The organism is Burkholderia sp. Cy-637 (genome assembly GCF_011753175.1).
Classification (GTDB): domain Bacteria; phylum Pseudomonadota; class Gammaproteobacteria; order Burkholderiales; family Burkholderiaceae; genus Burkholderia; species Burkholderia gladioli.
This window is the reverse complement of record NZ_VWWC01000015.1, coordinates 1-81,155: the sequence shown is the minus strand read 5'-3', so window position 1 is coordinate 81,155 and position 81,155 is coordinate 1. Positions and strand designations below refer to the sequence as shown.

General features: G+C 64.3%; 87 protein-coding genes and 1 pseudogene. 24 read left to right on the top strand and 64 right to left on the bottom strand.

Features of this window, described 5'->3' with window-relative positions; all coding sequences use genetic code 11:
- The 4 genes and pseudogenes from F3J10_RS07430 to F3J10_RS07415 all read left to right on the top strand — a co-directional run.
- A pseudogene (locus F3J10_RS07430) lies at positions 1-170 on the top strand (IS30 family transposase); the annotation flags it as partial.
- A gap of 131 nt (positions 171-301) precedes the next feature.
- Positions 302-661, top strand: a complete 360-nt coding sequence (locus tag F3J10_RS07425; protein WP_167241786.1) for a hypothetical protein — start codon at positions 302-304, stop codon at positions 659-661.
- A 377-nt stretch (positions 662-1,038) separates the two neighbouring features.
- Positions 1,039-1,434: a hypothetical protein gene (locus F3J10_RS07420; RefSeq protein ID WP_167241785.1), complete on the top strand. Its 396-nt coding sequence runs from the start codon at positions 1,039-1,041 to the stop codon at positions 1,432-1,434.
- Between the two features lie 543 nt (positions 1,435-1,977).
- Complete coding sequence (locus F3J10_RS07415; RefSeq protein WP_167241784.1) at positions 1,978-4,581, top strand: YadA-like family protein; 2,604 nt, start codon at positions 1,978-1,980, stop codon at positions 4,579-4,581.
- Positions 4,582-4,862: 281 nt separating this feature from the next.
- On the opposite strand, the gene F3J10_RS07410 is transcribed toward F3J10_RS07415, so the two are convergent.
- The 6 genes from F3J10_RS07410 to F3J10_RS07385 all read right to left on the bottom strand — a co-directional run bounded on the left by F3J10_RS07410 (position 4,863) and on the right by F3J10_RS07385 (position 8,621).
- Complete coding sequence (locus F3J10_RS07410; protein ID WP_167241783.1) at positions 4,863-5,648, bottom strand: DNA adenine methylase; 786 nt, start codon at positions 5,646-5,648, stop codon at positions 4,863-4,865.
- Between the two features lie 160 nt (positions 5,649-5,808).
- Positions 5,809-6,432, bottom strand: coding sequence for a hypothetical protein (locus F3J10_RS07405; protein ID WP_167241782.1), 624 nt, complete (start codon positions 6,430-6,432; stop codon positions 5,809-5,811).
- A 2-nt stretch (positions 6,433-6,434) separates the two neighbouring features.
- Positions 6,435-7,001 carry a glycosyl hydrolase 108 family protein gene (locus F3J10_RS07400; RefSeq protein ID WP_167241781.1) on the bottom strand — a complete coding sequence of 189 codons (567 nt, stop codon included), beginning with the start codon at positions 6,999-7,001 and terminating at the stop codon, positions 6,435-6,437.
- Positions 6,998-7,501 carry a hypothetical protein gene (locus F3J10_RS07395; RefSeq protein ID WP_167241780.1) on the bottom strand — a complete coding sequence of 168 codons (504 nt, stop codon included), beginning with the start codon at positions 7,499-7,501 and terminating at the stop codon, positions 6,998-7,000. Before F3J10_RS07395 ends, F3J10_RS07400 begins: the two co-directional genes overlap by 4 nt.
- 17 nt (positions 7,502-7,518) lie before the next feature.
- On the bottom strand, positions 7,519-7,764 hold the full coding sequence (locus F3J10_RS07390; protein WP_240155426.1) for a hypothetical protein: 246 nt from the start codon (positions 7,762-7,764) through the stop codon (positions 7,519-7,521).
- A 608-nt stretch (positions 7,765-8,372) separates the two neighbouring features.
- Entirely contained in the window at positions 8,373-8,621 is a 249-nt protein-coding gene (locus F3J10_RS07385; RefSeq protein ID WP_167241779.1) for a hypothetical protein, read from the bottom strand.
- Between the two features lie 743 nt (positions 8,622-9,364).
- On the opposite strand from F3J10_RS07385, the gene F3J10_RS07380 reads away from it, so the two are divergent.
- Positions 9,365-9,532, top strand: a complete 168-nt coding sequence (locus F3J10_RS07380) for a hypothetical protein (RefSeq protein WP_167241778.1) — start codon at positions 9,365-9,367, stop codon at positions 9,530-9,532.
- 102 nt (positions 9,533-9,634) lie between these two features.
- The gene (locus tag F3J10_RS07375) at positions 9,635-10,024 is read left to right on the top strand and encodes a DUF2513 domain-containing protein (protein ID WP_167241777.1); all 390 of its coding nucleotides are present in this window, start codon (positions 9,635-9,637) and stop codon (positions 10,022-10,024) included.
- Positions 10,025-10,606: 582 nt separating this feature from the next.
- On the opposite strand, the gene F3J10_RS07370 is transcribed toward F3J10_RS07375, so the two are convergent.
- From F3J10_RS07370 to F3J10_RS07355, 4 genes are all read right to left on the bottom strand, one after another.
- Complete coding sequence (locus F3J10_RS07370) at positions 10,607-11,692, bottom strand: hypothetical protein (RefSeq protein WP_167241776.1); 1,086 nt, start codon at positions 11,690-11,692, stop codon at positions 10,607-10,609.
- Positions 11,693-11,778: 86 nt separating this feature from the next.
- Positions 11,779-12,399, bottom strand: coding sequence for a hypothetical protein (locus F3J10_RS07365; protein ID WP_167241775.1), 621 nt, complete (start codon positions 12,397-12,399; stop codon positions 11,779-11,781).
- Between the two features lie 498 nt (positions 12,400-12,897).
- On the bottom strand, positions 12,898-13,905 hold the full coding sequence (locus F3J10_RS07360) for a hypothetical protein (protein WP_167241774.1): 1,008 nt from the start codon (positions 13,903-13,905) through the stop codon (positions 12,898-12,900).
- Positions 13,898-14,434: a hypothetical protein gene (locus F3J10_RS07355; protein WP_167241773.1), complete on the bottom strand. Its 537-nt coding sequence runs from the start codon at positions 14,432-14,434 to the stop codon at positions 13,898-13,900. The genes F3J10_RS07360 and F3J10_RS07355 overlap by 8 nt, the downstream gene beginning before the upstream one ends.
- A 522-nt stretch (positions 14,435-14,956) precedes the next feature.
- Between F3J10_RS07355 and F3J10_RS07350 the strand changes: the two genes are divergently transcribed.
- The 5 genes from F3J10_RS07350 to F3J10_RS07330 all read left to right on the top strand — a co-directional run bounded on the left by F3J10_RS07350 (position 14,957) and on the right by F3J10_RS07330 (position 17,529).
- Entirely contained in the window at positions 14,957-15,361 is a 405-nt protein-coding gene (locus F3J10_RS07350) for a PAAR domain-containing protein (protein WP_167241772.1), read from the top strand.
- 4 nt (positions 15,362-15,365) lie between these two features.
- Entirely contained in the window at positions 15,366-15,869 is a 504-nt protein-coding gene (locus F3J10_RS07345) for a DUF4123 domain-containing protein (RefSeq protein ID WP_167241771.1), read from the top strand.
- Positions 15,862-16,341, top strand: a complete 480-nt coding sequence (locus F3J10_RS07340) for a hypothetical protein (protein ID WP_240155425.1) — start codon at positions 15,862-15,864, stop codon at positions 16,339-16,341. Before F3J10_RS07345 ends, F3J10_RS07340 begins: the two co-directional genes overlap by 8 nt.
- Before the next feature lie 118 nt (positions 16,342-16,459).
- On the top strand, positions 16,460-16,819 hold the full coding sequence (locus tag F3J10_RS36205) for a restriction endonuclease fold toxin 5 domain-containing protein (RefSeq protein WP_240155420.1): 360 nt from the start codon (positions 16,460-16,462) through the stop codon (positions 16,817-16,819).
- Between the two features lie 2 nt (positions 16,820-16,821).
- Entirely contained in the window at positions 16,822-17,529 is a 708-nt protein-coding gene (locus F3J10_RS07330; protein WP_167241769.1) for an immunity 52 family protein, read from the top strand.
- 450 nt (positions 17,530-17,979) lie between these two features.
- Here the strand turns inward: F3J10_RS07330 and F3J10_RS07325 are convergent, their stop codons facing one another.
- The 33 genes from F3J10_RS07325 to F3J10_RS07170 all read right to left on the bottom strand — a co-directional run bounded on the left by F3J10_RS07325 (position 17,980) and on the right by F3J10_RS07170 (position 46,071).
- The gene (locus F3J10_RS07325) at positions 17,980-18,765 is read right to left on the bottom strand and encodes a DNA adenine methylase (RefSeq protein ID WP_167241768.1); all 786 of its coding nucleotides are present in this window, start codon (positions 18,763-18,765) and stop codon (positions 17,980-17,982) included.
- Between the two features lie 160 nt (positions 18,766-18,925).
- On the bottom strand, positions 18,926-19,549 hold the full coding sequence (locus tag F3J10_RS07320; protein WP_186030892.1) for a hypothetical protein: 624 nt from the start codon (positions 19,547-19,549) through the stop codon (positions 18,926-18,928).
- A 2-nt stretch (positions 19,550-19,551) separates the two neighbouring features.
- Positions 19,552-20,118: a glycosyl hydrolase 108 family protein gene (locus F3J10_RS07315; RefSeq protein ID WP_167241766.1), complete on the bottom strand. Its 567-nt coding sequence runs from the start codon at positions 20,116-20,118 to the stop codon at positions 19,552-19,554.
- Positions 20,115-20,564, bottom strand: a complete 450-nt coding sequence (locus tag F3J10_RS07310) for a hypothetical protein (protein ID WP_017918170.1) — start codon at positions 20,562-20,564, stop codon at positions 20,115-20,117. The genes F3J10_RS07315 and F3J10_RS07310 overlap by 4 nt, the downstream gene beginning before the upstream one ends.
- Before the next feature lie 72 nt (positions 20,565-20,636).
- On the bottom strand, positions 20,637-21,686 hold the full coding sequence (locus tag F3J10_RS07305) for a contractile injection system protein, VgrG/Pvc8 family (RefSeq protein ID WP_167241765.1): 1,050 nt from the start codon (positions 21,684-21,686) through the stop codon (positions 20,637-20,639).
- A 9-nt stretch (positions 21,687-21,695) separates the two neighbouring features.
- Positions 21,696-21,902: a tail protein X gene (locus F3J10_RS07300; RefSeq protein WP_167241764.1), complete on the bottom strand. Its 207-nt coding sequence runs from the start codon at positions 21,900-21,902 to the stop codon at positions 21,696-21,698.
- Positions 21,877-22,755, bottom strand: coding sequence for a phage tail protein (locus F3J10_RS07295; protein WP_017918172.1), 879 nt, complete (start codon positions 22,753-22,755; stop codon positions 21,877-21,879). The genes F3J10_RS07300 and F3J10_RS07295 overlap by 26 nt, the downstream gene beginning before the upstream one ends.
- A 9-nt stretch (positions 22,756-22,764) precedes the next feature.
- Positions 22,765-25,191 carry a phage tail tape measure protein gene (locus tag F3J10_RS07290; protein ID WP_167241763.1) on the bottom strand — a complete coding sequence of 809 codons (2,427 nt, stop codon included), beginning with the start codon at positions 25,189-25,191 and terminating at the stop codon, positions 22,765-22,767.
- An 81-nt stretch (positions 25,192-25,272) separates the two neighbouring features.
- The gene (locus F3J10_RS07285; RefSeq protein WP_167241762.1) at positions 25,273-25,575 is read right to left on the bottom strand and encodes a phage tail assembly protein; all 303 of its coding nucleotides are present in this window, start codon (positions 25,573-25,575) and stop codon (positions 25,273-25,275) included.
- A gap of 77 nt (positions 25,576-25,652) precedes the next feature.
- Positions 25,653-26,156 (bottom strand): phage major tail tube protein, encoded by a 504-nt coding sequence (locus tag F3J10_RS07280; RefSeq protein WP_013697850.1) that lies wholly within the window; start codon positions 26,154-26,156, stop codon positions 25,653-25,655.
- A 10-nt stretch (positions 26,157-26,166) separates the two neighbouring features.
- Positions 26,167-27,336 (bottom strand): phage tail sheath family protein, encoded by a 1,170-nt coding sequence (locus F3J10_RS07275; RefSeq protein ID WP_036035977.1) that lies wholly within the window; start codon positions 27,334-27,336, stop codon positions 26,167-26,169.
- 71 nt (positions 27,337-27,407) lie between these two features.
- Complete coding sequence (locus F3J10_RS07270) at positions 27,408-28,127, bottom strand: tail fiber assembly protein (RefSeq protein ID WP_167241761.1); 720 nt, start codon at positions 28,125-28,127, stop codon at positions 27,408-27,410.
- Between the two features lie 13 nt (positions 28,128-28,140).
- Positions 28,141-30,105, bottom strand: a complete 1,965-nt coding sequence (locus tag F3J10_RS07265) for a phage tail protein (RefSeq protein WP_167241760.1) — start codon at positions 30,103-30,105, stop codon at positions 28,141-28,143.
- Positions 30,093-30,671 (bottom strand): phage tail protein I, encoded by a 579-nt coding sequence (locus tag F3J10_RS07260; RefSeq protein WP_167241759.1) that lies wholly within the window; start codon positions 30,669-30,671, stop codon positions 30,093-30,095. Before F3J10_RS07260 ends, F3J10_RS07265 begins: the two co-directional genes overlap by 13 nt.
- Positions 30,661-31,557 (bottom strand): baseplate J/gp47 family protein, encoded by an 897-nt coding sequence (locus F3J10_RS07255; protein ID WP_167241758.1) that lies wholly within the window; start codon positions 31,555-31,557, stop codon positions 30,661-30,663. The genes F3J10_RS07260 and F3J10_RS07255 overlap by 11 nt, the downstream gene beginning before the upstream one ends.
- Entirely contained in the window at positions 31,554-31,886 is a 333-nt protein-coding gene (locus F3J10_RS07250; RefSeq protein ID WP_013698675.1) for a GPW/gp25 family protein, read from the bottom strand. The genes F3J10_RS07255 and F3J10_RS07250 overlap by 4 nt, the downstream gene beginning before the upstream one ends.
- Before the next feature lie 2 nt (positions 31,887-31,888).
- Entirely contained in the window at positions 31,889-32,086 is a 198-nt protein-coding gene (locus F3J10_RS07245) for a hypothetical protein (RefSeq protein ID WP_124076274.1), read from the bottom strand.
- Between the two features lie 50 nt (positions 32,087-32,136).
- Positions 32,137-32,817, bottom strand: a complete 681-nt coding sequence (locus tag F3J10_RS07240) for a phage baseplate assembly protein V (protein ID WP_167241757.1) — start codon at positions 32,815-32,817, stop codon at positions 32,137-32,139.
- A complete protein-coding gene (locus F3J10_RS07235) occupies positions 32,814-33,344 on the bottom strand; it encodes a hypothetical protein (RefSeq protein WP_167241756.1) in 531 nt (176 codons plus the stop codon). The genes F3J10_RS07240 and F3J10_RS07235 overlap by 4 nt, the downstream gene beginning before the upstream one ends.
- Positions 33,334-33,864, bottom strand: coding sequence for a phage tail protein (locus F3J10_RS07230; protein ID WP_025099033.1), 531 nt, complete (start codon positions 33,862-33,864; stop codon positions 33,334-33,336). The genes F3J10_RS07235 and F3J10_RS07230 overlap by 11 nt, the downstream gene beginning before the upstream one ends.
- Before the next feature lie 3 nt (positions 33,865-33,867).
- Entirely contained in the window at positions 33,868-34,158 is a 291-nt protein-coding gene (locus F3J10_RS07225) for a hypothetical protein (RefSeq protein WP_015876664.1), read from the bottom strand.
- A gap of 1 nt (position 34,159) precedes the next feature.
- Complete coding sequence (locus tag F3J10_RS07220; RefSeq protein WP_167241755.1) at positions 34,160-35,155, bottom strand: major capsid protein; 996 nt, start codon at positions 35,153-35,155, stop codon at positions 34,160-34,162.
- Positions 35,156-35,231: 76 nt separating this feature from the next.
- Complete coding sequence (locus F3J10_RS07215) at positions 35,232-35,576, bottom strand: head decoration protein (protein WP_013698682.1); 345 nt, start codon at positions 35,574-35,576, stop codon at positions 35,232-35,234.
- A gap of 29 nt (positions 35,577-35,605) precedes the next feature.
- Entirely contained in the window at positions 35,606-36,703 is a 1,098-nt protein-coding gene (locus F3J10_RS07210) for a head maturation protease, ClpP-related (protein WP_167241754.1), read from the bottom strand.
- A complete protein-coding gene (locus F3J10_RS07205; RefSeq protein ID WP_167241753.1) occupies positions 36,700-38,190 on the bottom strand; it encodes a phage portal protein in 1,491 nt (496 codons plus the stop codon). Before F3J10_RS07205 ends, F3J10_RS07210 begins: the two co-directional genes overlap by 4 nt.
- Positions 38,187-38,393 (bottom strand): hypothetical protein, encoded by a 207-nt coding sequence (locus F3J10_RS07200; protein WP_013698685.1) that lies wholly within the window; start codon positions 38,391-38,393, stop codon positions 38,187-38,189. Before F3J10_RS07200 ends, F3J10_RS07205 begins: the two co-directional genes overlap by 4 nt.
- A 10-nt stretch (positions 38,394-38,403) precedes the next feature.
- Positions 38,404-40,500, bottom strand: coding sequence for a terminase gpA endonuclease subunit (locus tag F3J10_RS07195; RefSeq protein WP_345791192.1), 2,097 nt, complete (start codon positions 40,498-40,500; stop codon positions 38,404-38,406).
- Positions 40,385-40,954, bottom strand: a complete 570-nt coding sequence (locus tag F3J10_RS35965) for a MarR family transcriptional regulator (protein WP_205200185.1) — start codon at positions 40,952-40,954, stop codon at positions 40,385-40,387. The genes F3J10_RS07195 and F3J10_RS35965 overlap by 116 nt, the downstream gene beginning before the upstream one ends.
- Before the next feature lie 112 nt (positions 40,955-41,066).
- A complete protein-coding gene (locus tag F3J10_RS07190; protein ID WP_167241751.1) occupies positions 41,067-41,261 on the bottom strand; it encodes a hypothetical protein in 195 nt (64 codons plus the stop codon).
- A gap of 247 nt (positions 41,262-41,508) precedes the next feature.
- Positions 41,509-42,282 carry a hypothetical protein gene (locus F3J10_RS07185; RefSeq protein ID WP_167241750.1) on the bottom strand — a complete coding sequence of 258 codons (774 nt, stop codon included), beginning with the start codon at positions 42,280-42,282 and terminating at the stop codon, positions 41,509-41,511.
- 216 nt (positions 42,283-42,498) lie between these two features.
- Positions 42,499-45,000, bottom strand: coding sequence for a VapE domain-containing protein (locus F3J10_RS07180; protein ID WP_167241749.1), 2,502 nt, complete (start codon positions 44,998-45,000; stop codon positions 42,499-42,501).
- A 158-nt stretch (positions 45,001-45,158) separates the two neighbouring features.
- Complete coding sequence (locus tag F3J10_RS07175; RefSeq protein WP_167241748.1) at positions 45,159-45,542, bottom strand: hypothetical protein; 384 nt, start codon at positions 45,540-45,542, stop codon at positions 45,159-45,161.
- Positions 45,529-46,071 (bottom strand): hypothetical protein, encoded by a 543-nt coding sequence (locus F3J10_RS07170; protein ID WP_205200188.1) that lies wholly within the window; start codon positions 46,069-46,071, stop codon positions 45,529-45,531. Before F3J10_RS07170 ends, F3J10_RS07175 begins: the two co-directional genes overlap by 14 nt.
- A gap of 425 nt (positions 46,072-46,496) precedes the next feature.
- Here F3J10_RS07170 and F3J10_RS07165 point away from each other — a divergent pair, with 425 nt between their 5' ends.
- From F3J10_RS07165 to F3J10_RS07135, 7 genes are all read left to right on the top strand, one after another.
- Positions 46,497-47,000 (top strand): helix-turn-helix transcriptional regulator, encoded by a 504-nt coding sequence (locus F3J10_RS07165; RefSeq protein WP_167241746.1) that lies wholly within the window; start codon positions 46,497-46,499, stop codon positions 46,998-47,000.
- A complete protein-coding gene (locus F3J10_RS07160; RefSeq protein ID WP_167241745.1) occupies positions 46,954-47,469 on the top strand; it encodes a hypothetical protein in 516 nt (171 codons plus the stop codon). Before F3J10_RS07165 ends, F3J10_RS07160 begins: the two co-directional genes overlap by 47 nt.
- A gap of 104 nt (positions 47,470-47,573) precedes the next feature.
- Positions 47,574-47,816, top strand: coding sequence for a hypothetical protein (locus F3J10_RS07155; protein ID WP_013698694.1), 243 nt, complete (start codon positions 47,574-47,576; stop codon positions 47,814-47,816).
- A 49-nt stretch (positions 47,817-47,865) separates the two neighbouring features.
- Positions 47,866-48,228: a beta-hexosaminidase gene (locus tag F3J10_RS07150; protein WP_240155418.1), complete on the top strand. Its 363-nt coding sequence runs from the start codon at positions 47,866-47,868 to the stop codon at positions 48,226-48,228.
- Entirely contained in the window at positions 48,228-49,760 is a 1,533-nt protein-coding gene (locus F3J10_RS07145; RefSeq protein ID WP_167241743.1) for a pyridoxal phosphate biosynthetic protein PdxJ, read from the top strand. Before F3J10_RS07150 ends, F3J10_RS07145 begins: the two co-directional genes overlap by 1 nt.
- Positions 49,757-50,254, top strand: coding sequence for a hypothetical protein (locus tag F3J10_RS07140; RefSeq protein ID WP_238541276.1), 498 nt, complete (start codon positions 49,757-49,759; stop codon positions 50,252-50,254). The genes F3J10_RS07145 and F3J10_RS07140 overlap by 4 nt, the downstream gene beginning before the upstream one ends.
- The gene (locus F3J10_RS07135; protein ID WP_017918200.1) at positions 50,251-50,499 is read left to right on the top strand and encodes an AlpA family phage regulatory protein; all 249 of its coding nucleotides are present in this window, start codon (positions 50,251-50,253) and stop codon (positions 50,497-50,499) included. The genes F3J10_RS07140 and F3J10_RS07135 overlap by 4 nt, the downstream gene beginning before the upstream one ends.
- Here the strand turns inward: F3J10_RS07135 and F3J10_RS07130 are convergent.
- Entirely contained in the window at positions 50,456-51,757 is a 1,302-nt protein-coding gene (locus F3J10_RS07130) for an integrase family protein (RefSeq protein WP_044273910.1), read from the bottom strand. The two genes, F3J10_RS07135 and F3J10_RS07130, sit on opposite strands and share 44 nt — an antisense overlap.
- 233 nt (positions 51,758-51,990) lie before the next feature.
- Between F3J10_RS07130 and mutS the strand changes: the two genes are divergently transcribed.
- Together mutS and F3J10_RS07120 are read left to right on the top strand one after the other, a co-directional pair.
- Positions 51,991-54,624, top strand: coding sequence for a DNA mismatch repair protein MutS (mutS, locus tag F3J10_RS07125; protein ID WP_240155417.1), 2,634 nt, complete (start codon positions 51,991-51,993; stop codon positions 54,622-54,624).
- Positions 54,608-55,900 carry a hypothetical protein gene (locus F3J10_RS07120; RefSeq protein ID WP_167241742.1) on the top strand — a complete coding sequence of 431 codons (1,293 nt, stop codon included), beginning with the start codon at positions 54,608-54,610 and terminating at the stop codon, positions 55,898-55,900. Before mutS ends, F3J10_RS07120 begins: the two co-directional genes overlap by 17 nt.
- Positions 55,901-55,983: 83 nt before the next feature.
- Here the strand turns inward: F3J10_RS07120 and F3J10_RS07115 are convergent, their stop codons facing one another.
- Positions 55,984-56,532, bottom strand: coding sequence for a peptidylprolyl isomerase (locus tag F3J10_RS07115; protein WP_013698701.1), 549 nt, complete (start codon positions 56,530-56,532; stop codon positions 55,984-55,986).
- A gap of 32 nt (positions 56,533-56,564) precedes the next feature.
- Between F3J10_RS07115 and F3J10_RS07110 the strand changes: the two genes are divergently transcribed.
- Positions 56,565-57,791: a cupin domain-containing protein gene (locus tag F3J10_RS07110; RefSeq protein WP_025099051.1), complete on the top strand. Its 1,227-nt coding sequence runs from the start codon at positions 56,565-56,567 to the stop codon at positions 57,789-57,791.
- Between the two features lie 634 nt (positions 57,792-58,425).
- Here the strand turns inward: F3J10_RS07110 and F3J10_RS07100 are convergent.
- The 10 genes from F3J10_RS07100 to F3J10_RS07055 form a co-directional block, all read right to left on the bottom strand.
- Complete coding sequence (locus F3J10_RS07100; RefSeq protein WP_167241741.1) at positions 58,426-59,202, bottom strand: MBL fold metallo-hydrolase; 777 nt, start codon at positions 59,200-59,202, stop codon at positions 58,426-58,428.
- 4 nt (positions 59,203-59,206) lie between these two features.
- Positions 59,207-60,352: an outer membrane protein assembly factor BamC gene (bamC, locus tag F3J10_RS07095; protein ID WP_025099053.1), complete on the bottom strand. Its 1,146-nt coding sequence runs from the start codon at positions 60,350-60,352 to the stop codon at positions 59,207-59,209.
- 109 nt (positions 60,353-60,461) lie between these two features.
- The gene (gene dapA, locus F3J10_RS07090; protein WP_167241740.1) at positions 60,462-61,364 is read right to left on the bottom strand and encodes a 4-hydroxy-tetrahydrodipicolinate synthase; all 903 of its coding nucleotides are present in this window, start codon (positions 61,362-61,364) and stop codon (positions 60,462-60,464) included.
- A 44-nt stretch (positions 61,365-61,408) separates the two neighbouring features.
- Positions 61,409-61,999, bottom strand: a complete 591-nt coding sequence (locus tag F3J10_RS07085) for a class I SAM-dependent methyltransferase (RefSeq protein WP_205200186.1) — start codon at positions 61,997-61,999, stop codon at positions 61,409-61,411.
- A 67-nt stretch (positions 62,000-62,066) separates the two neighbouring features.
- Positions 62,067-63,269, bottom strand: a complete 1,203-nt coding sequence (locus F3J10_RS07080) for a tryptophan--tRNA ligase (protein WP_013698707.1) — start codon at positions 63,267-63,269, stop codon at positions 62,067-62,069.
- A 9-nt stretch (positions 63,270-63,278) separates the two neighbouring features.
- Complete coding sequence (locus F3J10_RS07075; RefSeq protein ID WP_017919656.1) at positions 63,279-63,938, bottom strand: site-2 protease family protein; 660 nt, start codon at positions 63,936-63,938, stop codon at positions 63,279-63,281.
- Positions 63,939-64,020: 82 nt separating this feature from the next.
- Positions 64,021-64,656 (bottom strand): L-threonylcarbamoyladenylate synthase, encoded by a 636-nt coding sequence (locus tag F3J10_RS07070; RefSeq protein WP_025099056.1) that lies wholly within the window; start codon positions 64,654-64,656, stop codon positions 64,021-64,023.
- 79 nt (positions 64,657-64,735) lie between these two features.
- Complete coding sequence (locus F3J10_RS07065; RefSeq protein ID WP_013698710.1) at positions 64,736-65,566, bottom strand: 3',5'-nucleoside bisphosphate phosphatase; 831 nt, start codon at positions 65,564-65,566, stop codon at positions 64,736-64,738.
- Positions 65,567-65,751: 185 nt separating this feature from the next.
- Positions 65,752-66,648: an alpha/beta hydrolase gene (locus F3J10_RS07060; protein ID WP_166915333.1), complete on the bottom strand. Its 897-nt coding sequence runs from the start codon at positions 66,646-66,648 to the stop codon at positions 65,752-65,754.
- A 143-nt stretch (positions 66,649-66,791) separates the two neighbouring features.
- Positions 66,792-67,676, bottom strand: a complete 885-nt coding sequence (locus F3J10_RS07055; RefSeq protein WP_025099058.1) for a ferritin-like domain-containing protein — start codon at positions 67,674-67,676, stop codon at positions 66,792-66,794.
- 194 nt (positions 67,677-67,870) lie between these two features.
- Between F3J10_RS07055 and F3J10_RS07050 the strand changes: the two genes are divergently transcribed.
- Genes F3J10_RS07050 through F3J10_RS07040 form a run of 3 tightly spaced genes read left to right on the top strand, consistent with a single transcriptional unit; the run spans position 67,871 to position 69,795 of the window.
- On the top strand, positions 67,871-68,395 hold the full coding sequence (locus F3J10_RS07050; RefSeq protein WP_025099059.1) for a gamma carbonic anhydrase family protein: 525 nt from the start codon (positions 67,871-67,873) through the stop codon (positions 68,393-68,395).
- A 38-nt stretch (positions 68,396-68,433) separates the two neighbouring features.
- Complete coding sequence (hslO, locus tag F3J10_RS07045) at positions 68,434-69,384, top strand: Hsp33 family molecular chaperone HslO (RefSeq protein WP_025099060.1); 951 nt, start codon at positions 68,434-68,436, stop codon at positions 69,382-69,384.
- A gap of 51 nt (positions 69,385-69,435) precedes the next feature.
- Positions 69,436-69,795 carry a hypothetical protein gene (locus F3J10_RS07040; RefSeq protein WP_025099061.1) on the top strand — a complete coding sequence of 120 codons (360 nt, stop codon included), beginning with the start codon at positions 69,436-69,438 and terminating at the stop codon, positions 69,793-69,795.
- Between the two features lie 112 nt (positions 69,796-69,907).
- Here the strand turns inward: F3J10_RS07040 and ftsB are convergent, their stop codons facing one another.
- From ftsB to F3J10_RS06995, 9 genes are all read right to left on the bottom strand, one after another.
- Positions 69,908-70,327 (bottom strand): cell division protein FtsB, encoded by a 420-nt coding sequence (gene ftsB / locus F3J10_RS07035; protein ID WP_166915327.1) that lies wholly within the window; start codon positions 70,325-70,327, stop codon positions 69,908-69,910.
- Between the two features lie 82 nt (positions 70,328-70,409).
- Entirely contained in the window at positions 70,410-71,693 is a 1,284-nt protein-coding gene (gene eno, locus F3J10_RS07030) for a phosphopyruvate hydratase (RefSeq protein WP_013698717.1), read from the bottom strand.
- 97 nt (positions 71,694-71,790) lie between these two features.
- Positions 71,791-72,645, bottom strand: coding sequence for a 3-deoxy-8-phosphooctulonate synthase (gene kdsA, locus F3J10_RS07025; RefSeq protein ID WP_017919662.1), 855 nt, complete (start codon positions 72,643-72,645; stop codon positions 71,791-71,793).
- Positions 72,642-74,303 carry a CTP synthase gene (locus F3J10_RS07020; RefSeq protein ID WP_166915325.1) on the bottom strand — a complete coding sequence of 554 codons (1,662 nt, stop codon included), beginning with the start codon at positions 74,301-74,303 and terminating at the stop codon, positions 72,642-72,644. Before F3J10_RS07020 ends, kdsA begins: the two co-directional genes overlap by 4 nt.
- Positions 74,304-74,562: 259 nt before the next feature.
- Positions 74,563-75,372 (bottom strand): alpha/beta hydrolase, encoded by an 810-nt coding sequence (locus F3J10_RS07015; protein WP_025099064.1) that lies wholly within the window; start codon positions 75,370-75,372, stop codon positions 74,563-74,565.
- Positions 75,373-75,645: 273 nt separating this feature from the next.
- Positions 75,646-78,138 carry a DNA internalization-related competence protein ComEC/Rec2 gene (locus tag F3J10_RS07010; protein ID WP_167241739.1) on the bottom strand — a complete coding sequence of 831 codons (2,493 nt, stop codon included), beginning with the start codon at positions 78,136-78,138 and terminating at the stop codon, positions 75,646-75,648.
- A 137-nt stretch (positions 78,139-78,275) separates the two neighbouring features.
- Complete coding sequence (locus tag F3J10_RS07005) at positions 78,276-79,061, bottom strand: TatD family hydrolase (RefSeq protein ID WP_017919666.1); 786 nt, start codon at positions 79,059-79,061, stop codon at positions 78,276-78,278.
- A gap of 4 nt (positions 79,062-79,065) precedes the next feature.
- Positions 79,066-79,818 (bottom strand): lipoprotein-releasing ABC transporter ATP-binding protein LolD, encoded by a 753-nt coding sequence (gene lolD, locus F3J10_RS07000; protein WP_017919667.1) that lies wholly within the window; start codon positions 79,816-79,818, stop codon positions 79,066-79,068.
- The gene (locus tag F3J10_RS06995) at positions 79,811-81,064 is read right to left on the bottom strand and encodes a lipoprotein-releasing ABC transporter permease subunit (RefSeq protein ID WP_025099068.1); all 1,254 of its coding nucleotides are present in this window, start codon (positions 81,062-81,064) and stop codon (positions 79,811-79,813) included. Before F3J10_RS06995 ends, lolD begins: the two co-directional genes overlap by 8 nt.
- Positions 81,065-81,155 lie beyond the last annotated feature (91 nt).

Genomic DNA, 81,155 nt, shown 5'->3' with positions numbered 1-81,155 from the left:
ACACAAATGGCCTCCTGAGGCAGTATCTTCCCAAAGGAATTGATCTCTCGGACTATTCCCAGGCCACGCTCAACGCGATAGCAAGGCGGCTCAACGAGCGTCCGAGAAAGACGCTAGACTTTGATACGCCGGCTGAGCGTTTTCATCAATTCGTTGCATCGACGGGTTGAATCCGCAACCGATCTCCGCCACCAAGCCATGACCGTCTCTCTGATCGTAGATAATCGAGTCTGCTTGGTCGTGCGGCACGACCATCCAATAACGACTCATCATAAATGGACGTACTTTAGGATCTCGGAAAATGGCTGATAAATTCGACGGTTACACAGAAGCCCTCACCGCCTTGATTCGTGAAGCCATTCGCTGCTCACCTGAGTCTTGGGAAAAGGGGCAACTAACGATTCAGCTCGATGATCACCGCATCGACTACAAGCTCAAAAATGCGGATTCCGACGATAAAGCAGTCATCTCAAAAGAGCTTGCCCAACTGTGTGAGGATTACTTGGGGGCTTTCATGAGGAGTGGCAAGCCTTGGATCGAGTCGGAAGTCGAGTTCCTGCGGGTCGACGGTGAATGGATATTCAACGCCAACTACAAGTATCCGAAGCAACCTGCCCCTGCCGTCCAGCCACACAAGCCGTCCTGGAAATTCTGGCACTAACAAGATAGTCAGATCGGGACGTAGACGGCTTGGGGACGTCGCCCGGCAGGTTTCCACAGCCACTCTTGGCCGGTAGCTGCCACTCGCAATCGGTGACAACTGGCCGGATGGCGAACGTCGACCGATCCCGTGCGAGCCGCTGGTAAACTCGGGCTGCCAAAGCAACTTTTCCCGGTCACATGAGCACGCAACCCACGTCAGTACCTGCAACCGTCACTCCAGTGATGCAGCAGTACCTGCACCTTATCTGAAAAGGATCAGCGCGCAAACCTACGCTACACCAAGGCCTACGCTCGCGCTGTTCAGAATCGGCAGTTGTCGTCCGGAAGTGATCGCTCCTGTACTTCATATAAATAGTGCCCCAGAGGAGGCAACCAATGCTAAGAATGTTTGGGAGCAGGGAGAACGAGCAAAAGCCCCGCTTGTTTCGGGTTACCCTGCACATCAGGCGCGGCGCAAATCAAGAAATGCCGAGCAACATGGCCGGGGCTTATGTGCCGGTCTTTGTCACGGGAGAAAATCACGAAGCAGGTGCAACAAGTGCCGTGTTGGAAATCTCACGGCGTGGGTTCGAGTTCGTGGACATTCCAGACGGCAAGATTTACGAACTCGACCCAGAGATGTGGGATGAGTTCGTGAAGGAAGCGTGGCCGGAGTTCACTGCGCATTTTCCCAGTCAGAGCGAAGTCTGCGACAAACTCTCGAAAGGATTCATCTTTGTAGGTCCATTTGCCGGATATGACGCCAGCGAGTCGAAATCAAGTAGCGCCTGACCGGCCGCTATCGCCGGCAGCAGCCGCTTGGTCCTCCCCAGCACCTGGCCGGATGGCAACCTTCGATCGATCCCGTCCAGCCCACTGGTAAACTCGAGCGGCCAAAGCAACTTTTCCCAGTCACATGAGCACGCAACCCACCGCAGCGCCTGCACCCGTCACTCCCATGATGCAGCAGTGACTTCACCTCATTCAATAAGGCTTTGATAAAAAAACCACGCCAAAACCTACGCCGCAAATCCGCCTCTCCCCACACCTGCCACTCCGATGCCTGACACTGTAATGATGGTCCCGAAGGTTTCGGACGCTTCCTTCGTTGAACCAATTAGCTAACAGTCGGCGAAACGATCCCCCACCCCATCGATTATCCAGTTCCGACACCTAGTACCGCTGCAATCGGCTCGCATAAAGACTGAAGCGCTTTCTCGCATATAGGACTGGGCCTACAAGAAAATGCGTCGTCTTCCGGATAGGCTGACTGCCCCCGAGAAGTGAAGTCTGTACTCTTGGTTCATATCTTTCAAATTGAAAGGAAACGAGAAAATGAACCGGACATATCGAAATATTTGGAACGCGGCGACGGGAACGTGGACGGCCGCGGCGGAAACTGCGAAGTCGCGATCGAAGGGATCGGCACGCGTGGCGCGCGGCGCGGTGATTGCACTTGCACTTGGCGGCGCCTCAATCGGTGGCGTTGCAGCGGCTGAGGCCGAGGCTTGCAAAACACCCGACGGAACTAACGGCGTGGTCGACGCTAGCGGCATCTGCACAGTGCCGAGTATCGGGACCAGTTCGATCGGCACGTTGGGTAGTGAAACCGGGCAAAACACCACCTACGGCTTGGGCAGCAGCGCCAACCCCCAAGCAGGTAGCGCATTCGGCGCGTCGGCATCCGCAAACGGCCGGAACTCTACGGCGATCGGCAATGGCGCCACCGCGGTCTCCATGAACAATACCGCCATTGGTACTTCGGCCAACGCGGCTGGGGAAGCCACTACTGCACTCGGCATGTCCGCCAGCGCAAGCGGCTACCATTCCGTGGCTCTCGGTGTCTCTGCCGCCGCTTCCGGCAGAGAGTCCGTCGCTATCGGCGTCAGTTCCGTCGCAGATCGGGACAACGCCGTATCCATCGGTAGCGCGACACTCCGGCGTCAGATCATTAATATAGCCGCCGGCACTGCACTGACCGATGTAGTCAATGTGGCCCAGCTCACGCCGGTCGTCACCGCCCTCGGGGGCGGTGCGAAAATCGACGCGACTACCGGCGCCGTAACCGGCCCTAGCTATACGCTTACCAACGGGGGCACACAAACCACCATCGGCGGCGCACTCAGCGCGCTCGACACCTCGTTGACTGCAGCGAAGGGCAGCATCACCCAGAACACGGGTGATATCAAGACCCTCAACGACAAGCTCTCGAACCTTCCCGCCGGCCTCGTCCAGCAGGCATCGGCTCGCGCGAACCTGACGGTTGGCGCGGGTACCGACGGTGCAGCCGTCGACTTCACCGGCACCGCCGGCACCCGCAAGCTCACCGGCGTCACCGCTGGCACCGTCTCGGCCACCAGCACCGACGCCGTCAACGGCGCCCAACTGCACGGCACCGCCGACAGCGTCGCCAAGGCCATCGGCGCCGGTTCGACCGTCAACGCCGACGGCTCGATCTCCGCTCCCAGCTTCACGGTCGGCGACGGCAACGGCGGCACCACCACGGTCAGCTCGATCGGCTCCGCGGTGACCAACCTCGACGGTCGCGTCACCACCAACGAAGGCGCCATCTCGACGATTCGCGACGAAATGAGCAGTGGCACCATCGGTCTGGTCCAGCAAGCCGGCGCAGGCGCAAACCTCACGGTCGGCGCGAACACCGACGGCAAGGCCGTCAACTTCACGGGCACGGATGGCAACCGCAAGCTCACGGGTATCCAAAGCGGCGACGTGGTGGCAGGCAGCACCGACGCGGTAACGGGAGGCCAGCTTTACGCCACCAACCTCCAGGTCCAGCAGAACACCTCGGATATCGCCGGCAACAAGCTCGAGATCACGAACCTGAACCAGCAGCTCGCCAACGGCCAGATCGGCCTGGTTCAGCAGGACCCGACCAGCGGCGCGATCACGGTGGCCGCGGCCTCGGCTGGCTCGGTGGTGAACTTCGCCGGCACCAACGGCGCACGCACGCTGTCGGGCGTCGCCAATGCCAGCCAGGACGACGAAGCCGTGACGCTGGCGCAGCTCAAGGCCTCGGGCCTGGTCGACAAGAACGGCAAGGAACTCGGCGCGGTGGTCTATGACGACATCGGGCTGGGCAGCGTGACGTTCGGTGGCACGGGCGGTACCAAGCTGATGAACATCGCGCCCGGCCTGATCGGCTCTGGGAGCATGGATGCGGTCAACGGCGGCCAACTATACGACCTGCAGCAGCAGTTCGCGCAGCAGTACGCCCAGCTCGACGGCCGCGTCGGCGACCTCGAAACCGGTAGCGGTGGTGGCGGCGGTGGCGGTGGCGGCGGTTGGGCCCCTGGCACCGGCGAGAACTCGCTGGTGGTGGGCGATGGCACCACGGCTACCGGCAAGAACGGCTCCGCGGTCGGCAACGGCGCTGCCGCTTCCGGCGACAACAGCTCGGCCTTTGGTCAGGGCGCGGTCGCCTCCGGCCCGGGTAGCACCGCCGTTGGGCAAGGTTCGGCGGCGTCTGGCGCGAACAGCACTGCAATGGGCCAGGGCTCCAATGCATCGGGTAGCAACTCGGTCGCACTGGGTGCGGGCTCGGTTGCGGATCGTGATAACTCGGTATCAGTCGGCTCGGCCGGCAACGAACGCCAGATTACCAATGTCGCGCCCGGTACTGCAGGCACCGATGCCGTCAATGTCAATCAGTTGAACGGCCTGCGCTCCGATATGGAAGGGTATCGCCGCGACGCTTATGCCGGAACCGCGTCTGCGGTTGCCCTTGGGTTGCTGCCCCAGGCACCGGCACCTGGCAAGAGCGTACTGGGTGTAGCAGGCGGCAATTATGCGGGACAGTCGGCCGTGGCATTTGGTCTGTCTACGTATACCGCTAACGGCAAGTGGATTCTGAAGGGCGGTGGCTCGACCAATACGCGCGGCACGGTAGCAGTTGGTGCAAGTGCCGGCTACGTGTGGTGAGCGAGCCGATTGCAGTACTTCCGCCGACTAATGTTTTCGGTGGTATCGGCTTGAAATGGCTCTAGTGCGTACGAAAGGCGTGTTTCGCCCTTGTCTTGTTCAATTCCCTCCTTTCCGGGGGCGGGCACAACCGACGTATGCAATGTAGGGGGGGAGGGCTCCGGTAATCCGGAGCCCTTTTTTCTGTGCATCACTACGACCCAACCAAACACGCGTCCAACATTACCCAGCATGGCGTGCCACTTGAATTAGCGTCGAAGCTCAGTTAGCACGCCGGTTTCTTAGAACAATCCGACCGGCTCGGCGCCGACATCCCAGCTCGAAATGATCACCTCACGGCGGCTCGCAGCCTCCAGGCCGACCGTGTACTGGATCGGCACCGTCTCGATATGGAATCCGTCGAACACCCGCCGGATCTCCGGGTGATCGTTCAGGCTCACGATCGCGCGGCCCTTGAGCGTCCGCAGGCGCTCGGCCATCCTCTCGTATTGCTCGAATGGAAACGCAACGCCATAACCGGCGGTGTCGAGATACGGCGGATCCAGATAGAACAGCGTATGCGGACGATCGTATCGATCGATGCACTCCGCCCAATCCAGGCGCTCGATAAACGCACTGGCGAGCCGCAGATGCGCTGCTGACAGATCTTCCTCCAGACGAAGCAGGTTCAGGCCAGGTGGCGCGAGCGTCTTCGTGCCAAACGTCTGCCCTTCCAGTTTGCCGCCAAAGCAACTTTTCTGCAGGTAGTAGAACCTTGCCGCGCGTTGGATATCGGTGAGACTTTCCGGGACCGTCTGCTTGAGCCATTCGAACACCTGCCGGCTCGTCAGCGCCCATTTGAACTGTCGTACGAACTCCTCCAGATGGTGCTGCACCACCCGATACAGGTTGATCAGTTCCCCGTTGATGTCGTTGATCACCTCGACCTTGGCCGGCGGCCGAAGGAAGTACAACGCCGCCCCGCCCGCGAACACCTCGACGTAGCAATCGTGCGCAGGAAAACGGGGGATCAGGATATCTGCCAGACGACGCTTGCCGCCGAGCCAGGGAATGATGGGTTCCGCCATGGTGAAAGCCTTTTTTAAACTTGGTGTAGAATCCTGCCCGCCTACCGGTAGGTAACAGGGCCTTGGCTGATTCACTGGCATGCACAGTGGAAAGGCGGCCGGTCGACGTGTTCGCGCACGTCAGCCGGCCGCCCTGTTCTTCCTTAGCGCTTGCGCGCGATCAAAGTGACTTGTCCGCCTCCCCTCCTCGCGCCACGCCCGCGCTCACGGTAATGTCCGGCGAGACCGCGAAACGCGTGATCTCCGCCGTCTGCTTGTCCGCCCGCGACGACGAGCCGAAGAAATACTCCTTCGAGCCGATCACCATCGTGATCAGCACGCCGAGCAGCGTGTCGAGCGTGCTTTTCACGACATCAGGCATCCGGATCTCGCCGATCGCCAGATAGAACTCCAGCCCGATCACCACGAAGAGCGCGACCGTGTACATGTAGGCCAAATTCCGCGCCGTGTGATCGTGCTCGGACGCGGCATACTGCCGGGCGCTCGCGCGATCGTCCGCCGCGACCTTGTCGGCCTGCACCTGGATCCCGGCCAGATTCTCCGCATGCGAGAAGCCCGCCTGCCGCATCTTCAGCTCGAAGTCCGCGTCGGCCTGCTTCAGCGCAAGCAGTTGCTCGGGCGTCACCGACTGGCCGGACAGCGCCAACGTCACCGCATCGACCGAGCCATCGCCCAGGCCGAGACGGTCAGCAATCGCCGAGGCGGCCATAGCCGCGACGCCCGGCACGCCACCCGTCAATGCCGTGACAAGCCACGGCGCCACCGTTTTCAGAATGTCGAGCATGCTTACACCCCCAGCGCACGGTTGAGTTGCCAGCCATACTCGAACGCCTCGTTCTCCGGGCGGCGCTCGGCCAGCTCGATGTAGAACACCGACTGTTGCGCGGCGATCATGCCGTACAGCACGCGATGCCCGTCCGCCCCCCGCTGCTGCAGGAACGCCTTCAGCGCGGCGAGGGTCATCGGGCCGATGCCGCCATCGGCCGCGATGTCCGGGAACGCCTTGCCGTTCTGGTTCAACACGTTGAGCGCGCGTTGCATAAACTTCACCCCGGTGGCCGGCCCCGCGTTCACGCCGATATCGAACAGCTTCTCGGCCAACGCCGTCGAGATCGCGTCGACTTGGTCGAGCTTGGGCCGCGACCAGTAGCGCGAGGCGTAGATCGCGACGGCCGTCGCGCGCGGCATGTCCTTCATGGCGCCGAGGTAGCCGTTCGCCCGCGCCTCGGCAGCCGTCACGCCCCACATCGTCCCCTCCAGCTTGCCGAGATACCAGTTCCCCCGATCGTTCGAATCGTTCGAAAAACCGCCCTCGCGCCCGATCAGCGCGTCGATCTTCGCCGTGACATTCATGGCTTTCCCCCTCGGCCATTGGCCAGTTCCAGCGCTTCGATACGCTGCTGTTGCAGTCGATTGAGCACGTCCGCCTCGTTGACGTGCGTGAATACCCAGACGATCGAGCCGACGACGAAGGCTTGCACCGCCCCGAGACCGATGCCGAGCACCCAAACCGCGCCAGTGGCCCGGTTCCTCATGGCATCGACCTTCCGGTCCACCTCGGCGATATCGCCGGCTTGGTCGAGGCGCGCCCGCTCCTCGGCTTGCGACCTCGCCCACAGCAGCCCGACGTCCTCGCGCACCGATTCCGCGCGCACGCGCATCTCGGCGAACCCGCGATCGAGATCCGCGAACGGCTGCACCGAGCGCTTGATGTCCTCCACGCTCGCCGCGACCGATCGCATCTGCTGCGTGAGCGTGGCGATCTGTACCGCCAGCCCCTCCTGCTTCTCGTCACCCATCCCATCCCCGTAAAAAAAGAAAGGCCGCTCCGGTTGCCCGTGAGCGGCCTGCATCGGTCTCGTGCTGCGCGTTACGTCGGCGCCGACACCACCAGATCGATTTTCTTGCCCGACTTCTTCTTGTGCCCGACCTTCGCCTTGCCCTTGTTCCCTCCGTTCAACGTCACCACCGTAATCCAGCCCCGCGAGGCGAACGTGTGTTCGACCGCCTCGATCAGAAACTCCCCGTCCACGCCTTCCTTGAACCCTTTCAGCGCGATCGTCTTTTCCACCGACAGATCCGCCCGGCCGCGCATCGTCAGGCGACTCGTCAACATGCGCCGGTCACGCGTTTCCAGCCCCGACGTAGCCGCCGCCTCGAAGCAGCACGGTCAGCCCGCCAACTCTCTCACTCACCCCCGCCACCTGGCCAAAAGACCAACTCCGCGCCCCTTCCCCAGCCCGCTGGTAAACTCCCCCGCTAAAGCAACTTCTCCCGGCCAAATGAGCACGCAATCCACCGACGTCACGACCAACCACACGCCCATGATGCAGCAGCATCTTCATGCCGCTGGGCGAGGATTTGAATAAAAAACTACGCCGAAAGTCACGCTGGCAGCATGGTGAGCGCCGGCTACTCCTCGAAGCGTCAGTTGCAAGGATCAGCAGCACATAGCTAGTTGGCTATCTTTAAAAAGATTGGAAAAGTATCACGAGACAGATCGCGGTCCCGACATGTTCGGCGCGCTCCTTCGCCAGTTGCACGACGAACGGTTCGTGCGCGCCAGAAGATCACTTTCAGGAGACGCGCGGTCACGGCAACCGAAGCCGTAGATCGCTTGCCGGCCAAAACCGTAGCCTCGCCCAAACGACCTCCCTGTTCAGAGTCGTCAGCCCTCCCTCTCGTCGTCCGACTACACAACCGCGGCCGGATAGCTCCCCCCGCTCAGAGCCGAGGAAACCTCTTCGCCTCCTCGACCACGTTCGTGATGCTGTCGGACGAAATTTCAATTAGATGGTCGAGCGCCTCCTGCTCAGTCAACCCGGCATTGAGATATGGCTCGATGCTCATAAAGAAAGGCAATCGCTTCGCGCCGGGGCGAGTGATAGAAATCTTGGCGCGTGTTGTTCCTGATTCGATCTCGACTGCTACAACGAACTCATTGAGGATGACGGTACGTGAAAGTTGACTCATGGCTGACAGACGCGAAAAAAGCGCGGACATAGGCAGAGGGCCTAGCAGCAGTTGCCGACGTCCCGCGAGCCGTTACGAAGGTATCCGCAGGATAGTAAAGCTCTGCCAGCCCCACAATAGAACGATACAATTAAAAATAATAAACAATAATTATTTTTAATTTCTAGGTAGGCGCGAGTAAGAGTTTCGATTTATGCGTCAATTTTTTGGCAGGCAGTGTGGCTGCCTTGACCATCGAGAACTGGCCGAACGACGACATATGAACGGCCCGGTCTTGGCCGGTAGCTGCTGTTCGCCATCACCAACATCGACCTGAATAGCGAACTTCGAGCGCCCCCGTTCAGGCCGCTGGTAAACTTCGGCGGCCAAAGCAACTTTTCCCGGTCACATGAGCACGCACCCCACATCAACGCCTGCAACCGTCACCCCGGTGATGCAGTAGCACCTTCGTCTTATCTGACAAGACTTTGTGAACGAATCTACGCCAAGACCTACGTTCGCCGTTTTGAGCATCGTCTGCTCCCGACGCAAAGCGGGTGCTTAATGCATTTGCAAGCAGTCGTTCAGACCTAGCGCTTACCCGAACGTTGAGCAAATCACTCAAATCACCCACTTCATCAATGGTCGGCGGTCGCATATGAGCCGCACCTACGTCCATGTACGATAATCCTATCTATCATACAAAACGGGGTGAAGAATGGACTGGCTATGGACATGGAGCGGTGTGTGCTTTGGCTATCGGGATGAAGACCAGCTCCGTACATACGACGGGCGTCATGTTGGCCGATTCATTGACAAAGAAATTTATGGTCCGGACGGCCTGTATCTCGGTGAGCTTGGCTCCGAAGACCGGCTCATCACACGGCAACGAAAACTCGGCCGTCGAAAGCCACAATTCCGGCCGCGCATGAAGCGGATCATGCGCACGCGTCGACTGAATCGCATTGGCCGCATTATGCGCGTTGGCTGCCAAGATTTTCCAGCCCCAGAAGACCTCTAAGGAAACGGTCAAAATGAAGCGTGATATGGATTTAATCCGCGAGCTACTACTGAAGCTCGAAAGCCTACCTATGGAGCGCGGTGATGTCCTCATCATCAGCGCAGACGACCAAGAAGTCCAAGTGCAGGGCTACGACGACAATCAAATCGACTACCACCTCTCGCTAATCGATGAGGCCGGCCTGATTGACTCCGCAGGCGCAGGCTCGATGACGGGCTACGGGTTCCGACGCCTGAGTTGGGCCGGACATGACTTTCTGGATTCGATCCGCAGCCCAGACGTTTGGGCCAAAACCAAGGAGGGGGCGCTTGCGGCCGGCGGGTTCACGATCGAACTCTTGGGCGACCTCGCCAAAGGCTTTATCAAGAAGCAGATCGAAGATCGTACGGGGGTCAAACTCTGACCTTGTGCCTATCGTCACCATGGACACGCCTACGCTAGTAAGGGTTGTCGGCTGGGCACCCCGTAGTTCAGGGGATGGAATGAGAGTGGAAAGCCTTACCTGACAAGGCTCCTCCCTATTGCTTTAGCAAATTTGTAGCACGCAAAAAAGCCCGCTCGCTGCGGGCTTTCGTGTTTGTGGACGTCGGCCGCCACTTTGTTGCAAAGCAACTTGAAGCGCCCGATGCAGTAACGACGCCTTCGCCGTATCTGCAAAGGGCGAGTACACAAAGCTAGACCTGCATATTCGTTTTTCGGGCCGCCTGTTGCCGACCCGTTGCCGTCACTTGTTCTTTCGCCTGCAACGTCCGTTTGCAACCGTCCAGTTGCCTGTGTACATGCGAGGCAACGCCGCTTTTGGTTCTGCGGAGGACCGCACACTGCCTCGACCCGCCGGCGATGGTGGGTATGACGAATGGTTCGGGACTCGGGCACGCCGCCGCGCAAGAGCAACACGTGGTCGAGAAGCTATTTCCGCGCACCGGTCAGAGACTATGCGCAGCATGAACACCGACGCTTGCCACCGGCTTTCGGTTCGTCCAGATCAAATTGCGGCGACTTCCAAGCCATAGAATTTTTTCAAAGGAAGCCCCACGCTCCATATGTTCTCCACGTCACCGTTACCAAGAGTTCCTTGGTAGAAACCTTTCCCGAAAAGGCTAGAAGGAAACTCGGGGCGTTGACCGATGATTGCCCGCTCAAAATCGCGTGCAACGCAATAGCTGATGAAGTCGGCAACCTCAAGCAAGAAGTGAGATCCGGGGCGAACAAATGATGGCTCAATTATCGTTGCTCCCGCCGATAACCAGCAAAATAACCGTGTGTATTGTAGTCCCAAGAAACACTCGGAGGCCCACCCCTCCACCTTACTTCCTAAAGTCGTGTCTTGAACATTATCGAATATCCAGTTGACGCTTTTCCCCTGACATCTGAACTCCCTAAGCGTGGTCAGCACCGCCTCAGAAAATACGCTTTCTTTTTGTTGCTTCAGAATCCTCTTTCGATCCTTCGATTCGCCAGGGACTCGCACGCACCCGGAGATATTGAATGTGGCCAACCCCGGCCTTGCATCCCGAATGATCTTCGCGAGTTTTTTGGCATGCCCTATCTTCGCAACCTTGTTTGAAATACGAAACTTTTCCGAATCAGGCTTGCTATCCCATATCTCAGTGAAGTGGTGCACCCAGGAATCTGGATCTTCACCGGGTCGAATTGATTTCTTGAGATTGTAAATCTGCTTGCGAACTCTCTCGTGCTGCCGCTTATGTAACGCAACGAGTGTTACGCAATAAAAATTCAGCGGCTCTGTTGAGTGCTCTGCAGGCGGCTGACTGATATACCGTGCGGCCTCGTCGCCATAGAGCGACCACCGATTATTGTCGGGCAGACGTGGCACGTTGATGAAGAAGTCATGCTTGCAGGCTTCGGAAGAACACCTGAGAGGAATACCTACTGGCACCCAGTGCCCACCGCGAACTGACTTGACCGGATGCTTCGGAAATTCCATCTTTTCCAGCCATGGAATCGCTGTCTCTGTTTTGCAAATGGGGCACGTACCGCTCATTCCGATAAGCTCCTCCGGCACTAACTCCGGCGCTGCTCGGTAAGGGCGCCTTCTAATATCCTTCATCGAATTTCTCCACGAATAAATTAATAGACGAATAATTTATTTCAAAGAGCTCTTTCTCGGAAATTACCAATGCGCATCCACGTTGATTAAACCAACGTACGCACGTATTGCATTACTTTTGAGGAAAGCTTAAAGAGATCGTGCCCCGAAATTTGATGCTTCTCGGCAAGCTCGAATACATTATCGTGCTTATCGATGAACTTGCTGCCGGGGTCAGGGTATCGCCCGGCCCATGAGACAAAGTGGGTCAACAGTTCTAGAATGGCAAGATCCTTGGCTTCCAGATCTAGCATAAATGCCGCAAGCTTCTTGAGGTCATGGGTTAGATAATTTCGCTCCGCGTCCGAATAAGCCTCGACGCCATCTTTAACGATGATCATCGCTTTCAGGCATACCTCTAAGCTAAAACCCACTAACATTAGCGCAACGGCGCAATACTGGCTGTCGCAAATACCTCGCATTGCCGGCGGAATGTTACCGAAAGAAGGCTCGACTCTGATTAAAACGGACGCGGCTTGAGACATCGCTTCTGCCTGCGTAAGCCACAGCATCGGGCTCTTTAGGTCTTCACTGGTTGGTTGATTGAAGGGATCAAGCTCGGCTCCGTTCAGTGATGCGATCATCGCCCAGCGCATCCACGCAGAACGGCTGTACCCAGCCGGATCTTGAGCAAACCGTTTCCTGTCCGGCAACATCGGATTCATCATTTCTCGCGCGCATCGCTACGTCATGGACGAACACCGCAATTATAAGGTCGTAGCTCAGAAAAAGTGCCTGGATATTTGGGGCCTTATTTGGCATTTCACGTCCGGAGCGTCTCTCGCGACTCACCGCTGAGCGGGACGCTCCGAGCCTTCATCCTTGGCTTTACCGCGTGGAACGGCGCTCATCGGCACTGGCCCTATCGATTTGACGTCCGATCATCTAGGCACCGGCTGTTCACCAAGGCGCATTCCCGTATTGAGCACAAGGAGTTTGGCGGATTTGCTCGGCGTCCAAGTGGTTGAGTGACCGAAGCGCGTCGATTTCGAACCGTATGTGTCAGTAGAATGAACGTCTTCTAATGGCCGACAGCCGAATAGTAAACGTCGAGCGGCCCTGTTTAGAGACCGACCGCTACCGATCCGTCGCAGACGCTCGATACGGGCAACGAAAAGTCTACTTTGAACACGACCGTAGTGGGGCACATCGCGGGACTCAAATGCCTAGAAATATGTGGTCTGCACATACTTCAAATGATCGTTATCCAAGATATGAACAATAGTTCCAATAGTGTCCCCCTCGACATCCGGTCGATTTTCAAATATTAGGCCAGCGTATTCCTTAAATTCAGGGACGGTTTTTAAGCCGTTCAATACTCCATTCTGGACTGCACTTTGACAGCGAGAGAGACCAACCGACATCAAGCGCCCGTATAATCTCAAGTCATCAGGCGTACAATCGACACTTCGAAATCCAGAGTGCACGGAAGCGTTTCGAAAATCTCTAATTTTATCGACAACAGTCTTCATTTGCCTTTTCCACTTCGAGTATGACTCATTTTGGGAGAGCTTTTTTAGCAAATCTCGAGAAATATATTTGGAGTAGGCGCCGCCCGGAAATCCAAGAAAAAGCATCAACGGACTGGTAACATCATCATTCTCATTCTCTTTGAATAAAGCTTCAATCGCAAACCAGCGATACAAGAGACTTAAATGTATGCTTCTCTCCCACCTTGCATTTCTCGACCAGTGAATTGATCGTTTATATCTATCAAGCAAATCCCCGCTACGATATGCAAGAAGCTGAGTAGAGTTGATTTGCGGCATCGAGTGCGGCGACCTGATGAGCAACATCGCCGGCGCAAACTGATGCTTCGTAATCACTTGATATTCACCAGTATCGAGATTTTTTATGTATCCACACTGCGTCACCGCAAGGTGGCTCATTGTGTATTCAACAGTTAACAGATCGAGAACTTCCACAAAATACTGATCCGAGAGAATATCGGCATCGTCGGGATTCTCAGCCTGCACAATAACTGCGATTCGACAGGCAATCTCAACTTCAACTTCAGCCTCAAGCTTCGTGGCCTCAATCGAGCGCCTCAACATGGCCAATTCGTCCACATCCTGCTTTTGAGCGGGTCGGATTTCCACGTTTCCGTACACAATGGTGCTTGCTACCACTATCCCTGGCTTTCTCAATAATTTACACACATAAAAATTAGCCACGAACGCTCCTGTATATATTCAAAAATATTTCACCCAATCTAGCCAGCAAAATACTCTTGAGTTCCTTCTCAGCACGCGGGGAAATTTGCGACCCTCCTCTTAAATAAAGCGAAATAAATTTTCTCGCAAGATAAATATCTTTTAACCACAATAAGCCTTCGAGGACAACGCTAAGCGACTCTAAGTCTGATAATTCTTCATCCATAACTGCATTCAAGCTGTCCTTCAGGCCTTTTTTATTGTGAAGTGAAAAATAATATCGACAATGAAGAATGTATCTCTCTTTATTACTCATGCCGGAATTCGCCAGAGCCTCGTCATACTTCGCGACAGATGGATCCATTCTTTTTATGGCGATAATAAATGCTAATTTATTTGCATATTTATTTTTCTGGGATTCCAGCAGCATTTTTTCACAAAAAAATGAAGCCTCTATAATCCTCCCAGAATCGATCAGGGATGAAATATAGTGACGCATAGCAATATGGTTTCTGGGTTTTGAGAAATATTGTTTTTCTATTGCATCCATTTTATTAACTCACCGCCGTAGATACTTTTGCCTTAAAATTGACAGTTCATCTAAGCCACTCATAAAATAATGCAATCCCCAGTGACCTACCTCACAAACCGTCGCCGCATTTTAACTGTGACATATCGCGAATCAATTAACAAGTGAGATGAATGCTCACCCTTACTCGCGTCGATCCATCATCTATACAATGCGAACGACCGCTGACAGTCGAGCAGCAGTTGCTTGAGTCTGCATTCTGACGCTCGAACAGCGTCTGGTTCTGAAGGCGATTCGCGCGCGCCGGAATCTGAAGAAATTCGCCAAGCTCGCGCGCGCAGCTCAAGAAGAGACACCCACCTCCCCCAGCGCGAGGCTGCTACGGCACGCTTTAGAGGCCGAATTCGACCGCCACCGATACTGAGATCGCGCGCGACAACCTGTCGGATTGACGATACTTGACCGAATTGCAGCACGACAACCGACAGGCCGCCCTCCCGAAAATGGTAAATTCATACGAAAACCAAACGTTCGAGAGAAGATATGGGCCGAGCCATGATATGCGTCGGCGACACGACGACGCATGGTGGGCGTGTGCTGGAGGGCAGCGCAACCGCCACCATTGACGGAAAACCCATCGCCGGGGTGGGTCACAAGGTACTTTGCCCGCAGTGCAAAGGGGTCTTCCCCATTCTCCCCGCCACCGGGCGGCGTTACCCGCACCAAATTGCGGGCCGCGACACCGCCATCCAAGGCATGAAAACCGCATGTGGCGCCACGCTCATCGCCAGCCAATCGGCCACAACACTAGACGACGTCGGCGCGGGCGAAGCAATGACAGGTAGTGCCGTCGCTGCCGCCACTGGGCTGGCCCCGTCCTCGACGCTCTGCCTCGAATGCCTGAAGTCTGCGGCAGAAAACGCCGCGACGATGATTGCACGCGGATAGGCTCATGACGAACGTCTCAATCGAAGCGTTTTTCTCCCAGCGACAACAGCAGGTAACCATACGAACACACCTGTATGCGCTCGTCGACGGCTTACTGCTCGCAGATGCAGCCGGCGGTTCCGCGCCACAACGATCTCAAGCAGCAGTCGCACTGTTCGACGGCACACCAGACGCGTCGCTCGCCGACGCGGGTCCATGGCTGCTCGCCTGGGAACAAGCATCCAGCAGCATCCGACACGCGCTCTCTGCAATGGCCGCTGGCTCGACTGGCGTATCGTGGTTGATCAGTGCCTACCCGATCGAATCACTGGCCGACGAGCTGCGTCATCGGCTCGACGTGCGTTTGCCGGATGGACGCATGGCGCTCTTTCGGTTTTATGACGCGCGCATAGCCGCGGACATGGCATCACTGATGACCTTCAGTCAGCGCATGCAGTTCTTTGTCCCGACCTTTGACTGGCTCGTCGAATTGAACGGAACACTGAAGGGAGTCCATCCGCATGCTTGAACTGACAGACGAACAGGTCGCAGGTCTTGCCGAGATCGATGCACGCGGATATGTCGAGCGCATCCGACAGGATCTCGTCAAAGGCGATCCGAAGTTGGTAGACGACGACAAGCTGCCGACGCGCCTCTGGAAGGCGTATCTCGCTGCTATTCGGCTCGACATCCAGTCCGACGAGAACGTGGCCGCTTTTCTCCGAATCGAGGCGTACGCACCGAATTTTTACGAGAAGCCAGCGATACGCGCGTGGCTAACCCGGCCCGGCCGCTCGGCCGATGAACGCTTCCGTGATTATCTTCGCGTCATCAAATGGCGTATCGACCATCCGAAATACATTGAGGGAGATCGAAATGGCGGGACTGGCAGTGCCGATAATCGAGGGAGCAGCGGTGGAACTTGGGCCAGTATTGGCGCGAGTTGGCGCCGCCTTGTTGGGCGGGACGGCGGTGGCAGGAACGGCGAGCCTATCGGGTGACACGACAAAGGATCAGAGCAGCGCAACGCAAGCAGTGCGCGCCCTTCCTCGCACTGGAGAAAAGTGTAAGCAATGCCCGCCCGAGCAAACCGGTGTGCCGGCACGTCGGCGCTACCACATGAATCGTGAACCTCGGGAGTATCAAGGCCGCATCACTGGCCGACCGTACAGTGTCGAGGAAGGGTGGAGCGAAGAATGGGCATGGCTCGGCACCGATTTCGACGGGTTCCAGCAACCGGAATGCCTCTTGCAGGAAGCGAAAGGTGACTATGATCAGTTCTTCGATCCTCAGACGAAGAAGCCGGTTACATGGTTCAAAGGGCTTTCCAAAATCACGGTTGAGATAGAAGAGCGCGCGATGAAGGTGCATGCAAACCCGCCCACCAAACTCCAGTACTATTTCCAGACTCCGCTAACGATGTCCTATTTCCGCACCACGCTCGCGGAAAACGGAATTCCCTACGTCGTCACTGGTTGACCATGAAAATCACTTCCCGCTTTCGAGATCCTCTGCATGATGCGTCGAACCTGCCGACCGTCTTTGAACAACTCGGATCGATCGCCGAGGCGATACATGCTAGCGCCCCCCGGTTCGCTCAATGGTTCCTGACCGGCGACTCAAAAGAAGAAGCGCACCTGTATCCGGCGTTTGAGAACTGGACTCCAACGACTGCCGCACTGGCAGTATTGCGGACCGAGTTCGAAGGAGCAGAGCACCGACCGCAGATCATCTCTTTGTGGGACGGTGGCGACGATCAACGCACTGGAGCGGTATTGACCTATCTCGTCGCAGCCAAGGAGCGACCGAAAAAGATCGAAGCCGACTTCAACGACGAGCGCGAATTTTCCGCCGAGCAAGTCGCTGCAATCGTCGAAGCTATCGCTCGACAGACGAACCCGGCATACGTGACCGTCGAGCCGCAGGGTTATGCCGACAAGCAGGTGTTCGACGACAAACCCGGCGTCGGATGGATGCTGTACCTACCAAAGCCAATCACGTCGCAACAGGTGCCCGAAGCACGCTCCCTTTTGCCCGTTACCATAGACGGGAAGCAGATCGGTACGGTCATCGTCAGCGTAATCGACGCACCATTCTCGATGGACAACCCCGGCCATATCGAAACCGCGAACCGAATAGAGATTCGCCTCGTCGACATGGACCTTCTGCCGAGATACACGGACGTCTGATCCCTAAGATTTTGCCGCTCCATCGCCAGGTGCGAGTCGAGCGGACGAGGTTGCCACGCACTCGACGGCTGGAGCGGCCCACTCAATCTGGACGCTCCGTCAAGCTCTCCCTCCAGTTTCCCGTGAAGCCGAAGCGCGGTGCAGGTATCGGTTCCGAAAACCAGAAATCGGTATACGCAGCCACATTCGGAGCCACAAACCAGTGTGCACGCCCATCCTCATCAAGTGCCCACCAGCGCGCTCCCTTGGGAGCCCTCTTCCAATCAATTTGAGCATTCACCACAAGCACCTCCCTTGAGTTTCATCAATATCTTAGGCATCCAAATCAAAACAAGGAAGATTGCAGTTCGATATCGCATCCACTTGTTATTCGCGAAACGCAAGCTTGTCCCGGTAAAGCAAGCGTGCGGCTGCTCCTGGCACAAGTGGGCAACCGCACCGTCAACCGCTTTAGAACAACCCCGCCGGCTCGGCGCCGACATCCCAGCTCGAAATAATCACCTCATGGCGGCTCGCAGCCTCCAGGCCAACCGTGTACTGGATCGGCACCGTTTCGATATGGAATCCGTCGAACACCCGCCGGATCTCCGGGTGATCATTCAGGCTCAAGATCGCACGGCCCTTGAGCGTCCGCAGGCGCTCGGCCATCCTCTCGTATTGCTCGAACGGAAACGCAACGCCATAACCGGCCGTATCGAGGTACGGCGGATCCAAATAGAACAACGTATGCGGGCGATCGTAACGATCGATGCACTCAGCCCAATCCAGGCGCTCGATATACGCACCGGAAAGCCGCAGATGCGCCGCTGACAGATCCTCTTCCAGCCGAATCAGGTTCAAGCTCGGCGGGGCGGCCGTCCTCGTGCCGAACGTCTGCCCCTCCAGCTTGCCGCCAAAGCAACTTTTCTGCAGGTAGTAGAACCTCGCCGCACGCTGGATATCGGTGAGACTTTCCGGGACCGTCTGCTTGAGCCATTCGAACACCTGACGGCTCGTCAGCGCCCACTTAAATTGCCTTACAAACTCCTCCAGATGGTGCTGCACCACCCGATACAGATTGATCAGTTCCCCGTTGATGTCGTTGATCACCTCGACCTTGGCCGGCGGCCGAAGGAAGTACAGCGCCGCCCCACCCGCGAACACCTCGACGTAGCACTCGTGCGCAGGAAAACGGGAGATCAGGATGTCTGCCAGACGGCGCTTGCCGCCGAGCCAGGGAATGATGGGTTCCGCCATTGTGAAAGCCTTTTTTAAACTTGGTGTAGAATCCGGCCCGCCTACCGGTAGGTAACAGGGCCTTGGCTGATTCACTGGCCTGCACAGTGGAAAGGCGGCCGGCCGACGTGTTCCCGCACGTCGACCGGCCGCCCTGTTCTTCCTCAGCGCTTGCGCGCGATCAAAGTGACTTGTCCGCCTCCCCTCCTCGCACCACGCCCGCGCTCACGGTAATGTCCGGCGACACCGCGAAACGCGTGATCTCCGCCGTCTGCTTGTCCGCCCGCGACGACGAGCCGAAGAAATACTCCTTCGAGCCGATCACCATCGTGATCAGCACGCCGAGCAGCGTGTCGAGCGTGCTTTTCACGACGTCAGGCATCCGGATCTCGCCGATCGCCAGATAGAACTCCAGCCCGATCACGACGAACAGCGCCACGGTGTACATGTAAGCCAGGTTGCGAGCCGTGTGATCGTGCTCGGACGCCGCATACTGCCGGGCGCTCGCGCGATCGTCGGCCGCGACCTTGTCGGCCTGCACCTGGATCCCGGCCAAGTTCTCCGCATGCGCGAAACCCGCCTGCCGCATCTTCAGCTCGAAGTCTGCGTCGGCCTGCTTAAGCGCGAGAAGTTGCTCGGGCGTCACCGACTGACCAGACAGCGCCGACGTCACCGCCTCGACCGAGCCATCGCCCAGGCCGAGCCGGTCAGCAATCGCCGAGGCGGCCATCGCCGCGACACCCGGCACGCCACCCGTCAATGCCGTGACAAGCCAGGGCGCTACCGTTTTCAGGATATCGAGCATGCTCACACCCCCAGCGCGCGGTTGAGTTGCCAGCCATACTCGAACGCCTCGTTTTCCGGGCGGTGCTCGGCCAGCTCGATGTAGAACACCGACTGCTGCGCGGCGATCATGCCGTACAGAACACGATGGCCATCCGCCCCCCGCTGCTGCAGGAACGCCTGCAGCGCCGCGAGGGTCATCGGGCCGATCCCACCATCGGCCGCAATGTCAGGGAACGCCTTGCCGCCCTGGTTCAGCACGTTGAGCGCCCGCTGCATGAACTTCACCCCGGTGGCCGGCCCCGCGTTCACGCCGATGTCGAACAGCTTCTCGGCCAGCGTCGTCGAGATCGCGTCGATCTGGTCGAACTTCGGTCGCGACCAGTAGCGCGATGCGTAGATCGCGGCGGCCGTCGCACGCGGCATGTCCTTCATCGCGCCGAGGTAGCCGTTCGCCCGCGCCTCGGCGGCCGTGACGCCCCACATCGTCCCTTCCAGCTTGCCGAGATACCAGTTTCCGCGATCGTTCGGATCGTTCGAGAAACCGCCCTCGCGCCCGATCAGCGCGTCAATCTTCGCCGTGACATTCATGGTTTTCCCCCTCGGCCAATGGCCAGTTCCAGCGTTTCGATACGCTGCTGTTGCAGTCGATTGAGCACGTCCGCCTCGTTGACGTGCGTGAATACCCAGACGATCGAGCCGACCACGAAGGCTTGCACCGCCCCGAGGCCGATGCCGAGCACCCACACCGCGCCCGTCGCCCGGTTCCTCATCGCGTCGACCTTCCGGTCCACCTCGGCGATATCACCGGCTTGGTCGAGGCGCGCACGCTCCTCGGCTTGCGAGCGTGCCCACAGCAGCCCGACGTCCTCACGCACCGATTCCGCGCGCACGCGCATCTCGGCGAATCCGCGATCGAGATCCGCGAACGGCTGCACCGAGCGCTTGATGTCCTCCACGCTCGCCGCGACCGATCGCATCTGCTGCGTGAGCGTGGCGATCTGTACCGCCAGCCCCTCCTGCTTCTCGTCACCCATCCCACCCCCGTTAAAAAAAGAAAGGCCGCTCCGGTTGCCCGTGAGCGGCCTGCATCGTTCTCCTGCGGTGCGTTACTTCGGCGCCGGCACCACCAGATCGATTTTCTTGCCCGACTTCTTCTTATGCCCCACCTTCGCCTTGCCCTTGTTCCCTCCATTCAACGTCACCACCGTGATCCAGCCCCGCGAGGCAAACGTGTGTTCGACCGCCTCGATCAGAAACTCCCCGTCCACCCCCTCCTTGAACCCCTTCAGCGCGATTGTCTTTTCGGCGGACAGATCGGCCCGGCCACGCATCGTGAGGCGGCTCGTCGACGTGTGCCGGTTGAGCGTTTCGAGCCTCGACGTGGCCGCCACCTTTGCTGCCTGCGGACTGGCGAACGCATGGCGCTCGGTATGAACCGCGGCCGCCCCTTGCGGCGCATCCGGATTGGGAATCGTCAGGTCGATTTTCTTCCCCGTCTTGCGATCGTGAACCTTGGTGCGGACCGCCGCGAAGCTCGCGCGATCGGGGAAATTGATGTCATAGTCGAGCAGCAGCTCGGGCGTCAGGATCACCACCGGCAACGGCTTGCCGCTCGCGCTCTTGCCGCCGCCTCGGGGCAGCACGATCAGCTTGCCGGCCTTGACCGTCGCCGTCGCCCCATACTGCCGGGCGAGCCGCGTCACGAAATGCAGATCGCTTTCGCCGAACTGGTCGACCCGAGGCACCACCACGTCGACGTCGCACGCGGCCGACCATTTATTGCGGCGCGCGACATCGCCGACGATGTCGGCCAGCCGCACGTTCGACCAGCTCCCGTAGCGCTGCGTCTTCGACGTCGCCCGCATGTTCGCCGGCTTGCCGCGAAACACCACGCTGGCCGGCGGCCCACGCAGCCCGACCTCGTCGACGGCATACTCGCCCAGCATCGAGAGCCCCTGCCCCTCCCACCCCAGCGACACCTTGACCGTCGCGCCCTTGGGCGGGAATCGGATCCGGCCGTCGCGATCGTCGAGCGTGATCGTGCATTCGTCCGCATCCAGGCCCGGTTTGTCGACGGTCCGGATTTCCATCACCCGGTCCTGAATCACCTTCGTGACATCGTCGCCGTTCGCGATGATTTGAAAGATCGCTTCCATCGTGCCTCGCTATGTCCAGAGCGACACAGTTTCGTCGCGCGGCGCCTCGATATCCGGCATCACGATCTCGATGCCCGAGGCAAACGGCTGCGGCCTCGCGGCAAGGCCGGGATTCGCCTCGTAGACCGCCTCGACCGTGCCCTGCAGCGTCCCGTACACCCGATAGCACAAGGCATCGAGCACGTCCCCCTCAGACGTTCTTAAAATCTTCGCCATAGCGGCCAAACTCCACAGTGAAGGATTGCTTGCGGGGCAGGCCATCGGCCAGCATGGCGTCCTGCTCCTCCTCGATCGTCTGCAGCAACCAGCGGCCGAGCACGTCGCCACTGCCCGTCGTCAGGCGCACCGGCTTCATGCGGCTGCCGATCGCGCGCAGCTTGCTGATCTGCGTCGTGCCGGCGCCGAGAGCAGGGAACACGACGCCCGACAGGGTGATCGTCTCGCCGCCCTCGCTGACCGGCTGCAGCGCCTCTTGCCGGTTCAAACGCTCCTGCGTGGCCACCCGGTATCGCGTCGCTCGCCGCAGTTTCTCGAACGCCGCCGTCGACAGGTTGAAGTGGAATGCGCTGCCGTCGTCGGCCGCCATCGTCATCAGGTGCGGCGTGCTCGACGTCGCGCCATCGGCCAGCCCCGGTAGCAACGAACTCAGGCCCGTCGCCTTGACTGCATCGGCCACCGCCGAGTCCTTGATGCCGACCAAGCTCGAGAACTGATTTACCGCTCCGCCAAGCGCCGATTTGACGCTGTCGGCGGCAGAGCGCACGAGCGGAAAGCTCGAACTGTCCGCCATCTTCAGGATCGAGCCGACCGAGGCCTGCGTGGCGTTGAAGCTGCGCATCACGCTCCCGACTTGCGGGAACAGATCGCCCGCGACCGACATCGCGCTTTTGGCGCCGGTCAGCAGCTCGGCCGCGCTGCTGAGATTGCCGGTCGCGAGCTTCTGCAACGTCTCGACCGTCGTCGCGCTCGCGGCCCGGTTGCGGTCGGCTACGCGCACCATCTGCCGGACGCGCTCCGAGGCGACACTCGCCTGCGTCGCGGCCGACGTGATCTGTCTGATCAGGTCCATGCCTTACCCTCATAGATGCGGCGCATCGAACATCGCCGAAAAGTTAGTCGTCTTGCGCTGCTGCTCGGCCATCATCTGCGTCAACATCGGACTGACCCGCGCCAGGAATTTCTCGGCCGCGTCCGCCTCGTTGCTTTCCACGCGAACATGGAAGACGGGGGCGAATGTGTTGGTTTGCTCGACGCGCGGGCCGGCACGCGGCGGGGCACCCTCGCCGGCGGCGGTCGCTGCGGCTTTCGCAGCCGCCTCCGCGCTGGCGGGCGGCTCGCTCGACTTGTGCTCGAACACCTTGCGCGCGATGGCGCTCAGTGCCTTGTCGCCCGCGAAGGTGCCGATCGCACCGCCTATCACGCCTCCCACGGCCGCGCCGATGGGACCACCGAAGGCACCGACCAGGGCGCCGATCTTGGCGCCCGCGAAGCCCCCGGCAAGGCTCCCTGCGATCCCCGCGAACTGCGTCGCCTTACGCTCGCGCGTGTCGGTACTCGACGCCACGGCATACGCGTCTTTCGCTGCGAAGCCGACCTTCAGGATCGTCCCGGCCAGCGCGATCTTTCCAGCGTACGGCGCCACCTTGCCGAAGAGCGAGCGGCCGGCACGCAGGGCTCGACCGATGCGCCCTCCGCGCCCGGCGTTGCGCCCGCCCCCGCTGCCCTTGCCGCCGCCCGGCCCGTCGACCGGCAAGCCACCTAAACCGCCGCCGAGCCCGCCAGCGCCTCCGGGCATGTTGACGACGAACACACGCTGCACCCCGCCAGCCGCGCCTGCAAGCGCATCGAGGGCCTTGCCCGCTGCGCCACCCTTGCCTGCGCCACCACGGGCACCTGACCGGCCCAGGACCGTGCCGCGCGCGATATCGAACACACCGCGCCCGATATTCCAAAGTGCCTTTGCGCCGCGATAGGCCACTGTTGCCCCGGCGACACCGACCACCGCCGCCGTGACACCCGGCGCCTTGTCCGCCGCTTCGCGCACCGTGCCACCGAGCCCCTTTGCCGCCCGGCCTGCGAGATCCGTCACCGGCCGCAGCGCGTCGCCGATACTGCGCATCGCGTCGTCCCACTGCTGGCCGACCTCGCTCCAGATCTGTTTGGACGTCTCGCGGCGGGCTTCCAGATCCTTCTGAATCTCGCCGCTCGCCTTCTGCGCGTTGGTCTTCAGCTCGTTGTACAGATCGGCGTTCTGCATGTAGGCCGTCAACGCCGCCTTGACCTGCATGTCGTTGAACAGATCACCGGTCTTCATCGTCTCGGCGAACGCGGCCATCTGCGCTTGCCGCTTCGCCGGATCCATCTCCGCATTGAACTGTTTAGCGGCACCGGCCAGTTGCTTCGCCTTCTCCGGATCCACGCGCTCGATGTACGCGCGGGCCAGCACGAACGACGCCTCCAGTGTCGACCAGCCCTTGCCGATCGCCTCGCGCATCTTCGCCTGGTAGTCGACCCCGGCTTTCGCGTAGTTGCGCTCGGTCTCCCCCGAGCCGATCTTCGAAAACCAGTTCTTGAGGTTGTTCGCTGCCTCGTCGGCGTTACCGGCCGTCTTCATCTGCACCTGGAGCATGGCGCCCAACTGCGTGACGGAATCCAGCCCCGTGATACCGATCTTCTTCATTTCGGCCAGCAGCACCGGAAACCACCGCGCCATGTCGACAGACTCGAACGACCCTTCCTTGCCGAGGTAGGCGATTCCCTCCAGCGCCTGTGCCATCTGACGCGGATCGACAATCTCCGCGTTCTGCTGGAGCGCCTGGATCATCTTCGCCGTCTCGACCGGCGTCGCGCCCTGCCCGATCACGAACTTCGCGACGAGCGGCCCGAAGTTGAGCGCCCGATCGAGATCCATGCCCCCTGCCACCATCTGGTTGATGGCTTCCGCCAGCTCGTTGCGGCCGATCCCGTTGTCCGCCGCATCCTTGCGGATGCGCACGCCCATAGCCGCCTCTTGCTGCGTGCGCGCGATGCCGGCCTTGATCGAGATGTCGCGGATGATCGCCTGATAGTTCGCGGCGATCGTCGCGGGCACGGCCACCGCCGCCGACAGCTTGACCGCGTCGCCGATCACCCCGCGGCCCGCTTCCTTGCCCGCTTCCATCCGCTCGAAACCGGCCGCCTTCAGATCGAGCCCGCGCGCGGTGCGCCCGAGTTGCGCATACGCGCGATCGAGCTTGCTCACCTCGACCCCGGCATCGCGCAACGACTTCAGGTTGCTGTCCAGCTTGCGGCGGATGCCGTCCGCCGCACTATCCCCGGCGGCATGCAGTCGCCGGAACTCCTCCTGCAGGCGAACCGTCTCGCCGATCTGCCGCTGCCAGAGCCGAGCATCGTTCGCCCGCTTCTTCATCCCGTCGATCTTCGACGTCGTATCCGTAATCGCCTTGCCGAACGTCGCCGACACGGCGCCGCCGATCACGATGCCCAGGGCAATATCCTTTGCCATGTCCGCTCCCCTCAGTCAGTCAACCACCAGATCATGTCGTCGATCGTCATATCGTCGATCGACGCAGGCGACATGCCGAATTCAAGCGCGAGGCGCCTGGCCAGCGCCTTCAGCGTCTTGGCGTCCGTCTTGGCGTACGGATCGAAAGGAGTAGTAGGCGTCCTGCACGCGCGCGTAGTCGGCCATATCCATCTCCTCGATGTCGTCCGGCGACACCTCGGCGAGCGAGGCGAACAGGATCAGCTCCTGTTGCTCCTCGTCCTTCGGTGCGAGTTTCTGCGCACCGCGCATATCGCGCACCTTCGGGCGGCGCATCGTGAATGTGTCGCACTCGACACCGTTCAGCTTGATCGGGTAAGCCAGCGTGACGGTAACCTTGTCCATATCGTGTCCTCAAAGAGAAACGGCGAGCCATCGGCCCGCCATTGAGTGAAAAGTTACTTTGCTCGCGTCCAAACGAGCTACATGCCGAGCGCCTTACGCACCTCGGCCAACTGGTCGACGCCGTTGACCACGCGCTTGCACGCGAACACGTCGATCTCGTGAACCACGGCGCCGTCGATCTCCATCCGGTAGTAGTCGACGGCGATGGTGTATTTCGTTTCCGCCTTCTCGCCCGGCTTCCACTCACCCGGATCCACCTCGGTCAGCTTGCCGCGAAAGAACGCCCCGACGTACTTGATCTTGCCGTAGTGGTCCTTGAAGGCCGCACGGAAATTGCCGCTGAACGCGTTCCCGTCGAGGATGCCGAAATACTTCAGCACGTCGTATTCCATGGACGCCATGGCGAACGACGCTTCCAGCGCTTCCATGCCCTGGTCGATCTTGGACGGCGCATCCATCCCGCCCGCGCGGTAGTCGTCGGTCTTGAGCTTCAGCTTCGGCGGCGTCATGCTCGTCGCCCGGCCCGCGTACCCGCGACCGTCGATCGCCACCGAGCAGTTGTACAGAGTTTCCGGAACCATCGTCCCTCCCTTAGATCTGGTTATCGAGCACTTCGGTCATCCACTGATTGGTGACCTCGAAGCGGAAAATCGGGTTTTCGGCCGGCGGGACATCGGTAAAGCGGATGTTCCAGTACACCTTGCCGTCCTCCAGTTGGCTGGCCGTGTTCAGCTCGGGGTCCGGGTAGACCTCGAAATTGATCAAGGCACCCTGGCGCTTCAGATCGCGCATGAACGCCTGCAGCCCCTCCGTCACGTCGCTGACGTAGGTTGCCGTGATGCCGCGATCGACCGCCCACTTGTGGCCGGCCTGGACCGCGTCCATCACGATGTCGAGCGTGCGCACCCGCGTGACGAACTTCCACTTCGGATCCGCCGACAGCGTCCGGTTGCCCCACAGGCGATAACCGCCGTCGCGAATGATGGTCGCGATATTGGCGTTGTTCAGCAGGTTCGCGCGGCAGGTCTCGTCGCCGTCGAGGTATTCGATCGGCCGAGCCGTGCCCGTGATGCCCGTGATTTCCTTATTCGACGGCGATGCCCAGAAACCGATGTTGGCGTCGGTCTGACAGAACAGGCCGGCCGCGAACACCGAAGACGGCACGGCGACGTCGGCGTTGGCCGTCGTATCCCACATGGTCGAGCCAGGATCGACCATGTAGAGGCGCTTGCTGCCGAAGTTCTGCGCATAGGCAATCGCCGCCTCGTCGTCCTTGTTCGGGCCATCGATCACGGCGATACCGCGCAGCTTCGCGGCGATCTCGTCGGCCGCCGTCGCGACCGGCTGCTTGGCCGAGTGGCCCGGCGCGATCAGCAAACGCGGCTGCGCGTTGAATCGCGACTTCGCATCGAGCAACGCTTGCATGCCCGTGCGCGCTCCGCTCGCCGTCACACCCCCGATCACGGCCGAGGTGCGCTGCGCCTCGTCACCATCGGCCGGCACGCCCACCGCGACGATGACCGCGCGGCTCTGCGCGTAGATCGCTCGCGCGGCTCGCGCGATGGCGCTCGTGTCGCCGAACGCCACCACCGCATCGCGATAGCTCGTCAGTTGGACAGGCACGTTCGGCTGCGCCAGGCCCGCGCCAGGCGTGTAGGTATCGACAAGCCCCACCACCGACGACGACGGCACGGCGATCGTGCGCGGCCCCGAGTCGACGATCGTCGTCGTGATACCGTGAAAAAACGAGGTTGCTCCCATACGGGTCTCCAGAAATGAGAAAGCCGCCCAAGCGGGCGGCTCTGTGAAAGATCGGAACGGGGTCCGGAAAGTTACTTTTTACGGGTGCTGTCCGTCGTCGGCGCCGGATCCGCGTTGACCTTGTCGTCCACCGAATCCGCCTCGTCAGCCTGCTCCGCCTCCGCTTTCGCCGCTTCTGCGGCAGCGGCAGCGGATCGCTTGGCATCGACTTCGCGGCGGATCGCCTCGTCGTCCGGCTCGACCGGCCACACTGCCGAAGCAGGGAAGTCTGGCGCGTTCACCACGCGCGAGAGATCCATTTGGTACTTGGACCACGCGACGAACTGCGCTTCCTCGACATCCGACAGCACGCCGGCTGCGTGCGCATCGGCCCGGCCGTAGTTTTTCGTTTGCGCGTTCGCCAGCCGATGCTGGAATTCCGCCATCGCCCGCTCCTTCGCCTTGCGCGCCACGATGTCCGGATCGATCGCCCAGGTGCCATCGGTCCAGCGGTACTCGTCGGACGGTCGCGGCGTCTCCGTGAGGCCGGCATCGGCCGGCGTGACGCCCGCTGCCAGGATCTCGGTGCGCTCGCCGGTATCGGTTCGGTACAACACGCGCCCGCGATAGTCGGGCATCAACACCCAGGCGCCATCCTTCCAGAACGGCCACGTGAGCGGCTTACGGTCGGGGATCGGCGTGACCGTCGAGAAAGCCGGTTCGAGCCAGCGGCTATCGTCTTTCGGATCCGAATCAGCAAGCGTGCTGTTCAGGTATTGGCCCGTCTGTCTGTCGTAGTGGTTGCAGAGCATGTTTTCTCCCTTATCAATATGCGCGGATCATCGCCAGCAACGCGACGTTGCGCGGACGCGCTTCGGCGCCGCCATCGGCTTGAACACTGATCGCGTGTGCGTGCCTTCCCCCGCCATCCATGCCGATCGCGTGATCGTGCGTGCCGTTCCCAGCAATCGCGATGTTGGCCATCCCCTCGTCGGACCACAGGGAGGAAATGCGCCCGTTGTATGGCCCGATACCGCCGCCCGGTGCAAGACCCGATACCTGCACGGCGCCGGTCCACGTGACGTGCGCATGCGGCGTTTGATTGACGCCGTGATCGTGCCAGCCGTTCGGCGCACTCCAGACCTTGTGCCAGTGATCGTCGACCGTGTCCGATGACGCTGCGTGCGTGTGCGCCTGGTTCTGGCTGGCCTGGAACGAGCCGATCGCGCGGCCGGGATCCACGTCGCTGCGCCCGTCCGACCAGCAGCGCAGGAACTCGCCGCGCAGATCAGGAACGCGGAAGTACGTCTGCCCGTCTGCCGTCGAGAAGCCTCCCCAGCGGCCACCCGCATACTCGGCTTCCGACACCAGCGCACCACTGGCCTGCGCATAGGCCCACAGCGCCGGATAGTCCGCGCGCTTGTACTGCGCGCCGTCACACTTCACATAGCCCGCGCGCGTCGAGGTTCGCGCCTCCATGACGATCTGGCCGATCGCCGCCGTGCCGATTGCAGCCGTCACCCATGCTGTCGTCGCGAAACGCTCGGAGTTGTCAGCCTGCCCTGGAGAGGGGCCGGCCGCCGGGGCATGGAAATACGTCATGTCTGCTGCGAACGTGACGGTCGCCACGCTGTTACAGGTCACCCCGAAAACGCCGTCTTTCGCGTGATAGAGACCGGTATCGGGCACGCCATCGTTCACGAACGCGATCGAGGGGAATGCTGCGCTCCCCTCGTCGAGAAACAGACGCTGCCCGGCAGCGAAGGTCACATTGCCGCCAATCACGCCTCCCTTTTTGGTATCAAGAGGCGTCATATTCCCGCTATGCCAGACGAGGTATCCGTCAACGCGAAACGTCCGGTCTTGGGCGAGATACTGGAATGATCCGACTGTCGGCGACCACCAGCCGACAGAGGTCGCATTCGAATAGAAGTACCCATCCATGGGGCCGATTCGCGCGTGCCCCTCGTCCAAGCCGCGCCCGATCCACGCATCGCCAACAATCGTCGCGTTGCCGCCGATCGTCGTACCCTTGCCGGTTGCATCGATCGTGACGTAACCGGTCGACAGATTCCAGGCGAACGGCCGATAGTCATTGAATTGACCAGACGGATCGCCCTTTTTCGTCGACAGCAGGTAGACGTTCGTGCCGTCGTTGCGCAGGAAGGCGCCGTAGTCACCATTGCGTGCGCGGAAATGCGCACCGCCGGCATCCAGGGCATCCGATACGAATCCGTCTGCACGAACCGAGCCAGAGACTTGCAGCCGGCTCACACCGTCGCTGTTCCACGACCCGACCAGCATCCGGCCTTCACTCGTGACCAACGCCCGGCCATCCGCTCCGGCGACCAACACCAGATTGCCGCCGGCAACATTCGGCCCCACGTAGGTGTCGGTGCCGCGCGTCTCGAAGTGGGCAATCCCTTGCGCACCGATCTGTACGAGCCCATCCTTCGGCGAAAACATCCCGCTGTCCGCATCGCCGTCAAAGCCGTAACCGGCCCCTTGCGGATTGTTCGGTGCGATGGCTCCAAGCTTCCCGAGCAGCACGCCCTTCAGCGTGCCCCCTGCGACGGGCAGCTTGTCGGTGCCGAGGCCGGCCACCGTTTGCCCCATCGCGTCGACCCGCTTGTCGGTCGCATCAGCCCGATCCTTCAAGTATCGCGTGCGGCTCCCAAGTTGCTTTGCCTGCACGTTGTCGACACCATCGGGGCCGCCCTGCACCGGATCCGACGTCTCCAACTGGTAGATACCGTCTACCCAGGCACTGTCCTCTTTCAGATTGGCCATGTTCCGATAATCCCTCGTGTAAATTGCCCGTTGCGTGTCGCGACGCCGTTATGCCGGATCGCAACCTCGGAGAAGTCCAGCCATGCCAGCTTGCTACGGGCCGGCGCATACCGTTCAATCGCCCGCTTGATCTTCTCGCCCTGGTCGCGCGTCACGGCGCGATGCAGGGTGACGATGTATTCGGCCCAGGCGCCATCGCCGCCATGCAGATAGCGCCCATCGCGGCGGGCCGAGCCGTCGCGGCGGGACAGGCCCCGCCCTTCCTGAATGTCCACCTCGCCGAACCCGAGCCGCCGCACGATCTCCCGGATCGCCCACGGCGTGCCCTTGCGCCGGTAGATCGCCAGCGACGACTTGATCAGCTCGCGCCGCGCCTCGTCCGACTCGGCCAGCTCCCACCCGTCCACTTGAAGCGACCATGCCAGCCACGGCAGGAACGCAGACGGGCAGCGATCTGCGTCCCACAGCGTGCGGATGACGTCGGGCTCGACGCTCGGGCGCATCACCTGAGCGAGCGCCGCCTCAAGCGACGTTTGATTCGCGGGCAAGAGCGGTTCAGTCGTCATCTTTAACCCTCGCATTCAGCGTGATCGACGCGCACCGTGCGAACTGGTCGAACTCGCATTCGACGTCGGCGGCCGGCGTCATCAGATCGACTCGCACCACGCCCGACGACTTCGGATGCAACGCCCCCGTGATAGCCGAGCGCGGCATGCCGTTGCGCAGTCGGGCGCCATCGTTGACCGCGATATCGAGATCGAGGCGCCGCGCGGCGATCACGACCTCGGGGTCAGGGCCGCGACCGACATAGATATCCGCCACGATCGAATAGTCGACGGGCCGAGCGGGTAGCACCTGCACCGTATCGTTGAGCGGGCGCCGGTCCTCGGGCGTCAGGGCACGTTGAACCACATCGAGCAGCGCGGCACCTGGCACCCCGCCGTTCGATTGCGACTTCACGACCACGCGGACGACGCCTGGCACGCCACGATCGACCCGCACGTCCGCGACGTCGGCCGACGCGTTGAGCGCAATCGATCGGTACGAGCCCGCCGGCCCGGCTGTCGTCGCCTGCTCGATCGCCATCTGCGTGCGAAGGCGCAGGCGATCGTCTTTCTCGTAGGTCACGGGAATCGGCGGGCGCGCATCCGGATCGCCGGGATCGACGATCTCTTTCTTGATGTTCCAGAGCGCAGCGAGGTGTTCGAGATCGGCCCCGGTCGCGCAGGCGAGCAACACGGCCCGCCCGCAATCATTGACACGCGCTCGATACCGAACCTCGTCGTACGCGGCCAGTTCCAGCACCTTGACTACCGGATCCGATTCGAGCGCCGCCGTCCAGTCCGGGTAGATGCTCTTGAAGTAGGCCAGCTTCAGTTGGTACGTCGCCTCGAAGTCCAGCGTTTCGACGAGATCCGGGGGATCCATCGCCGAGAGATCGATCATGGTCATACCGTCACCTCGAACACGACATCGCCGTCGTCATAGCGACCGGCAATGAGGAAAGTCACTTTGCCATCGACGACTGACTGCACCGCAACCCGATCCAGCTTGATTCGCGGCTCCCATCGTCCGATCGCGCCGGCCGCCTCGGCCTGCACGGCCGAGATCCACCCGCGCGTCACGGGCAAGTCGACCATGGCCGGGAGATCCGAGCCATACTCAGGCCGCTGCCGCCGCGTGCCCTTGCGCGTGCTCAGGATGTCGCCGATGCTCTGCACCAGATGCTCGACGCCACTGATCAGCCGCCCCGAGCGGCGGCACATCCCGACCAGCGCCATCGTCACTGCTCCTTCGCCGGAATCCGCGTGAAACTCGGATTCGACTCCAGATAGGCGACGTGCTCGGGCGCCGTCACCTCGGCCTTGCCTGCAAGCACCGGAATGAACGAGCCATCCGGAAACACCACGACGCGGCTGCGATACTCGGCATCAACAAATGTCACCGCCACGCCAGCCGCCTGCTGATCTTCCTTTCGCATACCCACCTCACGAGAGCCCCGCTGTCATACGAGGCCCAAAGTTGCTTTGTTCAAACCGGAGCGCTCACCAGCTCCCCGTCTCCCTGCTCGCGATGCTGGTGCCCATGAACCGATGTCCCGGCGGCAAGCACGTCTGCCGTGAATTCCGCACCGCCGTCGACCTTCACCGCAACGCCCAGCCCCTCTCCCGGCCGGCCTTGCAGGCCGCCGTTGAACGTCAGCAGCCGCTCCGTCGTCGTGTTGCCCGTGAATGTCGAATCCGGAATGTCCGCCAGCAGCTTCGCGCTACGCAGCGTCGCGCCGTCCGCCTTCAGCTCGAACTCCGTGCCGCCGATGCGGAACACGATCCGACCGCCTGCTGGCACGGACAGCACGTATTCATGGCTCGCATGGTTGTACTGTTCGAATGCGCCGTCCGGGAAGTCGGTCGCCGTCTCATCCGGGCTCGTGCGGCCAGCACCACCGTGCTGATCCGTGTAGTAGCCCGGCGCCACGAACGCCCCAGCCAGATCGCCGGATGGCGCCCACAGCGCGACCTCCTCGTCGACGGACGGCGGACGCCACTGCCGAACCGCACCGGCCGCTCCAGCCTGCCATTTCAGCCAGTCGCTGGCCCAATCGCCGATGCGCACCTTCACGCGCGGCGGATCGTAGGTCACCGCCTCCACGATCGCCGACTGCGTCAGGCACGCCATGCGGCGATCCATTTCGCCCAGCTCGTAGTCGCTCACGGGTGCCCCTCCTCTGCGATTGCCACGTCGACGTAGTCGCCGCGATGCTCGGCGCCTATCTCCGGATAGACGCCCCAGCGGATCTCCCGGCCCTGCGGCGGTGGCTCGACCCTCTCGCCCAGGTCGAATTCATGCACCCACTCGACCAGCCACACCAGATAGGTATCGAGATCCGGCCGGAACGGGTCTTCCGCCGCCGAGCCGATCTGCTTGCCCGGCGTGATCGGCAATCCCCAGGTCTCGCCATGAACGGCGCGCAGCACACGGGCCGACAGCTCGCGCACCAGGATGTCCGCGCCAGGAACCAGCGGATCGACGACGATGCGGGCCTGCATCCGTCCGATCAACGGCACGCGCCCCGTGCCGTCGTCGTGCCCCGGCTCCAGCTCGGCCAGCTCGATCGCCACCAGCGGCGTCTCGATCGACTTCCCGATCTCCGGATACGCCAGCACCCGGTCGAGCCCGGCAAGCCGGCCACGCAGCCCGGATTCGATCGCGTCGTGTAGTTGCTTGAGGTTATCGAGCACGGCCTGCCGCCTTCTGGATTTCGTAGTTGACCTCCTGCCGTAGGACCGCCAGCAGCCTTTCCTCGCACGCTCGGGCGGCCCGTCGAAAGGCCGGATCGCCTTCATGCGCCCAATCGAACCGCACGACCTCGATCGGCGTGCGCCCCTTGCCGGTTCGGCGGAACACAGGGCCATCCGGCGCCTTCTCCGTCATACGCCACGCGCCCTCGAACAGCGTCTTGCCGGCGCGAATGCCCTTGCGCGTACGGCGCACGGCGCCGAGCCGGTGCGCCCCGATCGGATTGAGACCGAGCCACACCTTTCCGCTATCGGCGGATCGCATGTAGAAGTACGTCCGCTGTCGGATCACCTTCTGCTGTATCCCCGTCGCGCGGCCCACATCCTTCGCCGTCTGGCTCTTGATCCAGGCCGCCGTCTTCCGGAGCGTCCGCCGCCATGCCGACTGCATCGCGGCAGGCGGCAAAGCGGCGAGCGCTTCCAGCGCCCCCTTCACGTCGATTTCGACTTTCAGCACGTCCATGCCTTACCCCAAGATCAAGACCGTCCACCCCGTGCCGTCCGGCTGCAGTTCGTGCACGCGGTAACGGTTCCCGCCGGCCACGACGATGCTGCCGACCTTGACGACCGCGGCATCGGCGTCCGTGATATGCAGGACAGGCGCCACCAGTTGCGTGCGCCGTGAGCCGAGATCCGGCCCGAGCCACGGCGCCGCGAACATGCCCTGCACCGGCTTCCCGTCGATCGTGACGTCGTCGTCCGCCAGATCGCGCTTCACGGCGGCATCGACGTCCGCCATCAGATCGCGGAACCGCATATCAAGCCTTCAGCTTGACCAGCGCTTTCGGGCGCGTGCAGAGATGGATCGGGTTCGACTGCGCCTCGATGTCGATCCCCTTGCCGAACGGGGCCAGCTCCTGCTTCGCGTAGTACGGCAGGCCCGTCGTGTTGACCGCCTCGACGTAGTCGGCCGGCGCGAAGCGCGAGATGAACAGGTCGGGCACGCCTTCCGGCACGGCGTGCGCCTCGTCGTCGGCCACGTAGCCGACATCGCCGACACGCCCGCGATAGCGCTCGAACGTGCAGCCGCCGAAGTCGAGCGCGTCGCGCGCGTCGCCGCGCAGGGCCGCCGCCATGCTCGTCGCGAGGTAGGTTTCTTTCACCGTCTTCGCGACAATCAGCTTGTTCCAGAAGGTGCGGCCGCAGAGCACGCGCACGCCCGTATAGGTCAACGCACCGAGCGCATCCTCGATCGCGTCCTGCACCTCGCTGCACTTCAGGCGGATCTCCGTCTCGGGCTTGTCCAGCTCGAAGCCGATCACCGTCTGCTTGATGCCGAAATACTTCAGCAGGTCGATCAGCACGGTCTTGCCGTCCGCGTCGAGCACCGCGCCCTTGATCGCGCCGATGCGGTGGAACTCGTGCGTGGCGTCCAGTTGGCGCCGGAGCTTGGCGAGGCGCCGATTCACGACCGTCTGCAGCGCCTCCAGCTCGCTTTCGGAACCGAACGCGCGCAGGTTCTGCACCTCGTCCGCCGCGATGTAGCCGCGTTGCGGCAGATGGACCGTGTTGAACGGGATCATGCTGCGCTTGCTACCACCGACCACCGGGGCGGGCGAGCCGCGCTGACCGGCCGGCACGAGCGCGAGCGTATCGCCGTCGCGCTCGATCTGGACCGTCGTCGTCGTGATGCCGTCCTCGTCGAACAGCCCGAGCGTGCCGACCCGGCCCGGCACCGCCGGCTGATCGTTGATTGCCGCCGTGAGCGACGAGAGCGAGAAAGCGTCGTCTTGAAACAGGGCGATGTCCGCCATACAACCTCCAACCTGGGAATGGAAAAGAAAAAGGCCACGCGATGCGTGGCCTTCATGGGTCTGTCTTACTGCGCGATCAGCGAACAATCACGTGGCGATCCGCGAGATCGGTGCGCCCTGCTGCATCCAGGCCCGTCAGCAGGCCGCCCACGACTTCGGCGAGCCGGACAATGCCCGTCGCCGGCCGCGACTCTTCGGACGCCGCCAGCGGCGCGTAGAGCACCGCGCCCGCGACTTCCGAGCCGTCCTCGGCCTTGTTGTCGTACGGGGCATATTCGCCCGTGTTCGTCACGCCGAGCACCTGGCCGGCGGGCAACGCCGGCCCGGCCTTGACGACGATCTGCTCGCGGGAGATCTGGCCGTTGCCTTCCGACACCAGAAATTCGGCCGGGAGAATGCCCTGTTCCTTCACAATCGACATGGTTTGCCCCTCCTCATGGGACGTCAAAGTTACTTTCCGCCGTTGCGGCGGGCCGCGTAGATGGATGCCGCGCGCGGCGCGTTGGCGGCGACCACCGGCTCGCTCGGGCTGCTCGGCGTCTGCCTGGGATTGATATGCGCCTGCGAAGCCGTCACGCGCTCATAGAGCCGGGCGCGAACCTGATCCGGGCTCAGACCGTCCGACACGAAACCGGCCGTCAGCTCGGTCAGGTTCGCCGCCAGACAGATGCCTGCGATGTCTTGCGCGGTGCGAATCGCCGCATCCACCGTTGCACGATCCCGCAAGCCGGTCGCCAGCACGATGCCCTCGGCACAGTGTTCGATCCGCGCCTCGCGGCACGACGCGTACACATGCGAGGCTAGCGCCGCCACATTCGGCGGTTGAGGCGCAGGCGGATCCTGCGGGGCCGGTGGATCGACGGGATCCACGGGCGGATCAGCAGGCGGATTCGGCGGCGTCTCGGGCTCGCCATCGACCAGGGCGCGGATCTGCTCGGGCATCGCCGCGAACCGCGCGACGAGCGGCTGGGCGCCTGCGTATGCCGCGATCCGAATCGGTTCCTCGATCGTGTCGCAGAATCCCAGCTCGACGGCTTGCGCGGCCGTCAGCCAGGTCTCGGCATCCATCAGCTCGCGCACCTTGTCCTCGGTCTGCCCGCTGCGCTCGGCGTACGCCGTCAGCATGTTCGCGCTCGTGCTGCCGAGCAGATCCGCCAGCCGGCGCAATTCGCCCTCGTCGCCCGCCGCGAGCGTATGCGGGTTATGGATCATCAGCATCGCGTTGGACGGCATCACGATCTGGCTGCACCCCATCAGCACCAGCGATGCGGCCGAGGCCGCGATGCCGTCGACGCGACCCGTCGTCTTGCCGGGGTAGCGCCGCAGCAGGTTGTAGATCGTGAACGCGTCGAACACGTCGCCGCCCATCGAATTGACCGCGACGACGATCGATGCCGCTGTCGGGCCGACCTCGTCGAGCCGCGCCGCGAACTGCTCGGCGTCCGTGCCCCAGAAACCGATGTCGCCATAGATCCGGATCTCGACGTCGTTGCCGCCGGCCGCGTTCGCCTGCGCGCGGATGTCCCACCACTTCTTCTTGCCTTTCATTCGTCATCCCCATTCGAATTGCCGCCCGTATCCTCGACCGGCACCAGCGTGTCGTAGCGCAGCCCGAGCCGCTGCTCGCGCGCAAGGTCCGCCGCGTTCTCGTTGTCCACCTGCTCCGGATCGTCGCCCCGCGCGAGGACCGCGCCCGACCGGCTCGCCAAGCCTGAGCGGATCTCCATGCGCTTGGCCGTGACGTCCTGCACCGGGTGGATGTATGGCCAGCCTTGCGGCACCCACCGCACCCGGAAGTAGTCCCGGCGCCTGCGGTAGTAGTCCGGCATCGACATGGCCCCCGACAGCGCGCACGCATCGACCCACCAGCGCCAGACCGGGCGGCAGAACTGGTGGATGAAGACGTTGAACTGGATCTGCTCGACCGACCTCCTGAATTCGTTCAGGATCACCCGCAGCACCCGATCGCTGACGTCGCGCAGGTCGCCTGTCAGCACCTCGTAGGGCATACCGACCGAGGCCGCCGCCGCCATCAATTGCTGCCGCATGAAGGGCGCATAGTCGGTGCCGGCGCCCGGCGGCGACGCAAATCGCACGTCCTCGCCCGGCGCCAGTTCCTGCATGCCCCCCGGTTCGAGCGAGACCACCGGCGAGAAACCGTCCGCGTCGTAATCGACAGCGGCGCCAGTAATCGGATCGCCGATCAAGCCCGGCTCCGAATGCGGCTTGACGATGAAGCCGGCGAACAGATTGCTGACCTCTTGCCGGAACAGCACCGCATCATCGAAGTTGTCGAGCGAGCGCAACCGCAGTAGTACCGTCGACAGCTCGGGCACCCCGCGCACCTGTCCCGGCCGCAGCGCCTGGAAAACATGCGCGATCTGGTCGGCAGGCACGCGCACGGTCTGCATGCTCGGGAACGACGCGCGACCGTATTCGCCGGGATGCCGCCGATACAGGTGATAGGCGACGCGTCGGCCATCATGATCGAACTCGACGCCGTTGATGATCTCCCCGCCGGCCACGATCTCGTTCTTGTCCATCGGCAGCATGTCGCCTTCCAGTATCTGGATCTGCATCGGGACAGCCAGCCCGTCTCGCAGATTTCGCATTCGCCGGAGCACCAGCACCTCGCCGTCGCTGAAGAACGAGCGCGCAGCGAGGCTCTGCACACCCGCCAGATCGTATCGGGCATCGGCATCGATCTCCTCCCCGCTGTCCTCCCAAAGTTGCTTTTGCTCCTTGCGGATCGCGTCGATCGGGTGTTGCGGGTGCGCTTGGATGCCAGCGCCGATCGTGTTCGACACCAGCCGGCCGATGGCCGTCTTCGCCCAAGGATCGTTACGGATCGCATCCCGCGCACGCGCTCGCATCAGCGGCAGGTTCTGCACCGCCGCCGCGTTCGGCCCGGCGCCCGACACGCGCCACGCCTTCGCACGGGCGCCGACCGTACTGGCCGATTCGTACGCCGCCGCCTTCAGGCGAGTGGGAACAACAAACCCGCGCTGCGCGAGCGAAGAATAAGCGCGGCTCATCGCACCCCCTTGCCCGCATGTCGCAGGCGAAACATGCGGGGCCGGCCTGCCGCCCCGTCGAGCGCGCGCACGATCTCGGTTTGCGCGTCGCGCAGCTCGCTGATCGAGCGGTAACGCACGCGTCTGTCGGCGTACTGCACCTCCAGCTCGCCCTTGGCGATTGCCGACTGGACGCGCTCCAGATCCTGCCTCGTGTATGCCATGCTCTACCTCCTAGCGCCGCCCGAGATAGCTCGACCGGCCCATGCGACGCCCCTGAATGCGCGAAACCCCGCTCGGTGGCGGGGTTTCGGCGGGTTTGATTTGCTGCGGCACCGGCTGAGTAGGCACCGGCTGCGTCGGCGCCGGCTCCGTAGTCTCGGACGGCACCAACTCGGCCGGCGGATCCGGCACTTCCTCGATCCGCAACGCAGACGGCAGCGCGTCGAGAATCGGCACCGCCTCGAACAACGACGACTGCGAGATGCGGACCTGCTCCACGCTCCAGTGCGCTTCCGTCATCATGTGCGTTTTCACGCTGCGAGCCGCGTGCAGGGCGTAGACCTCGCAGTCCAGCGCCTCGTTTCGGGCGCCGGCTTTCTTCTGCCAGACTCGCTTCGAACCGATGCGCCCCGGAACCTTCACCTCGGCCGTGACTTGCGACAGGTAGTCGGAGCGCACCCCGACATACCAGTGCATGCGCCCCGGCCCCTCGCCGTCCAGCTTGAAACGATTCTCGAGAATCAGGTCTTTCGCCTTGCTCACGCCCACCATGAACGGGCGCAAGCCATACTTCGCCGCCTTGCTGTTGTTCCGCGTCGAGTCGACCGACTGCTTAGGTACGCTGAAAACCTCCGCGTTCGCATCGGTGCTGCCCTTGATCGCCATGACGTTCAGGCCAGCTCGCCGCGCGGCTCGCACGTACTTGTAGACGGCGTCCGACGTCGAGCCGTCCGACGAGTCGATCGACATCGCGCGGATCCGGAGCACACCGCCGGTCTCGTGGCGATAGCCACTCATCAGCATCTCGGTCAGCGCACCCCATACACCACCGTCGAGCGGATTCTCGTCTTGGTGCAGCACGTTGCCGTGGATCTCGTCCCATACGACCAGCCAGCTTTCCTCGCCCCGCCCCCATGCGCGCAGAACGAGCGCGATCCGATCGTGTTGCACGTCGACACCCAGCGTCAGCAGCAGACCGCCGGCCGGCACCGTGAATGCCGCGTAGGGCATCGCGCGCTCGGCCAGCTCATCCAGCTCAGGCAAGTCACTCTTGTACTTGTAGGGTCGCCCCTGCGAGTTGTTCACGAAGGCCCGCATTTTCGTGTCGTCGCCCGCGAGCAGCGCCTTCTCGGCCGTGAGCCACTTCTTGACCAGCTCCGCCATACGCGAGCCAGGGAATGGCGACACCAGTTCGTTGAGCCGGAAACCTGCCACGCCGAAAAACGGCGCCGTCGCCATCCAGCGCCCCTTACGCACCGCGCGGATCCGCGCAGCGTCGTCCCATAGCGATCCACAGTGCGGACAGACGTAGCGGGCCGAGTCGGGCCGCGCTCGTCCGAACACTTCATGCGGCACCTCGGCGTCGTCGCTCCACGTGACGTTTTCCCAGGCCAGCTCGTGCTCTTCGCCGCAGTCCGGGCACGGCACCAGATACACACGCTGATCGGATCCGCCATACGCCTGCTGGATGCGCGAGAAGCCGTCGACCGTCGGCGTGCCACCGAAGATCACCTTGCGCCGGCTGTCCGAATAGCTCTTGTTGCGCTCCTCCAGCAGGGTGATCGAGTCGCCTTGCTCGCGCACGTTCGCGTTCGCGTCGTCGGGCTCCTCCACCGCGACCACCGGGGCCGGCGTCGACTTCACGTCGTCCGGCGCGTTCGAAGTGATGAACTTCAGGAAGCCGCGCGGGTAGGTCTTGTGGTCCCAGAGGTTGTTCTTGTCGCGGGCCGCGTGGACCGGCAGCTTTGCCGACAGCCGGGGCGTCACCTCGACCATCGGCTCGAACTTCTCCATGTTGAACTTCTTGGCCGATTTCTCCTTCGCGAACATGATGATCATCGGGCACGGGTCGACGTCGATGCGCCGGCCGACGTAGTTCAGCAGCACGCCGTCCGTCCAGGCGACTTGCGCCGACTTCATGCACACGACTTTCTGCACGGTCGGATCGTCGAGCGCGTCGTGCATACCCAATACCCAAGGCGTGATGTTCGGGTTATACCGTCCCGGCGTCGCCGTCGCCTTCGCACTCATCCGCCGATGCTTGCGCGCCCATTCCGTCGTCCCGATCCGCTCGGGCGGGCGCAGCAGGAACGCCAGCCGACGAATCACCTCGCGGACCGTCTGACTCGTATTGAGAAAGCTGCTCAAGGCATCCATAGACATGCTCGTTTAGCCATTCAACGTCCACCTCGACGCCGTACAGCGTGCGTAGCTCCTGCACGATCTTGTCGGACAGAGCCAGCAGTTCGGTTTGAAATGCGCCGACCATCTGGCCGTACGCTTGTTCGAGTTGCGCCGCGTTGACCAACTGGCTGCGCTTCTCGGCCAGCGTCAGCAGCTTGATCTCGCGATCGACGCGCTCGGTCATCGCTCGCTCGGCCACCAGATCGATGCCGGTCCCGCTCGCGCGGCCGGCCGCGACCTCGCGCAGGTGCCGGATATATGCGACCCGGATCTCATCGATCGACGCCGCCTTGTAGTCGAGCCGGATCTTGTCGACGAACCGCGAAACAGCCGATTGGTCGAGATCCAGATGCTCGGCGATCTGTAGTTGAGTGGGCATGAATATGACCCCCCTTGGTATGTCGCCAGTAGAGAAAAAGCGCGGGTGCGAGCCCCCGCATGTCCGTCCTGCTGGGGGGTCCCCGCCCACTTTCTGAGCAGGGGTGCCCTGCCTAAAAGGTAGGCATGCCCGCTGCTGCCGCCCGCTCGGTCACGCCGGCCACGCCGGCCCGCTCCATCGCCCACGCGATACGATCAACCACATCGCCCAGGTCGAAGGTGCGCGCGGTAACGTAGTCCAGACGACCGTACTCATCCGATGCCGACCAGAACTCGTCCAGGCCCGCCCCTGTTGATTCGATTCGCATTTCGGCGCCCCAATGCAAAAAGCCCCGAGGGCTTTCGCGCTCAGGGCTTTGATATTCATTTCGTGAGGGCGAACGCCCTCCCAACAGTTCCCGACAGACAGTTATCGTTGTTGGTCGCGGCGCTCCCGCGATTCAGTACGCCTGTCGGGCGAAGGTTGCGACACGAGTATGCGGTCGCTCATGTGTCCAGTGACTCGGTAAAGGACATGCAGAGTGTAAGCGATCCGCTCTTGAAATGGAATACGTTTCATCCTCGCAATTGCCGACGCATTGTGTCGGATACCGAACCATCGACGCCATCGAGGAGCGCGAGCATGTCGTGGAAGCGCCACGACCAGTTGCGGCGATAGTCGATGAGCGAGATACCGAGTGCATGGGCTCGGCCCGCGTCGTCGATCTGCCGCTTCCCCGAGCCTGAACATTCAGGGCAAATGTGCCGGCCCTTCGCATCCGCGACAGGCGATGCCGCGATCCGCCCCATCCCGCCGCAGTCGTCGCATGGTTCGTATTCCCGAAAGACAACCGGGCCGCTACGCCCTTCAAAGAACGGAATGCGCTCCTCAGACACGCACACCTTTCCGCTTCCTCCACATGAATCGCACGCATGGGTCGCCGTCGTAACGGCACGCGCTCGACGCACGACGCCGCGCCCCTCGCACTCGACACACTGATCGTTCACCCACTCGTCCAGCAAGCGCAGCGCGAACCGCTCGACGATGTCGACGTTTGCGCGCTCGACAGCATGCCCGGAACGCTGATCGCGACGCTCATCGCGTGTATAGCCCGTGAATCGCGCCCGCTTGAACCTGCCCGACGTCCGGATCATCTGCGCCAACAGCAACGTTGCTCGTCGAATCATCGCTGGCGTCGCTTGCGGGCCGGCCTTGATTCGGGTCAGCAAACGACCGAGATCGTTCGCAAAGGCGAGTGCGCCCAAAGTAACTTTCGGATCGGCAATTGGGTCGGTGAACTGACCACGCACGCTCATTGCCACACCTGCCCGCTCCTTCAAATCGATCATTTCACTCTCCTATTCGTCCCAACGTCCCAATGTCCCAAAGAAAAAGGCTTGCAGGGGCGCGCGCCCGCGCGACATGCGCTGCCTACGTCGCGCACGTCGCAGGCACATACGCGCGCCCGAGGCGGGCTCTTGGGACGTTGGGACATTGGGACGTCCCAAGCGCGCCAAGGCCGGCGCCAAAGCGCGCCGGACATGCCGGCACAGCGCGCCATTCGCTCATAGCGGGCTGTCGTCGTCGCCCGCGCACACTGCCTCCAGCACCGGCTCCGCCTCCTGCTCCTCGTCCGGCACGTAGTACCAGCCGCGCGATCCGGTCGACTCGCGCTTGCGCACCCATCCAAGCGATTTCAACGCCTTGCCGATACGCCGCTGCTCGGGCAGCGTCCATTTCGACGAGTCCAGCCTGAGCACGTCGCGCAGGATCTCCTCCATCGTGGTACGGCTGGAATGCGCGATCTGCTTGCCGATCACGTCCTCATACACGTCGCCCTCGTAGCGCTCGGCCTGCTCGACCTCAAAGAGGGGCCGCTCGGCCTCCGTGACGTGCCACACAACGCCCTGCCGATACAGGTGGACCGCCTCGGCCCAAAGCTGATCACGTGCGCGTGCGATGCCGTCAATGTCGACCAGACCGCCGCAACGCAGCGGCCAGTACCGCCGGTTACCCGACTCGTCCTTCAGGTAGGCATCGAAGTTGACCGAGCCCGCGAACACGCACTGACGATGGACGTCGGTCGCTCGCTTGCCGTAGAAGTTGCGGAATCGGTCCGTCTCCGTCGCGAAGAAGCTCTTGGCGGCCGACGAGTCGGTCTTGTTGAGCGAATCCAGCTCGGCCAGCTCGATGATCCATTTCCCGGCCATGACGGCGTAGGTATCCTTGTTGCCGATCTGGATCGGTGTATCGGTAAACCACTGCTTGCCGGCCAGCACCTTCAGCGCCGTCGACTTCCGCCAGCCCTGCCGCCCTTCGAGAATCAAGACGTTGTCGACCTTGCAGCCCGGCTGCATAACACGCGCGACGGCGGCGATCATCCACTTCATGAATGCCAACTGGACATATTCGCTATCGGCCACATGCAGGTACGTCGAGGGCATCGACTTCACGCGCTCGACGCCATCCCATTCCAGGGTGTTCAGGTACTCGCGGATGTCGTGAAAATGCGTGGCATCGGCAACGAGCAAGACAGCATTCATGACGATGTCCGGCCGAACGTTCAAGCCGTACTTCTGCGACAACCAAAGCGTGCTGCGATGGTCATCCATGTCGGTCCATTCACCCAGCGCCCCCTGCCCGAACGGCGGCACGCGGCGCTTGACTACCCGACCGGCAAAATCATCCTGGGCGATGACACCGCGCCACTCTGCATGGTTCGACAGGATCAGATGGACGTTGCCAAGCGTGGGCAGCAGCGTGCCCTTGTCCGATCTCGCAAGGCTCTCCTCCCAGGTGAAGGCACCGTTCTCCGCTTCGCGTCCGTCCCACTCCTGCTCCTCTGCGGCAGCGGACGTCGCGGCCGGCTGCATCGCGCGCTCGGCAGGCACGACCTCGGCGGGCTGCTGCTCGTCATCGGCTGGCGCGAGGACGGCCCGAATCGCCGCATGCAATTGCCGCTCGACGGCTTCCAGCCCTTCCTCGACGTGCAGATCGTTGAAGTCGGTCAGCTTCCGATCGCCGCGATCGGCGAACGTCGGATAGGTGACCGACACGCCGTCGACCGCGGCTGCCGCCTCGTGAGCGCGTTTAAGGCCCGTGTTTTCGAAGCGCTTGCGACGCAGCGGCATCACGTCGTTGCCGTATGTCGCCTCGACGAATTGCACACCGTTGTCGTCGACACGCTTGTGCGCGGCCAGCATGTACCACGTGTTCTTCGCCTCGACCTTGATCGGCGATGCCCCGTATGTCAGCTCACCGCGAAACCCGAACTCCTCGACGAGCCATTCGCGCAGGCGCTGCTCGATCTTCCAGTCGTCGTCGGCGCACACCAGAATATGAACCGCCGGAAAGGCCGCACGCAGCCCCTGCACCGCCGACTGGATGCCGGCCGCGTCGAAGCAGACGGACACCGCGAAGGCTTCACGCGTCGCCATACGGATCGAGCGCCCGGTGGCGTACCCCTCGGTGACCAGCACCATCTTGTCCTCGGCGCCGATGCTGCCGAGCAGCCGGCTGGCGCCCTTCTTCTCCATGCCTTTGTTGTAGCGCTTCTCGCCGTTCGGCGTGATCTTCTGCAGACCGACGAGCCGCCCCTCGGCCTCATAGCGGTACATCGGAACGAACATCGTGCCGTCCGCGTCGAACCGCACACCCTCGGGCGTGATCTGTTTGCGCTCCAGATAGGCGGATGCGCCAACGTCGCTCGCTCGGTCCCACTGGCTGCGTGCGCGGTTGGCCGCCAGTTGCGCCTGGCGGGCCGCCCGCTCGCTCTCCTCGCGCTCGGCCGCTTCCTGGCGGCGCCGCGTTTCGGCAAGCACCTCGTCGCTCAGGGGCGCACCGGCCCACTGGAACCGCTCGGTGCCGGGATCGTCGCCGGAGAAATAGCCGTAGGTGCCCGAGTAGCCGATGACAGCGCCCTTGCTCACGACTTCGCGCAGTTGATACCAATACTTCTTGCGGGGACCGTATCGATGGTGCTTGCCGTCCGCAACAGGGTGTCCGACAGGCAGCTCAGGATGACCCGCTGCCGCCAACTGCGCGCGAATCTGGTCTAGCGACGACATTCCGCAATTCTCCTTTCCAGTTCAATTTGATGCAGGGTGGAACGCCAAGCCTTACGGCCGGCGGCATAGACATTCACGCCGATCGATTTACGCAGCGGCACCGAGTGCCGCCGACGCAATGCGCGGCTCACACGCTCTAAAGTCACTTTGGTCTCCGGTTATTTGCCGCGCAGGCGGCGCCACTCGGCGGCCATCTGGGTATCGAACGCGGACAGGTCATCCGCCGGTATGCACCCGGCGAACTGATCACGGAACGAATGGCGTTCCGCTTTGGTGGGAAGCGCGGCGCACACGCGCGCGGCGACGCGCACAAAGGCATCGACACGGCCGGCCTGGATTGCCTCGTCGGCAAACATCGCGAGGCGATCGGGGAACGTTGACATCAACGACTTGAACAGGCGCCCCGCATCCTCGGGCGCCCTGTCCAGGCGACAAGCCAGCGCGGTTCGACCACACGCGAGTTGCTGCCCGCGATCGCAGGACAGGCCAACATGCTCCCGCGCTATGCGGCAGCAGCCCATACCCGGTTCAATTCGATCCATGGCGGCGCCGACGTCGGGCTGCGAGGTTGCGGGCCGCATGAATCAGGCGTTGAAACAGACGCTGCCCCTTCCGTCCCGTCGCGATGATCTTCTCCGCATCGTTGTCGTCGATACGGCGATCGACCATAACGCGCGTGACATCGTCGGCAACGAGCCCGACATGCGCTTGCAGGCTCAAGGCAGTGGAGACCAGCCGCATCGCACTGCCCTCGCCCGCGTCGTCCACGCTCTGCTCGTCGACTGCCTCGGCGACGAGACCGAACCGCGCATTCAAGGCGTGCAAGGCGTCGAGCGCGTGCGCGCTCGCCTCGGCCTTTTCCTGCATCCACTCGACCAGCAGCTCGAACATCTCCATCGAGAGCCGGCTGTCGCCGACGCCACGCAGACGAAGGCGCAGCGACTCGGGCGTGATGTTCTTTCCGCGTCGATTCGTGAGGTGATTCGCGGCGTCGGCAACGCCACCCGGCGTATTGCGCACGGACGTGTAGAGCACGTCGAGCCATTCGGTACTGTCGTATCGGCAGGTCATATTGGAGTTTTGAGATAGCGGCGCTTTCATGCTGTTGCGGCAGAAGGCGGCGGCTTACGATTCAGCACATCGCAGCAGGGTCAACTGCGGACGAGGAAACTCGCTTGGACATGGAAGGTTCGGCAGCCACAAAGTAGTCGTGCAGCGCCTGAACGTTGGACACTCGCGGGTCGGACACACGCGAAAGCGCGATCTTCGTCAAGGTGTCGTACGGCACGCCTGTATCGGCAGAGATCTGGCGCCACCTCCCCTTACTCGCTCGCAAGCTGTCGACAACGAACGTCAACCATTCACCGGCACCCCGACTCATAGCGCTCCCCAATTTCTATGTAAGCCCGATGTTAAGTCTTTTATGACTTCTTTTCAAGATCGAGGAATCGCAACAATAGTCACTTATGTCTAGCCATATTCGGCAACATCAGTCAATGAACAAGAGATCCGCACGCGAGATCCTCGCCGACAAGCTGTCAGCGTTGATGGACGCACACCCGATACTGAACACCCAGGGGAAGCTCGCCGCTCGGGCTGGACTGGCACAGCGCACGGTCGGGCGCATGAAGAAGAATGAGGCTGACCCTCAGCTCGGGCACGTCGAAGCCGTTGCGACCGCGCTCGGCGTGCCATTGATCGATTTGATCTCGGAAGAGCAATCTCAAGGGTCGACGTTGCACTACGATATGGACGCCGTCCGCCGCTTGTCGGAAGAGGACAAGAAGAAAATCGAGTCGTACATCGAATTCGTCGTAAGTGCCAGCGGCACGGCACGTAGCCAGACCGAAGAGCCGCTGAACTTTTCAGAACGTATTCCTGCGACGCCCGCTCAGGCCGACGCGGTTCGTCGGGTAGCTCAACAACCATTATCAAACAAAACGTTGAGCATTCATGAGAACCAAAGCCACGCAAACGAGGGAAAGCGCCGGCATCGCTGATTTGTCTGTCTATCGAGCACGCAAACACAAACTACCACCGACCTCCTCAAAAAACTCCACCCGCGAGCGGGCAGCCTTCGCCCGGAACGCCTTATTAGGTGAACTCAATTCGCGAGACGTCCCAATCGTCGCTTACGCCGCCGTGCTCCTGTCAGAGGATGGCGAAGTTACGATATCCGGGGCCGGGATTGAGCCTCAGTTCGCACCCGCCATCCAATCCGGCCTGCGCCGCATCACGCGGCACATCGAAAAAAGCAGTAGCAAACGGCCCTCACACAGCGGTCAAGCCGGGTTTGCAAAGTTACTTCCCCTCCTTTCGACTGCCATCCTGGCCGCCACATATATCAACGTCATCCCTTGGATCGACGTTGCACTGTCCGTCCTTGCCCAACTGGTAGCTGGCGTGGCCGCCCGCACAAAAAGTAGCGCCGATTCGATCAAGTCAAATAAGCCTGATTTCCATATTTGATATGCTCCTATCTTCTTTTGAAGAGTCTTTAAAGACTTGACTGCGTAAGCCATAAAAGACTAACCTCCGGGCTACGCAATGCCGCGTAACCCGGAGAAACCGTCTTGAACACTACCGATCTGTACACCGAAGAACGCCAGAAGCGAATCCGTGACGAACAAGCGCCGCGCGTGGTTACGTCCGAAGCAGCTAGTCAAAGCAACTTTGAGAAATCCACGATCGTTCGCGTCGCGGTTGTTGCGGTGCTCCTGATCATCGCGGTCGACCTCGCGCAGGACGCGCCGTACGAGGCACAGCCGTCCTCACCGACCGAAGCACAGCCGGCCGCACGCCACCTTACCGCCTGACAGCCCTGCTTATGCCGGGGTACTCCCCGGCGCCATGGAGAACATGACCATGCCGCGCACCAAGCTCAAAGCCCGCCTTCACTTCGACACCGTTCGCAGAGACACCCTCGGATTGCGTAGCGTTGCAAGCTACGACCGCAACGCCAATCGAACCGCCACGCAGATCCGCGTTGGCAGGTACCTTGTCCGCTGCCGCCCTATCCCCGACAGTCTGAACACGCTGTATTCGATCCTCGACGGGAACGAGATCGCCGGCACGCAGATGTCGATTCCGTCCGAGTGCGACTGCGCTCAGGCGGTGAAGCGACTGCGCGACAAAAAGCGCGCTGCGGGCAAAGCGGCAGCGATGGCGATCAAGAAGGCGAAGCAGAGCACCAACGGCCATGGTCGGTCGGTGATGGAGACTGCGTGATGGACGACCGGACACGTCACCTCGACCTCATTGCGCCAATCCCCACTGGCACCGCGAAAGCAGCCGCAGCGGCAGCCGGCGCGACGTCGGCAGACCTCTGGATGGTGCCTTACGGTCAACTTCACTATGACCCTGCCGACAACATCCGCCCGGTCGATCCCGAGTGGGTGACACACCTCACCGCGCTAATCGTCGAAAACGGCTACGACAAGGGTTCGCCGCTGCATTGCTACGTGCGAAAGGTCGATGGCAAGGATCTGCTGTTTGTATACAAGGGGCAGCACCGCTACCTCGCGGCCGGGAAGGCCATCGAGGCGGGCAAGGATGTCGGCAAAATCCCCGTTGTCGTACGCGACGCCAAGACGGTCAGCCGCGCGGAAATGGTGATTGACGGCTATCTAAGCAACGATAGCAAGCGCTCGTCGCCGCTCGAACTGGCGAGCGTCGTCGCCGAGCTTCGAGACATTCACGGCATGACGCTCACGGCGATCTGCAAGCGCTTGAACGTCACAGACCAAACAGTCCGCGACGTCGGCTTGCTCGAACGCGCACCGGTCGAACTGCATCAGATGATTCGCAACGGCGCCGTCGCCGGGACGCTGGCGATCGAGCAGATTCGTGAACACGGGGCCGACAAAGCTCTCGACCGACTGCAGAAGGGTGCCGCGAAGGCTGCGGAGTCCGGCAAGGTCCGCGTGACGAAGAAACACCTCGACGCATCGCCAGACGCTCGACAGCCCGTCGCAGCGCCGCCCAATCACCTGCCCGAGAAATCGCCGAGGCCAGCGCAAGCGTCCGCACGATTGAGCACGCCCGCAAAGATCAGCGAGCAGCAGGCAAAGCAACTTTTGCAAGCATTGCAGGCGGTCCTTCACGATGGCAGCTTCGGCAAGCTTTCGCAAGCTACCATTGCAGCCGTCCACGGAGCGATGATGCCGCTCGCGGCCATGCTCGATACGCCTGCCCGCAAAAAAAGCTGGCCCGTTACCGAGCCGAACGAAAACGGGATCTGCGACGCTGCCGACACGCTCGAAGGCCCAGCTCGAACCGACAGGATCAAGGGGCCGCTCGCTTACATCCGCGTCGCGCAACCAGCCCACGGCATCTGGATCTCGTCGATCGAGTACAACACTGGTTCTAGTTTCGCAAGCAGCCCGCTCAAACTGACATCGGCGAGTAACGCCGCATGGACCCGCGTTCAAGCGATTCACGCAGGCGCAGCCCTGCTGATCAAGTCCATCAAGTCGCCGGGGCCGGGCGTGACGCGAGCCGAGCAGACCGCGTTTGCGCGGATCCTCGCATGGGCAAACACGGTCGCAGACATGCCAGACCCTGACTGGACGAGCGAATTTACCCTCGCCACTGCCAAGGGGCAGCGCCCGGATATCAGCGGCTTGATCACCGCCATAGAAGACAAGCGACGCTTGGCTGCAGGCCGCGCCTTACTCGACGCTGCGCTTCCCGTAGGCGAAATCAAGCCCGGTCTTGAACCCAATGCCGCATGGCCCTTTCCGAAAGGAGGTGCCAATTGAGCCAGCACCCGGCCCCTTCTACCCCACGTCCGCTGCCGCGCAAGCGGGAACGCACGACGAATCACCCGGCTATCGCGCTCGTAAGCGTCAACGGGACGTCGATGCAGACGGACAGCAGCGGGCTTTCGCCCGCAAAAGCAATCCAGAAAGGGAAGGCGCCGCTCGCGCGGCGCAAACCTATACAGACGAACAAAGCCTTGGCGGATACCCGCCAAGGCCGGCTCGCGCGGCTCGATGCCCTTCGCATCGAGATCCGCACGCTGATCGCCGAGGTCTCGCACGCGGCCGATGTCGAGCTGCTGGATCTGATGGCCGACGAGATCGGTTCATTCGCCCGCCACAAGGCCGCACAAGAAGCCCGCACCTGGGCAGCAACCGCCGGCATCACCTTGGAAACGGGATTGATGCAACTCGGCCGCGCGATCCCGGCGGCCGAGAAAACCAATGAAACAACAGTGAGCAACACCATGACCAAAGGAGGGACGCACGTATGACCGTCGCGATGGAACCGATCTACCTCGACCTCGACGCGCTCTCTGCCGCAATCTCGTTGTCGCCAGCCGTGATCCACAAGCTCGTGCGACAGGCGCAATTCCCGAAGCCACGCTCGATATCGGATCGCCGGGTCGGCTGGCTCACGAGCGAGGTCAAGGAATGGGCTGCGACTCGACCTGCGTCAGAGAACCTGCCGCCACCTAATTGCGGGACTGGCCGGCGCCGGACCGCCGATCCTCGATAGCCAATTCCTCAAGCTTGTCATTGAGCAGCGTCAGCCAGTGTCGACGCTGCTCGTCATACTTGTGCAGGTTGTATACGCCGCCGACTCCAGGCAGCATGTGGCCGATGATCGCCTCTCCCACCTCGAACGGACAGCCCAGCGCAGCAAGCATCGTCCGAGCCGTGCGTCTCAGATCATGCGGCGCCCAATGCGTAACGGTCAGGCGAGGCCGCTCCATTTCCGGTCTCGTCGTAGCGTAGGGCTGGTGCATCCACACCGTCGACTGAAACACCTTCTGTTCCGTCTGAGCGCCCCTCGTAGACGGAATTAAATACCCATCCCCGTATCTCGCCCACCGTCGCCGTACGACCTCCTCTGCCCGGCCGACCAGCGGCACCCGCAGGTCGGTCGCATTTGCGTGCCTCGCGTTCTTCGTCTTGGCCTTCGGAATGGTCCACCATAGACCGTCAGCTTCTTCGCTGATTTCCTTACCAGTCATTGCGCCAATCTCGCCGCCGCGCGTTCCGGTCCAGAGATACAGAATCAGCGCGTCATGCACGGTTCGGCTGAAATTCGGTAGCCAGTTGATCAGGCGGCCGGTTTCTGCATTCGCAAGCACCCGCTTCTTTGTACCGGTGGACTCGCCAGATATCCGTTTGCCGGTACTCCGGAGGCGGCCGCGCATGATTTGCCGCCACCAATTGGGCGTCGTCTCGGCCAAGGTGCTCGCGTCCAGGGCGTAGTCCCACGCGGCGCCCAACTCCTGCCGCAGCCGCCGAGCCTGCACCGGAATGTGCGCATATGACTCCAGCAGGGCGAACGCCTGGCCCCGCGTAATCTGCTCGGCGATCCGGTCACCGAACTCGCCGAGCATCGTGTCGAACATCCGTTTCGCCTCTGCAGCGCCCTTGCTCTTTCGATTGCGTTCGACGTGCCCGACAAGGTAAGCGCGGCACACCTGCCGCACGGTCAGCGGACCGTCCTGCGTTACCATAACGCCCAGCGCTGGATTAGCCTGCAAACGCTTCGCGAGTGCTGGATCACTCCCTGCCTCGCGGGCCGATCGCAGCTTCTCCCATTCGCCCGCAGCAGCAGCTAACGACAACGCCGGCCACTCGCCGATTTTGGTTTGTCGCATGCGGCCGTCGACGGGCGATTTATATCGATAAGTCCACGAGCGACGCGTGGCCGTTGCCTCCAAGCGAAGGCCCGGACAACCGTCGATCGTTATGTGTGTACCCGGCTGCATTTGCTTTGCAGCGCGTGCGTCGAATCGCATTTTTCCTCGGCGTAAGTTTCTGACACAGCCCACACTCTACCAGCGTAGGTTTTAGTCGGCGAGATCGCAAAAACCTACGCTGAACCGCGATATTTAGTGAGATGTCGCGGCATGTGGAAATGAAGCGAGCACGCAAGCAAATCGGCTGGAAACCCTTGGTGGAAAAGGACGTGCAGGAAATTACGGATACAAAACAGCAACTTACGGAAGCGTCTTTTAGTGGACACACGCCCATGATGCAGCAGTACCTGCGCATCAAGAGCGAACATCCGGATACGCTCGTCTTCTACCGGATGGGTGACTTCTACGAGTTGTTCTACGACGACGCCGAAAAAGCCTCGCGTCTTCTCGACCTGACCCTGACGCAGCGCGGCGCCTCGGGCGGCAACCCGATCAAGATGGCCGGCGTGCCGCACCATGCGGTCGAGCAATACCTGGCGAAGCTGGTGAAATTCGGCGAATCGGTGGCGATCTGCGAGCAGATCGGCGACCCCGCCACCTCGAAGGGTCCGGTCGAGCGCAAGGTGGTGCGCGTGGTCACGCCGGGCACGCTGACCGATGCCGCCCTGCTCTCCGACAAGGCCGACGTCTACCTGCTCGCGCTGAGCCTGGGCCACAACAAGCGCGGCGTGCTCACCAACGTGGGCCTGGCCTGGCTCAACCTCGCCAGCGGCGCGCTGCGGCTCGCGGAAATCGCGCCCGACGAACTGGGCGCGGCGCTCGAGCGGATCCGCCCGGCCGAAATCCTCGCCGCCGACGCGGCGATCGAGGCCGTGCCGGCCGGCGCCGGCGCGGTCACGCGCGTGCCGGCCTGGCACTTCGACATCGCCTCGGGCACCCAGCGCCTGTGCAGCCAGCTCGACGTCGCCAGCCTCGAAGGCTTCGGCGCGCACTCGCTGACCAGCGCCTGCGGCTCGGCCGGCGCCCTGCTGCTGTATGCCGCCTCCACGCAAGGCCAGCAGTTGCGCCACGTGCGCAGCCTGAAAGTCGAGACGGAATCCGAATACATCGGCCTCGATCCGGCCACGCGCCGCAACCTCGAACTGACCGAAACCCTGCGCGGCACCGAATCGCCGACGCTCTACTCGCTGCTCGACACCTGCGGCACCACCATGGGCAGCCGCCTGCTGCGCCACTGGCTGCACCATCCGCCGCGCGCCTCGGTGGCCGCGCAGGCACGCCAGCAAGCGATCGGCGCCCTGCTCGAGGCAGCGGGCGAGGCCAGCCTCGACAGCCTGCGCGGCGCGCTGCGCCAGGTCGCCGACGTGGAGCGCATCACCGGGCGCCTGGCCCTGCTGTCGGCGCGCCCGCGCGACCTCTCCAGCCTGCGCGACACCTTCACCTCGCTGCCCGAATTGCGCGCGCGCATCACGCCGATCGCCCAGCAAGCGAGCGCGCTCGCGCGCCTGGAAGCCGCGCTGGAACCGCCGGCCGGCTGCGCCGACCTGCTCACGCGCGCGGTCGCCCCCGAGCCGGCCGCGATGGTGCGCGACGGCGGCGTGATCGCACGCGGCTACGACGCCGAACTCGACGAGCTGCGCGACATCTCCGAGAACTGCGGCCAGTTCCTGATCGACCTGGAAGCGCGCGAGCGCGCGCGCACCGGCATCGCGAACCTGCGCGTCGAATACAACAAGGTGCATGGCTTCTATATCGAGGTCACGCGCGGCCAGACCGACAAGGTCCCCGACGACTACCGCCGCCGCCAGACCCTCAAGAACGCCGAGCGCTACATCACGCCCGAGCTGAAGACCTTCGAGGACAAGGCGCTGTCGGCGCAGGAACGCGCGCTGTCGCGCGAGCGCGCGCTCTACGACGCGCTGCTGCAGTCGCTGCTGCCGCATATCGAGGAATGCCAGCGCGTGGCCGGAGCGCTGGCCGAGCTGGACCTGCTCTGCGCCTTCGCCGAACGCGCCCGTGCGCTGGACTGGGTGGCGCCGCGCTTCTCCGACGAGATCGGCATCGAGATCGAACAGGGCCGCCACCCGGTGGTCGAGGCGCAGGTCGAGCAGTTCATCGCCAACGACTGCCGGCTCGGCAACGAGCGCAAGCTGCTGCTGATCACCGGCCCGAACATGGGCGGTAAGTCGACCTTCATGCGGCAGACCGCGCTGATCGCGCTGATGGCCTACGTCGGCAGCTACGTGCCGGCCAAGTCGGCCTGCTTCGGCCCGATCGACCGGATCTTCACGCGCATCGGCGCCGCCGACGACCTGGCCGGCGGCCGGTCGACCTTCATGGTCGAGATGACCGAGGCCGCCGCGATCCTCAACGACGCGACGCCGCAAAGCCTGGTGCTGATGGACGAGATCGGCCGCGGCACCTCGACCTTCGACGGCCTCGCGCTGGCCTGGGCGATCGCGCGTCACCTGCTCTCGAACAACGGCTGCTACACGCTGTTCGCCACGCACTACTTCGAGCTGACGCAGTTGCCGGTGGAATTCCCGCATGCGGCCAACGTCCACCTGTCGGCGGTCGAGCACGGTCACGGCATCGTGTTCCTGCACGCCGTCAACGACGGCCCGGCCAACCAGAGCTACGGCCTGCAGGTCGCGCAGCTCGCCGGCGTGCCGCCCGCCGTGATCCGCGCCGCGCGCAAGCATCTCGCGCACCTCGAACAGCAATCCGCCGGCCAGCCGACGCCGCAGCTCGACCTGTTCGCCGCGCCGCCGCCCGTCTACGACGACGAGCCCGATTTCGACGTGCCCGAGGCGCGCGAGCCGGCAGCACCGGCCGCGCCGCATCCGGCGCTCCTGCGCCTGCGCGAGATCGATCCGGACAACCTCAAGCCGCGCGAGGCGCTCGACCTGCTCTACGAACTGCAAACCCTCGCCGCCCGGCAGGCGGACGATGACCTGGCGCACTGATCCACCGCCGCTGGCGAACCCGCGTGGCGCGCCCGCGCCACGTTTCGGCATCGCCGTCGCGATGGCCGCGGCCGCGCTGCTGCTGGCCACGGTGACCACCGCCGCCGCTGCCGCGCCCGCCGCCTCGGCAACGGCGCGCGTGGCCGAGCGCGGCTACGCCTTCGCGGTACTGAGCGGCGCGATCAACAGCCCGGCCGACGAACCGGCCGCGGCACGCCTGCTCGATGCCATCTCGCGCGATCGCTCGGTCGCCTTCGCGATCTACGACGGCAACCTGAAGGGCGCGCGCGAGGCCTGCCGCGACGGCATCTACGACACCCGCATCGCGCTGCTCAAGGCCTCGCGCGTGCCCGTGTTCTACGTACCGGGCCAGGCCGACTGGGCCGCCTGCGCGCTGAAGGAAAACGGCGGCTACGACGCGGTCGAGCGCCTCGACTACCTGCGCCAGACCTTCCTCTCCGATTCCGAATCCTTCGGCCAGACGCCCCTGCCGCTCACGCGCGAAAGCGAGGTGGCACGCTTCAGGCCATTTCGCGAGAACATCCGCTGGACCCAGGGCGACGTGGTATTCGTGGCGCTCAACGCGCCTTCGCCGAACAATCGCTACCTGACGGCGGGCGGGCGCAATGGCGAATTCGAGGATCGCGCGATCGCCAGCGCGTTCTGGATCGATCACGCCGCCGAAACCGCCAAGCGCCGCAATGCCCGCGCGCTGGTCGTCGTCATCGAAGCCGATCCGCAGTTCGAGCACTACGAGCGCGAACGCTTCGCCTGGCTGCGCTTCGGGCGCTCGCGCGCGCGCGACGGTTTCCTGGAATTCAAGCGTGCGCTGGTGAAGGCGGCGCAAACCTTCCGCGGCACGATCCTGGTGATCCACGCCGGCGACGAAGCGCTGCGCGCCGGCTTTCGTATCGACCAGCCGCTGCATGACGAGAAAGGGGATCGGGTGGCGAACCTGACGCGCATCGCGATCGCGCCGCGCGAGCGGCTGGTGCAATGGGTCAGGGTCACGGTGAATCCGGCCGGACGGCCGATGTTCGGAGTGGGATTGCAGGAGGTGCCGAGCAACCTGCCGGTGCCGCCCGCCCTGCCAGCCGCGTCGCATGACGACACGCCCTTGCCGCAGATGCCGGAAATCCCGGCCTTGCCGGAATTGCCCGATCCGGCCTCGAGCGGCTTGCCGCCGCAACCGGCCTCGACGGGCAATCCACCCATCTTGCCGCCTGCGTCGACGCCTGGCGGCCAGCCCGCCTCGATGCCCGACGGCGGCTACTGAGCGAAGCCGGCTGCCACCGGCTGCAATCAAGCCGCCGGCACAAAAGCAAAACGGCCGGCAAATGCCGGCCGTTCTTCCATCGATCAGTGCAGCGTGCGACCCTGGGTCGGCTCCTCGCCGTCCTCGTCGTCCTCATCCTCGTCGACGATCTCGAGCCCTTCGGCGCCATGCGCGTGCTCGTGCTCGATCTCGTCCTCGGTGGCGGCGCGCACGTCCTTGACGGTCAGCGCGAAACGCAGCGCCATGCCGGCCAGCGGATGATTGCCGTCGAGCACGACCTTGTCCTCGGCGATGTCGGTGACCGTATAGATCAGCGAATCGACTTCCTCGTCGCCGTCTTCCGGCGTGCCTTCGAACTGCATGCCGACTTCGAGCGGCTCGGGGAAACGGTCGCGCGGCTCGATCTTCACCAGCTCGGGATCGTAATCGCCGAACGCGTCCTGCGGCTCGAGCTGGATCTGCGCTTCGTAACCCGTTTCCTGACCGTCGAGCTGTTCCTCGATCTTGGGGAACGTGCCATCATAGCCGCCGTGCAGATAGATCATCGGCTCGTCGCTTTCCTCGATCAGATTGCCTTCCGTATCCGACAGCTTGTAAGTCACCGAGACGACGGTGTTTTTTGCGATTTTCATCCAAATCTCCCAATTTCCAGCCGCATTATACGATGTCCCAACGGTCCGAAGCCGAACCGGCAAACCGCGCGCGAGCCCCGATCCAGAACGAATCCGGCGCCCCCCACCCCGACACGCCCACCCCGCTGCTCGGCCAGTTGACGCCGTCGCAATTCATGCGCCGCCACTGGCAGAAAAAGCCGCTGCTGATCCGCCAGGCGATTCCCGATATCGTGCCGCCGCTGTCGCGCGACGCGCTGTTCGAACTGGCCGCCGACTACGATACGGAATCGCGTCTGATCACGCATTTTCGTAACAGATGGCAACTGGAACAGGGGCCCTTCGAGGACGGCGCGCTGCCGTCGGTGAGCAAGCGCGAATGGACCCTGCTGGTGCAAGGCGTGGACCTGCACGACGATGCCGCGCGCGCCCTGCTCGAGCGCTTTCGCTTCATCCCCGACGCGCGCCTGGACGACCTGATGATCTCGTACGCAACCGATGGCGGCGGCGTCGGCCCGCACTTCGATTCGTACGACGTATTCCTGCTGCAGGTGCATGGCAAGCGCCGCTGGCGCATCGGCGCGCAGAAGGACCTGACGCTGCGCGAGGATCTGCCGCTGAAGGTGCTCGAGAATTTCGAGCCGACCGAGGAATGGGTGCTGGAGCCGGGCGACATGCTCTACCTGCCGCCGCACATCGCGCACGACGGCATCGCCGAGGGCGAATGCATGACCTGCTCGATCGGTTTTCGCGCGCCGTCGGCGGGCGAACTGACCGGGCAGTTCCTCTACTATCTCGCCGAGCGTGGTGCGCTGCGACAGAGCCCGCGCGCGGGCGAGCTGTATCGCGATCCGAAGCAGCCCGCCGTGACGCGCCCCGCCGAGCTGCCCGAGGCCCTGGTCGAACGCGTGGCGACCATCCTGAACGGCATCCGCTGGAGCCCGCGCGACATCGAGGCCTTCCTCGGCAGCTACCTGAGCGAACCGAAATCGAACGTGGTGTTCGACGCCCCGGACGATCCCCTCGACGAGGACGATTTCGTCGCGCAGGCAAGCCTTTGCGGGATTCGTCTCGACAGGAAAGCGGCATTGATGTATAACGCGCGATCGTACTTCATCAATGGCGAAGAAAATCCGCTCTCGGGCAGCTCGAAATGGCTGCCGGAACTGGCCGATCGACGCTATCTGGGGGCGAAACGCTTTGTAACACACTCCCGACACCCCCTCATGACAGCTTTGCTTCACGAGTGGTATTGTGCGGGCTGGATCAGGCTGGGGTGAGCTGCAGTCGGCTTATCCTGGCAGGACGCTCATACAGGCCAAACTTGTATGGGAAAGACAACGTATTGACCCCGCATTTGTCGACGGTCGATAGGAAAGTGCATATAATTTCCGCCCAAGCCGTAGGGAAGATTCACGCTCTGGCAGTGCATCTCCACAGCGGCCCAGGTCGGTGTTGGAGCACATTACCGGTATTGTTTCGCGCTGTTGCTTACCTTTAACCATAAAAGGACGTGATCATGAAGAAATCCCTCCTCGTAGCTTCCCTGTTGGCCGCCGTTGCACTCGCTGCTTGCAACAAGAGCTCGGACCAAGCTGCTTCGTCGGCTGCTAGCGACGCATCGGCAGCCGCTTCGGCTGCTTCGTCGGCTGCTACGGCTGCTTCGGACGCTGCATCGAGCACGGCTGCTGCTGCGAGCGACGCTGCATCGGCTGCTGCCGCTCCGGCTTCGGACGCTGGCGCATCGGCCGCTGCTCCGGCTTCGGGCGCGAGCCAGTAAGCTGGGATCAGCTCACGCTGATACGAAAAACCGGCCCTGGGGCCGGTTTTTTTTCGCCTGCGTTTTCTTCGTCGCGTTCTTCCTCGATATACAGGCCTGGATACGCAGGCCGGGACGAGTCGACCAGATTGCGCCTAACCCAGGCTCAGCCAGTCGAAGCCGTCGTCCTGCGAAGCCACCCCCACCTCCTCCTGCGCGCAGCCCAGCACCGCCGCCAGGGCGGCCCGCGCCAACTCGGGCTGGTTGTTCTCCTGGCTCAGATGCGCGGCCACCACGTGCCGCAAGCGGGCCCGGTCGAGCGAGGCCAGGATGTCGGCCGCCGCGGCATTGCTGAGATGCCCGAGAGCGCCGCCGATACGCGCCTTCAGCGAGGCCGGATAACGGCCCTTGGCCAGCATCTCGGCATCGTGGTTCGCCTCCAGCACCAGCGCGTCGCAGCCGCTCAGCACGCCGCACAGATGCGGCGTCGACATGCCCGCATCGGTCAGCACGCCGAGCCGCGCGGCGCCATCGGAAAACACGAATTGCAGCGGTTCCCGCGCATCGTGCGGGACCGTGTAGGGAAGGATCTGGAGATCGCCGATCGGCGTGGTTTCGTCGCCCCACAGCACGTGCAGGTCGACCGCGGCGCTGTCGGCGCCGACCGCCTTCGCAGTGCCCCAGCTCATGAACAACGGGATGCCGAAGCGCCGGGCGACCGTCAGCGCGCTGCCGATATGGTCGCTGTGCTCGTGGGTGATGAGGATCGCATCGAGCTCGCCGGAGCCGAGCCCGACGCGCGTGAGGCGCCGGTCGAGTTCCTTCGCGGAGAAACCGCAGTCGAGCAGCACGCGCGTGGTCGTGGTGCCCGACGAGGCCTCGACGACCAGCGCATTGCCCTCGCTGCCGCTGCCGAGGCTCGTGAAGCGCACGGCCTCAGTTCAGCTGCGTGTGCAGCAGCGTGATGATGCGCTGCGCATCGGTCGAGGTGTCGGCCTGGCCGTTCGCGTCGACCACCGCGACCTGGGTCTTCGCATCGCCGTTGGCGCGCACGCTGACGAAGAATTCCTTGCCCGGCTTGGCGGCCGTCGCGCCGCCGTAGAACAGCTTGCCGAACAGGCCTTCGCGCTTGAGCTCCTCCGAGGAATTCGCGTAGCGCACCGTGTAGACGCCCTTCTGGCGATCGCGGTTGTCGACCGCGAAGTTGGTGCGGTCGAGCGCGAGGCCCACGCGCAGCCAGGCACGATCGAAGGATTCCGACAGATCCAGGGTGGGCGCGCCCGAACTCTTGTCGATCACCGTGGCCGCCGCGCTGGCGGGCCGCGCGTCGGTCAGCAGTTGCTTGGCCTGGGCTTCGGTCAGGCCGAACTTCTCCATCAGCTTGGCCAGGAACACGGCCTCCAGCACCGGGTTGCGCGGACGCTCGACCCAGCGCGAGGAATCCCCGCCCTGCGGGCCCGTCAGCACTTCCTCCATCGCGCTGTGCGTGATGGAAATGTCGGTCGCGCCGTCGGCGCCGCGCGTGACGAGCGTGCGGAAGCTGTCGCGCGTGCCCGACGAGTAGGCGAAGTCGATCACGCGGCCGATGGTGTTGCGGAACCAGTCGTCGGGGATGTTGGCGCGGTTCTCGGCCCAGTCGGTGGTCAGGATGCCGGTGGTCGGCGCGTCGGTCTTCAGCGCGAAGCCGTTGTCGCTCCAGAAGTCCTTCAGCTGCGGCCAGAGCTGCTCGGGCGTGCGGCCGTCGACCACCAGCCAGCGGCGGTCGCCGTCGCGCTCGACGTGCATGCCGTAGGGATCCTGCGCGCTCGGCTGGCCTTCGGTCGCATTGCCGGCCGGCGTGACCGCCCGCTGCGGCGCCGAGCCCAGGCCCGCGCTGGTCGGCGGCGCGATGTACGAGGGATTGACCGGCACCGAGGTCAGGTCCTTGGGCACCGCCAGCGGCGGCGCCGAGCCGGTCGACTTGTAGTTGACCCGGTCCGGTGCGAGATAGTCGTTCAGCGTGTCGCAACCGGCCAGCGCGCCGAGCGCGAGCGCCACCACGGACGCCTGGAGTGCGCGGGAGGAAAAGGCGAAATGTTTCATGAAATCCTTCGTCTTGCTAAACGCGGGTCACGCGCGATACCGGCGGGCCGGGTGAAATCGGGATGGGTCGGAAAGCACGAACGGCCGCGAGCGCGGCCGTTCGTGTCGGTCAAGCGATGCCGGCTTCGCGCAGCGCGCCGCGCACGACATCGTGATAGCGCTCGTCGAGCGCCGTCAGCGGCAGGCGAATGCCGCCGCGAATCTTGCCCATTTCCTGCAGCGCCCACTTCACCGGAATCGGGTTCGCCTCGGCGAACAGGTGCTTGTGCAGCGACAGCAGCTTCATGTGGATCTCGCGCGCCGTCTTGGCGTCGCCGGCGATCGCCGCGCGGCACAGCTCGCTCATCGCGCGCGGCGCGACGTTGGCGGTCACCGAGATATTGCCGTGGCCGCCCAGCAGCATCAGCGCGATCGCGGTGGGATCGTCGCCGCTGTAGATGCCGAAGCCTTGCGGCGCGGCCTTGATCAGCTGCGCGGCACGATCGATGTTGCCGGTCGCGTCCTTCACGCCGACGATGCCCGGCACCTGCGCGCAGCGCAGGATGGTCTCGTTGGCCATGTCCGCGATGGTGCGGCCCGGCACGTTGTAGAGGATCACCGGCAGCTCGACCGCCTCGGCGATCGCGAGGAAGTGGCGGTAGATGCCTTCCTGGGTCGGCTTGTTGTAATACGGCACGACCTGCAGGGTCGCATCGGCGCCGACCGATTTGGCCTGGCGCGTCAGCTCGATCGCCTCGGCCGTGGAATTGCCGCCCGCGCCCGCGATGATCGGGATGCGCTTGGCCGCGTGCTCGACCGCCGTCTTGATCGTGAGCACGTGCTCGTCGACCGACAAGGTGGCCGATTCGCCGCTGGTGCCGACCACCACGAGCGCATCCGTCCCTTCTTCGATATGCCAGTCGACCAGCTTGCGGAAGGCCGGCAGATCGAGGCTGCCGTCTTCGAGCATCGGGGTCACGATCGCGGGCATGCTGCCGCTGAATTGAATACCGTCTTGAGTGCCGTTAGCCATGAAACGCAATGAAAGTAAACCCAATAAACGTCGATTGTAGCGGATTACCCGGTCAGTCCGTAACGCGGGAATCCCTCCCCCTGCTCGCGCACCGCGCAGATTCTCTGCACGAAGGCGGGCCGTGTGCCGTCGACGAAACCGTCCTCGAACGCGATCACGCGCAACTCGCCGCGCACGGCGTCGAGCAATTCGCCCGGCGTCAGCAGGAATGCGGGATTGGACGGTTTGCCGAGCGTTTCGTTGCCGCGCGCGAAGGTTTCGTAGAGCAGCACGCCGCCCGGCGCGACCGAGGCGACCAGCCTCGGCAGCAACGGGCGATGCAGATAATGCGTGACGACCACCGCCGCGAAGCGCGCGGTGTCGGCCAGCGGCCAGGGCGCGCCCTCGATGTCGGCGGCGCGTGCCTCGACGCCCGCCAGGGCGCCGAGCGCGGCCAGCGCCTCGGGATCGCGATCGAGCGCGAGCACCGGATGCCCGCGCGAGGCGAACCAGCGCGCGTGCCGGCCGTTGCCGGCCGCCACGTCGAGCACCGCGCCGCCGGCGGGCACCAGGTGCGACCAGCCGGCCACCCAGCGCGACGGCGCCGCGCTCGGCCGCTCGGCCGGCGAGGCGCTTGCCGCGCTCATGCCGCTCATGCCGCTCATGCCGCTCGCGCGGCTCGCGTCACCGTGGATGGGAATCGTGGTCATCGCCGCGCGCCGCTCAGTTGTACGACAGGCCCATCGCGTCACGCACGTCGCGCATGGTCTCGACCGCGTGCTTGCGTGCCTTGTCGCAACCGTCGGCGACGATCGCGCGCAGCAGCGACGGGTCGTCCATGTACTTCTGCGCGCGCTCGAGCATCGGCTGCTGTTCGCGCAGGATGCCCTCGACCACCGGCTGCTTGCAGTCGAGGCAGCCGATGCCGGCCGACTTGCAGCCCTTCTGCACCCACTCGCGCGTGGGTTCGTCCGAATAGACCAGGTGGAACTGCCAGACCGGGCACTTTTCCGGGTCGCCCGGATCGGTGCGGCGCACGCGAGCCGGATCGGTCGGCATGGTGCGGACCTTCTTGGTGATGGTCTCGGCATCCTCGCGCAGGCCGATGGTATTGCCGTAGGACTTCGACATCTTGCCGCCGTCCAGGCCCGGCATGCGCGAGGCTTCGGTCAGGAGCGCCTGCGGCTCGACCAGGATGATCTTGCGCGCGCCTTCCAGGTAGCCGAACAGCCGCTCGCGATCGCTCATCGACAGGCTCTGCGATTCCTGCAACATCGCGCGCGCCTGCTCCAGCGCCTCGTCGTCGCCTTCCTGCTGGTAGGCGTTGCGCAGTTCGCGATAGAGCTTGGCGCGCTTGCCGCCGAGCTTCTTGGCCGCCTCCAGCGCCTTCTCCTCGAAATCGGCCTCGCGGCCGTACAGGTAGTTGAAGCGGCGCGCGATCTCGCGGGTCATCTCGACGTGGGGCACCTGGTCCTCGCCGACCGGCACCAGCGAGCCGCGGTACAGCAGGATGTCGGCGGCCATCAGCACCGGGTAGCCGAGGAAGCCGTAGGTCGAGAGATCCTTGTCCTTGAGCTTCTCGATCTGCTCCTTGTAGGTCGGCACGCGTTCGAGCCAGCCCAGCGGCGTGCTCATGCCCAGCAGCAGCGCCAGCTCGGCGTGCTCCGGCACCTTGCTCTGGATGAACAGCGTGGCCTGGGCCGGGTCGATGCCGGCCGCGATCCAGTCGATCAGCACTTCCCAGACGTTCTTCTCGATCACCTCGGGCGTTTCGTAGTGGGTGGTCAGCGCATGCCAGTCGACCACGCAGAAGAAGCACGGGTATTCGGATTGCAGCTTCGCCCAGTTCTTCAGCACGCCATGGTAATGGCCGAGGTGGAGCGACCCGGTGGGACGCATGCCGGAAAAGATACGATCGGGGAACATGATTATGTTTTAGAAAAGCGAGGCAAAGGGAGTCAGGATGGCCGTCACGATGCTGTAGCCGATGCCGACGCCCGGCCGCAGCCAGAACTTCGTCAGCAGGCCCGTCATGATCAGCAGCAGGACGATGATGAAACCGTAAGGCTCGATCTTCGACAGCGCGATCGACTGCTTGGGCGGCAGCAGCGCCGTGAGCACGCGCCCGCCGTCGAGCGGCGGCAAGGGAAACAGGTTCAGCACGCCCAGCACCAGGTTCACGCCGACGCCGGCCGCGGCCATGCGCGTGAAGAAGGGCTCGTCGACCGAGGCGGCCGCCAGGCCGACCGACACGAAGCCCCACACCAGCGCCTGCACGAAGTTGCAGGCCGGCCCCGCCGCCGACACCCACAGGCTGCCCCAGCGCGGGTTGCGCAGGTTGCGGAACGCGACCGGCACCGGCTTGGCATAGCCGAACAGGAAGGCGCCGCTGGTCAGGAAGTACAGCACCAGCGGCATCACGATGGTGCCGACCGGATCGATGTGGCGCATCGGATTGAACGACACGCGGCCGAGCGCGTAGGCGGTGTTGTCGCCGAGCAGGCGCGCGGCGTAGCCGTGCGCGGCCTCGTGCAGGGTGATCGCGAAGATCACCGGCAGGGCGTAGACGACGATGGTCTGAATCAGATTGTCCATGGCGCGGTATTGTAACAAGCGGAAAACGGCCGACGGACAAACCGGCGGCCGGCAATCATGACAGTCGATGACGGGCGGCCGCTCAGGCCTCGGCGCTCAGCCCGAAGGGTTCGAGCGAGCCGCGGCCGGCGCGCACCAGCACCGGCGCGTCGCCGGTCAGGTCGACGATGGTCGAGGGCTCGCGCGGGCAGGCGCCGCCATCGATCACCAGGTCCACCTGCTTTTCCAGGCGTTCGCGGATTTCCTCGGGGTCGTTGAGCGGATCGCTGTCGGGCGGCAGGATCAGGGTGGTGCCGAGCAACGGCTGGCCGAGCGTCTCCAGCACCGCCAGCGTGATCGCGTGATCCGGCACGCGCAGCCCGATGGTCTTGCGCGAGGGATGCGAGAGCCGGCGCGGCACCTCCTTGGTGGCCTGCAGCACGAACACGTAGGGCCCCGGCGTGACCGACTTGATCAGCCGGTACTGGTGGTTGTCGACCATCGCGAAATTGGCCAGCTCGGACAGGTCGCGCACCAGCAGCGACAGCAGTTGCTTGTCGTCGAGCCCGCGGATCTTGCGCACGCGCTCGACCGCGGTCTTGTCGTCGAGATGGCAGGCCAGCGCGTAGCTGGAGTCGGTCGGCATGGCGATCACGCCGCCCTGCTTCACGATCTCGACGGCCTGGCGCACCAGCCTCGGCTGCGGATCTTCCGGGTGAATCCTGAAGTACTGGGACATGGGATCAGTGGGGAGTGGGCGTCGCCCGCGCGTGCATGGCGCGCCGGGGCTGAAGCCGCGCGCCGCGCGCGGCCGTGGGTCAGAGCCAGCGTTCCCAGACCGGTTTCAGGTCCGGCGGCAGCGGCGGCAGGCTGCCGAGCTCGACGACGCTCTCGCCCGGCGCATGGAAATCGGAACCGCGCGACGCCTCGAAGCCGTAGCGTCGGGCGACCTCCGCGTACTCGCGATACTGGTCGGGCGTGTGGCTGCCCGTGACGACCTCGATCGCGCGGCCGCCCAGGTCGATGAACTCGCCGAACAGCGCGCCGAATTCGACCGGCGTGTAGGCGTAGCGGCCCGGGTGGGCGATCACGGCCTCGCCGCCGGCCTGCTGGATCCAGCCGACCGCGTCGTCCAGCCTGGCCCAGCGATGCGGCACGCAGCCGGGCTTGCCGTCGCCGAGATATCGCGCGAACACCTCGGAGGTGCTGGCCGCATGGCCGGCCTCGACGAGGTAGCGCGCGAAATGGGTGCGGGAAATGAGGTCCGGGTTCGAGACGTAGCGCAGCGCCCCTTCGTAGGCGCCGGGGATGCCGATCTCGGCGAGCCGCTCGCCCATCTCCAGCGCGCGCGCGGCGCGGCCGTTGCGGGTGCGATACAGGCCGTCGACCAGCGCGGGCGCGGCCGGATCGACGTTGAGGCCGACCACGTGGACCGTGCGCGAAGCCCAGGTCACCGAGATCTCGACGCCGCAGACATAACGCATGCCGAGCGCCTGCGCGGCCTCGCGCGCCGCGAGCTGGCCGCCGACCTCGTCGTGGTCGGTCAGCGCCCACAGCGTGACGCCCGCCGCGTGCGCGCGTTGCGCGACCTCGGCGGGCGTCAGAGCGCCGTCGGAGACGTTGGAATGGCAGTGCAGATCGGCGTTCATCGTCGGAATCGGGTGCATGCGGACATTCTACTGCAACGCCGCACGATCGCCGCGGGGCCGGACCGGCCGGCGGGCCTGCCCGCGCGGCCCGTGATCCGAAACGGAGACGAAATGGGACGAGATGGGACGAAAACCGGCTGCAAACAGACGGGAAACGGGCCGCCGCGGGACGGCCCGGCGCGGCGTCAGGCGCAGAAGGCCTCGATCAGCGCCGCGATCTGCTCCGGCTGGTCGTGGTGCACCATGTGCCCGGCTTCCTCGATGGTCTTCTCGCGCCAGTCGGGGAAGGCGGCGAAACGCTTGCGGAATTCGTCGAGCGGGATCCGGCCGGCCAGCATGCGCAGCGTCGGCGAATCGACCGCCTCGACATGCAGCACCTTGGCGCGCACCCGCGACCAGACCGCCATCACCTCGTCGAGCCGGTACAGCAGCGGCCCGGCTTGCTTGTGGGCCGGATCGGCCAGCAGGTGGTACTGGCCGTCGTCCTCGCGGCGCGCCCAGTGGTTGGCGAGAAAACGCGCGCGCTCGGGCGCGAGCCGCGGGTTGGTCTTCATCAGGCGCTCGGCCACCTCGCCGAGCGAGGCATAGGGCTTGAGCAGCGGCGGCTCGCGCAACTCGTCGAGCCAGGCGGCCAGCCGCAGCGGCGCCTGCGAGGCCGGCGGCGGCGCCAGCCCGAAACCCTCCAGGTCGACCACGCGGCGCACCCGCTCCGGCCGCGCGCCGGCATACAGGCAGACCACGTTCGCGCCCATGCTGTGGCCAACCAGGTTGACTTCGCCCTCCGGCGTGTAGTGGTCGATCAGCGCCTCGAGATCGCCGAGGTAGTCCATGAACCAGTAATGGCCGCCGCCCTGCGCGGCCACCGGCCAATCCGACAGCCCGAAACCGCGCGCATCGGGCGCGATCACCTGCCAGTCGCCGGCCAGTGCGTCGACCACGAACTGGAACGAGGCGGCCACGTCCATCCAGCCATGCAGCATGTAGAGCACCGGCGCATCGGGCCGGCCCCAGCGGCGCACATGCAGGCGCACGCCGCGCACGGTCACGAATTCGGAAATGGAGTCGGAATGGGTCTGGGTCATCGCGGCCGCCAAAAAAGAATGGTCGTTCGATTATATCGGCGACGCTGCGACGATGTGTGCAATGGTGCTGAGGCGGCGCATGTGTCGAGGCACTTCTCTAGGCTGCATTTGCGTCGCGATGCGCCGTGCCGGGGCGCGCTCGCTCAGTCCGGCGTGCCGGCGGGCGGCGTGTCGCGATCCTGGGCGACCAGCGCATCCAGTTCCAGCTCGTCGAAACCGGCGTCGCGGCGCGCCTCGAAGTTGAACGGCCCGCGCAGCCGCGGCGCATGGTACTGCTCGGCGAGCCGCAGGTAGGCCGGATGCGGTTCGAGCCCGGCCCGCGCGCAGAGATGGCGGAACCAGCGGTTGCCGATCGCCACATGGCCGATCTCGTCGCGCAGGATCACGTCGAGGATCGCGGCCGATGCCTCGTCGCCGGCCTGCATCAAGCGCGCGCGGATCGGCGGCGAGGCGTCCAGCCCGCGCGCCTCCAGCGTGCGCGGCACCAGCGCCATGCGCGCGAGCACGTCGCCTGCGGTGCGCTCGCACATTTCCCAGAGCCCGTCGTGGGCCGGGAAATCGCCGTAGGCGTGCCCCAATTCCGCCAGGCGCGCGGCCAGCAGCGTGTAGTGATACGCCTCCTCGGCCGCCACCTTGAGCCAGTCGGCGTAAAAGGCCGCGGGCATGGCCGGGAAGCGCCAGACCGCATCCAGCGCGAGATTGATCGCGTTGAATTCGATATGGGCCAGCGCGTGCAGCAAGGTGGCGCGCCCGGCTTCCGAGCGCATCGAGCGGCGTTGCAGGAAGCGCGGCTCGACCAGTTCCGGGCGCGCCGGGCGCCCCGGCAAGGCCGGCGGCGGCGCGAAGCGGCGCTCGGGATCGACCTCGGCGCGGCCGGCCAGCCACTGCGCATGCAGCGCGCGCACCTGCGCGGCCTTGGCGACCGGTTCGGCCTCGAGCAGCGCGGCGAGCGCCGCCGCGCGCACGCAGCGGGCGGGCGTGGAAGAGGAAACGGACGGCGCGGCGGAGGAGAAATTCGGGTCGGACATGAAAACGGCTTCGGCACAGCGTACGCGGTCAATTCGCGCAAGCATTTACAATAGCGGATTCGGGTAGACGCCAGCATCGCGCGGATCATGCCGATCCCGCGCACGACGCCTGCCCACGGCCCCAGGCGGCCGCGCACATTGTACCGGCGCGCGACACGCGCCCCACCGGCTCAGCGAACCCCAGGAGACAACGCGTGACCATCTACAAGCTCGGCGAAGACGCCCCGACCATTCATGAGAGCGTGTTCGTCGCGGATACCGCGGCGATCATCGGCAAGGTGGTGCTCGAGGAGAACGCCAGCGTCTGGTTCGGCGCCACGATCCGCGGCGACAACGAGCCGATCGTGGTCGGCGCCGGCAGCAACGTGCAGGAAGGCGCGGTGCTGCACACCGACCCGGGCTGCCCGCTGACGGTGGCCCCGAACGTGACGATCGGCCACCAGGCGATGCTGCACGGCTGCACCATCGGCGAGGGTTCGCTGATCGGGATCCAGGCGGTGGTCTTGAATCGGGCGGTGATCGGCCGCAACTGTCTGGTTGGCGCCGGCGCCGTGGTGACCGAGGGCAAGGTGTTCCCGGACAACTCGCTGATCCTGGGCGCGCCGGCCAAGGTGGTACGCACGCTGAGCGAGGAAGACATCGCGCGCATGCACGCGAACACGCACAACTACGCGCAGCGACGCGCGTATTTCAAGGAGCAGTTGGTGCGGATCGGCTGAATGCCGCGCCGCCGCTGCCCGTCAATCGAGGAACCGAAGTGAGCGACCAGTTACAGAAATTCATGTTCAACACGGCACCGGTGCGCGGCGAGATCGTCTCGCTGGGCAGCACCTGGCGCGAGGTGCTGACGCGCCGCAACTACCCGGCGCCGGTGCGCAACGTGCTCGGCGAGATGATGGCCGCCTGCGCGCTGCTGTCCGCGAACCTGAAGTTCAACGGCACGCTCATCATGCAGATCTACGGCGACGGGCCGGTCAAGATGCTGGTGGTGCAATGCGGCTCGGATCTCTCGATCCGCGCCACCGCCAAGCTGTCGGACGCGACCGCCGCCACGCTCGGCGAAGGCATGTCCTTCGTCGACCTGGTCAACGCCAGCGGCCACGGCCGCTGCGTGATCACGCTCGACCCGGCCGACAAGAAACCCGGCCAGCAGCCCTACCAGGGCATCGTGCCGCTCAACGACCACGACGGCCCGATCGAGTCGGTCGCGCAGATGCTCGAGCACTACATGCACCATTCCGAGCAGCTCGACACGCGGCTGTGGCTGGCCGCCAACGGCGAGCGCGCGGTCGGCATGCTGCTGCAGAAGCTGCCGGGCGACGGCGGCATCGTGCCGGCCGCCAACGAGCCCGACCTCGATACCTGGGAGCGTGTCTGCACGCTGGGCAGCACGCTCTCGTCGCAGGAATTGCTCGATACGGAACCCGAGACGGTGTTTCGGCGTCTGTTCTGGCAGGAAAGCGTTCGCCACTTCGAACCGGCCGCGACGCGCTTCCAGTGCACCTGCTCGCGCGAGAAGGTGGGCGGGATGCTGCGGATGCTGGGCCGCGAGGAAGTGGACAGCGTGATCGAGGAACGCGGCCATGTCGAGATTCATTGCGAATACTGCAACGAGCGTTATGAATTCGACCCGGTCGACGTCGAACAACTGTTCGTGACGCCTGAAATCGGCGCCGGCGTCGCGCCGGCCGGCGAACAGCGTCACTGAGGCTCGCGCGTCGCCGCGGGTGCCTTGAAGAAGGTAGAAGGAGAAGCCGTCATGAAGTCCCTGCCCCTGTCACTCTCGCTGCCGGCGGCCCTCGTCGCGCTCACGCTGGCCGGCTGCGCGGTGCCGCCGTCCTCGACGGTGCTGAGCCGCCTGCCCGACGGCCAGCCCGGCGCGGCTACCGCCACGGCCCAGCCGCTCACGGCCGCGGAAAAACAGCGCTACGACGCGATCGACCGGCAGGTGCTGCGCGAGCAGAACGAGATCATGTCGGCCGAGGCCGCCGCGCGCGCCTATTCCTACTACGCGCCGACGCCGGTCACCGTCTACGGCGGGTATTACGGCGGCGGCTGGAATCGCGGCTGGGGCACTGGCGTCGGTTATGGCTACCCCGGCTGGGGATGGGGCTGGTAAGCCGCTCGGGCCGTCGATCGAGCGCCTCGCCAATGAAAAAGCGCGACCTTCGGGTCGCGCTTTTTCGTTTCCGCCGCCTCGCAGCTACCAGCCGGCGCGAGCTTCTCGCCCGTCAGTGATGCTCGGCGCGCCCGTGATGCCGCTCGGGCTTGGCCCGCGACACCGGGTTCGGCACCACGCGCACCGGCGCGCTGCTGGTATCGCCATGGTTGGTCAGCGAGGCGGTCGAATTCTGGTTCGGCACCATCGGCGCCGGCGAATTCGGCGAGACGAACTGCACGAACACCTCGCCATCCTTGACCATGCCCATCTCGTAGCGGGCCCGCTCCTCGATCGCCGCCGTGCCGTTCTGCAGATCCTGCACCTCGCCGGCGATCCGCTCGTTGCGCAGCTTCTCGTCGGCGTTCTTCTGCGTCTGGTTGAGCAATTCCTGCCGCAATTCGTGCACGCGCAGCCAGCCGCCATGCCCCCACCACAACGGGTACTGAATCAACACCAGCAAGGCGATCAGGACGACAGTGACAAGCCGCATGTACGAGCCGCAGATATAAGAAGCGCCGCTTCACGAGGGTCGCGAAGCGGCGTCACGGGTGACTAGACCGGATAGTAACGCGTTAGCGCAGGTTGTAGAACGCCGACTTGCCCGGGTAGCTGGCGATATCGCCGAGATCTTCCTCGATGCGCAGCAGTTGGTTGTACTTCGAGATGCGGTCGCTGCGCGAGAGCGAACCCGTCTTGATCTGGCCGGCGTTCAGGCCGACGGCGATATCGGCGATCGTCGAATCTTCCGTCTCGCCCGAGCGATGCGAGATCACGGCCGTGTAGCCGGCGCGCTTGGCCATTTCGATGGCCGCGAAGGTTTCGGTCAGCGTGCCGATCTGGTTGATCTTGATCAGGATCGAATTCGCGATGCCCTTCTCGATGCCTTCCTTGAGGATGCGCGTGTTGGTGACGAACAGGTCGTCGCCCACCAGCTGCACCTTCTTGCCCAGGCGCTCGGTCAGGAGCTTCCAGCCGTCCCAGTCGCTTTCATGCATGCCGTCCTCGATCGAGACGATCGGGAACTTGTCGGCCAGCGTGGCGAGGTAGTCGGCGAATTCGGCCGACGACAGTTGCAGGCCTTCGCCGGCGAGCTGGTACTTGCCGTCGTGGTAGAACTCCGAGGCCGCGCAGTCGAGCGCCAGCAGGACGTCCTCGCCGGCGCGATAGCCGGCCTTCTCGATCGCCTGGAGGATGGTCGACAGGCATTCGTCGTTGCTGCCGAAGTTCGGCGCGAAGCCGCCTTCGTCGCCCACCGCCGTGCTCATGCCGCGATCCGACAGGATCTTCTTGAGCGCATGGAACACTTCGGCGCCGCAGCGCAGCGCTTCGCGGAAGGTCGGCTGGCTGACCGGGACGATCATGAACTCCTGGATGTCCAGGCTGTTGTTGGCGTGCGCGCCGCCGTTCACGATGTTCATCATCGGCACCGGCAGCTGCATCGCGCCCGAGCCGCCGAAGTAGCGGTACAGCGGCAGGCCGGCCTCTTCGGCGGCGGCCTTCGCGACGGCCATCGAGACGGCCAGCATCGCGTTCGCGCCCAGGCGCGACTTGTTGTCGGTGCCGTCGAGCTCGAGCAACGTCTTGTCGAGGAAGGCCTGCTCCGACGCGTCGAGGCCCATGATCGCCTCGGAGATTTCGGTGTTGATATGCTCGACCGCCTTCAGCACGCCCTTGCCGTTGTAGCGGCCGGTTTCGCCGTCGCGCAGCTCGATCGCCTCGCGCGAACCCGTCGACGCGCCCGACGGCACCGCGGCGCGGCCCATCGTGCCCGATTCGAGCAGCACGTCGCACTCGACGGTGGGATTACCGCGCGAATCCAGAATCTCGCGGCCGATGATATCTACGATTGCACTCATGATTTCCTCTGAGGATGACGATGAATTCCGTCGTGAAGGCTGTGCCGGCGAAGCGGACCTTGCTACAGACGTCCGCCACCGCCGCCAAGTTCATGCATTAGTTGAAATCGTTTTCCAGGAACGGCGCGCGCTTGACCGCCGCGTCGAGCGTGACGAGCGTCTCGAGCAGCGCGGCCATGCGATGCAGCGGCACGGCGTTCGGGCCGTCGGACTTCGCCTCGGCCGGGTTCGGATGGGTTTCCATGAACAGGCCCGCCACGCCCGTGGCCACCGCCGCGCGCGCCAGCACCGGCACGAACTCGCGCTGGCCGCCCGAGCTGGTGCCCTGCCCGCCCGGCAGCTGCACCGAGTGGGTGGCGTCGAACACCACCGGCGCGCCGGTCTCGCGCATGATCGCCAACGAGCGCATGTCCGACACGAGATTGTTGTAGCCGAACGAGACGCCGCGTTCGCAGGCCATGAAGCGGTCCTCGGAGAGGCCGGCCTCGCGGGCCGCCGCGCGCGCCTTGTCGATCACGTTCTTCATGTCGTGCGGCGCGAGGAACTGGCCCTTCTTGATGTTGACCGGCTTGCCCGAACGCGCGCAGGCGTGGATGAAGTCGGTCTGCCGGCACAGGAAGGCCGGCGTCTGCAGCACGTCGACCACCGCCGCGACCGGCTCGATCTCGTCCACCTCGTGCACGTCGGTCAGCACCGGCAGGCCGAGCTGGCGCTTGACCTCGGAGAGGATGCGCAGGCCCTCGTCCATGCCGGGGCCGCGAAACGAGGTGCCCGAGCTGCGATTGGCCTTGTCGAACGAGGACTTGTAGATGAACGGGATGTTCAGCTTCGCGCAGATTTCCTTGAGCCGGCCCGCCGTGTCGATCGTCATCTGCTCCGATTCGACGACGCAGGTGCCGGCGATCAGGAAGAACGGCCGATCGAGGCCGACTTCGAAATCGCCCAGTTTCATGCTTTCACTCCGGCACGCGCCTGCTGGCTGGCGAGCGCGGCTTCGACGAACGACTTGAACAGGGGATGGCCGTCACGCGGCGTGGAGGTGAATTCCGGGTGGAACTGGACGCCGACGAACCAGGGGTGCATCGAGCGCGGCAGCTCCATCATTTCCGGCAGGTCCTCGCTCGGCGTGCGCGCGCTGATCACCAGGCCGCCCGACTCGAGCTGCGGCACCAGGAGGTTGTTCACCTCGTAGCGGTGACGGTGACGCTCGTTCACGTCGCTGCCGTAGATTTCCTCGGCCAGCGTGCCGGCCTTGATCGGGCAGCGCTGCGAGCCCAGGCGCATGGTGCCGCCCAGGTCCGATGCCTCGGTGCGCTTCTCGACCTTGCCTTCGCGGTCGTACCACTCGGTGATCAGCGCGACCACGCGGTTCGGCGTCTCGGGATCGAACTCGGTGCTGTTGGCGTCCTTCAGGCCCACCACGTCGCGCGCGAATTCGATCACCGCCAGCTGCATGCCCAGGCAGATGCCGAGGTACGGCACCTTGGACTCGCGCGCATAGCGGATCGCCGCGATCTTGCCTTCGGTACCGCGACGGCCGAAACCGCCCGGCACCAGCACGGCGTCGAGATGCTTGAGGCTGTCGACGCCCTTGGCCTCGATCTCTTCCGAATCGAGGTACTCGATATTGACCTTGGTCGAGGTGTGGATCGAGGCGTGGCGCAGTGCCTCGATCAGCGACTTGTAGGACTCGGTCAGCTCGACGTACTTGCCGACCATGCCGATCGTGACCTCGTGCTTCGGATGCTCGAGCTTGTCGACCAGCGAGGCCCACATGGCCAGGTCGGCATCCTTCACGGTCAGCTTCAGTTCCTCGCAGATGATGCGGTCCATGCCCTGGTCGTGCAGCATCTGCGGGATCTTGTAGATGCTGTCGACGTCCCACACGGAAATCACCGCGTCTTCCGGCACGTTCGAGAACAGCGAGATCTTCTGCGATTCGTCGTCGGGGATCGGACGGTCGGCACGGCAGAGCAGCACGTGCGGCGAGATGCCGATCTCACGCAGCTTCTGCACGCTGTGCTGGGTGGGCTTGGTCTTCAGTTCGCCCGCCGTGGCGATGAACGGCACCAGGGTGAGGTGCACGAAGCAGGCGCTGTTGCGGCCCAGGCGCAGGCTCATCTGGCGCGCGGCCTCGAGGAAGGGCAGCGATTCGATGTCGCCGACCGTGCCGCCGATCTCGACGATCGCCACGTCCGGCTCGCCGCAGGTGGCGGAAGCCGCGCCGCGCTCGATGAAGGCCTGGATCTCGTTGGTGATGTGCGGAATCACCTGGACCGTCTTGCCCAGGTAGTCGCCGCGGCGTTCCTTGCGGATCACCGACTCGTAGATCTGACCGGTCGTGAAGTTGTTGGCCTTGCGCATCTTGGTGCTGATGAAGCGCTCGTAGTGGCCGAGGTCGAGGTCGGTCTCCGCGCCGTCTTCCGTCACGAACACTTCGCCGTGCTGGAACGGGCTCATCGTGCCGGGGTCGACGTTGATGTACGGATCGAGTTTGAGGAGGGTGACTTTCAGACCGCGCGATTCGAGGATCGCGGCGAGAGAAGCGGCGGCAATCCCCTTGCCGAGGGAGGAAACTACGCCGCCGGTGACGAATACATATTTGGTCATCGCTGGATGCTCGCGGGAAAAACGGATTATACCGTAAAGACCGCGTATCTCTCAGCAATTGCGGGCCGATCGCGCCCTATCCTTGAGCGGCGCGGGAGAGCGGCCCGCCGGGCCGCGCCGGCCGGTTCGCGGCGGCGCATCGACGGCACCAGCACCCGCATATCGGCGTCGCATCGACGGCATATCGACGGATTCCGCGGCGGCGCCAGCGCCCTGCCCGCGGCGCTCGCGATCGCCGCGAGCGCATCGCGACCGCCGCCTACGCCGCCTCCACCGAACGCAGCGTATTCAGCATGCGCTGCAAAGCGCGCGCCGTATCCAGCGGCCGCTCCATCGGGAACAGGTGCGAGCCCTCCAGCCATTCGACGCGCCCCTGCGCGACGCGCTGCGTCGCCTCCAGCCCGACCTGGCGCACCTCGCGCGAGCGCGTGCCGGCCAGGAAGCCGACCGGCACCGGCGCGCCGTGCGCCAGGCGCGGGCCGAGCGTGTGCGGCAAGGTGCGGTAGATCATGTATTCGATATCGCGATCGAAGGCGAGCCGGCGCTCGCCCGAGGGGTCCGTCTGCGGAATGCCGTGGTCGATGTAGTCGGCCAGCATCCGCTCGTCCCAGCGCGCGAAGGCCGGCTTCTCGTGGAAATGCCGCCAGGCCTCCTCGCGATCGGCCCAGCGGGTGCGGCGCGTGCGGGTGGCCGCGGCCGGCGAGAGCCGCTCGTCGAGGCCGGCCCACTGGCTGAAGCGCAGCGCGCTGCTGCGCCAGCCCGCGATCACGGGCGAGTCGAGCATCACCACGCCCTTCACCCATTGCGGCTTCTGCAGCGCCGCCATCAGGGATAGATAACCGCCCAGCGAATGGCCGACCAGCCAGACCGGGCGCGTGTAGTCCCGGCCGATCGCCTCCAGCAGTTCCTCGACCAGGTGGGGCCAGTCGCGCGTCACGGGGTAGCGCCGGTCGTGGCCGATCCGGTCGATATGGCGCAGGTCGTAGTCGTCGGCCAGTTCGGCGAAGATGGTCCGGTAGATCGGCGCGGGAAAACCGTTCGCATGAGAGAAGTGGAGGATGTCCTTCAAGTCGCCGCTGTCTCCTGGTTTCATCATGTGGGTCCGGGTCGAGGCCGGGCTCGCCGCTCCCCGCCTGCGCGGGGAGGCGATCGCCAGTGCCGATGGCAGCGAGCATAGCGCGTCCGGGCCGCGCCATCGCGAAGCGCGGCGGCGGCGCCTCGGCCGTTGCCCCGCGCCGTTTCGAAATCATCGGATAAGCGCTTGATTTTCCTGGCATCGCGCCGGCCCTCGCCGCTTTGATGGTTCCCTCTACTGGCTATCCGCAGCGATGTCTCTGCCCGCTCACGGCGCCATCCAGTAACGCCGATGACGTTCGCGATAGCGCTCGACAGGCAGCCCGTCCGGCGCGGACGGATCGTTCAGCATCACGCTCACGGCGCCGTCCCGATCGCTGCGCGCGAGTTCGATGCTGCGGGCGGCGTAGCGCGCCCAGACGGTCGGATGCGGGTGCCCGAAGCGATTGGCGTGACCGAGCGGGAACCAGGCCGCGCGCGGCGCGACGGCGTCGACGAAGGGCTCCCAGGACGAGGTGCGGCTGCCGTGGTGCGGCACCACCAGCACCTCGGCCGCCAGCGCCGCGCTCTCGTCGCGCACCAGCGTGCGCTCGACCCCGGTGTCGATATCGCCGGTCAGCAAGGCCGCCCGGCCGCCCGCCGAGACATGCAGCACGCAGGAGCTCGCGTTCGGCGCGTCCGCGTCAGGTTCGGCACGCGGCCACAGCACCGCGAAATGCACGCCGTCCCAGGTCCAGCGCTGCCCGGCCCGGCAGGCCAGCCGGTCCGCTACCCCGGCCGCGCGCGCCAGCCCCCACAAGGCCTTATCGCGCGGCAGGCCGCCGGTCAGTTGCCGGACCGGCAAGGCCTCGAGCACGGCGGCCGCGCCGCCGGCATGATCGGCATCCGCGTGGCTGATCATCAGCGTGTCAAGCGAACGGATGCCCTTCGCCCGCAGGAAGGGCACGACGATGCGCTCGCCGGCCCGGGTCGATTCGGCACCTGGGCCGGCGTCGAACAGCAAGCGGTGATGCGCCGTCTCCGCCAGCACGGCCAGGCCCTGGCCCACATCGAGCAGGGTCAGCCGAAGCGCGCCGGCGGGCGGCGCCTGCGAGGGCGGCAGCACCAAGGGCAGCCAGGCCAGCGGCGCCGCGAAGCGCAAGGGCCAGCCGCGCGGCATCAGCGCCCAGCCGGTGCCCGCCAGCGCGGCGAGCAAGGCGAACCAGGATGGCGACGGCATCTCGGCCACCGCCGCCAGCCCGGCCGGCATCGCCTCGAACAGCGCGAACATGGCGGTGAGCAGCGCATGCGCGGCCCGCAAGGCCAGCGCGTCGAGCGGCGCCGGCAACGCCATGCCGGCCAGCACGATCGGCGTGACAAGCGAGCCGACCCAGGGGATCGCGAACGCATTCGCCAGCGCGCCGGCCAGCGGAACCTGGCCGAACCAGACCACGGTGAACGGCGCGAGACCGAGCGTGACGGCGTATTGCACGCGCGCGCCGTTCGCGCCGACACGAACCAGGCGCGCCGCCGCGCGGCGCAGGTGCTGCCGCGTGCCGCCCGGATCCAGGCCCCCCGCTTCCACGGCAGCCGGCTCGTCCGCCGGCCAGGGCCGCGCCGCGCGCCCCGACACCGCGAACAGGATCACCGCCACCGCCCCGAACGACAGCCAGAAGCCCGGCATCAGCACGGCCCAGGGATCGGCCAGCAGCACGCAGCCGAGCGCCGCGGCGAGCGTGGTCGAGGGGGCGATCGACCGGCCCGACAAATAGGCCAGGCAGGCCACGGCCAGCATCCACCAGGCGCGCTGCGCCGGCACGTTGAAGCCGGCCAGCGCGGCGTAGCAGCCCGCCCCCGCGATCGCCGCCCAGGCGCCGGCATGCGGCGCCGGCAGCCACAGGGGCAAGGCCATGCCGCGCACGCTGCCGCGCCGCCATAACGCGGCAGCCAGCCAGGCGGCCAGCGCGCCGACCATGCCGATATGCAGGCCCGAGATCGCCACCAGGTGGCTGGTGCCGGTGGCGCGCAGCACCTGCCGGTCGAGCTCGGCGATATCGTCCTGCGCGCCGATCGCCAGCGCGATGACGATGCCCGCATGCGGCGCGCCGTCGAGCACCGCGCGGATCCGCTCCCGCACGCGATGGCGCAGCCGGTCCACCACGGCGGCCGCGTCCCGTGGACTCGCGTCGAGACGCGAGGCATCGCGCGACGAGGACACGTAACCCAGCGCGCGAATCCCGCCCGCGAGCCAGGCCGCCTCGGCATCGCGCAAGCCGGCGTTGGCATTGGCGTGCGGACGCTTCAGGCGCACCCGCAGGCGCCAGCGCTCGCCGGGCCGCACTTCGGGCGGCGCCGCCTCGCGCCGGTCGTAGCGGATCCAGGACAGGCGCAGCCGCGCCGGAAAACGGAGCAGCCCCGTATCGTGGCCGTCGACGTCGAGCAGGAAGCGCTGCCCTTGCGCATCGCGCGCCGGCAGGCCGCGCACCACGCCCGTGACGAGCACCTCGCGCCGCTGCCATTCGAGCGGCAGGTCGTCGGCCAGGCGCAGGTGCGCGCGCATCGCGGCATAGCCATAACCAATCAACGCGGCCAGCAGGAGCACGGTCAGGATCGTCACGCCTCGCGCCAAGCGCGGCGACGCCGCCCGCCGAACCATCACGATCAGCGCGAGCAACAGCGCCACCGCGCCCAGCGCCGCGCCCGCCTCGGCCACGCCGGGCAGGCGCGCCTGCCGCTGCAGCATCACGACACCCAGCGCGAACGCGATCCAGATCTCCCGCATCGGCATGTCGGCCCTCGCGCGCCGAACGCTCGGCATCTCCCGCCGACGATTATGCGGATCGACAGGCGCGCCGGATCGATCCGGCGATCGAGCCGGCCGAACGGGCTATGTCAGGAACGGAAAATCAGGCGGGGAAATCAGGAAAGCGGACGCAGCCTGGGCATCGCCGCATGCGCATTGGCGGTGGTCGCCCGCGCGATGGCCTCGGGCTCGCTGCCGCGCAAGGCGGCGATCGCCTCGCCGATGCGCGGCACCTGGTCGGGCGTGTTGCGCTGCTTGTAGATCCATTCGGGGGCGATGTCGGGTGCGTCGGTCTCGACCACCAGCGCCTCGATCGGCAACTGCTCGGCGAGCCGGCGAATCTGCCGCGCACGCTCGAAGGTCACGTTGCCGCCGAAGCCCAGGTGCAGGCCCTGCGCGATGAAGGCCTCGGCCTGCTGGAAGCTGCCGTTGAAGGCATGGGCGATGCCGCGCCGCACCCCGAAGCGCCGCAGCCCCGCCAGCACGCGATCCTGCGACTTGCGCACGTGGCAGAGCACCGGCAGCTCGAATTCGCGCGCGAGCTTCAGTTGCTCGTAGTAGAAGTGCTCCTGCCGCGGGTTGTCGAGCCCCTCGACGAAGTAGTCGAGCCCGATCTCGCCGATCGCGACGAAGCGCGGATCGTCCAGGCTCGCCTCGATCTCCATGCGCAGCCGGTCGAGATCCTCGTCGCGGGCGCCGGGCGTGTAGAGCGGATGGATGCCGAGCGCGTAGCTGCCGCCGGCGGTGCGATGCGCGAGCTCGCGCACCGTCTCGAAGTTGTCGCGCCCGATGCTCGGGATCACGATGCCCGACACGCCCGCATCCGCCGCCGCATCGACCACGGCCTCGCGGTCCGCGTCGAACTCACCGGCATCGAGATGGCAGTGCGTGTCGATCCACATCGGCTCAGACCGGCACCGCCGGCTCCTCGTGCAGCACGCCGTCGCGCAGCCGCAGGATGCGGTCGCAGCGCCCGGCCAGCTCGGGATCGTGCGTGACGATCACGAAGCTGGTGTCGAGCGTGCGCGACAGTTCGAGCATCAGGTTGAAGACGTTGTCGGCGGTCGAGCCGTCGAGATTGCCGGTGGGCTCGTCGGCCAGCACGCAGGCCGGCTTGGTGACCAGCGCGCGCGCCACGGCCACGCGCTGGCGCTCGCCGCCCGACAGCTCGCCCGGGCGATGCCGGGCGCGATGGCCGAGGCCGACCCGCTCCAGCATCTCCTGCGCGTCGTGACGCGCCTCGGCCGCGCTGAGCCGGCGGATCCGCAGCGGCATCGCGACATTGTCGAGCGCCGAGAACTCGGGCAGCAGGTGGTGGAACTGGTAGACGAAACCCAGCGCGCGATTGCGCAGTTCGTTGCGCTCGCGCTCGCCGAGCCGCGTGAAAGGCTTGCCGAGCAGCGAGACCTCGCCGGTGCCCGGTTCGTCGAGCCCGCCCAGCACGTGCAGCAGGGTGCTCTTGCCCGAGCCCGAGGCGCCCACGATCGCCAGCTTCTCGCCGCGATGGACGGTGACGGAGGCGTCGGCCAGCACGCGCACGTCGAGCCCGCCCTGCTGGAACGATTTGGTGATGCCGCTGGCTTCGAGCACGGTTTCGCGCATGCGCGGGTTTCCTGTTGAGTTCGGGTTCATGGCCGGTTGCGCGAGCCGCTCATTCATAGCGCAGCGCCTCGGCCGGGCGCACCTTGGCGGCGCGCCAGCTCGGATAGAGGGTGGCCACCGCCGACAGCACGAAGGCGATCACGCCGATCTTGGCCACGTCGCCGGCCACCAGCTCGGAAGGCAGCTCGCTGATGAAGTAGACCGAGGGCGGCAGGAACTGCACGCCGAAGGCATGCTCGATCATCGGGATCAGCCAGGGGATGCTCCAGGCGATCAGGCTGCCGAGCGCCACGCCAGAGAGCGTGCCGACGAAGCCCACCGTCACGCCCTGCACCACGAAGATCTTCATGATCGAGCCGGGCTGCGCGCCGAGCGTGCGCAGGATCGCGATGTCGGCCTGCTTGTTGGTGACCGTCATCACCAGCGAGGACACCAGGTTGAAGGCGGCCACCGCGATGATCAGCGTCAGGATGATGAACATCATGCGCTTCTCGATCTTCACGGCCGAGAACCAGGTCTTGTTCTGCTGGGTCCAGTCGCGGATATAGAGATCGCCCGACAGCGAATGCGACAGTTGCACCGCCACCTCGGGCGCGCGCTGCATGTCCTTGAGCCGCAGCCTGACGCCGGTCGGCGCCGGCAGCCGGAACAGCTTCTGCGCGTCCTGGATGTCGATCATCGCCAGCGTGCTGTCGTATTCGTAATGCCCCGACTCGAAGATGCCGACCACCGTGAACTGCCTCACCCGCGGCAGCATGCCGGCCGGCGTGACGGTGCCCTCGGGCACGAACATGGTGACCTTGTCGCCGACCGATACGCCCAGATTGCTGGCCAGCGCGGTGCCGAGCACGACGTCGAACTGGCCCGGCTGCAGGGCGGCCAGCGAGCCGGCCTTCATGTCCTTGGCGATGTCGGTCACCTGCGGCTCCAGCGTCGGATCGACGCCGCGCAGCAGCACGCCGCTGACGGCGTCCTGGCGCGTGAGCAGGGCCTGTGCCTCCACATAGGGCGCCGAGCCGATCACTTCCGGGTTGCGGCGCGCCTCGTTGGCGGTCAGTTGCCAGTCGGGCATCGAGCCGGTCGGCGAGAAGATCTCGACGTGCGCCAGCACCGACAGCATGCGGTCGCGCACCTCCTTCTGGAAGCCGTTCATCACCGACAGCACCACGATCAGGGCCGCCACGCCGAGCGCGATGCCGAGCATCGAGACGGCGGCGATGAAGGAGATGAAACCGTTGCCGGTCGTGCGTTTGCCGGCGCGCGTGTAGCGCCAGCCGATCTGCCATTCGTACGGGAGTTTCAAGCCTGTCCTTTTCACTGGTTGCGGCGGCCGGCACCGGCCCTGAATCGCCCGGCGCGCGCGGGGGGCGCGGGCCGGCGCGCGGCGGGCGGCC

Excerpts from the sequence above, each read along its gene's own strand:
- F3J10_RS07425 (WP_167241786.1), top strand. The coding sequence starts at position 302 with ATGGCTGATAAATTCGACGGTTACACAGAAGCCCTCACCGCCTTGATT.
- F3J10_RS07420 (WP_167241785.1), top strand. The coding sequence starts at position 1,039 with ATGCTAAGAATGTTTGGGAGCAGGGAGAACGAGCAAAAGCCCCGCTTG.
- F3J10_RS07415 (WP_167241784.1), top strand. The coding sequence starts at position 1,978 with ATGAACCGGACATATCGAAATATTTGGAACGCGGCGACGGGAACGTGG.
- F3J10_RS07410 (WP_167241783.1), bottom strand. The coding sequence starts at position 5,648 with ATGGCGGAACCCATCATTCCCTGGCTCGGCGGCAAGCGTCGTCTGGCA.
- F3J10_RS07405 (WP_167241782.1), bottom strand. The coding sequence starts at position 6,432 with ATGCTCGACATTCTGAAAACGGTGGCGCCGTGGCTTGTCACGGCATTG.
- F3J10_RS07400 (WP_167241781.1), bottom strand. The coding sequence starts at position 7,001 with ATGAATGTCACGGCGAAGATCGACGCGCTGATCGGGCGCGAGGGCGGT.
- F3J10_RS07395 (WP_167241780.1), bottom strand. The coding sequence starts at position 7,501 with ATGCAGGCCGCTCACGGGCAACCGGAGCGGCCTTTCTTTTTTTACGGG.
- F3J10_RS07390 (WP_240155426.1), bottom strand. The coding sequence starts at position 7,764 with ATGTTGACGAGTCGCCTGACGATGCGCGGCCGGGCGGATCTGTCGGTG.
- F3J10_RS07385 (WP_167241779.1), bottom strand. The coding sequence starts at position 8,621 with ATGAGTCAACTTTCACGTACCGTCATCCTCAATGAGTTCGTTGTAGCA.
- F3J10_RS07380 (WP_167241778.1), top strand. The coding sequence starts at position 9,365 with ATGAAGACCAGCTCCGTACATACGACGGGCGTCATGTTGGCCGATTCA.
- F3J10_RS07375 (WP_167241777.1), top strand. The coding sequence starts at position 9,635 with ATGAAGCGTGATATGGATTTAATCCGCGAGCTACTACTGAAGCTCGAA.
- F3J10_RS07370 (WP_167241776.1), bottom strand. The coding sequence starts at position 11,692 with ATGAAGGATATTAGAAGGCGCCCTTACCGAGCAGCGCCGGAGTTAGTG.
- F3J10_RS07365 (WP_167241775.1), bottom strand. The coding sequence starts at position 12,399 with ATGATGAATCCGATGTTGCCGGACAGGAAACGGTTTGCTCAAGATCCG.
- F3J10_RS07355 (WP_167241773.1), bottom strand. The coding sequence starts at position 14,434 with ATGGATGCAATAGAAAAACAATATTTCTCAAAACCCAGAAACCATATT.
- F3J10_RS07350 (WP_167241772.1), top strand. The coding sequence starts at position 14,957 with ATGGGCCGAGCCATGATATGCGTCGGCGACACGACGACGCATGGTGGG.
- F3J10_RS07345 (WP_167241771.1), top strand. The coding sequence starts at position 15,366 with ATGACGAACGTCTCAATCGAAGCGTTTTTCTCCCAGCGACAACAGCAG.
- F3J10_RS07340 (WP_240155425.1), top strand. The coding sequence starts at position 15,862 with ATGCTTGAACTGACAGACGAACAGGTCGCAGGTCTTGCCGAGATCGAT.
- F3J10_RS36205 (WP_240155420.1), top strand. The coding sequence starts at position 16,460 with ATGAATCGTGAACCTCGGGAGTATCAAGGCCGCATCACTGGCCGACCG.
- F3J10_RS07330 (WP_167241769.1), top strand. The coding sequence starts at position 16,822 with ATGAAAATCACTTCCCGCTTTCGAGATCCTCTGCATGATGCGTCGAAC.
- F3J10_RS07325 (WP_167241768.1), bottom strand. The coding sequence starts at position 18,765 with ATGGCGGAACCCATCATTCCCTGGCTCGGCGGCAAGCGCCGTCTGGCA.
- F3J10_RS07320 (WP_186030892.1), bottom strand. The coding sequence starts at position 19,549 with ATGCTCGATATCCTGAAAACGGTAGCGCCCTGGCTTGTCACGGCATTG.
- F3J10_RS07315 (WP_167241766.1), bottom strand. The coding sequence starts at position 20,118 with ATGAATGTCACGGCGAAGATTGACGCGCTGATCGGGCGCGAGGGCGGT.
- F3J10_RS07310 (WP_017918170.1), bottom strand. The coding sequence starts at position 20,564 with ATGGGTGACGAGAAGCAGGAGGGGCTGGCGGTACAGATCGCCACGCTC.
- F3J10_RS07305 (WP_167241765.1), bottom strand. The coding sequence starts at position 21,686 with ATGGAAGCGATCTTTCAAATCATCGCGAACGGCGACGATGTCACGAAG.
- F3J10_RS07300 (WP_167241764.1), bottom strand. The coding sequence starts at position 21,902 with ATGGCGAAGATTTTAAGAACGTCTGAGGGGGACGTGCTCGATGCCTTG.
- F3J10_RS07295 (WP_017918172.1), bottom strand. The coding sequence starts at position 22,755 with ATGGACCTGATCAGACAGATCACGTCGGCCGCGACGCAGGCGAGTGTC.
- F3J10_RS07290 (WP_167241763.1), bottom strand. The coding sequence starts at position 25,191 with ATGGCAAAGGATATTGCCCTGGGCATCGTGATCGGCGGCGCCGTGTCG.
- F3J10_RS07285 (WP_167241762.1), bottom strand. The coding sequence starts at position 25,575 with ATGGACAAGGTTACCGTCACGCTGGCTTACCCGATCAAGCTGAACGGT.
- F3J10_RS07280 (WP_013697850.1), bottom strand. The coding sequence starts at position 26,156 with ATGGTTCCGGAAACTCTGTACAACTGCTCGGTGGCGATCGACGGTCGC.
- F3J10_RS07275 (WP_036035977.1), bottom strand. The coding sequence starts at position 27,336 with ATGGGAGCAACCTCGTTTTTTCACGGTATCACGACGACGATCGTCGAC.
- F3J10_RS07270 (WP_167241761.1), bottom strand. The coding sequence starts at position 28,127 with ATGCTCTGCAACCACTACGACAGACAGACGGGCCAATACCTGAACAGC.
- F3J10_RS07265 (WP_167241760.1), bottom strand. The coding sequence starts at position 30,105 with ATGGCCAATCTGAAAGAGGACAGTGCCTGGGTAGACGGTATCTACCAG.
- F3J10_RS07260 (WP_167241759.1), bottom strand. The coding sequence starts at position 30,671 with ATGACGACTGAACCGCTCTTGCCCGCGAATCAAACGTCGCTTGAGGCG.
- F3J10_RS07255 (WP_167241758.1), bottom strand. The coding sequence starts at position 31,557 with ATGACCATGATCGATCTCTCGGCGATGGATCCCCCGGATCTCGTCGAA.
- F3J10_RS07250 (WP_013698675.1), bottom strand. The coding sequence starts at position 31,886 with ATGGCGCTGGTCGGGATGTGCCGCCGCTCGGGGCGGCTGATCAGTGGC.
- F3J10_RS07245 (WP_124076274.1), bottom strand. The coding sequence starts at position 32,086 with ATGCGAAAGGAAGATCAGCAGGCGGCTGGCGTGGCGGTGACATTTGTT.
- F3J10_RS07230 (WP_025099033.1), bottom strand. The coding sequence starts at position 33,864 with ATGGACGTGCTGAAAGTCGAAATCGACGTGAAGGGGGCGCTGGAAGCG.
- F3J10_RS07225 (WP_015876664.1), bottom strand. The coding sequence starts at position 34,158 with ATGCGGTTCCGCGATCTGATGGCGGACGTCGATGCCGCCGTGAAGCGC.
- F3J10_RS07220 (WP_167241755.1), bottom strand. The coding sequence starts at position 35,155 with ATGGCGGACATCGCCCTGTTTCAAGACGACGCTTTCTCGCTCTCGTCG.
- F3J10_RS07215 (WP_013698682.1), bottom strand. The coding sequence starts at position 35,576 with ATGTCGATTGTGAAGGAACAGGGCATTCTCCCGGCCGAATTTCTGGTG.
- F3J10_RS07210 (WP_167241754.1), bottom strand. The coding sequence starts at position 36,703 with ATGAAAGGCAAGAAGAAGTGGTGGGACATCCGCGCGCAGGCGAACGCG.
- F3J10_RS07205 (WP_167241753.1), bottom strand. The coding sequence starts at position 38,190 with ATGAGCCGCGCTTATTCTTCGCTCGCGCAGCGCGGGTTTGTTGTTCCC.
- F3J10_RS07200 (WP_013698685.1), bottom strand. The coding sequence starts at position 38,393 with ATGGCATACACGAGGCAGGATCTGGAGCGCGTCCAGTCGGCAATCGCC.
- F3J10_RS35965 (WP_205200185.1), bottom strand. The coding sequence starts at position 40,954 with ATGCCCACTCAACTACAGATCGCCGAGCATCTGGATCTCGACCAATCG.
- F3J10_RS07190 (WP_167241751.1), bottom strand. The coding sequence starts at position 41,261 with ATGCGAATCGAATCAACAGGGGCGGGCCTGGACGAGTTCTGGTCGGCA.
- F3J10_RS07185 (WP_167241750.1), bottom strand. The coding sequence starts at position 42,282 with ATGATCGATTTGAAGGAGCGGGCAGGTGTGGCAATGAGCGTGCGTGGT.
- F3J10_RS07180 (WP_167241749.1), bottom strand. The coding sequence starts at position 45,000 with ATGTCGTCGCTAGACCAGATTCGCGCGCAGTTGGCGGCAGCGGGTCAT.
- F3J10_RS07175 (WP_167241748.1), bottom strand. The coding sequence starts at position 45,542 with ATGGATCGAATTGAACCGGGTATGGGCTGCTGCCGCATAGCGCGGGAG.
- F3J10_RS07170 (WP_205200188.1), bottom strand. The coding sequence starts at position 46,071 with ATGACCTGCCGATACGACAGTACCGAATGGCTCGACGTGCTCTACACG.
- F3J10_RS07165 (WP_167241746.1), top strand. The coding sequence starts at position 46,497 with ATGAACAAGAGATCCGCACGCGAGATCCTCGCCGACAAGCTGTCAGCG.
- F3J10_RS07160 (WP_167241745.1), top strand. The coding sequence starts at position 46,954 with ATGAGAACCAAAGCCACGCAAACGAGGGAAAGCGCCGGCATCGCTGAT.
- F3J10_RS07150 (WP_240155418.1), top strand. The coding sequence starts at position 47,866 with ATGCCGCGCACCAAGCTCAAAGCCCGCCTTCACTTCGACACCGTTCGC.
- F3J10_RS07145 (WP_167241743.1), top strand. The coding sequence starts at position 48,228 with ATGGACGACCGGACACGTCACCTCGACCTCATTGCGCCAATCCCCACT.
- F3J10_RS07135 (WP_017918200.1), top strand. The coding sequence starts at position 50,251 with ATGACCGTCGCGATGGAACCGATCTACCTCGACCTCGACGCGCTCTCT.
- F3J10_RS07130 (WP_044273910.1), bottom strand. The coding sequence starts at position 51,757 with ATGCGATTCGACGCACGCGCTGCAAAGCAAATGCAGCCGGGTACACAC.
- mutS (WP_240155417.1), top strand. The coding sequence starts at position 51,991 with ATGATGCAGCAGTACCTGCGCATCAAGAGCGAACATCCGGATACGCTC.
- F3J10_RS07120 (WP_167241742.1), top strand. The coding sequence starts at position 54,608 with ATGACCTGGCGCACTGATCCACCGCCGCTGGCGAACCCGCGTGGCGCG.
- F3J10_RS07115 (WP_013698701.1), bottom strand. The coding sequence starts at position 56,532 with ATGAAAATCGCAAAAAACACCGTCGTCTCGGTGACTTACAAGCTGTCG.
- F3J10_RS07110 (WP_025099051.1), top strand. The coding sequence starts at position 56,565 with ATGTCCCAACGGTCCGAAGCCGAACCGGCAAACCGCGCGCGAGCCCCG.
- bamC (WP_025099053.1), bottom strand. The coding sequence starts at position 60,352 with ATGAAACATTTCGCCTTTTCCTCCCGCGCACTCCAGGCGTCCGTGGTG.
- dapA (WP_167241740.1), bottom strand. The coding sequence starts at position 61,364 with ATGGCTAACGGCACTCAAGACGGTATTCAATTCAGCGGCAGCATGCCC.
- F3J10_RS07085 (WP_205200186.1), bottom strand. The coding sequence starts at position 61,999 with ATGAGCGGCATGAGCGCGGCAAGCGCCTCGCCGGCCGAGCGGCCGAGC.
- F3J10_RS07080 (WP_013698707.1), bottom strand. The coding sequence starts at position 63,269 with ATGTTCCCCGATCGTATCTTTTCCGGCATGCGTCCCACCGGGTCGCTC.
- F3J10_RS07075 (WP_017919656.1), bottom strand. The coding sequence starts at position 63,938 with ATGGACAATCTGATTCAGACCATCGTCGTCTACGCCCTGCCGGTGATC.
- F3J10_RS07070 (WP_025099056.1), bottom strand. The coding sequence starts at position 64,656 with ATGTCCCAGTACTTCAGGATTCACCCGGAAGATCCGCAGCCGAGGCTG.
- F3J10_RS07065 (WP_013698710.1), bottom strand. The coding sequence starts at position 65,566 with ATGAACGCCGATCTGCACTGCCATTCCAACGTCTCCGACGGCGCTCTG.
- F3J10_RS07060 (WP_166915333.1), bottom strand. The coding sequence starts at position 66,648 with ATGACCCAGACCCATTCCGACTCCATTTCCGAATTCGTGACCGTGCGC.
- F3J10_RS07055 (WP_025099058.1), bottom strand. The coding sequence starts at position 67,676 with ATGTCCGACCCGAATTTCTCCTCCGCCGCGCCGTCCGTTTCCTCTTCC.
- F3J10_RS07040 (WP_025099061.1), top strand. The coding sequence starts at position 69,436 with ATGAAGTCCCTGCCCCTGTCACTCTCGCTGCCGGCGGCCCTCGTCGCG.
- ftsB (WP_166915327.1), bottom strand. The coding sequence starts at position 70,327 with ATGCGGCTTGTCACTGTCGTCCTGATCGCCTTGCTGGTGTTGATTCAG.
- eno (WP_013698717.1), bottom strand. The coding sequence starts at position 71,693 with ATGAGTGCAATCGTAGATATCATCGGCCGCGAGATTCTGGATTCGCGC.
- kdsA (WP_017919662.1), bottom strand. The coding sequence starts at position 72,645 with ATGAAACTGGGCGATTTCGAAGTCGGCCTCGATCGGCCGTTCTTCCTG.
- F3J10_RS07020 (WP_166915325.1), bottom strand. The coding sequence starts at position 74,303 with ATGACCAAATATGTATTCGTCACCGGCGGCGTAGTTTCCTCCCTCGGC.
- F3J10_RS07010 (WP_167241739.1), bottom strand. The coding sequence starts at position 78,138 with ATGCGGGAGATCTGGATCGCGTTCGCGCTGGGTGTCGTGATGCTGCAG.
- F3J10_RS07005 (WP_017919666.1), bottom strand. The coding sequence starts at position 79,061 with ATGTGGATCGACACGCACTGCCATCTCGATGCCGGTGAGTTCGACGCG.
- lolD (WP_017919667.1), bottom strand. The coding sequence starts at position 79,818 with ATGAATGAGCGGCTCGCGCAACCGGCCATGAACCCGAACTCAACAGGA.